Origin of the sequence: Phocaeicola massiliensis B84634 = Timone 84634 = DSM 17679 = JCM 13223, assembly GCF_000382445.1 — a bacterium.
Classification (GTDB): domain Bacteria; phylum Bacteroidota; class Bacteroidia; order Bacteroidales; family Bacteroidaceae; genus Phocaeicola; species Phocaeicola massiliensis.
On sequence record NZ_KB905472.1, the window covers coordinates 931951 to 1047293 of the forward strand.

The following is a 115343-nucleotide window of genomic DNA, read 5'->3' on the forward strand; positions in this document are numbered from 1 at the left end:
TTGAAACGGACGCGAGGACTTAATGGCTGTCTTACGAATCAAAAGTCCATTTCTCTTGTAGGTAGCACTTCGGGAATGGAGTTGCGGATTTAAGGGTCTTTTAACGGTTTTGGTGATATTATGTATATTCTATTTTATTAATCGAATATTGAGTAATATCTCATCTGTAAAATGGATTGTAGTATTAGGCTTTTTGTTAGTCCTCTTTCAGCAAGATTTCGGAATATTAGCTTTTCATCATAATTATTTGAGTGCACTATTTGCTTCTATGATTGCTTGTTTTTTATATGAATCATTAAATACTAATTCATATAAAAAGCTATTCATAGCTTCAGTTTTGATAGGGATAAATATTTTTGTGCGTATACCTAATATTACCCTTATTGGGCTTTTGCCTATTCTGTTTATTGTTGATTTCTATTATAAAAGATCGTATTTGAGTTTGTTTAAACAAATACGAGTTAGTTTTATAGGTCTTTTAAGTGGAGTTATAATTGTTTTGGCTGTAATGCTAGTTTTCCGTCATTTTGATATTTTTGTATCTTCATTGAAGAATAATTTATTTAGTGCAGCATCCTCTTCTACATCTACGCATAATTTATCATCTATGTTTTATACTTATATAGATAACTATTATCAAATAGGTAAAATACTGATTATTTATGGAACGATGTTGTTTGTGATAACTAAAATAGTACGGAAATATCATTCTGCTTGTCTGTATCTTGGGGCAATAATAATAGCTGTTATTTCTTTTTTCCTTGTGTATCGTTTAGGAGGAATCTATGTTTTGTATGGAATATCATTTATTGTTATTGCTTATTCATTCTATTTATATAGGAATCAACCTCAGATTGTTTATTTGTTAAGCATTGCTTTATGCTTGTCGGTGTTTATGCCACTGGGGAGTGATTTTGGAATTGGTAATATGGGGAGTTTTGCAATTTGGTGGTTAATACCTCTATGTCTTATATTGTACTTAAAAATAATAGGAACATTAAAAAGTAAAAAGCTCTATTGTTTTTATAAATTAGCAGGAGTATTATCTGTTAGTGGTTATATAATGTTACAATTATTTACAATATTAGGACAGTGCTATTTTGATAAGGGTTCAAGGGCTGACAAAAAATATTGTATACATAGTTCAAGTTTGGCAACAACATTAACAACAAAGCAAAAGGCAGAAGCTGTTGATGTTTTATTAATTCATAGTGCAAACTATATAAAAGAAGGTGACTATGTATTATTCTTCCAAAATATGGCAACTCTTCATTATCTAACTCGAACTAAGCCATATTTGTATAATCCGTGGCCTTGGACGTATGATGCTGATAATATGGAACGGCAATTTTTGCGTGCAGAAAAAGAGAGGGATACACTTCCTGTCGTAATCCGTGAAAAGGGGGTATTGCCTGGTTCACTTTGGCTTGAAGAAGCAGCTGGGTGGAATCGGGAAGACTTACCTGATACATATAGTTATAAGAGTAAGAAAATAGCTCTTATCAATCAATTCTTAAAGAAACATGATTATAAATTGGTTTGGGAAAATCATGTCTTTCAAATATGGTTACCTGATTCTATGTAAAGAGGTGTATTATGAATGTTAGTAATATTGACTTTATAAGTTGAACAATTGCTATATTGGGGTTGTGTTTTTATTTACTTGTCTTATGTTTTAAGTGGATTTGGCTGTGAAGAGTGTTTGAAATGATGGTAATTATCTCTATTCTTAAACAAATATCTTCTCTCCATTGTTAAGACTACCAATTTAATTTATAAATAGTGGTCCAACAATGAGTAAATATTTTAAGTTGAGCATATTTTTATGCTTTTTCTTGCCGACAATATTATTTGCACAGGTAAAGGATACCAATAATAACACCTTTGCTTCCTTCATTTGCAAGTTCATTAATGAGAGAGGTTTGATAAAGTGTCGCACGGTAAGTGAGGGTAATTTTCTTACTCTTGTGAATAGAGCAGATAAGCCGGTGAATGTGATGTGCACTTGGTATCCTTTTACAGAAAGTGGTGCTTATAAATTCTCACGGAAAGAACTGATTGACCGGAGAAGGAAGAAAGTTGATTTTGTATTAATAGGGTACGGACAGAAACCGAATAATCCGATGCTCTATTATCTGGTACCCGTTTCTAAGGTGAAACGGAAGATGAGTGAGAATGCTTTGAGAAAGTATCAGGTCGGAATACCGGTATGTGACTTGAGCTTTGCTGACTAAGAATAAAGTCCCAAATAGTACGGAAAGAAAAGTTTAGAAAAACTCCTTTCACACAAAATGCGCTGTAAAATATTGATTTATAGCGCATTTGTGTGAAAGGAGTTATCTCATTTCTATCACCCGATAGAGATTGCCGGTGCGCGTATGTATCCTTTCTACTCCAAGTGACATCAATACTTTACTGAAACTAGCCGGAGATGCCTGCTTTAATGCATGGGGATAGCGCTTCTTGATACATAGGAATATTTCTGCTGCCGACAGTTCCATATACGTTTCATCAGGTTGTGCCGCCCGGAAACAACAATTAAATATGCTCTCTTCTGTTGATTGTCTGTAAAATTCCCGGTTATGGAGATTGATTTCCGCTTCTTCGTCACTGTCAAACCAATAACGCTTCCCACGCAACAGTTCTGTTTTTAACTGGGCATAGATTTGTGAATGTATGATATCTTCTGTATTGATTTTCTCTTCCACTTCGATACAGATAAAACGGCGGCTTCCCGAAGGATCGGTCAGAATATCCTTGCGGTTGGATGTACCGGCAAACGAAGCGATTCGAGGCAGTTTGGAGAAGCTCTTTTGATATGATTTGATGAAACTCAGGCTTGCCATCTGCATCAGATTCTTTAATAAAGGCATCTTCTTGGTGGTTTCCTTGTCAAATTCATCCATACATATCAGCCCATATTCCGATAATTTACGAGTGGCCTGTCCCTTGGAATTCAGGTTGAAGTCATCGGTATAATAGTTTTGCAATTCGGGCGGTACCAGCATTTTTATATACGTGGATTTTTGTTTTCCTTGTTTCCGACTGACCAGAATGGGGGCTACGCTATTGGCATGGGTGTTGTCCAGCCCCATCCATTGGGCTACCATTGCCAACATCCATCGGTGGAAACTCCGTATCCAGTAATCATCGGTAGAAACACGCTGTGCCAAGTCGGTCAGCCGGTCTGTACCGTCCCACAACGGAAGTTCCTGCATATAGAGCAGGAAAGGGTGATAACTGCCGGTTTGTGTGGAGTAAATAAAACGGTTGACGTCCTTATCCCAACAATTTATTCCTGCTTTGCGGACTGCAATGCAGATGGAGTTCAAGTCTCGTTGGCTCAGCGGAGCGAAAGGCAAAGTACCGTGCGTGCGGTATTCGGTTATTTCGTTCATTCGGTTAAAGCGGAAATCATAGTGGCGTTTCAGGTAAGATTCCATCTGCAAAATGGCATCCAGTATAGGGTCAGTGGACGGAGCCATTTTTCGGGCACACATTTCTTTTAAAGATTCATTCTCTTTTCTCAGCTTTTTCAAGTTCCTTTTGCTCATTTTTCTTTGTTTTTGGGTTTCTATGTGGCTAAGTTACGACCTTGGGAGAGGGGTTTGCAAATATTTCGCAGCTTTAGCAGATATTTTTCCGTTTATCGGAAATAAATGCCTGACGTGGTGTCTGTCTGTCTTTTTTTTGTTACCTTTATGCTGTAAATGATATCGTTCCACTTGGTTGGCACGACCATTCTACCTGGGTGAAGCGAGCATGTCAGCCGGGTGGGATGGTCATTTCATCCGGCTGAAACGATGAGGAAAAAACGTATGAAATAGTCAGTAAAAGGAGAAGATTATGAAGGTGGAATATGATTTGTATAAGAGCCCTCCCCGTGAAGTGGATGGGAAGGAGGTGGTGCATCTGCACGCCCGTGTAGCCAGGTCAAAAACGATTAGTATTTGGAGTTTGGGGGATGACATACAGAAAGCGACCAGTTTGACAAAGAGTGATTTGAGGGCAGTGTTGTGCGAAATGAGTGACCGTTTTGTGGAGGAACTGCAAAAAGGTAATTGTGTGCATATCGACGGTATAGGTTATTTCCAGATGACATTATCGTGTCCGGGCGATGTGGAGAAGGAAGGAGAGGTGCGGGCGGAATCCATCCGTTTTAAGTCGGTGGTGTATAAGCCGGAGAAGGCTATATGCGGTAAATTGGAGGGGCTGAAGTTTATCCGTTCCGAAAGAGGGGGACATACGAAGAATTATTCGGATATCGAACTGATGGGGATACTGAGTGACTATTTTAAATACAACAGTTACATCACTCGTCTTGAATTGGAGCGTGTATGCGGCATGACGCGTAGTACGGCTTATCGTCGTATAAAGTCTTGGATGGCGAGGAATATGTTAGAGAAGGTTGTCGGTATTGATGCTTATCGTCCGGTGCCGGGAGTATTTAGAGTTTCACGTTAATCCGCTTATTATAAGCAGATTAACGTGCTGTTAGGTGTGAAAGCACCTTTATGAATTACTTTACTCCACAGCTTTCAGGGCTGCTTCGTAGTTGGGTTCTTGAGTGATTTCGGGTACTAATTCCGTATATACCACTTTGCCTTCCGGGTTGATGACCACTACCGAGCGGGCCAGAAGTCCTGCCAAAGGTCCGTCTGTCATCAGTACGCCGTATTTTTGTGCGAAATCGGAAGTATATCGGTAGTCGGACAAGGGAACGACGTTGGCGATGCCTTCTGTGGTACAGAAGCGTCCCTGTGCGAAAGGCAAATCTTTTGAGATGGCCAGTACCGTCACATTCGGGCGGTTGGCTGCCAATTGATTGAATTTACGCACAGAGGTGGCGCATACGCCTGTGTCCATACTCGGAAAGATATTGAGTACCAAATACTTTCCTTTTCCGTCTTTCAATGTATAATTACTTAAATCACCTTTTACCAATGTAAATTCGGGTGCGGGAGTTCCTACTTTTACAAATTCGCCGGCTAATGTTACCGGTGTGCCTTTGAATGCTGTTTTTGCCATAATTTTATTGTTTTAGTTCTGATATTGTAATTATAACAAACGTAAGTAGAAAAAGGTTCACTTATTTTCGTCCTTTGTAAATAAGGAAGCCCACTACCAATACACCAATGGCAATGAAGCAGTAACCCAATTCGTGGCTGTATTCGGTTACTGTGCTCAAAAGTTGTTCTTCGGGTACCACTGATTGCAGATAATAGCCGATTGCCGCCAGGATACAGTTCCAGATGCCTGCACCTAATGTAGTGTAGAGCAGAAAAGTGGACAGCTTCATTTTGGCTAGGCCGGCAGGAATTGAAATCAACTGGCGTACTGCCGGAATGAGGCGGCCGATAAAGGTGGAAAGAGCACCGTGCTTGTCGAAGTAATGCTCGGCGTTCTGTACTTTTGCCTCGTCTATCAGACACATGTGACCGAAACGGCTGTTGGCAAATTTGTATACCAAGGGTCGGCCGACAAAGTAAGCAATGTAATAATTGATGATGGCACCGATATTGGCTCCTATGGTGGCGAAAATAACTACCAGAAATACATTCAGGTCACTATTTCCTCCTGCAGCTTTATAAGCGGCCGGGGGAACCACCACTTCCGACGGGAAGGGGATAAAAGAGCTTTCAATGGCCATTAATAACGTAATAGTCCAATAATTCAGGTGATCTAAGCACCATTGGATAAATGCAACTGATTCCATGATTAATTAATTATAAGAAATTATCTAAGTCTACTTTTCCATTATTGACACTGTCTTTCAGGTTACGCATTAATTCGTTAAAGCGTGTATCGCTCAGTATAGAGTCGCTTGTGCCCAGGTTGCTGTACGCATCGGGCAGTTCGTGCTTCATCTTTGCGATGTAATGCATGCAGGAGATGGCTTCTTCCAGATAGAAATAGCAATAGGCCAGAAAGAAATAAGTGGCGGGTGCATTGTCGGGAAACTCACGGTTTATTTGTTCGTAGTATTGTGCGGCAAGCTTGAAGTTCTGTGTGTCGAAACAAGCAGCGCCGATAGTGAACAGATAGTCCAGCCGTTCGTCTTCCATGATTAAGTTCAATGCCTGTCGGAAGTATAGTTCTCCTTTGGCCTGGTTTTCTGCTTTGGCAGTCTCGTCATTGCATGCTTTGGCTTCCATCAGGAAGAATCGTCCTGCAACGATAAGCGTATCGGGGTCGTTCTCGTTCAGTTCCAAAGAACGCCGGATGGATGCTTGTCCCACGCCGATGTGCTTCAGGGCGGCATGGCATAAAGCTATGTCGCCATATAGTTCGGACAGTTCGTATTTGCTTAATGCGTCTTTATTGTCCAGCAGTGCTTCTATATAATAGATGGAGGAGGTATAATCCTGCATCTCAAAATAGGTCTTTGCCAATGCCAGATAAGCACGTGTTTTATTTTCCTGTTGCTCTGCCAGGCGGAGATAGTAATCACAGGATTTTTGAAGTTCACCGCTTTGTTGGTAGCAAAAGGCTTTAAGCGTCAGTGCCTCCGCATTGCTGTCATCGATGGCCAGTGCGAAGTCTATGGCTTCGTGTGCCTCTTCATAGTCATTGGTGCTCAAGTAGCATTTGCCCAAACTGTTCCAATGATTGATGGAGTAGGGATAGCAGTCGAGTGTGGCTTGCAGAAGAGGAATGGCCGCTTCGGGATTATTGAAAGTGATATAAAAGTCACACAATAGGTCTCTGAACTTCTGGTTTTTTTGGGAAAGGGAGGCAAGATCGTATGTTTCGCCCACGTGCTTGATCCATTTCTTTGCCAAAGCTTCCTGATTGGCATCTATATAAGCGAGGATAATATCGATAAGGGTTTCCAGTTTTCCTTCTTCGTAGGCAGCTAGTTCTTCGAATACATGGTCGGCTTCTTCCATGCGTTTTTCTTCCATCAACAAATCGGCTTTCAAGAACCTCACCTCGCGATCCGACCGGTCTTCAATCAAGTCCATAACCATATATGCTTCGTCCAGCCTGCCTTTCATGGCCAGGGAACGGGCACGAAAAATCAAGGCATCCGTATCGTTGGGATGCAGTTGTAAAGCAAAGTCTATTGCGGCTTCTGCTTCTATTTGTCTTCCTTTTGAAGCATAATATTCGGCGATGTCTGTCAGTTCGTCAGCATCAAAATAAGCGGGGGTATGGTTTTTCACCATACCCTCGTATTTTTCTAACGCTTCTTTAAATTCCGGGTCTTCAAAATAGGAAGACAGGTCATTATTCATAAGCAGTTTTTTATTTATTAATTTTACTCCAGGTATCTTTTAAAGATACGGTACGATTGAACACCAAGTGTTCGGGCGTGGAGTCTTTATCTACATTGAAGTAGCCGATGCGCTGGAACTGTAAGTAATCCAGTGGTTTGGCTTCTGCAAGGTATTTTTCTACATAACATTCGGTCAGAACATGCAATGAATCCGGGTTGATCATTTCTTTCATGGCTTCCAGTGCATCGCATTTCTTGGCTTCGCGGATGGCAGCCATTTCGTCACGTGGGTTTTCTACCTTCCATAGGCGGTCATACAGGCGTACTTCTGCTTTCAGGCAATGAGCGCAGCTCACCCAGTGCAGTGTTCCTTTCACTTTGCGACTGCTGCCGGGCATGCCGGTTTTGGTATCGGGGTCGTATTCGGCATATACTTCTATTATGTTGCCCTCTTCGTCTTTCTTGCAACCGGTGCATTTCACAATGTATGCATTTTTTAGGCGGACTTCTTGTCCCGGAGTCATACGGAAGTATTTCTTCGGAGCGTCTTCCATAAAGTCTTCGCGTTCCATCCAAAGCTCACGGCTGAACTCGATGGTATGTGTGCCGGCTGTCGGGTCTTCGGGATTGTTGATGGCTTCCATCTCTTCCACTTGTCCTTCCGGATAGTTGGTGATGATAAGTTTCACCGGATTGATTACGGCGGATACGCGAGTGGCACGGGTGTTCAAGTCTTCGCGCACCGCACTCTCCAACAGCGCGAAGTCGTTCAGGGCATCATATGTGGTGTAACCGATTTTGTCAACGAAGTTGCGGATGGACTCAGGAGAATAACCACGGCGGCGGAAACCGCAGAGGGTCGGCATACGGGGGTCATCCCAACCGTTTACTAAGTGTTCCTTTACCAAAATCAGCAGGTTACGCTTGCTCATCAGCGTGTAGTTCAGGTTCAGTTTGTTGAACTCGTACTGGTGAGGGCGGTTGTTGTCCAAGTCTTTTCCTTCTTTTACCCAGTCCACAAACAGGTCGTAGAGCGGACGGTGAGGAACGAATTCCAATGTACATAAAGAGTGGGTTACACCTTCGAAAAAGTCGCTCTGTCCGTGGGCAAAGTCATACATGGGGTATGCTTTCCATGTTTCGCCTGTACGGTGATGGGGCGTTTTTACTACGCGGTAGATAATAGGGTCGCGGAAGTGCATATTGGGGCTTGCCATATCTATTTTGGCACGCAACACCATCTTTCCTTCTTCTATTTCTCCGGTGTTCATCTTTTGGAACAGTTCGAGTGTCTCCTCTATAGGGCGGTTGCGGTAAGGGCTTTCTACACCCGGCTGGGTGGGCGTGCCTTTCTGTGCGGCAATCACTTCGGAGCTCTGTTCGTCTATATAAGCTTTTCCTTCCTTGATGAGACGGATGGCGAAGTCCCACAATTGCTGGAAGTAGTCGGATGCATAATATTCATTTCCCCATTGGAATCCGAGCCATTGGATATCTTCCTTGATGGCTTCCACATATTCCATGTCTTCTTTGGTCGGGTTGGTGTCGTCGAAACGCAGGTTACATACTCCACCATAGCGTGCGGCTATCCCAAAATCCAGGCAAATGGCCTTGGCATGACCGATGTGGAGATAACCGTTGGGCTCAGGCGGGAAACGGGTTTGGACTTTTCCTCCGTTTTTACCTTCCTTCAGGTCGTTCTCTACTGCCTGTTCGATGAAGTTCAGACTTCTCTTTTCTGTAGCTTCTGTAGCGTTCATTTCAGTCATAGTGATATTAATTTTACACTTTAAGGTGCAAAAATACGTATTCTTTTTGGGATATGCGTTATTTCACGGGAATATATCCTCCCTTTTTTATAATATTTTGCCCCGCAGGGGAAAGTACATACTCGATGAAAGGGCTGACTTTCGCTTTGTCGGACACATTATAATAATAGTAGAGCGGACGCACTACAGGATATTGTCTTTTTGTTCCGTTTTCCATGGTGGGGAGTACATAGTGTTTTCCTTCGTCATACGAGACGGCTATCGGCTTGACACGGTCGGACAGATAGGCAAGACCTACATATCCGATGGCTCCCTTGGTTTGGCTGACGGACTGGATGACGGCGCCGGTTGCCGGCATGGAGAGGCTGCCGCTCATATAGTTCTTGTTTTTTAGGACGCTTTCTTTAAAGAATTCGTATGTTCCCGAAGAGGTTTCGCGAGAATAGACAATGATTTTCATATCGGGGCCTCCCACTTGCTTCCAGTTTACAATTTTTCCGCGGAAGATACCTTCCAATTGTTGCCGGGTGAGGCGGCTGACAGGGTTGTCCGGGTGGACGATGATGGCAAGGGCATCGTAAGCGATAATTACTTCTTTTACTTCTTGTCCGGCAGCTTTCAACTTCATTTTTTCACTGAACTTGATGGGGCGTGAAGCCATGGCGATATCGGTGGTATGGTCCATGAGGGCGGATATGCCGACTCCGGTCCCGCCACCGGTGACGGTTACCCGCTGCTCGGGGTGAGTGTTCATAAATATTTCTGCAGTCTCTTGTGAGACAGGTAATACGGTGTCGCTGCCTTTGATGCGTTGTGCGGCAGTGTGCAGGCTGCAAATTGATAAGACAAAGAAAAACAGGGCTTTTAACTGATTCATAAGTTATTATATTAATTCATGTGCAAAAGAAACGTTTTCCTGTGTCATTTGTTTTACTTGTGTATTACGATTCCGTTACAAGGTGAGGTGTTGCTTTTCAGGTGGAGGAGTAGACTTTTCTGTCCGGGTGTAACAACTTTGTAATATAATTGTAGCAAATACTTCAAGCTCCTTTCATATCATTTTAATATCGAGAAGCTTTTTTTGCATCGATTACTAATAGAAGACTAAAACAGTATGAAACAAGTTTGGGAAAAGATTGTCGAAGGAATATTGACTTGCAGTGGCTTTATCACAAGTATTACGATAGTACTGATTGTCATTTTTCTGTTTACGGAGGCATTCGGACTCTTTGGCAACAAGGTAACAGAAGAAGGGTATGTGCTGGCTGTCAACGGGAAGAATCCGGTCAGGGAACTGAGTGCGGTGCAAATTAAAGATGTGTTTGACGAAGAGATAACCAATTGGAGTGAAGTGGGAGGTCCCGATATCGGAATTAAGGTATTCCGGCTGGAAGATATTACTTCTTATTTTTCGGAAGAAGAGTTGGGGGCGGAATACGACAAGGCGGGAGAATGTATCGGTAAGGTAGTGGCAGACCATCCGGGTATCATTGCTTTTGTCCCGGCAAAGTTTATAGAGAAGGACTTTCCGGGTCGTTTGCTGAAAGATGAGCATATCTCTTTCTCGGAAGTGTTTGCCGGTAAAGAATGGTTCCCGACAGCAACTCCGGCCCCGCAATTCGGTTTTGTTCCTTTGGTCATGGGAACACTTTGGGTGAGCTTCTTTGCGATTCTTTTTGCATTGCCGTTCGGATTGTCTGTGGCTGTATATATGTCGGAAGTAGCAAGCAGCCGCACACGCGGATTTCTGAAACCGGTTATTGAATTGCTGAATGGTATACCGTCGGTGGTATACGGATTCTTCGGGCTGATAGTTATTGTACCTCTCATTCAAAAGGTGTTCGATTTGCCGGTGGGAGAGACCGGTTTGGCTGGAAGTATTGTGTTGGCTATTATGGCTTTGCCTACTATTATCACGGTCAGCGAGGATGCTATGCGTAATTGTCCGCGTGCCATGCGCGAGGCGAGTCTGGCTTTGGGAGCCACGCATTGGCAGACCATCTATAAAGTGGTGATTCCGTTTTCCATTTCAGGCATTACATCGGGAGTGGTGCTGGGCATCGGACGTGCCATTGGTGAGACGATGGCTGTGCTGATGGTGACCGGCAATGCGGCTGTGATACCGACAACGATTCTGGAACCGCTACGCACAATTCCTGCGACGATTGCTGCCGAATTGGGAGAAGCTCCTGCCGGTGGTGCACATTATGAGGCCTTGTTTCTGCTGGGGGTGGTGCTGTTTCTGATTACCATGATTATCAATTTTAGTGTAGAGTATATATCATCCAAAACCGGAGCGGGTTTCGGAAGAAAGTCATAATACGATAGAATATGGAAGATAATATATTTAATGCCCGACAAGGGGTACGCAAGAGACGTTCACAGTGGATTGCGTTCGGAGTGTTCAAACTGCTTAGTTACAGTATTGTACTGATTTTGTTTTGCATCTTGGGCTTTATTATATATAAAGGTATAGGAGTTATCAACTGGAAGTTTCTCACTTCGCCTCCCAGCGACGGAATGACGGGAGGAGGCATTTGGCCGGCTATCGTGGGTACTTTTTATTTGATGATAGGCAGTGCATTGTTTGCTTTTCCTGTGGGCGTGATGAGCGGTATTTATATGAACGAATATGCTCCGAAAGGTAAATTGGTCCGCTTCATACGGGTGATGACGAATAATTTGAGCGGCATCCCATCTATCGTTTTCGGTTTGTTTGGTATGGCGCTGTTTGTGAAGTACCTGGGTTTTGGCGATAGTATTCTGGCGGGTTCACTCACATTGGGTTTGCTTTGTGTGCCGTTGGTTATCCGTACTACCGAGGAGGCTTTGAAAGCTATTCCGGATAGTTACCGCGAAGGCAGCCTGGCGTTGGGAGCGACCAAATTGCAAACTATCCGCTACGTGATTCTTCCGATGGGGATGCCTAATATTATCACGGGGCTTATTCTTGCAATGGGAAGGGTATCGGGAGAAACCGCACCCATTCTGTTTACTTGTGCCGCTTACTTCCTGCCGCAGTTGCCGCATAGCATATTGGACCAATGCATGGCCCTCCCTTATCATCTTTATGTCATATCGACCAGTGGAACCGATATGGAGTCACAATTGCCCATTGCTTACGGAACTGCTTTAGTGCTTATCCTTATTATTCTGGTGGTCAATTTGCTGGCGAACGGACTTCGCAGGTATTTCTCGAATAAATTAAAAACGAATTAATCTATAATATATGAATAAGATAGATGCGCAACATGTGAATTTCTTCTATGGAGATTTCCAGGCATTGAAAGATATCAGTATGGCGATTGAAGAAAAAGCGGTAGTGGCTTTTATCGGTCCGTCGGGCTGCGGAAAGTCTACCTTTCTCCGTCTCTTTAATCGTATGAACGATTTGATCCCCGGTGCACGCCTTGAGGGGAAGATACAGATAGATGGCGTGAATATCTATGATAAATCTGTGCAGGTGGACGAACTTCGCAAGAATGTGGGAATGGTGTTTCAGCGTCCCAATCCTTTTCCGAAAAGTATTTTTGAGAACGTTGCCTATGGGTTGCGGGTAAATGGAGTGAAGGATAATGAATTTATCCGTCATCGGGTGGAGGAAACATTAAAAGGAGCTGCCTTGTGGGATGAAGTGAAGAACAAGTTGAAAGAGTCCGCTTTTGCTCTTTCGGGCGGACAGCAACAGCGTTTGTGCATAGCGCGTGCCATGGCTGTGTCGCCTTCCGTCTTGCTCATGGATGAACCTGCATCGGCGCTCGATCCCATTTCTACCGCTAAGGTGGAAGAACTGATTCACGAACTGAAGAAGGAATATACCATTGTTATTGTAACCCATAATATGCAGCAGGCAGCACGGGTCAGTGACAAAACCGCTTTCTTCTACATGGGTTCGATGGTGGAATATGACGATACGAAGAAGATTTTTACAAACCCTAGCAAAGAAGCCACTCAAAATTACATTACGGGACGTTTCGGATGATGGGGGTACCGTCAGAAAAAAAGAATACAAAAAGAAAGATGATATTATGGTGAAATTTATAGAATCAGAGCTTACCTCACTGAAAAAAGAGGTGAACGAAATGTGGACACTGGTGTATAACCAGTTGGACAGGGCCGGGGAATCGGTATTGACATTCAACCGTGACCTGGCGCAACAGGTGATTGTTCGAGAGAAACGGGTTAATGCTTTCGAACTGAAGATAGACAGCGATGTGGAAGATACCATTGCTCTTTATAATCCGGTGGCGATAGACCTGCGATTTGTGTTGGCCATGTTCAAGATAAACAGCGATTTAGAGCGGTTGGGAGATTTTGCCGAAGGCATTGCCCGTTTTGTGGTGAGAAGCGATGAAACAGCACTTGATGGAGAATTACTCCGTGAACTGCGGATAGAGGAGATGCAAAGACAAGTACTCGGTATGCTTGAAATGACCAAGACTGCATTGAATGAAGAAGATTTGGATTTGGCATTGGCTGTCTTAGGCAAGGACAATTTGTTGGATCAGATTAATGCGGATGCTCCGGGGGTGCTGACTAAATATTTGGGAAAGCATCCCGATTGTTTTTTGACTTGTCTGGAACTGGGGACTGTGATTCGCAAGCTCGAAAGGGCAGGAGACCATATAACGAATATTGCCGAAGAGATAGTTTTTTTCATTGATGCCAAAGTATTAAAGCATAGCAGAAAAGTGGATGAGCACTTTATAGGGAAGGAATAAAAACGATAAAATGTTTTCATTCTCCCAAAAAAATCTTATCTTTGTCTATGTAATGAGGCAGATAAAGAGCTTTTCGGTTTGTAAATAGCCAAAAAAGACAGAAAAGTCTAAAAACATGTTGTATGGCATAGTTTTTTATTTGGCTGGTTTAAAAAAAGGCTCGATATTTGCATCGTTATCCTGAAAACAATCTTTTTACCTTAAAAAAAACTAATACCTATTGAAAACTTAAAAAGGGGGCTTTGTGAAAAGACCCCTTTTTTATTGTCTTTTGCTCAAGTGAATAATCTGTTATATTTCACTTAAATATTGGTCAAAACGTAAGATTTCTTTTTTTATTAGATTATATTAGCAACTTCTTTTTAAGTTAATGATTAAATTTGCATTCTCGTATATATATATAAGATACCGGTAGAAAGATATGGAGAATAAATATATAAAGTCGTTTTTATTGTTTTGGGTATTGATGATTAGTACAATTGCTGCGTCTGCCCAAAAAATACAAGGCGTTGTAACTGACTCGTTAACGAATGAACCAATCCCCTATGCTTCTGTGTATTATGAGGGAAAAGGAGTAGGCGGAATAACGGATGCTGACGGACATTATAGTGTGGAAACGCGTCAGGGATGGAATAAACTGACATTTTCATCGGTGGGTTATGTCAACAAGGTGGTGAATATTATTCCCGGAGTAACCAAAACGATGAATGTAAAATTGCGTTCGGATGATATCGAGTTGCAGGAAGTAATCGTGAAGCCTAAACGGGAAAAATATTCCCGTAAGAATAATCCGGCGGTGGAGATGATGAAGAAAGTCATTGCCCATAAGCGAAATAACAAGCTGGATGAAAATGATTACTATCAATACAATAAGTATCAGAAGATTACGATGGCTTTAAATGATGTTACTCCCGAAATGCTGGACAAAGGGATGTACAAAAAGATGCCTTTCCTGAAAGATCAGATTGAGCTTTGCGAGGAAACGGGTAAGTTTATTCTTCCTGTTTCTGTGGACGAAACGGCTTCACAGAAAATTTATCGTAAGCATCCGAAGAGTGAGAAGAATATCATTAAAGGTATGAATTCATCGGGGGTGAACGAATTGTTTGCTACAGGGGATATGCTGAGTACGGTATTGAAAGACGTATTCACGGATGTGAATATATATGATGATGATATCCGCTTGCTGCAATACCCGTTTATCAGTCCTATATCTTCCAGCGATGCCATTTCTTTCTACAAATATTATATTATGGATACGACGTATGTGGATAAGGATCGTTGCTTCCACTTGACGTTTGTTCCCAATAATTCACAGGATTTCGGTTTTACAGGACACTTGTATGTATTGGCCGACTCCAGTTACACTGTAAAGAAGTGTACCATGAATCTGCCTAAAAAATCGGGTGTGAACTTTGTCGATAACATGGATATCATTCAGGAGTTTGAGCAACTGCCGAACGGTGAATGGGTGCTGAAAACAGACGACATGATTGTGGAGCTGACCCTGATGAAAATTATGCAGGGGTTTCAAATCCGGAGAATGACACGTTATTCGGATTATGCATTTGATGAATTGCCGCAACAGTTGTTTAAGAGAAAGGGAGCGGAAATAAAAGAGGCGGATGCCATGATGAGGGGAGAGGATTTCTGGAATCAGTATCGGCAGGTGCCGCTGACAGAGACGGAAAGCTCGATGGATGTACTGGTCAAGAGGTTGGAGCAGATGCCCGGCTTTAAATATGTGATATTTGTGCTGAAAGCATTTGTTGAGAATTTTGTGGAAACCGGAACGAAAGATCATCCGAGCAAGGTGGATATAGGTCCGGTGAATACCATGATTTCAAATAACTATATAGACGGGCTTCGCCTGCGTATGAGTGCGCAGACTACGGCAAACCTGAATCCGCATTTATTCTTTAAGGGGTATTATGCTTACGGTTTCAAAGATCATCGTTCCAAGTATATGGCGGAAATGGAATATTCTTTCAATAAAAAGGAATACCTGCCGCGCGAGTTCCCGAAAAATTCCATCACTCTGACTTACCGATATGATGTGATGTCGCCGACGGATAAGTTTCTGAAGACAGATAAGGATAATGTGTTTGTGTCATTCAAGACTACTACAGTGGACCAAATGTCATACGTGCGCAATGTTGCATTGAAGTATGAGAATGAAACTCAATACGGACTGAAAACCACTGTTGAGGTGAAGCATAGTAAAGATGAACCTACCGGCGGCTTGGCATACATTACCAATGATGACAAAAAAACATTGATACCGGACATTCAAACAATGGAGGCTTCGCTGGCTTTCAGATATGCACCGGGAGAAACTTATATCAATACCAAGCAGCGTCGCTTGCCGGTGTCTTTTGATGCCCCGGTGTTCACGCTGTCGCATACGACCGGTTTTAAAGGTGTGTTTGGAGGTGAATATAATTACAACCTGACTGAAGTAGGTATATATAAGCGTTTTTGGTTTTCTTCATGGGGCAAGATTGATATGTTCCTGAAGGGAGGGGCGCAGTGGAATAAAGTGCCGTTCCCATTGCTGATTATGCCGGCAGCCAACTTGTCATATATTCTCCAGCGTGAGACTTTCAATTTGGTCAATAACATGGAATTTTTGAACGACCGTTATGCTTCGTTTGATATTTCCTGGGATTTGAATGGAAAGATATTCAATCGAATTCCATTGCTGAAGAAGTTAAAATGGCGTGAGGCTATCGGTTTCAAAATGCTGTACGGTCATTTGACGGACAAGAATAATCCGTTGAAGAATCCGGGTGACAGTGAACTGTTCCTGTTTCCCACGCGCGACGGGCATCCTACCAGTTTTGTGATGGATTCTAAAACGCCTTATATGGAATGTTCGGTAGGTATTCATAATATCTTCAAGATACTACATATCGACTACGTACGCCGTCTTAATTATCTGGATAATCCGGGTGCTAATAAATGGGGTATCCGATTGATGGTGATGATGACTTTCTAATCAAACTGTTGTTTCGGCTATTTGGAAAAACCATTTCTGTTATATTCTTGAGGTGCTCCTGTTATTTGAACAAAATGCAGGGGCACTTTTTTATGTCAGTGAGCCGATTAAAGGTATTATTTTATTAACTTTGCAACATCAGTATAACTAGATACAACTATGGCACAACCGTTAGCAGAACGTCTGCGTCCGAAGACGTTGGATGATTATATAGGACAGAAGCACCTGGTAGGACAGGGGGCAATTCTGAGGAAGATGATTGATGCAGGACGCATTTCCTCTTTCATACTTTGGGGGCCTCCGGGGGTAGGAAAGACCACATTGGCACAAATTATCGCCAATAAGCTGGAAACTCCTTTCTATACGCTGAGTGCCGTCACTTCGGGGGTGAAGGATGTGCGTGATGTGATAGAGAAAGCAAAAAGCAACCGTTTCTTTTCGCAGGCCGGTCCCATTTTATTTATAGATGAAATTCACCGTTTCAGCAAATCACAGCAGGATTCGTTGCTGGGGGCTGTAGAGACCGGAGTGGTGACTTTGATTGGAGCTACTACAGAGAATCCTTCTTTCGAAGTGATTCGCCCGTTACTGTCCCGTTGTCAATTATATGTATTAAAGTCATTGGAAAAAGATGATTTGCTGGAACTCTTGCATATCGCCATCACCAAGGATGTTATTTTGAAGGAGAAGCATATCGAGTTACAGGAAACGGACGCGATGCTTCGCTTTTCGGGTGGAGATGCCCGTAAACTCCTGAATATATTGGAACTGGTGGTTGAGGCCGATACCGATGATGGAGCGATAGTGATAACTGATGAAAAAGTGACGGAACGCTTGCAGCAGAATCCGCTGGCATACGATAAGGATGGTGAAATGCATTATGATATTATATCCGCTTTCATTAAGTCTATCCGGGGCAGTGACCCCGACGGTGCGCTTTATTGGTTGGCGAGGATGGTGGAAGGCGGGGAAGATCCGGCTTTCATAGCCCGGAGGTTGGTGATATCGGCGGCAGAAGATATCGGACTCGCCAATCCGAATGCATTGTTGTTGGCAAATACGGCTTTTGATGCGGTGATGAAGATAGGTTGGCCCGAAGGACGTATTCCCTTGGCAGAGGCAACTGTGTATCTGGCTACCAGTCCGAAGAGTAATTCTGCATACGAAGGAATCAACAGTGCATTGGAGTTGGTACGCTCTACGGGAAACCTGCCTGTGCCATTGCATCTGCGCAATGCTCCTACCAAGCTGATGAAGCAGTTGGGATATGGTAAGGATTATAAATATGCACACGCTTATCAGGGAAACTTTGTGAACCAGCAGTTTTTGCCTGATGAGATAAAAAACAGCCGGATCTGGCATCCGCAGAATAATGCTCAGGAAGTAAAACTGAAAGAACGGATGCAAGGGCTTTGGGGAGACAAGTTTAAAGAATAATCATAATAAAAGGGTATGAAAATAGTTGTTTTGGATGGTTACGGGTTAAATCCCGGTGATTTGTCATGGAATGGGCTGGAAGCATTGGGTGAGCTGACGGTTTATGACCGTACAGCTCCTGATGAGTTGATGGAACGCTCTTCCGGAGCGGAAGTACTTATAACCAATAAGACGGTGATTACTGCGGAGAATATGGCGGCATTGCCTGCATTGAAATATATCGGTGTCTTGGCTACCGGATATAATATAGTGGATGTAGCGGCTGCCAAGGAACGCGGTATTATTGTGACGAATATCCCTGCCTACAGTACCGCTTCTGTGGCACAGATGGTGTTTGCACATCTTCTTAACATTACTCAGCGTGTGGGACATTATGCCCATGCCAATCGGCAGGGACGTTGGGCGGACAATTCCGATTTCTGCTATTGGGATACCGAATTGACGGAATTGGATGGAAAGAAAATCGGCATTGTAGGGTTGGGAAATACAGGAAAAGCAACTGCACGCATTGCTTCTGCTTTCGGGATGAAGGTGTGTGCGTATACTTCGAAAGTACAGGCTCAATTGCCTGAAGGAATACAAAAAATGGAATTGGATGAGTTGTTCCGTGAATGTGATGTGGTGAGTCTGCATTGCCCGTTGACTGTAGAAACAAAAGAATTGGTCAATGCGGCTCGTCTTGCCATGATGAAACCTACAGCTATATTGATTAACACCGGGCGCGGTCCGTTGGTGAATGAAAGAGACTTGGCTGATGCACTGAATAAGGGGATGATTGCTGCCGCCGGTCTGGATGTTTTATGTTCCGAACCACCTGAGTACGACAACCCGCTACTGACGGCCAAGAACTGCTTTGTCACTCCTCATATCGCCTGGGCAACCAAAGAAGCCCGTATACGTTTGATGGACATTGCGGTGGAGAATCTGAAAGGATATATGAACCATGAAATAGTAAATAATGTAGCGAAATGAAAGAAGATAGAGTAGCAAAAGCAATAGCTTTATTTAAAGAAGGATATAACTGTTCCCAATCTGTTGTTGCCGCCTTTGCCGATGAGTATGGCTTTACGCGTGAGCAGGCGTTGAGGATGGCTGCTTCATTCGGAGGCGGTATAGGACGTATGCGTGAAACGTGTGGGGCGGCTTGTGGCATGTTCCTGCTTGCCGGACTCGAAACCGGGGCTACGGAAGGCAGTGATCGTGAGGGAAAGGCTGCCAATTATGCGCTGGTGCAGGAATTGGCGGAAGAATTCAAGCGCAGAAACGGTGCATTGAGATGTGCCGACTTGTTGGGATTAAGCAAAAAAGAACCGGTTATTTCTACCCCGGAAGCCCGCACGGAACAGTATTATGCCAAGCGTCCGTGTGTAAAGATGGTGGAAGAAGCTGCTAAAATTTGGAGTGAATATCTCGAAATGCATAAAAAATAACTGAGAAAATCGCTTTTTCTTATAGAAAATAAAACTTTTCTGATTCAAACGTGTTGAATAACATAATTTTGTGTATCTTTGCAACCGATAAGAAACACAAACATTCGTCAATGCTGAAAGCGGATGCGGATTAACGTTTAACTAAAAGTAAATCGAAAATGTTGAAAGAAAAAGCTGGTGCTCTTGCCGGACAAATCTGGGAAGCACTGAACGGAACCGAAGGTTTGACACAAAAACAAATCAAAAAGGCTGCGAAATTGAAGGCTGATAAGGATTTTTATCTTGGTTTGGGTTGGTTGTTAAGAGAAGACAAAGTAGAAACTTCTGAAGTAGAAGGGGAAGTCTTTGTAAAATTGGTGTAAACAAGAAAAAGAAACTCATAAAAAATGCGTTGGCACATCGTTTTTTGTATGTAGCCAACGCATTTTTTTGTATATTTGCGCGAAATTTAAACGACGAAGATGAAGAATATCCGTAACTTTTGTATTATTGCACATATCGACCATGGAAAATCAACCTTGGCCGATCGTCTGTTGGAGTTCACCAATACCATTCAGGTGACTGAAGGACAGATGTTGGACGATATGGATTTGGAGAAAGAACGAGGCATTACTATTAAGAGCCATGCCATTCAGATGGAATATACCTATAAGGGAGAAAAATATATCCTTAACCTGATTGATACTCCGGGACACGTAGACTTTTCATACGAAGTATCTCGTTCGATTGCTGCCTGTGAAGGTGCTTTGCTGGTAGTGGACGCTTCACAGGGAGTGCAGGCGCAGACTATTTCCAACCTTTATATGGCATTGGAGCACGACCTCGAAATTATTCCCGTGATGAACAAGTGTGATATGGCAAGTGCAATGCCCGAGGAGGTGGAAGATGAAATAATCGACCTGCTGGGTTGCAAACGTGAAGATATCATTCGTGCATCGGGTAAGACCGGCATGGGAGTGGAAGATATTCTGGCGGCTGTGATCGAACGTGTGCCGCATCCGGTGGGCGATGACCAGGCTCCGCTTCAAGCTTTGATTTTTGATTCTGTATTCAATTCGTTCCGTGGTATCATTGCTTATTTTAAGATAGAGAATGGAGTGATACGCAAGGGAGATAAAGTGAAGTTCTTCAATACGGGTAAGGAATATGATGCCGATGAAATCGGAGTCTTGAAAATGGATATGATGCCTCGTAATGAGTTGCGTACCGGTGATGTGGGATATATTATTTCAGGTATCAAGACATCACGGGAAGTGAAGGTGGGAGATACTATCACTCATATTGCCCGTCCTTGCGAGAAGGCAATTGCCGGATTTGAAGAGGTGAAGCCGATGGTGTTTGCGGGAGTTTATCCCATTGAAGCGGAAGATTATGAAAATCTTCGTGCTTCGCTTGAGAAGCTCCAGTTGAATGATGCTTCATTGACGTTCCAGCCCGAGTCTTCATTGGCTTTGGGCTTTGGGTTCCGTTGCGGTTTCTTGGGACTGCTGCACATGGAAATTGTACAGGAGCGTTTGGATCGTGAGTTCGATATGAATGTGATTACTACTGTTCCGAATGTATCGTATATGGTATATGACAAGCAGGGGCATGCCAATGAGGTGCATAACCCCGGAGGTATGCCGGACCCGACTCTGATTGACCATATCGAGGAACCTTATATTGATGCTACCGTGATTACTGCAACCGATTATATCGGTCCTATTATGACTTTGTGTCTGGGCAAGCGCGGAGAATTGGTGCGTCAGAATTATGTATCGGGAAACCGTGTGGAAATACATTACAGAATGCCGTTGGGAGAGATTGTGATTGACTTTTATGATAAGTTGAAGAGTATTTCCAAGGGGTATGCTTCATTTGATTATCATCAGTCAGGCTTCCGTCCTTCCAAACTGGTAAAACTGGATATTCTGTTGAATGGTGAGTCGGTGGATGCTCTTTCTACATTGACACATGTCGACAATGCATACGATTTGGGCAAGCGGATGTGTGAGAAGCTGAAGGAGTTGATTCCACGTCAACAGTTTGATATTGCTATTCAGGCGGCTATCGGCGCAAAAATTATCTCACGTGAAACGATAAAGGCTGTCCGTAAAGATGTAACGGCAAAATGTTACGGTGGTGACGTGAGTCGTAAACGTAAATTGCTTGAAAAGCAAAAGAGGGGTAAAAAGCGTATGAAGCAGATTGGTAATGTGGAAGTACCGCAGAAAGCGTTCCTTGCAGTATTGAAGTTGGATTAAAAATCTAAAATACCCGGAATGATTGTCGCTGTCAGCAGAACTTTCAAGGCAATCATTCCATTATTATATAATCTTTAAATAAATATAAATGAGAAAAGTTCTGTCTTTTTCGGCCTTTCTGATGATGGGTCTTTTGGTGTCCCAAATCTTACCGGGGGCGGTAGGTGAAGGGTATACTACCATAAAGAGTGTGTCTGATGTATTGCTTTACATCTGCCTGAGTTTTATTATGATTAATGTCGGACGTGAGTTTGTCATGGATAAAACAAGGTGGAAGAGTTATGCTGAGGATTATTTTATTGCAATGGCTACGGCAGCGATGCCATGGATTTTGATAGCCGTTTATTATGTATTTGTCTTGCTACCGCCCGAATATTGGCATAGCTGGGAAGCATGGAAAGAAAATCTTCTGTTAAGCCGTTTTGCGGCGCCCACCTCTGCAGGTATCTTGTTTACCATGTTGGCGGCTCTCGGATTAAAATCAAGTTGGATTTATAAAAAGATTCAGGTGTTGGCTATCTTTGACGACCTGGATACCATCTTACTGATGATTCCGTTGCAAATAATGATGGTGGGTCTGCGCTGGCAATTGATTATCATTGTTTTAGTAGTGTTTGTTCTGCTCTCTATCGGCTGGAAACAGTTAGGGAAATACAATTGGCGGCAAGACTGGAAAGCGATTTTCTTTTACTCGGTGGCAGTTTTTGCAGTTACACAGTTGGTGTATATGGTGAGCAAATATTTTTATGGAGACGAAGGAAGTATCCATATTGAAGTGTTATTGCCGGCTTTCGTTTTGGGTATGGTTATGAAACATAAGGAGATAGATACTCCTTTGGAGCATAAGGTATCTACCGGTGTTTCTTTCTTGTTTATGTTCCTGGTGGGTATGAGTATGCCTCTCTTTGTCGGAGTGGATTTTTCGGAGACGCATAGCGGTACTCATTCCATTACCGGATCGCAAGAAATGATGTCTTGGGGAATGATTATTTATCATGTGGTAATCGTGTCTTTGTTATCGAATGTCGGGAAGCTGTTTCCTGTGTTATTCTATAGAGACCGTAAGTTGAGCGAGCGTCTTGCTTTATCTATCGGTATGTTTACTCGTGGAGAAGTAGGAGCGGGAATCATCTTTATTGCATTGGGATATAATTTAGGAGGCCCTGCACTGGTAATTTCTGTGTTAACTCTTGTGCTAAATTTAATTTTAACCAGTATATTTGTACTGTGGGTGAAAAACTTGGCGTTACGAAGCTATAACGGCTGACATATACTTCGTAAGAAGAGTATTTTATACAAACAATAAAGCGTTCCTTTCTGTTATTGACTTCAAAGATAACAGGAAGGTTCGTGTTTTATAAGAATTTATCACGAATCTAATATTATAACAGGAAAGACATGGAAAAACTCAAAATCGGAAACATGAATGTTTCGTTTCTAAGTGCTACGCGGTATCACATTAATGGGGGAATTCTATTGATGGTTATCGTTCTTCTGGCGATGATTATAGCTAATTCTCCCTGGGGAGACGCTTATGCAGCTTTTTGGAATAAAGAAGTACATCTTCAGATAGGGGAATTTAATTTGTTCAGTCATAATGGGAATCACATGACCTTGATGAATTTTATCAATGATGCTTTGATGACTATTTTCTTCTTTAGTGTGGGACTGGAAATTAAGCGTGAAACATTGGTGGGTGAGTTGTCCAGTTTTCGACAGGCTTTGTTGCCGATAGTGGCGGCTTGCGGGGGGATGATTGTTCCGGTTATTATCTATTATTGTATGACGTCGGGTACGGATGCCGAGAGTGGTCTGGCTATTCCGATGGCAACGGATATTGCTTTTTCCCTGGGGGTACTAAGCTTATTCGGCAACCGTGTACCTATCAGTCTGAAAATATTTCTGACGGCTTTTGCTGTGGTGGATGATATTGGTGGTATTCTGGTAATCGCTTTATTTTATTCCTCCCATCTGGATGTGAATTTCTTGTTGTATTCTTTTGGAGTGCTTTTTTTGCTTTGTGCCGGTAATCATTTGCATATACACAATCGTTGGTTTTATCTTTTACTGGGACTGGTGATGTGGTATCTGTTTTTACAAAGTGGTATTCATGCCACTATTGCAGGGGTGATAGTAGCGTTTACGATTCCGGCTACACCACATTATAAGATAGGTAAGTATATTAACCGTATTAAGGAGAACATAGAAATATTTCCGAGTACAGACAAAGAAGGTATAATTTTGAGCAAATTGCAGATTAATGTGTTGAAAAGTATCGAATCGGCTTCCGATAGAGTGATTTCTCCTTTACAGTCATTGGAAGATAGTCTGCATGGATTAGTGAATTATGTGATTATTCCTTTGTTTGCTTTTGCTAATGCTGGTGTGGTGCTGACAGCCGGTCACGGAGGCATTGAAGTGGGAACACCTACATGGGCGGTCATGGTGGGATTGGTAGTCGGAAAATTTGTAGGTATTTACTTTTTTACATGGCTTATTGTCAAAAGTGGGTTGGCTGGCATGGCCGGGGGTATGAACTGGGTGAACCTGGCAGGTATCTGCTTGTTGGGAGGTATCGGTTTTACCGTTTCCCTGTTTATAGCTAATTTATCATTCGAAGCTTCTCCGGTTCTTTTAAGTCAGGCAAAATTGGGTGTTTTGAGCGGTACGGTGATAGCCGGGATGTTGGGCTATATTGTTTTACATTTTACACTACCGAAAAGAATATTGTCTTAAAATGGAAGAATACTAAAACAACTCAATTACAGGCAGGGCAGTACGACAGTAAAACGGCTGCCCTTGTTTATTTCGGAAGTAACCTCGATACGTCCCTGCATTTTTTCAACAATCACTTTACAGATAGACAGGCCAAGTCCTACTCCTTGTGCAAACTCATTATGTTTATAGAATCGGTCGAATATGATTTGCAGTTCTTCTTTTGGAATACCGGCTCCGGTATCTTCTACAAAAATATGCACTTCATGACTGGCTGGTTGATGATGGTATCCTAATTTGATATGTCCGCTCTTTGTAAACTTTTTGGCATTGTTCAGGAAATTAGTGATGACCTGTGTCATACGCATATTGTCTATGTGTACAAATACATCTCCTTCGGGAAACTCCTTGATAAATTTTAAGGGTGATGAAATAGTCAGTTGATGGGTGTTGTAAATACTGTTGAGCAAAGAACGGACGCTCTCTTCCCGGTAATTGAATGACATATTGCCGGATTCAATGCGTGATAGTTCCAGCACATCATTAACCAGTTTGAGCAATAAATCGGTATTATCATTGATGATGGAGATAAATTCCTGTTTCTCTTCTTCCGAAAGGTCTTTTTCCGTAGTCAGCAGGTTGGAAAACCCGGTGATGGCATTGAGAGGAGTGCGTATCTCATGACTCATATTATCCAGAAAAGATTGTTTTAATTCTGCCCGCTCTGCAACCTTGCGGGCTTGAATCAGCTCTTCTTCCTTGTCTTTTACCTCTTGGATATTTTGCAGCAGACCGGTGATGATATGAATATTGTCATTGTGACAAATCTGTTTGTAACGAAACTCCCACCATTGATATTCACCTGTAAACTTACAGCGGTATTGTGCTGTCCGTTTGGGATGGTCTGAAAGGTTGGCCACCTGATGCAGAAATCTCTCTCGTTCGTCTGGGTGAATGAATTTTACCATATCATCGATGTTCATTTGCGGAGAGTCATAATGAATCAGTTCGTAAAACTGTGGATCGAAAATGGCTTTTTCTCCATCAAACCGCCATGCATACGTATTTCCGCTTTCCATGGCAAGGATCAGTAGCTCATGCTCATATTTTAAGTTGCGCAAAGCATCCTGTTTCCGTTTTTTCTCCCGTCCATATATATAAATGAGGTAGCTTACAAATAACAATAGAAGGATGCCGACAACGATTTTGATGGTCAGGATAAGAGTGGAATATTTTTTGCTGAAAGGTTTGTACATGATTATATACTCTTCGGGAATACTTTCTTCGGGTATTTTATATTTCTCCAAAGTAACCCAATTGACGACATACTGTTTGGCGCATTGCTGTAATTGCTGACCGGGCATTTTCTTGTCCAGTCTTTCTTTTATTCCTGCCGCCATATCTTTTATTTGAATTTCGATAGGTGTAAAATAGCCTCCGAGCATATAGTCATTTGTTCCGAATCCTTCATTTATGGTCTCAAACCCGGGATTGTCAAACAAACTGCCGATGCGTAAAGTGGTGAAATCACGTTTGGTATATAGAAACAAGGAATAATCGAAAACTCCGCTGGCCATCCACAATAACCGGCGTGCGGGAACAGAGTCGCTGACCAGTTTGGCAATCATGGTTGTATCGAGATAAGAGAGTTCGGTTGGTTTTTCCGAATCAAAAGGAGAGATTTTTTTATTCTCTAGTGAATCCGGGGATATATTTAATATCCGTTCATTCACCCTGTCGCGTATGTTGATATTGTGTCCTGTGCATTGTTTTTCCAGGTCTTTCCATATAATTTTATCCAGAAAAGTACCTCCTTTAATAACGTGGATACATACTTTTCCCATAATCCGTTCAATCATCTGGCAAGTCTTGAGGTAATCGGGTCTGTCGATGTATCCGGTTACATTGGGATATTGTTGCAGTAGTTCTGTATTGGGGTAGTTCACTCCGCTGAAAACGACAGGTATTTCTCTGACTTTCGGATGATTGCATGACATCAGGGAATAAGTGGCCTGGTCGTCAAGGACTGCTATTAAATCGGCTCCCCATATATTCGAATCGTCGATGAACCCGGAAATGCGACGTTCTTCATCTGTGCTGCCGTATTTTTCGCAGTTGAGATAATAACTTTTAATTTCACATTGTAGCCCGTTTTTCTTCAGTTCATCGGCAAAGAGTCTGTTAATTCGCTCGGCGTTGTTATAACCTCTCTGGTAAGAATGGATAAGTGCTATTTTATGTTGGGATGAACAAGGGGAATGAGTACACCCGGCAAGGCATACCAATAGCAGCATCACAATAAATCCATAACCCAACACTTTCATATCATTAAAGAGTAATTTTAAAGATAATTACTCTGCAAATATAGGAATGTTTTCTTGAATAGGAAGAATGAAAGGAAAGAAATATAGGCGGGAAAAGAAAAAGAGAGTGTTCAAAGTCAATTTTTATTTTGATGCACTCTCTTTTCCAAGATAAAAGTATGGGAGACAGCTTATTTTGTTTCTCCGGTTGTTGGGGCATCTGTCGGGGCAGCTTGTTCTTCCCAGTGGAAAGGTTCGAACTGTGTGTTCTTATCTACCCATGATGGCTTACGAGATGCATAGATAATGAACGGAGCAGAGACAACAACGATACATCCTATAACTAATACGGCAAACCATACGGTGTTACTGCCGATTGATATTTGACTGGGCGGGATGAAGCTGAGCACAAATGCCAGTAATGAACCGCAGAAACCGAGTCCGGCAATGAACCACATCAAACCGTTGCCTTTACTGCCGATACGGAAAGGACGTGGAGCCTTTTTCATGTTATAGCGCAAATAAATGGCACCGCTAAACATTAACAGGTACATGATGAGATACAATAACACGGTGAGCTGTGACAGGATTTGATAGAAGCTCTGTACGGATGGCATCACTACGAACAACAAGCTGAGCAATGTCACGGCCAAACCTTGGATTAACAAGATATTCTTCTGCACACCGTTGTTGTTGGTTTTTTGGAAGAACGGGGGCAGATAACCGGCTTTACCTACGGCAAAGATACCTTTGGACGGACCGGCTACCCAAGTCAATACGCCTGCCAACACACCGAATGCCAATGCAACGGCAATGATAGGAGATAACCAGGAAGCATGTACATACTTAAAGTAGTTGTCGAAGCCGACCAGCAGGCTCTGAGTCAGGTTGATATCCTTTTCCGGGATAATGATACCCAATGCGAAAGTACCCAGTACGAAGATGGCAACTGTGATGGCTGCACCGATAAATACAGCCTTCGGATAATTCTTGGCAGGATTCTCCATATCCTTCACATGGATACCGCCCATTTCCATACCGGCATAGAAAAGGAAAATACTGGATGCAAGTACCAGATTGTCGAAATTACTGAAATCGGGGAAGAAGTTACCGTCAAAGTTCATTTGACTTTGTCCGCCCGATGCCAGATAGATAACTGCCAGCACCATCAATAGGCCTGCCGGGATGATGGTGCCTACCATACCGCCGACTTTGGCAACTTTTCCTACCCAGCCCATCCCTTTCAGTGAAATGAAAGTGGCAAGCCAGTAAATGATAAGCACCACAGCCAATGAGTAATAGCGGTTGGAGGCCAGTGACATATCGTGAGCGTCGTTTGTGCCGATAAATGCCAATGCCACCGCTCCGAAAGTTAATACCGTAGGATACCAGATTGTACTTTCCACCCATTGAAGGAATATAGCCAGAAAACCCCACTTCTTTCCGTATGCCTCACCAACCCAGCGGAATACACCGCCTTGCTTGTCCTGAAACATTGCTGCCAATTCTGCTGCTACCAATGAAGTCGGTATCAGGAAGACGATGGCTGCAAAAAGATAATAAAATGCCGAACTCAGTCCATATTCGGCTTCTGCAGGTAGCCCACGCAGGGAAACAACCGCAGTTACATTCATAATTGCGAGGGTAAATACCCCGAGCTTGACTGATTTGCTAATGTTTGCCATAAAGTTTAGGTTTAAAAAATATATTTGTTTTTGTTACGTGTCTATAACAACCTCCCCGAATTGATGTTTATCCGTTTAGGTTTATTAACCCCGGTTGTGCCGAGTAAACAAAGTACAGTTTTAAGGTGTTTTAGGGGAAACAATAATAAATAGGTATAGTTTATGAAAACAGCATTTTCTTCTTTTATCTATTCCCGAAAAGGAATTTATGGGATTCTGCATGTCTTAATCCTCTGTCTGTCTCTTTTCTTAATCATAAGTATTTCGATGGATACTTTCCATAATATTCCTTTTATTAATCAGGGGAGTTATCTCAGAATACAATTTTGGATATGTATGTTTTTCCTTTTTGATTTTCTGCTTGAATTCTTTCTGGCACCCGATAAATGGAGATACTTGAGCAGTCACTTTGTTTTTTTGCTGGTTTCTATTCCATATCTGAATATCATTGATTATTATCACATCACTTTTTCTCCGGAGGTAAGTTATTTTCTTCGTTTTATACCTCTTCTAAGAGGAGGGTATGCGCTGGCCATTGTGGTGGGGTGGCTCTCGGGAAGCAAAGCTTCGGGTTTGTTCACTTCCTATATCACTATGTTGATGGCGACAGTTTATTTTGCCAGTCTGATATTTTTTGTGCTGGAGCATAAGGTGAACCCGATGGTGACAGATTATTGGAGTGCATTATGGTGGGCATTTATGGATGTGACCACCGTGGGTAGCAATATTTATGCCGTGACTCCGACCGGCAAGATACTTTCGGTGGTACTGGCTGCGCTTGGAATGATGATGTTTCCTATCTTTACCGTATATGTAACCAGTCTGGTGCAGCAGGCAAATAAGCGGAAACAAGAGTATTATGAAAAGCAAAATGCGAATGCCGATACTTCCCGGCACAATGTTTCTGCAGATAAATAGCTTTTAGGACACTTAAAAATATTTATTTTCGCATTCCTGCTAAAAAGTTTTATCTTTGTAGCCAATAATAATTGCTAACTTAATTAATTAACAACATGAAGTTATTGGCTCTATGTGCCACGGGGCTTAGTTTAATGCTGAGTTTTACCTCGTGCACCAACAACAAACATTTGATAAGTGATGCTGCCGAACGGAATGCCGTTCAGCAAGACTTTGAAACCCGACGTTCAAAGTTGTCGCACGGAGACCTGTTTCAGGTGTTCGAACAACCGATGAGTGACGAACAGCGGGAAGCTCTGACCTTCCTATATGCTTATATGCCATTGGGGGATATTACGGACTATTCCGGTGAGTATTATCTGGAAAATATTGATTATTCATTGAAAGCCCGTGAGGAAATGCCGTGGGGCAAGACAATTCCGGAGCGTGAGTTCCGTCATTTCGTTCTGCCTGTGCGGGTGAATAACGAGAATTTGGATGACAGCCGTAAGGTGTTCTATGAAGAGCTGAAGGATCGGGTAAAGGGACTTTCATTACACGATGCTGTGTTGGAAGTAAATCACTGGTGTCATGAAAAGGTAATCTATACACCATCCGATGCGCGAACCAGTTCTCCACTCGCTTCTGTAAAGACGGCCTACGGGCGTTGTGGTGAGGAATCGACTTTCACGGTAGCTGCACTCCGTTCGGTAGGTATTCCTGCCCGTCAGGTTTATACGCCCCGTTGGGCACATACAGATGATAATCATGCTTGGGTGGAAGCGTGGGTAGATGGAAAATGGCATTTCTTTGGTGCGTGTGAACCTGAACCGGTTCTGGATTTAGGTTGGTTTAATGCTCCGGCTTCACGTGGAATGTTGATGCATACGAAAGTCTTCGGACGATACAACGGTCCGGAAGAAGTAATGTATGAAACTCCCAATTATACAGAGATCAATGTAATTGATAATTATGCCCCGACAGCTAAAGCTGAGGTAACCGTGGTGGATGCCGAAGGCAATCCGGTGACTGATGCAAAGGTGGAATTTAAAGTATACAATTATGCTGAATTTTATACTGTGGCCCGTAAACAGACAGATACCCGGGGAAAAACATTCCTTACTGCCGGTAAAGGCGATATGTTGGTATGGGCTTCTAAGGATGGTAAGTTCGGATATTCCAAACTTTCATTTGGGAAGGATAATAATCTGACAGTGAAGCTGGATAAAACAGCAGGAGATAATTACATGGTGGAAGTGGATATTGTTCCTCCTGCCGAAGGTGTCAATATGCCTGAAGTTACTCCCGAACAGCGTGCCGGAAATAATCGCCGGATGGCACAGGAAGATTCCATTCGCAATGCGTATGTAGCTACGTTTATGAGTGATGAATCGGCTCGTAACTTTGCGAAGGAGTATAAATTGGATGAAGAAGCCGTGGCTAAGATTTTGGTTGCGTCACGCGGTAATCATCTGGTGATCCGTGATTTCCTTGCCCGCTTGCGTTCCGATAAATCAAAAAAGGGGGGAATAGACCTTCTGCAGAGAATTTCCTCTAAAGACTTGCGCGATGTCAGTCTTGAAGTATTGGTAGACCACATGCAGTCTCGCCTTTGCGAAAATGCAGAGTATTTCCGCCGTTTTGTCCGTAATCCGCGTGTAAGCAATGAAATGCTGACACCGTATAAGTCTTTCTTCGGTAAGGTTGTTTCAAAACAAGATATGGAAGCGTTCCGTGCCGATCCGATGAAGCTGGCTTCCTGGGTGGCCGATAGCATTCAGGTGGACAACAACTGCAATTTGGGCGGTGCACCGATCTCACCTGCCGGAGTATGGCGTGCTCGTGTGGCAGATGCGCATAGCCGTGATATATTCTTTGTATCCATGGCGCGAAGCATGGGGATTCCGGCACGTATTGACGAGGTGACGGGTAAGGTGCAATTGATTATAGGTGATGAGAGACCGGTTGATGTAGACTTTGAGGCTGTTTCTCCGTCAGCTGCACAGACAGGTAAATTGATTGCAAAATATACTCCAATCAAATCATTGGAAGATCCCAAATATTATTCTCACTTTACTATTTCAAAGGTGACTCCCGAAGGGACTTTGCAGTTACTGAATTATGACGAAGGTGATATCGATATGGGAGGTGGTGCCACCTGGAGCAATTTGCTGAAGAATGGAACGGCACTTGATGAAGGGAATTATATGTTGGTGACAGGGACTCGTCTGGCAAATGGCGGTGTGCTTTCTGATATTACTTTTTTTACCATCAAGCCGGGAGAAACGACTACTGTTGATTTGGTGATGCGCGAAAGCAAGGATGATGTTCAGGTTATCGGCAATTTCAATTCCGAGTCTCTTTATAAGCCGATTGATAGTGATGAGTTGAAATCCATCCTTTCTACCACCGGGCGTGGTTATTATATTGTGGCTGTATTGGGAGCCGGTCAGGAACCTACAAATCATGCATTGCGTGATATTGCAGCATTGAGCAAAGATTTTGAGCAGTGGGGAAGAAGTATTGTATTATTATTCCCCAATGAAGAACAGTTCAAGAAGTTCCGGCCTGAAGAATTTCCGGGATTGCCCTCTACTATTACATATGGTATAGATGCGGACGGGGCTATCCAAAAACAGATAGCTGAAGGCATGAAGCTGCCTAACAAGACTATTTTGCCTATGTTTATTATTGGGGATACCTTTAATCGTGTAGTATTTGTCTCACAAGGTTATACCATCGGCTTAGGCGAGCAACTGATGAAAGTAATCCATAAGCTTTAAACTTTTGTAGGCAGATATAAAAGAAATGAGGCTGTTCCGTTTTTTTTCGGGATAGCCTCATTCTTTTTATTATTGATTGTCTTTCGGATTATTTATCATCTTCCAAATCATCATCTTCATCATCCCACTCATCATCTCTTTTAACCCTCTTCAACTTTTTGGATTCTTTGGTTTTCTTTTCCAAAGCCTTATCATTTTCGTCTTTCAAGGCTAGTTCGGCTAAGGCGGCTTTAACGATATCCGGGTCGGTTACATCCTTTTTATATTCTTCGATTTTCACAGTGCCACCCATTGATACTTTGGGGTTGCGGTATAGCATATCGCTTTCACAGGTGGTGCGTCCAGAGAAATGAAACTCGCAGGCACCGGTTTCCTCGGCAATTTTACGAATATTTTTAGGATTTACTCCACATCCCGGCATGATGATAATGCGTTCGTCGGCCAGTTCTACCAATTCTTTAAGGAGGGGAATACCTTTTTCGGCAGTGGCTTCCTGACCTGAAGTAAGGATACGGTGGCAACCGAGTTCAATAATTTGTTCTAATGCTTCTTGCGGATTACGGCACATATCAAAAGCGCGATGGAAAGTGACACTCATGTCGCCTACGGCATTCATCAATTTTTCCATGGCTTCCACGTCTACTTTGCCATCAGCTGTCAGGCAACCGAATACTACTCCATCTGCTCCTAATTGGCGTGCTACTTTAATATCATGCAACATGATTTCTTGTTCCAATGGAGAATATAGAAAATCTCCGCCACGGGGACGGATAATAATGTGCAATTTGGTCTGTTGTAAGAGTTGGCGTGCCATGCGTATTTCGCCAAACGACGGAGTGGTACCTCCTTCGGGAATACCTGCGCATAACTCCACACGATAGGCTCCGCCCTGTTGTGCTTTTACTGCACTTTCAACAGAATTGGCGCAGATTTCAATTTTTGATTTGTTGCTCATAAAGGTTATTTAATAATTAATTCTATCACGTAATCTATATCGTCGGGTACTTTGGGTAACTTCAACAATATACCGTCTTTGTCCTGTTTGAAGGAAAGAGAAGCCTTATCGGTGAATTGCATTGCTTTTTTTACTTTTGCCTTCAGAGGTATGTAAAGCGTATTATCCTTTAAATCTAATACATGGATAAACAAACGGTCGCCTTTACGGGTTGATACACCCCATGGATGGGGAGCTACATCTCCACCACGTGTTCCATAAATAGTTTCTCCGTATTGGTCCATCCATTCGCCCACTTTTTTCAGGCGGTCTACAGCTGTGGCGGGAAGTTCTCCATTGGGTTGCGGACCGATATTCATTAACAGGTTTGCGTTCTTTCCGGCTGCTTTAACCAAATAGTGTATTAACGCTTTGGGCGACTTATAATTTTGGTCTTCAATTTTATATCCCCACATTCCATTCATGGTTTCACAGGTTTCCAAAGGAAGTGAGCTGACGCTCTGTCCTGAAAGTCCTGCTTTATTCTCACCGGGCAGATCGCGTTCAAACATCTGGAAGTCTTCACCGGCATACGGAGTGCGGTGATGGTTGTTACCTACCAGGCAGGCGGGCTGTAGTTTGTGGATTAATGCGTATTGTTCTTCCAGTTGCCAATCGAAATCTTTGGGCTGATCCCAAACTCCATCGAACCAGATGGCACCTACCGGTCCGTAATTGGTTAGTAGTTCGGTCAACTGGTTGTTCATGAATTTATAATAACTTTTCCAGTCTCCGTGTCCTTTGGGACGTCCTGTCCCGCGTCCGGTGCTTCCTCCTTCAGGATAATCATCGCGACGCCAGTCTAAGTGTGAATAATAGAAATGGAGTTTAATGCCTTGTTTGTGGCATTCGTCTGCCAATTCTTTCAGCACATCCCGTTTGAACGGAGTGGCGTCTACAATGTCAAAATCTGATTCTTTGGTATCGAACATCGAGAAACTGTCGTGGTGGCGGCTGGTAATACAGATATATTTGGCACCTGAGGCTTTGATGGCCGATACCCATTCAGCGGCATTGAAACGTGAAGGATAAAAACCCGATGCTAATTTGGCATATTCATCGCGGTGGATATTGTGGGTGGTCATATACCATTCACCTTGTGCGGTCATGCTGTAGATACCCCAATGAAGGAAGATTCCAAATTTGTTATCTTGAAATTCCTGACGTGCTTTCATGTTCTCGGGGGTTGGTGTGTAACTTTGCTCGGGAGCTTGTGCAAAGGTGGTATTGCTTGTAAGTAGCAATAGTGCGGCGCCTAGACTGATTTTCTGTATAAACTTGTTTTTCATAATATAAATAATTATCTTTCTTTGCAAAGATAGATATAATGTCAGAATGCTAAAAATGTTTTGAGGAAAATATTTTAAAAGGAAAAGCCGGTCATCTCCTGAACGGGTAGGAAAAAGACCGGCTTTTTGATTGAGAAAAGGCAGATTTAACTGATACTGATACGATGTCCGTTAAAGATATTCATACCTAGTTTGTTCATGATATATTTAATGGCAAGTTGTGCCTTTACAGAGTTTCCCGCCTCATCCAAAGGAGGTGCGAAAGCTGCGATACCCATAATTCCGGGCATCACTCCCAGTACTCCGCCACCTACACCTGTTTTAGCGGGAACACCGGAGGTGTAAAGCCAATCGCCTGTGTGCTGGTAGAAACCTACAGTAGCTATCAGAGAAGTTATTTTCGGAGCAAGTTCTTTATCGAATACCTGTTTCTTGGTGTCAGGATTGAGGCCGTCATTGGCGATTGTAGCTGCGCAGACTGACAATTGGTCGGCTGTGATGCCCATGGAACACTGACGGGTATAGAGGTCGAGGGACATATCAGGATCATCGTAGATGCGGTTATAGTTTTTCAGTAACCAGGCAATAGAACGATTGTTGAAGTTAGTGGCCGATTCCGATTTATAAAGTTCGTCAATCAATTGGGGAGCACTGCCACAGAGTTCAGTCATATTGTCGACAATAGCTTTCCATTTGGCGTCACTGTTGCCAATGGGTTGCACCATGCTATCTGCACTGATGGCTCCTGCATTTACCAATGGAGTAGAGGGATGGTCATTCTCCAGCAAGATAGCCATGATGGAGTTAAACGGCAGTCCTGTTGCATCTGCACCAATCATTTCGAGTACTTTCTGTGCGCCATATTGACGAAGAATCAGTATAGCTGTCAATACTTTAGACACAGATTCAATGCCGAATTGGTATTGATAGTCACCCAATTGAATTTTTTCGCCATTCATCAGGCAAATACTGATACCGAATAGTTTCGGATTGATATTAGCCAAATAAGGAATGTAATCGGCATTTTTACCTTCTGTATTGTCTTTATACAGATTGTAAGCCTCCTGTGCAACATCTTTTATCTGTTGGATAGTTATAGTTCTTTCCATAAATTAATTCGATTGAAGGGAGTGTGTCAAAACTAAACCGGGCTATCCAATTGTCAGCTGTAGGGGCAGGGTTTGCCTGCCCGAAGACACAAAGCAAACAGTTTTCGGGAGAGCGAATCTCGTCCCTACGAGCTAAAACGACAGCATTATCCACGTTTTGACACAACTCCATTATTGTTATCTACGCTTATTTTTTAGCAGCGTTGCTATGTGCATTATGGGTAAACACAGTACCTTTTACAGTGATATTCTTGTCTTGGGCAATGCGGGTCTGAGTAGGATACTCCAGTTTTTCGAACTCGCTGATGGCATTCTTGATATCGTTCAACAACATATCCGCCATGTCACGGCTGAATCCCTGACGTACTACCACACGCATAACTACGTAATTCTGGATGTTCTCCGGCAAAGTATAGGCAGGAACCATCCAGCCGCTTTGCTGTAATTTAGCCTGCAAATCGTACAGAGTCCATTTGGCGTTCTTTGCATATTCGGGTTTCATGTACCAGATGAACAAAGGATTCACCACATTGTCGCTGTAATTTACGAACGGAGTCATCTTGGCTATTTCGCTGTGGATGTACTTGGTGATTTCCATGGAATTGTATTGGATGGCTTTGTATCCTTCGAATCCCAGGCGGATAAATTGGTAGTACTGTCCCAGAATCTGTGCGGCGGGGCGGCTGAAGTTCAAACCAACCTGAGTGATATTTGCCCCCAGATAGTTTACGCTGAATGACATGGCATCCGGAAGGTATTTCTTGTCTTTCCATACTACCCATCCCAGTCCCGGATAAACCAGTCCGAACTTGTGACCGGAAGTGCTGATAGAGAGAACCCATTTCAAGCGGAAGTCCCACTTTGTTTCGGGGCTGAGGAACGGCAGGATGAAACCACCGGTTGCAGCATCTACATGGATAGGAATATCATAACCGGTCTTGGCGTTGTAGGCATCCAGTGCTTTGTCCAGTGCTTCTACATCATCGTTCAAACCTGTCCATGTCACACCTTGGATGGGGACGATGCAGATGGTGTTCTCGTCACACATTTTCAGTGCTTCTTCGGGGTCCAGAGTGGTTTTGTCCAAGGTGAGAGGTACTTGGCGCATTTCAATCTGCCACAGTTGGGCGAATTTTTCCCAAACAACCTGAAAACCGCTTGAAATGACAAAGTTAGGCTTGTCAGTCGGTTTCCCCTGAGCTTTACGTCTGTCTTTCCAGCGTAACCAGGCGGCTACTCCTCCCAGCATACAAGCCTCACTGGAGCCGATAGCCAGTGCTCCGGTTTTCCATTTTGCCTGTTCGGGTGAATTCCACAAATTAGCCATGATATTGATACATTTGGCATTCATCACTGCGATACGAGGATATTCTGTTTCATCAATGTAGTTGATGCTGATGGCTTCGTTCATCAGTTTGGTGGCATAGTCGTCCATATAGGTAGTAACGAAAGTAGCCAGATTAAGACGTGGCTGGGTCTGAGCAAATGTTTCGTCTTTTACCATTTGATAGGCAATCTGCGGAGTGGTAGGGTTCATCGGAATAGTGTCTACCGGGGCAGGCTGTAGCATTTCATTTGAGCCAAACACAGATGTCTTTGCGTCACCTTCTCTCAAATCACAATTACAATCTTTCATTTTACTTAAAGTTTAGGTTAGTAATACAATGAAGAACGTGGGAGTTTCCCGCGTTTTTCTCCCTCAACATAAGGGGTAATGAAAAGTTCCTTGATTTTATGTTTTTTAATTTATGGTAACTTGCAGGGAGTTTATTATTGAACCAATTCTTTTACATTTTGTTTTTATCATAATATAAACCAATTTCATTATGAAAATACAAACAGGGCAGGGGACAATTCCCCTTATTACATTAATAGGTATATTTTCTATTTCGGCATTAAATGCATTGCCGGGATTGGCAGTTTCTCCCATCTTGGGGGATTTGAACAAAATTTTTCCGTCTGCCACGGATTTGGAAATCCAGATGCTTTCTTCGTTACCTTCACTTCTTATTATCCCTTTTATTTTGTTATCGGGTAAGTTGACCGAAAAGGTGAACAATCTGCTGTTGTTGCAAGTAGGATTGACTATTTTCGGAGTAAGCGGCATACTCTATCTGTTGTCCGGTAAAATGTGGCAACTGATAGCTATCAGTGCCATGCTGGGCATTGGTTCGGGATTGATTGTTCCTTTGTCCACCGGGTTGATATCCAGATACTTTGTCGGTAGTTATCGTACCAGGCAGTTTGGCTATAGTTCCGCTATTACCAATATTACATTAGTACTTGCCACTACACTGACCGGCTATCTGGCAGAAGTGAACTGGCACTTGCCCTTTCTGGTTTATCTTTTTCCGTTTATATCCATCTTTCTTACATGTTATTTAAAGAAAGATTTGTCCGGCTATCATCCCAAAGATGACGTACCTGCCTCTACTGTAAAAGAGATGGGCAAGCGAGGTATCGATGTGAAGGCGCTGGTTAAACTTATGGCATTTTACGGACTGGCTACTTATCTGGTGATAATCGTCAGTTTTAATCTTCCTTTTTTGATGGAAGAATATGGATTGTCCAGTGGGCGGGCGGGCATCCTGATTTCGTTATTCTTTCTTGCTATCATGGCGCCGGGCTTTGTATTGAACAAGATTGTGCAGATGCTGGGACGGCGTATCTATATGATTTGCTTGTTGCTGATAGCTTGCGGTATGGGAATTATTTTGGTAAGTCGTTCTGAGATACTTATTGCTTTGGGGTGTATTTTGAACGGATTGGCTTATGGTATTATTCAGCCATTGATTTATGATAAAACTTCTGATGTGGCTGTACCCCATAAGGTGACATTGGCACTTGCCTTTGTGATGGCGATGAATTATGTGGCTATTCTTCTTTGTCCGTTTATTGTGAATATAGCCCAGAATCTGTTTCATTCCCATTCGTATACCTTTGCTTTCTGGTTGAACCTGATGATTGCGTTAATGGCAATGTTTATTGTGATGAAACAGGAAAAATTGGAATTCTGAGTACTTATGAGTCGTTTTAATATAAATCGGGGGAGCAGTTGTCTCCCCTTTCCTTGTTATTTCGTTTTGCTGTAATGGAACATAGTTAGTTATAAGGAATGAAAAGTTTATTCTTAAAGAGAGGAGTGCTTAATGTCAGGCAAGAGAAGATATAACAGAAAAGATGGCAGTGTGAAGTATTGTAGTTTCTACGTGTGAATTTATTAGAGGTGCTTTGAACCAAAGGGTTGCTTATATGGTTATACCCATGTAAAAAACTTATTATGAACAAACAAGTTGAAGCAAACCTTAGCATGATAGTCTCCAAAGCATTGGGAGGCTTTAATATGAATGCGTTGAAATATCTTTTGCCTTTATGGATTGCTCCGGTCACAGGAGTAACATTCCGCCTGGTATTTGGGGCGGCAGCATTTTGGCTTATCGATATTTTCTGTAAACCGGAAGATTCTACCACCCGTCAGAGATGGCAGCTTTTTTTGTTAGGAGCATTAGGAATGTACGGATATATGTTTTTTTACCTTTTAGGTATCAGTATGACTACACCGGTATCCAGTTCTATATTTGTCAGTCTGGAACCCATTTGGGTATTTGTTATCACTGTCTTATTCTACAAAGAGAAAGTAACATGGATGAAACTTCTTGGTATCGGTTTGGGATTGGGAGGAGCTATTCTTTGTATTGCTACACAGCCCGGTGACGATTTGGCATCCAATGCCATGGCGGGAAACCTGATATGCTTGGTCAGTTCGATAGTTTATGCTATATATTTAGTTGTCAGCAATCGCTTGCTTAAAGGAGTGGGAGATATGACCTTGTTGAAATATACATTTTTGGGAGCAGCGGTAATGTCGCTTATTGTCAATTCAATCTATGGATTTGAAGCACCTATAATGAGCATGTCGCTTTTTTCCACCCCGATGTTGGTATTGCTGTTTGTACTCATATTTCCGACAACTATCAGCTATTTGCTTCTTCCCATCGGATTGAAATACCTGAAAACGACATTAGTGGCTATTTATGGATATCTGATATTAATAGTAGCAACCGTTACTTCATTTTTGTTGGGGCAAGACCGTTTTTCATGGACGCAACTGGGAGCGATTGTTATGATTTGCATCAGTGTTTATCTGGTGGAGGTGGCAGAAAGTAAGAGTAAGGTCTAGAGAGAAAAAGGCATATCAAGAGTGCTTGGGGACTTTTGATATACCTTTTTGCTTATTATTTCGATATCTTCCGATAAAAAAAACGATTTTTATAACGAAAATATCATTTTATCCTTCATAGATTGCAATTAAAGTATTACTTTTGCCACAGTTTTGTAATGTAGAGTTTGCAAAAATGACCGATATAATCAAACATCGTGGTATTGTGGAAAACATAAACGGTTTTCATATTCGAGTGAGAATCGTTCAAACTTCTGCCTGTTCAGCTTGCAGCGTAAAAGGACACTGCAATGCATCCGAGAGCAAAGAAAAGCTGGTTGATGTTTTCGACACGAAAGCTTCTTCTTACCGAGTGGGTGAGGAGGTAATGCTTTATGGAACGACTTCTATGGGGATGCAGGCCGTATTTTTGGCTTTTGGCGTCCCTTTCTTGATATTGTTGGCTGCTTTATTCATTACGATGCATCTTACCGGTGGTGATGAACTGAAGTCGGCCATTATTTCTTTATTGGCTTTAGCTCCATATTATTTTATTATATATATATGTAGAGGAAAGTTGAGTAAGAAGTTCTCTTTTACGCTTGAACCTATAAAAAACAATTAATAAATAACTAACTAAAACTTATGGATTTAATTCTGGTTGCAGTAATTTCGTTGGGAGCGATTGGCTTGATTGCCGCGGTAATCTTGTATGCCGCTTCCAAGAAGTTTGCTGTGTATGAAGATCCGCGGATTGCCCAAGTTAGCGAAGTGCTTCCTCAGGCAAATTGCGGTGGATGTGGTTATCCCGGTTGTTCCGGTTTTGCCGGTGCCTGTGTGAAGGCTGCCGATGCCGGTTCGCTGGAGGGTAAGTTATGTCCGGTTGGCGGTGCTCCCGTTATGGAGAAAGTTGCTGCCATTTTAGGATTGGAAGCCGTTGCTGCCGAACCGAAAGTTGCGGTGGTGAGATGTAACGGTAGTTGTGAAAACCGCCCTCGTACTGCTCTGTACGATGGAGCTAAGTCATGTGCCATCGCTCATGCCACTTCGGGGGGTGAGACCGGTTGTACATTTGGTTGCTTGGGATGTGGCGATTGTGTGGAAGCGTGTCAGTTTGATGCTATTCACATGAATCCTGAAACCGGGCTGCCTGAAGTAGATGAAGAGAAATGTACGGCTTGTGGCGCTTGCAGCAAAGCTTGTCCGCGCAAGATTATTGAAATCCGTCCGAAAGGCAAGAACAACCGTCGTGTAGTGGTGATGTGTGTGAACAAAGACAAAGGAGCCGTGGCTAACAAAGCTTGTAAGGCAAGCTGTATCGGTTGTGGCAAGTGTGTGAAAGTCTGTCCGTTTGAGGCGATTACACTGGAGAACAATCTGGCATACATTGATCCGGCCAAGTGCAAGTCTTGCCGCAAGTGTGAACAGGAATGTCCGAAGGGTGCTATCCAGGCCATCAATTTCCCGCCGCGTAAACCGAAGGTGGAAGCTCCGGCAGGTGAAGCTGCTACTAAACCGGCTGCTACTAAACCGGCTGCTGCAAAAGTGGAAACTCCAAAGGTGGAAGTTCCGAAAGCTGAGGCTCCGAAAGCACCTGAAGCTCCTAAGGCTGAAGCATAATCAAAATTCAAAGTAAGTAAAATTAAAAAGATATAACAGTGAAGACATTTAGAATTGGTGGAGTACATCCGGCAGAAAATAAATTGTCAGCAGGCAAAGCTATCGAGACCCTTGCGCTTCCTAAGCAGGCGGTATTTCCTTTGTCGCAGCATATCGGCGCTCCTGCTACTGCCATCGTGAAGAAAGGCGATGTGGTAAAGGTGGGTACGAAGATTGCTGAGGCGGGTGGCTTTGTTTCAGCAGCCATCTTCTCGTCTGTATCCGGTAAAGTGAATAAGGTGGATGCCGTGATTGATGCAAGCGGTTACCGTAAGCCGGCTATCTTTATCGATGTAGACGGTGATGAATGGGAAGAATCAATAGATCGCAGTTCTACATTGGTGAAAGAGTGTACGTTAACGCCCGAGCAAATTGTTGCTAAAGTAAAAGATGCCGGTGTGGTAGGTATGGGTGGTGCTTGTTTTCCCACTCATGTGAAGCTCTCTCCTCCTCCGGGATGCAAGGCGGAATGTGTTATTATCAATGCTGTAGAGTGTGAGCCTTATCTTACTGCCGACCATCGTCTGATGCTGGAAAAGGCAGACGAGGTGCTGGTGGGTGTCAGTATTCTGATGAAAGCTGCGAAAGTGACTAAAGGATATATCGGCATTGAAAATAATAAACCGGATGCTATTAAGCTGATGACTGAAAAGGCTGCTCAATATCCCGGTATAGAGGTAGTTCCTTTGCAGGTGAAATATCCGCAAGGTGGTGAGAAACAGTTGATAGATGCTGTGTTCGGTCGTCAGGTTCCTGCTCCTCCTGCTATTCCTATCAACGTAGGTGCGGTGGTTCAGAATGTAGGTACTGCATTTGCCGTTTATGAAGCTGTTCAGAAGAACAAACCTTTGTTTGAACGTGTCGTGACCGTTACGGGTAAGTCTGTCAAGAATCCTTCCAACTTCCTCACCCGTATGGGGACCCCGATGAGCCAGCTGATTGATGCGGCAGGTGGTTTGCCCGAAGATACCGGAAAGGTGATTGGCGGTGGTCCGATGATGGGTAAAGCGTTGGTTAATACAGAAGTTCCTATCTGTAAAGGTAGTTCGGGTGTGCTGATTATGAATGATAAGGAAGCTGCCCGTGCGGAAGCTCAGCCCTGTATCCGCTGTGCCAAGTGTGTCAGTGTGTGTCCTATGGGACTGGAGCCTTTCTTATTGGCAACACTTTCGGCTCACAAGGACTGGGAGAGAGTAGAAAAAGAAGATGTAATGTCGTGCATCGAGTGCGGTTCGTGTCAGTTCACTTGTCCGTCTCATCGTTATTTGCTGGACTATATCCGTTTGGGTAAGGGCACAGTAGGTGGTATTATCCGTGCACGTAATGCTAAAAAATAATTCGACAAAATAGTATGGCTAATAAATTAATAGTATCATTATCGCCCCACGTCCATAGCGGTGACAGTGTACAAAAGAATATGTACGGTGTGCTCATCGCGTTGATACCTGCGTTGCTGGTTTCATTCTATATGTTCGGGCTGGGCGCCGTGGTGGTGACCTTGACTTCGGTTGCTGCCTGTGTATTCTTCGAATGGGCGATTACCAAGTTTATTTTGAAGAGAGAACGCTCTACCATCTGTGATGGTTCAGCCGTCATAACCGGTGTGCTGCTGGCATTCAACCTGCCTTCCAACCTGCCGCTTTGGATTATTATTATCGGTGCATTGGTAGCTATCGGCATTGGTAAGATGACTTTTGGCGGACTGGGCTGCAACCCTTTCAACCCCGCGCTGGTAGGTCGTATCTTCCTGCTGATTTCTTTTCCTGTGCAGATGACTTCATGGCCGTTGGTTCAACAATGGGGAAGTTATACCGATGCTCAGACAGGAGCTACTCCGCTGGCTCTAATGAAAATGGCAGTCAAAGGTGATGTAAATGCATTGGGACAGTTGCCCGATACCATGAGCCTGTTTTTGGGTAACAATCCGGGTTCTTTGGGTGAGGTCAGCGCTTTAGCGCTGTTGCTCGGTTTGGGCTATATGTTGTGGAAAAAGATAATCTCCTGGCATATTCCTGTATCAATATTGGTGACAGTGTTTGTATTTGCCGGTTTGATGCATTGGGTTGATCCGGTTGCTTACGCATCTCCGTTGGCCCATTTGTTTACAGGTGGTTTGATGTTGGGTGCTATCTTTATGGCAACCGACTATGTTACTTCGCCTATGACTCATAAAGGTATGATTATTTACGGTGTGGCTATCGGTTTCCTGACTGTGGTTATCCGTTTGTTCGGTGCATATCCCGAAGGTATGTCTTTCGCTATATTCATTATGAACGCATTCACTCCGTTAATCAATACTTATTGCAAACCTAAAAGATTCGGGGAGGTAGTGAAGAAATGAAAAAACTAGAATCATCTTTGAAAAACATGGTTATCGTGCTGACAGGCGTAACCGTGGTAGCCGGAGCATTGCTGGGTTATGTGAATGAGTTGACAAAGGAACCCATTGCGCAGGCTAATGCCAAGGCTTTGAGTGATGCCATTGCTATCGTAGTTCCGGGATTCGATAACAATCCTGCCGAAGCCCCTGAGACAATAGAACTGGAAGGTGCTACCTATAAAATATATAAAGCAACCAAAGGCGGAGAATTTATCGGTGCAGCCGTAGAATCTTCTGCTAATGGTTTCGGTGGTGCACTGAATGTGTTGGTTGGTTTCGATAAAGACGGCAATATTATTGATTATTCTTTGTTGAGCCATGCGGAAACTCCGGGATTGGGCTCAAAAGCAGCCGATTGGTTTAAGAAAGGCGGTAAAGGCGATATTACCGGCATGAATCCGGGACAGAAAGCCTTGACAGTGAGCAAGGATGGCGGACAGGTGGATGCCATTACTGCTTCTACCATTACTTCGCGTGCATTCTTGCAGGCAGTGAATAATGCATACGTTGCTTACAGCGGTCAGCAGGTAGACGGAGCCAGTGGAGCTACTCAGCAAGTATCGGCAACAGTGGAAAAGGATACAACAGCTTGTAGCGGAACTCTCTGTAAGGAAGGACAGACTTGTGATGCAAAATGTGATTCATGCAAGGTTGCTTGTGGTGAAAAATGCGATTCTGTCAACTGCAAGAAAGCCAACTGTGCCAACGTTGATTGCAAGAAAGCTGAATGTCCTAACAAAGATTGTAAAAACAAAAAATAAGGAAGGAGCAGACTATGAATAATTTTAAAGTATTGATGAACGGGATTGTCAAAGAGAATCCTACGTTTGTACTCCTTTTGGGTATGTGTCCTACATTGGGAACCACTTCTTCGGCCATCAATGGTATGGGTATGGGATTGGCAACCATGTTTGTGTTGATTTGTTCGAATGTAGTAATTTCGTCTATCAAGAATCTGATTCCTGATATGGTGCGTATTCCTGCATTTATTGTGGTTATTGCGTCATTTGTAACCTTGTTGCAGATGATTATGCAGGCATACGTGCCGGCACTTTATGCTACATTGGGATTGTTCATCCCGCTGATTGTAGTGAACTGTATCCTGCTGGGACGTGCCGAAGCATTTGCCGCAAAGAACGGTCCTGTTCCTTCATTCTTCGACGGACTGGGTATGGGACTCGGATTTACTCTTGCATTGACTATCCTTGGTGGTGTACGTGAGTTTCTCGGTACAGGCAAGCTGTTTGATATTGCCATCATGCCGGAGCAATACGGAATGTTGATTTTCGTTCTCGCACCGGGAGCCTTCATTGCATTGGGTTACCTCATTGCGATTGTGAATAAACTGAAGAAAGCATAACCCGTAAAAAGTAAGAATATGGAATATATATTGATATTTATCACCGCTATATTTGTGAACAACATTGTGTTGTCACAATTCCTGGGTATCTGCCCGTTTCTCGGTGTATCCAAGAAAGTTGAGACAGCTACGGGTATGGGAGCGGCTGTTGCATTCGTGCTTACCATCGCTACCATTGTTACCTACCTTATCCAGAAGTTTGTGCTTGATGCTTTCGGACTGGAGTATTTGCAGACCATTGCTTTTATCCTTGTCATTGCAGCATTGGTGCAGATGGTAGAAATCATTCTGAAGAAAGTTTCTCCTGCCCTTTATCAGGCATTGGGAGTATTCCTTCCGCTGATTACCACCAACTGTTGTATTCTGGGTGTGGCTATATTGGTAATCCAAAAAGACTTTGATTTGTTGACCGGGGTAGTTTACGCCTTTTCGACAGCTCTTGGTTTTGCCTTGGCTATGGTGTTGTTTGCCGGTATCCGTGAACAACTGAGCCTGGTAAATATTCCGAAAGGAATGCAGGGAATGGCTATTGCACTGGTTACTGCCGGTCTGCTGGCTATGGCATTTATGGGATTCTCCGGTGTTGACAAAGGTTTGGCTGTATTGTTTGGAGTAGAGTAATTCATCCTTTAAATAAGGTAATTCAGAAGTCCGGAGCAGTGCTTCGGACTTTTTTGTACAAAGAATTTCGTTTTTCGTACTGTTTAATTCAATTATTATGCTTATTTTTGCAATAGAATTAATAGAGAGACCAAATGGCTATGACATTGATTGTACTTGCGGCCACTATGGGGAATAAGTATGGCGGATTAAAACAGCTGGAAGGGATTGGTCCCAATGGCGAAACGATATTAGACTTTTCCGTATATGATGCCGTAAGAGTGGGATTTGATAAAATAGTATTTGTCATAAGTAGACATTTTGAACAAGAATTCAAAAAACTGGTTTCAGGCAAATACGAGCACGTGGTGGATGTGGAATATGTTTATCAGGATGTAGAAACCATTCCCGAAGAAAAACGTAATCCGAAGCGAACAGCACTTTATGGTTCGGTAAGAGCTGTATTGATGGGAGAAGAATTAATAGATGCCCCATTTGGAGTGATAAATGCAGTTAATTTCTATCAGCGTGAGAGTTTTGAATTATTGTATAATAATTTAGTGGCATTGAAAGATGCCGGTTATCATAGTTTCAATGTCTGCTATAGATTGAAAAACGTTTTAGCGGAGAGCGGTGGAGTAACCCGGGGAATTTGTGAAGTGGATGAAAACGGATATTTAATTTCTGTAACAGACCGTACAGGAGTGGAGCGGATCAGTGGTAATCCCATGTATCCTAATGAGGTGCATAAATGGGTGGCACTGGATGATAATAGTTTGGTTTCAATGAATATGTGGGGCTTCAGGCCGGATATATTTAATGAAATGCAAGCTGCATTTGATAAGTTTATTGATGAAAACGGAATGGATTTGAAAGCTCATTATTCTATACCTGCTTTTATGAATAAACGGATAAGAGAAGGAGTCAGAGTGAAGGTGATTGAAACACCTGCCCGATGGATGGGATTGGTTTCGCACGATGATAAGATTCAGGTAGTTCTTCGTATCAACGACATGATTCGTAAGGGTATCTATCCTTCTAAGTTGTTTTGAACCTATTAAAAACGACAGAATAATAAGTCTTATGAAAAAGAGAATTTTAGTGACAGGAGGAACCGGATATATCGGTTCTCATACCGTAGTTGAACTGCAACAAAGCGGTTACGACGTAGTGATTGTAGATAATCTCTCAAACTCTAACGCCGATGTGGTTGACAATATTGAAAAAGTAACAGGTATCCGTCCGGCATTTGAGAAGTTGGACTGTCTGGATTATGAAGGTATGGACAAACTGTTTACTAAATATGCCGGTATTGAAGGTATTATTCACTTTGCAGCCAGCAAAGCAGTAGGTGAATCTTGCCAAAAACCGTTGTTGTATTATCGTAACAATCTGGTTTCGTTAATCAACTTGTTGGAGTTGATGCCTAAGCATAATGTAAAAGGCATTATCTTCTCTTCATCATGTACGGTATACGGTCAGCCGGATACATTGCCTGTAACTGAAGCTGCTCCTATCAAGAAGGCAGAATCACCATACGGCAATACAAAGCAAATTAATGAAGAAATTATCCGCGATACTGTAGCATCAGGTTCTCCTGTTCACGCTATCATGTTGCGTTACTTTAACCCTATTGGTGCACATCCGTCTGCATTGATTGGTGAGTTGCCTAATGGCGTACCTCAAAACTTGTTGCCGTATGTCACTCAAACTGCAATGGGTATTCGTGAGCAATTGAGCGTATTTGGTGATGACTATGACACTCCTGACGGCTCTTGTATCCGTGACTACATCTATGTAGTAGATTTGGCTAAGGCTCACGTGATTGCTATGGATCGTATCTTGAACGATAAGCAGAAAGAAAGTGTGGAAGTATTCAATATCGGTACAGGTCGCGGCTTGTCTGTATTGGAACTGCTGAATAAGTTTGAAGCTGCTACAGGCGTGAAGGTGAACTATAAGATTGTAGGCCGTCGTCAGGGAGATATTGTTAAGGTATGGGCTGACCCGACTTTCGCTAACGAAGAGTTAGGATGGCAGGCAAAGGCTACTATCGAAGAGACACTGAAATCTGCATGGAATTGGCAGGTTAAGTTAAGAGAAAGAGGAATTCAATAAAGAATTAAGATATTTTTAGAAAGACCGATGAACAAAGGACGCTAGTGTGGCGTTTTTATAGTGCAAATAACCTGAAACCCCTCTTGGATATGTGAATACCTGACCGGTGGTAAGTTATGTTACTCAAAACATAGAGCAGGCTAAAAAATTGCATAGTAGTTTTGTCGTGTTTTATTTTGTGTTTGTGTTGTGGCTGTTCCTCGACGTGAGTCGGGGGACAGTTTTTTTTATGCTTGTGTGTTGCATTCTAAGTTTGATGACATAAAAAACTCTTCAAACAGCATGCACCGGCTGTTTGAAGAGTTTTCTGAACAAGTTAGAAGAATGGTTAATCCTTACTCCAACTCACGCTGTCTGCAGAAACACTGGCAGAACTTATCTTCTACGTTCTCTATAGGTTCTTTGAATATACCATATACGCACGAACCGGAACCACTCATGGAGGCGTATACGGCTCCCAAATCATATAATTCATCTTTGATGGCAGCTATTTCGGGGAATTTCAAGAATACACTGTCTTCAAAATCATTTTGCATGTTGTCTTTCCATGTATCTACCGGCTGCTTGATTACTTCTTTTAAGGAAACGGCAGGACGTTGTGGCTTTATGGCAGCGAAAGCATCACGGGTAGAAACAAAAATATCCGGTTTGACCAATACAATGTGATATCCTTTCAAAGACAAATCGACCGGTTCGAAGATATTCCCTATGCCGGTTGCAAATGCCGGTTTGTTTTGAATGAAAAATGCACAGTCGGCACCGAGGCGTGCCGCGTATTCTTCCATTTTCGCATGGTTGATGTTCAGAGCAAACTTTTCATTTAATAATTTAATCATGTATGCTGCATCTGACGATCCGCCTCCCAATCCTGCTCCTGCAGGAATATGTTTGTACATATGAATTTCGATGGCCGCCATTTGTGGAAAATCTTCTTTCAGTAACTTATAAGCCTTAACTACTAAATTATCTTCCGGTTCGCCGTCCAAAGCACTTCCGCTTACATGGAGATTGTACTCTTTGTCACTGTTTGTGGAGCGTGTGACTTCCAACGCATCTTGAAGATTGATAGGATAAAAAATTGTTTCTAGGTTGTGATAACCATCCGGGCGTTTTTCTATAATATTCAGGCCCAGATTGATTTTAGCATTCGGAAATGTTATCATATTCTTTTATTTAGATTAATTTCTAGTGTGTCTTTATTACGGCTCCTGAGCACGTGACACGGCTCAAATATAAGGTAAACTTTTCATTTAACCATATAAAAAACCATTTTGTGTATGGATTGTTCATGTTTTATAGAAAAAGTCTTCGTATTTCTTTTATTATTTTTGCTCCCGGCTGGATGTTCAACTCGTCAAAAAGTTCTATCTTTGCCCTACTTTAAACGAAAGGAAATGGCAGAAGTAAGAAAAACGACACGTACTCCTAAAACTGTAAAGGCAAAGCCTGTTGATGAATATGGGCATTTGCAGCCACAGGCACCTGAATTGGAAGAGGCAGTATTAGGAGCATTAATGATAGAAAAAGACGCATATTCACTGGTGAGTGAAATTCTTCGCCCCGAGTCTTTTTACGAGCATCGTCATCAGTTGATATATCAGGCTATTACGGCGTTGGCACTACGCCAGCAGCCGGTGGATATTCTGACCGTTGCCGAGCAGTTGCGCAGCACCGGTGATTTGGATGAAGTGGGAGGTCCTTTTTATATCACTCAGTTGAGTGGGAAGGTAGCATCGTCTGCCCATATTGAATATCATGCGCGAATTATAGCCCAAAAGTTTTTGGCACGCGAACTGATTTCTTTTACCAGTAATATTCAGACGAAAGCCTTCGATGAGACACAGGATGTGGATGATTTGATGCAAGAAGCTGAAGGGAAGCTGTTCGAGATTTCGCAGCAGAATATGAAGAAAGATTATACGCAGATTAATCCGGTTATTCAGGAGGCGTATGAGATGCTTCAGAAGGCGGCGGCTCGGACGGATGGTTTAAGTGGTTTGGAGAGTGGTTTCCATGCACTGGACAAGATGACTTCGGGCTGGCAGAACTCCGACCTTGTGATTATTGCTGCTCGTCCCGCCATGGGTAAAACAGCATTCGTGCTTTCAATGGCTAAGAATATGGCAGTCAATGCAAAAATTCCGGTAGCATTGTTCTCGCTTGAAATGGCGAACGTGCAGTTGGTCAATCGTTTGATTGTCAATGTGTGCGAAATACCGGGCGAGAAAATTAAGAGTGGGCAGTTGGCTCCATACGAATGGGGGCAGTTGGACTATAAGATTAAGGAATTGTATGACGCTCCGTTGTATGTCGATGATACCCCTTCTCTTTCGGTTTTCGAATTGAGAACGAAGGCAAGGCGCTTGGTACGTGAACATGGAGTAAAAATAATTATCATTGACTACTTGCAGTTGATGAATGCGAGCGGTATGTCGTTTGGCAGCCGTCAGGAAGAGGTTAGTACTATTTCACGTTCGTTGAAAGGCTTGGCAAAGGAGCTGAACATTCCGATTATTGCCCTGAGTCAGTTGAATCGTGGTGTGGAGAGCCGTGAAGGTATTGACGGAAAGCGTCCGCAGTTGAGTGACTTGCGTGAATCCGGGGCCATCGAGCAGGATGCCGATATGGTGTGCTTTATCCATCGCCCCGAATATTATAAGATATTTCAGGATGAAAAAGGAAACGACCTGCATGGTATGGCTGAAATCATTATTGCCAAGCATCGTAACGGTGCTGTGGGCGATGTGTTGTTGCGTTTCCGCGGTGAGTTCGCCCGTTTCCAGAATCCGGATGATGAAATGATTATACCGTTGCCGGGAGAAGAACCGGGAATTATCCGTTCCAAAATGAATGGCGGTGGAAGCAGTGTACCGCCTCCGCCTTCTGATGCTGCACCTGCCGATAATAATCCGTTCGGAGCACCCATTCCCGAAGGACCTTTACCGTTTTAATCCTTATCCTGTCATTCTTCACTTTGTTCAGAATGACGAGGTTGATGAAAATTAAACGGGTTCTCATAACAGGAGAAAAGAAAATAATTACTAAATTTGCAAGTCATTTTGAAATACATAAAATATATCATATATGAATATCTCTTATAATTGGCTGAAAGAATACGTCAACTTCGATTTGACCCCTGATGAAGTGGCAGCAGCGCTGACTTCTATCGGTCTGGAAACAGGAGGCGTAGAAGAAGTCCAAACAATTAAAGGCGGTCTGGAAGGTATCGTTATCGGTGAAGTGCTGACTTGCGAACCTCATCCCAACTCTGACCACATGCATGTAACTACGGTTAACTTGGGACAGGGAGAACCTGTGCAGATTGTTTGCGGTGCTCCTAATGTAGCTGCCGGACAAAAAGTTGTGGTTGCCACTTTGGGCACAAAGCTATATGACGGTGAAGAATGCTTTACCATAAAAAAATCAAAACTTCGCGGTATTGAGTCAATCGGCATGATTTGTGCCGAAGATGAGATTGGTATCGGAACCGGTCATGACGGTATCATTGTTCTGCCGGACGATGCTGTGCCCGGAACTCCTGCCAAAGATTATTATAACATCAAGAGCGACTATGTACTTGAAGTGGATATTACTCCGAACCGGGCGGATGCTTGCTCTCACTATGGCGTGGCACGTGACTTGTATGCCTATTTGATTCAAAACGGCAGACAGGCTACGTTAACCCGTCCTTCGGTAGAAGGCTTCAAGGTAGACAATCACGATATGGATATCACTGTAGAAGTAGAAAATACCGAAGCATGTCCCCGTTATGCCGGAGTTTCCATCAAAGGTGTTACCGTGAAAGAGAGTCCCGACTGGCTGCAAAACAAGCTGCGTTTGATAGGTCTTCGTCCAATCAACAATATTGTGGATATCACTAACTACATTCTTCATGCTTACGGCCAACCGCTGCATTGCTTTGATGCCGATAAGATTAAGGGTGGAAAGATTGTTGTAAAGACTGTTGCCGAAGGTACTAAGTTTACCACTTTGGATGAAGTGGAACGTACTTTGTCCGATAGAGACTTGATGATATGTAATACTGAAGAGCCGATGTGTATTGCCGGTGTATTTGGTGGCTTGGATTCAGGTACTACGGAACAAACAGTGGATGTATTCCTCGAAAGTGCGTATTTCAATCCGACTTGGGTGCGTAAAACGGCGCGTCGTCATGGTTTGAGTACCGACTCTTCTTTCCGTTTCGAGCGTGGTATTGATCCCAACGGAACTATTTATGCCTTGAAAGAAGCTGCCTTGCTGGTAAAAGAACTGGCAGGCGGAACTATCGCTTCTGAAATTAAAGACAATTATCCTCATCCGGTTGCTGATTTCATGGTAGAATTAAACTATGAAAAAGCTCATTCTCTGATTGGGAAAGTAATTCCGGCAGAGACGATAAAGAGTATCGTTACCAGTCTTGAGATGAAGATTGTAAACGAGACTCCCGAAGGAGTGACTTTACAAGTTCCTGCTTACCGTGTAGACGTTCAGCGTGACTGTGACGTGGTAGAAGATATTCTCCGTATTTATGGATATAATAATGTGGAAATTCCCACAACATTAAAGTCAAGCCTGACCACGAAGGGGGAAGTAGATAAATCCCAACAGCTTCAGAACTTGATTTCCGAACAGTTGATAGGTTGCGGATTCAATGAAATTCTGAATAACTCACTGACTGCTGCCGGATATTATGAAGGTTTGGAAACCTACAAGCCCGAAAACCTTGTCAACTTAATGAATCCGTTAAGCAATGACCTGAATGTAATGCGTCAGACGCTGTTGTTCGGCGGCTTGGAAAGCATCCAGCACAATGCCAACCGTAAGAATGCCGATTTGAAGTTCTTTGAGTTCGGTAACTGCTATTTCTTTAATGCGGAAAAGAAGAACCCTGAAAAGGTATTGGCTGCATACAAAGAAGAATATCATCTGGGATTGTGGGTGACAGGTAAGCGTGTGAGCAACTCATGGGCACATCCTGATGAAAACACCAGCGTTTATGAACTGAAAGCTTATGTGATGAATATCTTCACTCGTTTGGGCTTGAACTTCGGTAATGTGGTATTCGGTAATTTGAGTAATGATATCTATTCTGTAGCTGTCAGCGTACACACCCGTGGCGGCAAGTTATTGGCTACGTTTGGTGTCATCAGCAAGAAGATTCAGAAAGCATTCGATATCGACAACGAAGTGTATTATGCCGAAATCAATTGGAATGAGCTGATGAAAGCCATCAAGACTTCGAAGGTCAACTTTAAGGAACTTTCCAAGTTCCCGGCTGTAAGACGTGACTTGGCATTGCTACTCGACAAGAATATCCAATTTGCCGAAATCGAAAAGATAGCTTACGAAACAGAAAAGAAGTTGCTGAAAGAAGTAGAACTGTTTGATGTATACGAAGGCAAGAATTTGGAACCGGGTAAGAAGAGCTATGCTGTCAGCTTCTTGTTGCAGGATGAAAATGCAACACTGAACGACAAGCAAATCGACAAAATCATGTCTAAGCTGATTGCCAATCTGGAAAGCAAATTGAATGCGAAACTAAGATAATTGATAAAATAACCATTTATAAAAATATAATCCAATGGGAAGAGCATTTGAATATAGAAAAGCTACAAAGCTGAAAAGATGGGGCCACATGGCCAAGACTTTTACAAGACTGGGTAAACAAATTGCTATTGCTGTAAAAGCAGGCGGACCGGAACCGGAAAACAACCCGACCTTGCGTGGTGTTATCGCTACTTGTAAGCGCGAAAACATGCCGAAGGATAACATCGAGCGTGCTATTAAAAATGCAATGGGTAAGGATACCAGCGATTACAAAGGTATGACTTACGAAGGATACGGCCCTCACGGGGTAGCAGTATTCGTTGATACTTTGACCGATAATACCACTCGTACTGTAGCAGATGTCCGTTCTGTATTCAACAAATTTGGCGGCAACATGGGAACTACCGGTTCATTGGCTTTCTTGTTCGATCATAAATGTGTCTTTACTTTTAAGCGTAAAGAAGGTCTTGATATGGAAGAACTGATTCTTGATTTGATAGATTACAATGTAGAAGATGAATTCGATATCGATGAAGAAGAAGGAACAATCACTATTTACGGTGACCCGAAGAGCTATGCCGCTATTCAGAAACACTTGGAAGAATGCGGTTTTGAGGAAGTCGGTGGTGACTTTACTTATATTCCTAACGACCTGAAGGATGTAACTCCCGAACAGCGCGAAACAATTGATAAGATGGTAGAGCGTTTGGAAGAATTTGATGATGTCCAGACGGTTTATACAAACATGAAACCTGCTGAGGAAGAGTAAAAATGAAGATTACTTATAAAACGCAAGGTACTTGCAGCAGCCACATTGAGGTAGAAGTGGAAGACGATGTGGTTCAACAGGTATTCTTTTGGGGCGGATGCAATGGAAATCTTCAGGGCATCAGCCGTTTGGTAAAGGGAATGAAAGTTGAAGATATAATATCGAAGCTGGAAGGAGTGAAGTGCGGAAATCGTTCCACTTCCTGTCCCGACCAATTATGCAAGGCATTGCGTGAGATGAAATAAAAGAAAGATGAAATAAAAGAAGAAAGAGGTTACTCGTAAGGGAGTGACCTCTTTTTTCTTTTTCGGATAAACGCCTTTATCCTTAAGTGTACTGACTTTCACAAGCAAATACTAACTATTAATCTTAAATCTATTACTATGAAAAACACAAATATATAACACGGCATTCATTCATTTAGTTCACTCTCCCACAGAAATAAATTCGTTAAAATTAAATAAAGACATATCTTCGGGCAGACTAAGCATTTTCTTCCTTCAGACTAAGCAGTTTCATATAGTGGATTATTACGTCCCATTACAGTAGGACGTATGTCCCATTATGGCAGGACGTACGTTCCATTGCAGTGGGACGTACATCCCATTGCTGCAGGACGTAATAATCTGTCGTTCAAAAAACCTTAGTCTGCTATATGAAATGGCTTAATCTTCCCTTTGTATACGGTAGGTCTGTTTATAGATAAAAAACGTGCTCCCTGACCGTTCGCTTACGGAGGGAGCACTTACAACACAAAAACTAAACTAGACTTAACTAAACTATTCTATTAAGAAGTTTCACAACTTCCCTTGTCTATGCTGCAAATATAGGTAATTTATTTGTTTTTAGCAAAAAGATATCGACGAATTTGATTTATTATTCTATTGATAATAAGATTTTTTATACAGAATGACTATTCAAATAAGTTTGTATCTCTTGCTTGTAACTATCGGAAATAGGAATGTATTCTTTGCCGAAAACAATGCGTCCCCGGTCAATCACCTTTATTTTGCTTTTTTGCACTATGAATGAGCGATGTACACGTACAAAATGCTTTGACGGAAGCTTTTCTTCCATAGCCTTCATGCTGATAAGTGACAAGATGGCTTTGGGTTCGTTTTCTATATGTATTTTTATGTAATCTTTCAGTCCTTCGATGTATAGAATCTTGTCAAGGGCTATCTGTACTAGTTTGTAATCGCTTTTAACATAAATATATTCGTTATTAACTTCTTCTTCCGGTCTGTTTCCGGCTTTTTGTTTCAGTTCGAACCATTGCATCGCTTTGTTCACCGATTGTAGGAAATCGGCATAACTGATTGGTTTCAGCAGGTAGTCCAGCGCATTGACCTTGTAGCTGTCTAATGCGTATTGGCCGAAAGCGGTAGTGAAGATGATGCGTGTTTCGGGGTTCACCATGTGTGAAAACTCTAATCCGTTCAGTTCCGGCATTTGTATGTCGAGAAAAAGTATATGAATTTCTTCGTGTGCGGGTATCTCATTCATTGCCTGCACTGCACTGGAGTATTTGCCTGCCAACCGTAGGAAAGCGGTTTTTTCCACATAGCTTTGCAACAATTCCAGAGCCAAAGGTTCGTCATCTACTATGGCGCAATTCAGTATCATAAGTTTTTGGTTTGAATGGTTAATATAGAAGAATAAACCTGACCGTTTGCACTGATGCCTTTTTCCCATTCATAATGTTTGGGATAAATCAGTTCCAATCGTTTGCTTACCTGTTCCAGTCCGATGCCGCTGCCGCTTTTGTCCTGTCCGGTTTTGGGGTAGTTGCTGTTCTGTATTTCGCAGCGTACCGTGCCATCTGTATTCCCGGTGATGGCGATGCTGATAAAGCTGTGAGCTGTAGGACTGATGCCGTGTTTAAAGGCATTTTCTATCAAAGAAATAAAGAGTAAGGGGGCAATGAGTAACGAACTGCCCGGATCGGTTTCCAGATGCAGGCTTATTTCTACTTGCTGAGGCAGCCGGATGCGCATCAGTGCCACGTAATTACGGATAAAGTCAAGCTCTTTCTCCAATGGAACAAAGGTTTGCTGATTGTCGTAAAGTACGTGTCGGAGCAATTTGCTCAGTTCTTGAACCGCTTCTTGCGCCTTGTCACAGTTGAATGCTATCAGTGCATAGATATTATTCAGTGTGTTGAGCAGGAAATGGGGGTTCAATTGGTTCTTGAGATTCTTCAATTCCGCTTCCGTCTTTTGCCGTTCGGCTTCCAGAAGCATTTCTTGCGCTTGTCTCCATCGCAGGCTGGTGCGGATGGCAGCTCCCAGTCCGGCAACGAATATCATCAGCACGATGTCGCGTATGTAGAATATCCAGCGTGGAGGCATCCGCCGGGTAAATTCCTCGGGTGGAGGAGTGCTGAAGGCTTCCAGCAGCAAGTGAAGCATCAATGAGGAGAAAAATATGAGGATGGCATTGGCGATGATGTATTTTCGCATCTCGTCATTGAAGAGATAGCGTGGTACCAACCATAAGTAGTTGATGTAGAATATCAGAAAATAGCAGAGGGGGACGCAACTGTGGCGTAGGAACTGATGCCAGTCCATGCTGTTTCCTCTGTCTGCAAAAACAAGTGGAAAGCCGAATATCAGCAACCAGCTGACGATATGTATGGCCGGCTCCAGCGGGCGACGTTGAGAGAATATTTGTTTCATAATAGGCAAAGATAAAAAGTTCAGGGTTAAAATAGGATGCAGAAGGTATTAAATTTATCTTATCGTAGCGATAAATTTCTCGTTTCAAGTCTGTGGGCTACTTTCCCACAGTCATGAAACGAGAAGAATGGTGTGGCGCTAAATTGTTTTATTCATAACGTATGGCATCAATCGGGTCAAGATCTGCCGCTTTCTTGGCCGGATACCATCCGAAGAAAACTCCCGTAATGGTACAGACTGCGAAAGACAGCAGTACGCTCCAAGGTTGGATGAATACGGGCCAGTGGGCTATTGATTTAATCATGAAGCTGGCACCGCAACCGATAATCACGCCTATCACACCGCCGGTGATACTAATCAGAATGGCTTCGATGAGGAACTGTGAAAGGATATCGACACCGCGTGCTCCGACTGACATTCGCAGGCCGATTTCGCGTGTACGCTCGGTAACGGAAACATACATGATGTTCATGATTCCGATACCTCCTACCACGAGCGAGATGCCGGCAATGCAGGCGAGCAGTGTGGTCATCAGGTCGGTGGTGGTATTCAGCATGCTGCTCAGCTCCTGCTGGGTGCGAATGGTGAAATCGTCATCATCGGTGGCTTTCAGCTTATGCTCTCGCCGCAGGATAGAAGTGATTTCTTCCACCGCTTCTTCGGTCATGTCTTCGGTCAGGGCAGAGGCAAAGATACCGCCCAGATAGGTTTGTGCAAGCAATCGTTTCATTACGGTAGTGTATGGGGCGAGTACCACATCGTCTTGATCCTGTCCCATGGAGTTGTAACCTTTGGACTTCAATACGCCCACAACACGCATGGGTATTTGGTTGCAACGGATGACTTTTCCTATAGGGTCGGAGCCGTCGGGAAAAAGATTGTCGACAATGGTCTTGCCGATGACGCAGACTTTGGCGGCGGTGCGGATATCGTTTTCGGAAAACATTTCGCCTTGTTCCACACTGAGCTGGCGGATGTTAAGGTAATCAATGCTTACTCCGCTTACCGAGGAGGGATAGTTGTTTGACCCTGCCACCAATTGCCCGGAGGAAGATACATTGGGACTGATGCCGGAGAGGTAAGTGCACTCTTCGCTGAGTTTCTCATAATTCTCCAGTTTCAATGTCTGCATTGCCGAAGGGTCTTGGCGAACCCCGCCGCGCATCTCGGCTCCCGGATGAATCATAATCATGTTCGAACCCATTTCCGAGATTTGTTGCTGGATACTTCTCTTCGAGCCTTGGCCGATGGCAAGCATGGCGATAACGGATGCTACGCCGATGATGATACCCAGCATGGTGAGGAAGGCGCGCAATTTGTTGTTGGCTAGAGCCCGGAGAGCTATTTTGAATAGGTTTGTTCCGTTCATAATTGGCTATTGTTTTAATTTGTTTCTTATTGCTGATGAAGGTCAGTCTTCATCGTTCTTAGGCAGAGCGGCCAGTGCTTCGGCGGCGGACAGGATGTGTGTGTTGACCGTGTCTTCTATCACATGACCGTCGCGCAGGCGGATATTACGGCTACTGTATTGTGCCAGTTCGGGATTATGGGTAACGAAGATAATCGTGCGTCCTTCGGCATGTAACTTCTGGAAGAGTACAAGAATCTCGAAAGAGGTGCGGGTATCAAGGTTACCGGTCGCTTCATCGGCAAGGATAACAGCCGGGTTGTTGACCAAAGCACGGGCGATGGCCACGCGTTGCATCTGTCCTCCCGACATTTGGTTGGACTTGTGTTCCAGGCGGTCACCCAATCCGACGGATATCAGGGCGTCAATGGCTCTTTTCCGTCTTTCGGTTGCCGAAACGGAAGAGTTATACATCAGTGGGAGTTCCACATTTTCCACTGCCGTAGTTTTAGGCAGCAGGTTATAATTTTGGAACACGAAACCGATTTTGCGGTTGCGCAGTATGGCACGCTGGGGTTTGCTCATGGTGCGGACGGATACGCCGTCCAGCAGGTATTCTCCGCTGGTGGGGGTATCAAGGCACCCCAGTGTATTCAGCAGGGTGGATTTGCCCGAACCGGAAGTACCCATGATGGTGACAAACTCTCCTTCGCAGATGGTGAAGGAAATGCCGCGCAAGGCGTGCACGGTTTCTTCACCCACCCGGAAGTTTCGTTTGATATTTTGAAGTTCGATAATCTTTTTCATCTGTCTTTTTTGCATATAGGTTTTGATGTGCAAGTTTATTTATTGTTTTTTTTCTTGCTTCCCGGAGGGCCGGGCATGAAGGGACTTCTTTCTCCATTTTCACCGACTCCTTCCATTTGAGGGGCATTGCTATTGACCACGGCTTCCGTGACGACAGGCATATTCTCGGTGATGCCGCTTAGAATCTCGGTCAATGTACCGTTTGATATACCGATTTTAACCGGATGTGCGGTAAAAGTATTGCCTTCCAGTGTCCACACTTTGTGTTCTCCTTGGCAGTCATTGATTTTATATCCTTTGGCAATGTCTTTATTCGGTGTGAACCGCAGTGCTTTGCCGGGCACAGTCAATACATTGTTTTTGTTTAATGTATAGATAGTGGCATTGGCTGTGAGACGGGGTTTCAGCTTCAAGTCGGGATTATCGGCAGTAATGACTACTTCATAAGTGACAACTGTAGTAGTGCCGGTAGTGGAACTGCTGCTACTGCTGTTGGTGCTTCCCAAACGTACTTGTCTTACATAACCTTCAAATACATCATCGGGATAGGCATCCACGGTGAATGTGACGCGGGCACTGTCTTCCACTCCGGCAATATCGGCTTCATCCACATCTGCCACTACCTGCATTTTGGTCAGGTCGGCGGCAATGGTGAAGAGAGTCGGAGTTTCGAAACCGGAGGCAACTGTCTGTCCTTCTTCTACATCGCGGCTGGTTACCACTCCGTCAATGGGAGAGGTGATGGTGGCATACGAAAGGTTGCGCTCGGCTTTGGCAAGGGCGGCTTTACTGGCATCGAAAGAGCTTTTTGCACGTTCGTAGTTATATACATACTGTTCGTAATCGGTATCACTGATGAGCTGCTTGTCGTGTAACTTCTTGTTGCGTTCGTACAATTTCTTTTGATAGTCGTATTCAGCCTTGTTGCCATCGTAAGTAGCCCGGGCAGACTGAAGTTCGCTCTGGAGTGTGATTTTATCCATTTCTGCTATCAGTTCACCTTTGGTTACCACAGAATTATAATCAACGTAAATCTTGTCGATAATGCCTGATACCTGAGTACCGACTTCGACTTCCGTCACAGGTTCGATGGTTCCTGTAGCAGTGATTGAATTGCTGATATTGCTTTTTTTTACGTTTTCTGTTGCAAAGCTCACTGTGCTTTTTGCTTCAGAGCTTCCAAGCATCCAAAAACCGCCGACTGCAACCATGACGACTGCGGCACTGAGAAGGATCGTTTTCTTCTTTTCCATACTGTATTACTATGTATAACGTTTATATTTTCGGTATTATAACTTTATTTCTTGTCCTGCATAGAAGTTCAGCAAGGTGCGGTCCAGGATAGCCATATACTTGGCTTGGATGCGTTGTTGCTGTGCACTGAGCAGGTTGTTCTTCTCGGTCAGGAGTTCTACGGTATTCTTCATGCCCAGATTGAACTGTTCGTTTACCATATCAAAGCTGATTCGGCTGCTTTTCAGTTTGCTCTCGGCTGCATCATATTGCTGTTGGGCGTTTGTGGCATCCAGCCAGAGGCTTTCTATATTTTTGTAAAGCTCCTTTTGCTTATTGATTAAGTCGAGCTGACTGCTGCTGTATTGCAGACGTGCTTTCTGAACAGCACTTTTGTTTTGGCGGTTATCAAAGATAGGAATACTGAGATTAATTCCTATCATGTTGTTCCAACCATACTTCATTTGTTTTCCCCAACCGTTTTCGCTGGCACTATTGGTGGTACTGCCTGCAGAGGCACTTAAACTGATGGTGGGATAGTAGCCTGCTTTGGCAACGGAAATATCCAACTTTGAGCTTTCGATATTGAGTTTGCTGCTTTGTATTTCGGGACGCGAAGCCAGTGCCTGCTGATATATATCCGTTTGGCCGGGTAAAGGTTGCAACACGTGTTCGTCTGTCAAAGTGGGGAGAACAAGATCCATTTCCTCGGTTCCGTCCAGTTCGAGCAGTTGTTTGAGTTGTAACTTATAATCCCGGAGCGAACTTTCGGCTGTAACCAGTTGATATTGGTCATTACCAACCTGAGCTTCCAATTGTGCAAGGTCGGCCTTGGAGATGCTTCCTTCGTTGAAGAGTTCTACACCGCGTTCATAAGTGGCGCGGCTCACTTGCAAGGTATTCTCATTAATCTTCACCGATTCATCGGCATACAGGATTTGGATAAACACTTGTGCGATTTGTTCTTGCAATGAATTTTCCGTTTGTGCTACGGTAAGTCCCGCTATTTCGCGGCTCATCTTTTTTTGCTTGATTGTGTTTATGCGTTTGTTCCCATTCCAAACCGTCCATTGAGCATTCAGTCCGTAGTTGCCGCTATAAGTCGTTTTGCTGTTGCTGCTGATAATTTCAGTGCCGTTTACAGTACTGCTGTTTTCCTGATACGGACGGTTTGTTACGTTGTGTCCGGTATTGAACGATAGACTGGGGAAGAGGGTTGCTTTCGCAGTCTTTACATCCACATCACTTTCTTCCAATGAAATTTTATCCTGTTGCAACTGGATATTCTTTTCCAAAGCGTATTCAATGCAGTCGTTCAGAGTCCATTTTTTTGCTTCCTGAGCGGTCAATGAAGAGGTCGCTAATAAGCTAATTGCTAAATATACTACTCGTTGTTTCATCCTTTTTGCGGTTTAATTTGTTACTGCAAATGTAGGGGACATTGCTTTTATCGGCAATAAATATAGATTCCCCGCACATTTCTATGGACAAAAACTTGTTTTTTACCGATAAAGTATTTTTCTTTGTAATAATTACAAGTTTAAGATAAGTTTCTATGAGTAATACTTTGTTAGTTCGTATATGGACGTTCTATCGGGACGGTTTCCGTGAGATGACCCTTGGCCGGACGCTTTGGGCCATTATTCTTATTAAACTGTTTATTATGTTTTTTATTTTGAAACTCTTTTTCTTTCCTTCTTTTTTAAAGGAGAAGACCCCTCAGGAGAAGCAGCAATATGTAGGGGAAGAATTGATTAAACGCGCAAATCCATAAATATTTTAATATCAAAACGGTATGTTTGAAAACATTGACACTTCGCTAATCGACTGGTCGCGGGCGCAATTTGCACTGACGGCCATGTATCACTGGCTTTTTGTTCCTCTTACATTAGGACTGGCTATGATTATGGGGCTCATGGAGACTTTCTATGTAGTCACAGGTAAGGAATTCTGGAAACGCACGGCAAAGTTCTGGATGAAGCTTTTCGGTATTAACTTCGCCGTAGGTGTTGCTACGGGATTGATTCTGGAGTTTGAGTTCGGTACGAACTGGAGTAATTACTCTTGGTTTGTAGGTGATATTTTCGGTGCTCCGCTGGCCATCGAGGGTATTCTGGCTTTCTTTATGGAGGCAACGTTCATTGCCGTTATGTTCTTTGGCTGGAACAAAGTAAGTAAACGTTTCCACCTGGCATCTACATGGCTGACAGGTATCGGTGCAACACTTTCTGCATGGTGGATTCTGGTTGCCAACGCTTGGATGCAATATCCGGTGGGCATGGCATTCAATCCTGAGACAGTGCGTAATGAGATGGTGGATTTTGCAGCGGTGGCACTCTCGCCGATGGCTGTGGCTAAGTTTTTCCATACCGTGCTGAGCGGTTGGGTACTTGGTGCAGTGTTTGTAGTGGGTGTCAGTTGCTGGTATCTGCTTCGCAAGCGCGAGATTGAATTTGCGAAAGCAAGCATCAAAGTGGCTGCCGTCTTTGGGTTGGCAGCTTCGCTGATAGTGGCATGGACAGGAGATATCTCCGGCGTTCAGGTGGCCAAAGTGCAGCCGATGAAAATGGCTGCGGCCGAAGGACTTCAAGAGGGTGGCAATGGGATGCCGTTTACGGTGGTAGGCGACATAAAGATTCCAAAAATGCTTTCTATTCTGGCCACTCATGACATAGACGGATATGTGCCGGGCATCAATAATTTACTGGAAGGCGGTTACCAAACTCCGGAGGGAACCATCGCTCTTTCTGCACAAGAGAAAATAGAGCGCGGTCAAAAGGCGATTGCTGCTTTGGATGCTTTCCGCAAAGCGCAGAAGGAGGGTAATAAAGAGGCTGCAAGTGTAGCACGCCGGACATTGGATGAGAATGTGGCTTATTTCGGATACGGATATATCAAAGATCCTGCTCATTTGGTTCCTCCTGTCGGATTGACATTCTGGTCGTTCCGCATCATGGTAGGGTTGGGAGGATATTTCATCTTATTCTTTATTGTGGTACTTGTCCTGTCTCGGAAAGACAAACTGAAAGATGCAGGGTGGTTACAGAAACTTGCACTTTGGACTATCCCGTTGGGGTATATTGCCGGACAAGCCGGTTGGGTGGTAGCCGAAGTAGGTCGTCAGCCGTGGGCTATTCAGGATATGTTGCCGGTGGGAGCCGCTATTTCCAAGTTGCAGACGAGCTCCGTGCAGATAACTTTCTTTATTTTCCTGATATTGTTTACTATTATGCTGATTGCTGAAATCAATATTATGGTTAAGGCCATAAAGAAAGGACCGGAGGCAATAAAAGGTGAATAACTTTTGTATGCGGTAATTCCATTATTTATCATTTAAATAAAATTCTATGGACTATATATTTCTACAAAATTATTGGTGGTTCCTGGTTTCATTGCTGGGTGCCCTGTTGGTGTTTCTGCTTTTTGTGCAGGGTGGCAATTCTTTACTGTTCACTTTGGGCCGCACTCACGAAGAGCGTACCATGCTGGTGAATTCCACAGGACGTAAGTGGGAGTTTACTTTTACTACGTTGGTTACTTTCGGAGGAGCTTTTTTCGCTTCATTTCCTTTGTTTTATAGCACCAGCTTCGGTGGTGCATATTGGCTGTGGATGATTATCTTGTTCACTTTCGTGTTGCAGGCTGTTTCTTATGAATTTCAGTCTAAATTGGGTAATATTTTGGGCAAGCGTACCTATCAATGGTTCCTGGTAATCAACGGAGTTGTAGGGCCGTTATTGCTGGGAGGAGCAGTGGCTACATTCTTTACGGGCTCTAATTTCTTGGTGAATAAAGGAAATATGGGTAATGAACTGATGCCTGTCATCAGCAGTTGGGCCAATGGATGGCATGGGTTGGATGCACTGACTAATCCATGGAATCTTGTTTTGGGCTTTGCTGTTTTGTTCTTGGCACGTATATTGGGCAACTTGTATTTTATCAATAATATCCGTGATAAAGAATTGATTCCTCATTGCCGTCGCCAATTGATTACAGATACGATTCCTTTCCTGATTCTTTTCCTGGCATTTGTGATACATACATTATTGAGTGATGGTTTTGCTGTCAGTCCCGATACGCAGGAAGTATATATGGAACCTTACAAGTATTTTATGAATTTCATTGATATGCCTGTCTTGTTGGTTTTATTCCTGATAGGAGTGGTCGGTGTATTGTTCGGCATCGGCAAATCTGTTTTCAGCAAGACATCTACCAACGGTATCTGGTTTGCAGGCATCGGTACTGTGCTGACGGTTTTGGCGCTGCTCCTTTGTGTGGGTTATAATAACACGGCATATTATCCCTCTACTGCTGACCTGCAAAGTTCATTAACACTGGCCAACAGTTGTTCCAGTGAGTTTACTTTGCGCGTCATGGCTTATGTATCTGTTTTGGTACCTTTTGTTTTGGCATACATTGTTTATGCTTGGCGTGCAATAGACCGAAAGCCTATTACAGCACAAGAATTGGAAAAAGACGGCCATACTTATTAATCAAGTTTTTAATGAAATTAAAATTGGTATCCCGGTTTTGCAAACAGCTGTAAACGGGATACCGATTTATGTTAAATAACATTGTTTTGCTGCGTAAAATACAGATAAACTATTGCAGAATTCCCGAAAGTCCGTATATTTGCACTGTGTTTTTCATAGTATTAGATTTAAGGTTAACAAAGGTTGGAGCAAGGCGTTGCTCCTTTTTTTATGCCCATATACCTCGTTCTTCCCTTATTTGGACAAATTTATGAGATAAAACCGACAAAAGTTATAGTTGGCGGTAGTGATACTATTCTATCTTTGTATAACAAAGCCTTTGTAGAGGTAATGGTATTGTTGAATTTAGATTACATGGATATTAAAAGGTAAGAACATGAAACACCTTCGACTGACTTTCTCTGCATTATTTGCCATGGCAGTAAGTATGCAGACTCTTGCGCAAAGAGAAAATATACTCATCAATCAGGATTGGAACTTCCGATTCTCCCATCAAGTGGATAAGAATTCAAGTCGCCGGGTAGATTTGCCTCATACTTGGAATGCACAAGATGCTTTGAGTGGCAAACCCGACTATAAACGAGGAATCGGTAATTATGACAAGAAACTATTTATCCGTTCCGAGTGGAAAGGCAAACGACTGTTTCTCCGTTTTGAAGGAGCAAACTGTGTAAGCAATGTTTTCATCAACGGCAAACAGATAGGAGAGCATCGGGGTGGCTATGGGGCATTTATTTTTGAAATCACCGATAAGGTGAATTATGGGAAAGATAATACCGTGCTGGTTCGTGTGAATAATGGTGAACAGCTTGATGTCATGCCTTTGGTAGGTGACTTTAATTTCTATGGGGGGATTTATAGGGATGTGCATTTACTTGTTACGGAAGATATTTGTATCTCTCCTTTGGATTATGCTTCTCCGGGAGTATATCTTTTTCAGCAGCATGTGGGTGAGAAACAAGCCGCTGTTTTGGCTCGTATTAACCTGTCGAACGGAACGGAACATCCCCGGCAGGCAACTCTTAGGCTCCAAGTAAAAGAAGGAGATAAAGTGGTTTATCAGGCGGATAAAAAGGTGACTGTTGCACCTCATACCAGCGTACAACCCGAAGAAATGAGTTTTACCTTGCTGAATCCTCGTTTATGGAATGGCAGGGAAGATCCTTTTATGTATCAGACAGTGATAACCCTGGTGAAGGATGGAAAAGAGATAGACAAAGTGGAACAGCCGTTGGGACTTCGTTATTATGCGACAGATGCCGATCGGGGTTTCTTTCTTAATGGAAAACATTTGCCTTTGCATGGGGTGTGTCGTCATCAGGAGTGGGCAGAGGTGGGAAATGCACTTCGTCCGATGCATCATGAAGAAGATACTCGGTTGATGCTTGAAATGGGGGTAAATGCCATTCGTCTGGCTCATTATCCACAAGCTACTTATATGTATGATTTAATGGATAGGAATGGAATTGTGACTTGGGCAGAGATACCGTTTGTCGGTCCCGGAGGTTATGCTGATAAAGGTTTTGTCGACCAGCCTTCTTTTCGTGAAAATGGTAAGGAGCAGTTGAAGGAGATGATCCGTCAACATTTTAATCATCCGAGTATATGTTTTTGGGGGTTATTTAATGAACTGAAAGAAAATGGAGATAATCCGTTGGAGTACATTAAAGAACTGAATGTGCTGGCACATCAGGAAGATCCTACACGTCCCACCACATCAGCCAGTAACCAAGGCGGTGCTATTAATTTCATAACAGATAATATTGCGTGGAACAGATATGACGGTTGGTATGGAGCAACTCCGGCGACATTGGCTTCATGGCTGGACAAGACACATCAGGCACACCCTGAAATAAAGATTGCTATCAGTGAGTATGGGGCAGGAGCAAGTATTTATCATCAGCAGGATTCATTGGTACAAACCAGCCCGGGAAGTTGGTGGCATCCGGAAAACTGGCAGACGGAATATCATATTCAGAATTGGAAGATTATTAGTGAACGTCCATACGTTTGGGGCAGTTTTGTTTGGAATATGTTTGATTTCGGAGCAGCTCATCGTACAGAAGGGGATCGTCCGGGTATCAATGATAAAGGATTGGTGACGCACGACCGTAAAGTTAAAAAGGATGCATTTTATTTTTATAAAGCAAACTGGAATCCTGAACCGATGGTTTATATTGCCGGTCGCCGTAGCGTGAACCGCGTAAAACCAGTGACAGAGGTACAGATATTTTCTAATTGTGCAGAAGTAACTCTGAAGGTAAACGGACAAATAATAAAAAAAATGCAGCCGGATGGTGTAAAAGTGTGTATCTTTAAAGATATTCGGCTGAAAAAAGGGGAGAACAACATAGAAGTATCGGCGAAAAATGGTAAAAGGGTGATAACTGATGCTTGTTGCTGGATATTGTAACAAGAAAAACATGGAAGTGTATCAAAATTAAACCGGTCTATCCCATCGTCAGCTGTAGGGACAGGGTTTGCCTGCCCGAAGACGCAAAGTAAACTGTTTTCGGGCGAGCGAATCTCGCCCCTACGGATTAAACGACAGCATTATCCCTGTTTTGACCCCATGAATATATATTAAATAATTTCTATTCCATGCTTTTGGCATAACTCCAGTCCTATATCTTTTAACTTGAATTTCTGAATCTTTCCGCTGCCGGTCATTGGAAATTCATCAACAAAGAAGATATATTTGGGTATTTTGTATCGTGCAATTTTGCCTGTGCAGAATTCACGAACGTCAAATTCATTCATTTCTATTCCTTTGTGCAGGATAATGAAGGCGCCTACTGCCTCACCGTATTTTTTAGAAGGAATACCGGCTACTTGTACATCTTTGATTCCTTCCATCTGATAGAGAAATTCCTCAATTTCACGTGGATATATATTCTCTCCACCACGGATAATCATATCTTTGATACGCCCTGTGATTCGGTAATTTCCATCTTTATCTTTGACTCCCAAATCTCCCGAATGCAGGAAGCCGTTCCGGTCTATCACTTCGGCAGTGGCTTCCGGGTTCTTATAATAGCCTTTCATGGTATTGTATCCTCGGTTGCACATTTCTCCTTGTACGCCTATCGGACATTCTTCGCCGGTTTCGGGGTCGATTACCCGGACTTCTGTAAACTCAAAATCGCGTCCTACTGTGTTGCAACGCACATCGAATGGGTCGTCCAAACGAGTGGCTGTCATGCCGGGAGCTGCTTCTGTCAGTCCGTATACGCTGGTCACTTTCATAAACATCTTTTCTTCCACTTTCTTCATCAGTTCCACCGGGCAGAGAGATCCGGCCATGATACCTGTGCGAAGGCTTGACAAATCAAACATATCGAACATCGGATGGTTCAGCTCGGCAATGAACATTGTCGGAACTCCGTAAAGGGCTGTACATCGTTCTTTATGAATAGACGCAAGTACCAATAACGGGTCAAAGCGTTCGACCATTACTTGTGTACATCCATGTGTCAGACAGTTCATGGTGGCAAGTACTACGCCGAAACAATGGAAAAGAGGGACACAAACACACAACTTGTCATCAGAAGTGAATTTCATGTGTTCTCCGGTGAGGAAGCCATTGTTGCTTATATTATAATGTGTAAGCATGACTCCCTTTGGGAATCCTGTCGTGCCGGAAGTGTACTGCATATTCACCGTGTCGTGGCAGTCCACCTGTTTCTTGGCTTCAGTGAGTTCGTCATCCTCTACATTACTTCCCAATAGGAGGATTTCAGAAGTGTTATACATTCCTCTGTATTTTTCCTGACCGATGTAGATGACATTCTTCATGCAAGGAAAACGCTTGCTTTTCAGATACCCACGTTGTGAACTTTTCAGTTCGGGCAGCATGGCATAAACCATGTTGACGTAGTCATCCGAGCCACGATCACCGTTGACGATACATAACGTATGCATATCTGAATTCTGACAAAGATATTCCAGTTCGGCTTGCTTGTAGTTGGTGTTTACGGTTACAGCTACAGCACCGATTTTGGCGCAAGCATACAGGAAAGTGAGCCAGTCGGGTACATTGCCTGCCCAAATTCCTACATGAGTATTTCGTTTGACGCCGATGGCAAGCAATCCTTTTGCCATATTATCAACACGCTCATTGAATTGCCTCCAGGTAAAACGCAGGTTACGATCTGAATAGACGATATATTCTTTATCGGGAGTGGCTTCAGCCCAATGTTCGAGCCAGTCTCCGAGGGTTCGGGTATATAATTCCATGTCAAAATCCGATTTAGATGGGTGTATAGATTACCGCCAATATCTTGGCTGCCTGTCCGCAAAGTCCGTGCACATGATGGGGGACAATAGAGTCATAATAAATACTGTCTCCGGCTTCTATCACATAGCATTTTTTGCCGTGACACACTTCAATGACACCTTCCATTACATAAATGAACTCTTCTCCTTCGTGCGACGAAAGGGTAAACTCAACATTGTCATTCGAAGCTACATCAACAATGAAAGGTTCCATATGGCGGTCGGCTTTCGATTTTGACAGAGAATGGTAGCGCATGTGAGTGCGTAAGTCCATTGCATTATTTGAAAAGCTGATTGTATCTTCGGCACTCTCTTTGCGACAAACGACTGCTCCCTGCTCTTCTTGGTCATCCAGAAAAGTGCCCAGGCGTACTCCCAATGCACGTGCTATTTTGATAAGAGGAGCCAGTGAAGGAAGGTCTACATTATTTTCTATGCGGTTGATTTGCTCTTCGGCAAGCCCTGAACGTTCTGCTAATTCTGCTACACTGATTTCTTTTGTTTCACGCAGCGATTTAATCTTTTCGCCAACGATTCTTGTGCTATCCATATTTGTTAGTATTAGTAATGTTTGCAAAGTAATTTGTGCAAAAATACATAAATCTTTTATTTAAGACGGCTTTTTCTCTTTATCTTTGCACTTTAACTATTAAATTAATGAATTATGTTCTCAGGAATTGTAGAAGAATATGCAGAAGTAGTGCGTTTGGAAAAAGAACAAACTAACCTGCACCTTACATTGAAATGTTCGTTTGTAGACGAACTGAAGATAGATCAGAGTATTGCTCACAATGGTGTTTGTCTGACAGTGGTAAGCATTCAGGATGGTACATATACAGTAACTGCCATTGAAGAAACATTGGAGCGTTCCAACCTTGGATTGTTGAAGGTAGGGGATAAAGTGAACGTGGAGCGTAGTATGATGATGAACGGACGTTTGGACGGACACATCGTGCAGGGGCATGTAGATCAGACTGCGGAATGTATCAGCATCCAGGACGTGGATGGTAGCCGTTATTATACCTTTAAGTATAAGTTTGACAAGGAGATGGCAAAGCGTGGTTATATGACGGTTGATAAAGGTTCGGTTACCGTAAATGGTGTTAGTCTGACTGTGTGCAATCCGACAGATGATACTTTTCAGGTTGCTATTATTCCTTATACTTACGAACATACCAATTTCCACACTTTCCAGTCGGGAAGCATTGTGAATATAGAATTCGATATCATCGGCAAATATTTGAGCCGTATGATGCAATTCAATAACTAAAGGTCTTTCAACAGTATCTTGCTGGTGCTTTGATAATATTCTTCGCGAGCTCGCATCAGTGCTTCCCACGGAGCACTGTATCGCTCACGGTCAATCTTGAATGCTTCTGAACCGGCTACATCCAGTCTGTTCAGGAGCATTGCCACATTCATCCGGTTTATATCCACAGATGGGAGATATGCAAAGGATTCATCGTCATCATCTACAGGAGTTTCATAAATCATGTGCATATCTTGCAGTTCATATAATATGTTTTTGGTTAGCCGGATGGGAATCTTATGTTCATCACTCAATGTGACGGCGGTATAAGGAGGTTCTTCCGTTTCGAAGCGTTTACAGATGAGCGACATGATAAGGATGCAAAGAAAGTCATGATACCGACGACTGATATGAGCTGTCTCTTTACTGAAACTGTAATTTTTCAAATTTTGGGCTACATAGCACAGTTCCGCACCATACAAACAGATGCTCCACGATATTTGTGTCCACAGCAAGAACATTGGGATGGCGGCAAAACTACCATAAATGGCATTGTAACGTGAAACCCATATCTGACTTCCGATATATAGATATTGGAATGCTTGGAACGCAGTACCGGCTATGATACCGGGTATGATAGCGTATTTGATTTTTACCTTTGTGTTCGGCATAAACACATACAGTCCTGTAAACATACCCCATGTGAGTATGAAAGGGATAAGTCTGACCATAAATTTCATTAGCGGTGCCAGCAATACGAAATCTTCCATGTTCTTCAGCATCGTTGTCATGAAGATGGATATACCGCTTGACAATACGATTAATAGCGGAAGAAGTAAAAGGATGGAAAAGTAATCTGTCATTTTACGGTAAAGAGTGCGTGGTTTCTTCACCTGCCAAATGTAATTGAAAGTACGTTCTATGTTATATGTCAGGCTGAGAATAGTCCAAAACAGCATGATTAAACCGATACCGATAAATATACCACTTTTGGCATGAATCAGATAAGAGTCAATCAATCCGAGAACTGTTTCTGCGGCCGCACTCTGTCCTTCCAGTCCGCTGCGAAACTGAGTCTCCAATAAATTGGAGAAGCCAAAACCACGCGCAATGGCAAATAAGATGGCTAATATAGGAATACTGGAAAGCAGCGTGCTGTATGTCAGTGCCGAAGCTTTATTAATAATACGTCCTTGGGTAAACTCACGGATGGAGAGGGTTGCTATCTTTATTGCATTATAAAATATTCCACGGGATTTACTAACCTCGTCTTCCGTCACTCGCCATATATCATCTTTGAGAAACGATTGCAGGCCTTTCAGCTTTTCCTTGTTCATGGTACTCATTTAGGCTCTTTATATAAAAAAAAGCAGTCGGTCTGTAAGCCGGGTTCTGTTCCTTATCTAGCGGTAAGGCGTCTGTCATTTATCTACGCCTGTTGTCACCAACAGGCTCTAGCGGTCTACCCTCCGACGTGGGGCGAGCAACCCTCATAATGCCGGTTTACATGACCTTACAACTCCTAAGATACACAGCCCGACATGTCACCATGCGGCTGGTGGGCTCTTACCCCGCCTTCTCACCCTTACCTTATTCTCGAAAGAACAAGGCGGTTTTTTTCTTCTGCATTACTCTACCTTCGCAGATAGCTTTCTGTTAGGAAGTAGGATGCTCTGTGTTGCCCGGACTTTCCTCTTCTGCCTTGCGGCATCAGCGACAGACCGACCGACTGCTTTGAGAAGACAAAGATAATGCTTTTAGCTCGAAAAGCTGCAAAAGGATGAGAAAAAGTATCGAAATGAATGTGAAATGTTGAATTAATACCTCTGACAGGTCTGTTGTCAGCTATTGATAACGAATGCAAATTTGGCAGATATTGCGGTTAACCCCTGTTAAGTGCCTGTATGCCTCTGTTAAAAGAGGGAAAATTTATCTGACAATGCATACAACCGTACATATTTTGTCATTACTTTAGCGGTATAAAAGTTAAACTGAAAAATGAAATTAACAAACTAATAGATATTAAGTTATGAAACAAGCAACTAAAATGGTACTAGGGGCAACGGCGATTGTAGCTGTTAGCGCAGGTGTAGCGGGAGTAACGACTTATACTATGTTGAAGCCTGAACAGAATAAAAGTCTGGCTTTTAATGATGTGTTCCAACAAAGTCAAAATACAAGATTGGCTGCTTTGGATGCGGTTAATATGCAACCGGTCGATCTGACTCAGGCGGCCGAGAATTCTGTACATGCAGTTGTTCATATAAAGTCTACTCAGGAGTCTAAAACTCAGACGGTAACGGTTCGTGATCCGTTCTCTGAATTCTTCGGTGATATTTTTGGAAACGGCAGAGGAGGCGGTCAACAACGTCAGGTGCATACCCCGGAAAGAGTTGGATTCGGTTCGGGAGTGATAATCTCCAGAGATGGCTATATTGTTACTAATAACCATGTGATTGATAATGCAGATGTAATTAGTGTCAAACTGAATGACGGACGTGAATTTAAGGGACGTGTGATAGGTGCAGACCCTAGCACGGATTTAGCTTTAGTTAAAATTGAAGCAGATGATCTTCCTACAGTTCCCGTAGGTGATTCGGATGCATTGAAGGTAGGAGAGTGGGTACTGGCGGTAGGTAATCCGTTTAATATGACATCTACCGTTACTGCCGGTATTGTTAGTGCAAAGGCTCGTACATTGGGTGTATACAATCAAGGTGTAGAATCATTCATTCAAACAGATGCCGCCATCAATCAAGGTAATAGTGGTGGTGCATTGGTTAATGCAAGAGGTGAATTGGTTGGTATTAACTCAGTATTGTATTCACCGACAGGAGCTTATTCGGGATATGGATTTGCTATTCCTGCTAGCATTATGAAGAAGGTTGTGGCAGATTTAAAAGAATATGGAACCGTACAGCGTGCTATTTTAGGTATCAAAGGTACACCGATTAATGATGAACAGCAGTTGATGGATGAGGCGATGAAGAAACAAATAAAAGACTTGGGCGCAGTAGATGGTGTATGGGTTCGTGAAATTATTGAAGGCGGTTCTGCTGCAGGTAAATTGCAGGAAAATGACGTCATCATCGGAATAGATGGCAAGAGAGTGAAGAACTTTGCAGAGCTGCAGGAGGGATTGGCTAAGCATCGTCCGGGTGACAAGGTTACGGTAAAAGTTTTACGTGACAAGAAGGAAAAGGATATTGAACTGACCTTAAAGAACGAACAAGGTACTACAAAAGTTGTTAAGAATGCAGGCATGGAAATATTGGGTGCTGCATTCCGCGAAGTTCCTCAAGAACTGAAGAAGCAACTCAATCTTGGTTCGGGTGTTGAAGTAACAGGAGTAACGGAAGGTAAGATGAAAGCTGCCGGTGTTCGCAAAGGGTTCATTATTCTGAAAGCCAACGGACAGGTGATTAGAACGGTTAATGATTTGGAAGATGTGTTGAAGGCCGCAACTTTGTCACCTGATCAGGTATTGTTCTTAAGCGGTATGTTCCCATCGGGTAAACGTGCCAATTATGCCGTGGACTTGACTCAGGAATGATTCATAAAAGATAAAAATACATAAGGTAATAAGATTTTTTCAATAGGTGTGTGTTTGGTGGATGCACGGCTGTATTATACTAGTCGTGCATCCTGTTATATTTAAAAGAAGCGTCCTTAATAAAAATAATTAAGACTATATGTTTTGGAATAATCCAATAATTTTAGGAACTAGCTCGATATAAGTCCTTTTTTGATTTATTGGCAAAAATATTTCAAACAAAATGGATGTTATTCCATTTTAATATTGTAAATTTGCATCCCAAATTTGTTTTATAGAGAATGAGACAATTAAAGATTACTAAAAGTATCACTAACCGAGAGAGCGCATCTCTTGATAAGTATCTACAGGAAATTGGCCGCGAAGACTTGATTACTGTAGAAGAAGAGGTAGAGCTCGCTCAACGTATCCGTAAAGGCGACCGGGTGGCATTGGAAAAACTGACACGTGCAAACTTGCGCTTTGTTGTATCTGTTGCCAAGCAGTATCAAAATCAGGGATTAAGTCTTCCTGACTTGATTAATGAGGGAAACCTGGGACTGATTAAGGCAGCCGAGAAGTTTGATGAAACTCGAGGCTTTAAATTTATCAGTTACGCTGTATGGTGGATTCGTCAGTCTATCCTTCAAGCATTGGCAGAACAGTCACGTATCGTCCGTTTGCCGTTGAACCAGGTAGGTTCGCTGAATAAAATCAGCAAAGCTTTCTCTAAGTTCGAACAGGAAAACGAGCGTCGTCCTTCTCCGGAAGAATTAGCCGATGAATTGGAAATTCCGGTAGACAAGATTTCGGATACGTTGAAAGTTTCAGGCCGCCACATTTCTGTAGACGCTCCTTTTGTGGAAGGGGAAGATAACAGCTTGTTGGATGTGTTGGTAAACGACGACTCTCCTATGGCAGACCGTTCTTTGGTTAATGAGTCACTTTCGAAGGAAATCGATAGAGCGCTCTCTACGTTAACTGAAAGAGAAAAGGATATTATCCAGATGTTTTTCGGTATTAACACGCAGGAAATGACGTTGGAAGAAATCGGCGATAAATTCGGACTCACTCGTGAGCGCGTACGTCAGATTAAAGAGAAAGCCATTAGAAGATTAAGAGCAAATTCACGTAGCAAGCTGCTCAAGGCCTATTTGGGATAAGACCAAATTCGGTTTCCAAAACAAAAAGAAAACAAAGCATGAGTTGAAAGTTTGCTCTTTCATCTTGTGCTTTTGTTCGTTTATAGAGGAATAATGTTAATTTATCTATTACCTTTTCATATTTAGCGGTAAATAACTACTTTTGTCCCTAATAAAATAATAAAAAACAAATTATGAGATTCATCAAGATTTTCTGCTCTTTATTTGTCGTGCTGATTTTATGTTCGGCATTTTCTTTAAAAGGAAATAAAACCAAAGCTGTATATATAGTAGGCGTGTCTGCTTCGTTTACAGATTCATTGATTTATTTTACAGATATCCAGTTGTTGGATAGTGTAAAACTGGATAATAATAAATTGTTGCCGCAACGTTCTCATTATAGTTATCAACTAAAGAATTATTTGGAAGGTCAGGAAGGGCTGGTGAACCGCACTTGTTTTGTATATTTTGATACTAATAAATCGAAATTGGAAAAAACGGTTGCCAAACTGAAAGCGAAGTTTCAAAAAGGACAGAATGTATTGATTCGTCCGGTAGATCCGACCCTGTTTCGCTTTACAAAACCAGAAGAAGAATAACGCGTTAGTACGCATGGATTTGCACGTACTAACGTGTAGGCTTATACATACGTTCGTGTGAGCTCACACATATATATGTGTGAGCTCATGCGTTAGTACGTGTGGGGTGGTAGTGCCGGAACCATTTAGAAAACGAATTCCGCCAGTTTTTTCTTATTGCTTCCCGAGTAATAAATATATTTGATTTTACTTCCAAATTTTCGATACTCTTCCATCTCTACCGAGTTGTCAATAGCTTCTTGTAAGGCTTTCTTGTAAGTGGCATAATTGTTATCCATGAATTGAGGGTCATCCAGTTCCCCTGTCACGGTATAATAGTAACTCACAGTGTTGTCTTTTTCATTATAATGAGTACTATCAATGGTGATGGTTTCATTCAAGCGGATGGGGTAGGTTTGATTCAGCCTTTCAGCCGTCTCTTTAAATTTGCGGGCAGGTCCTTTGCCTGTACAGGCAGCCAATGTAGCTATGAGCAATGCGGATAGTAAGATTTCCTTTTTCATTATTATTGGGTATTTTAGAGCGAAAATAGAATATATATGTAAACAAAGCAAGTGTTTATTTGTTTTTTATTCGTATGTTTGTGCAAGCAAAAAAAGTAAAGCATGTCTAATTTTATAGATGAACTAAAACGGAAAGATCATAAACGCTATTTGGGTGGTCTTGATTTCTTTAAATATATTGGTCCGGGATTATTGGTTACAGTCGGATTTATCGATCCGGGGAACTGGGCGTCCAATTTTGCAGCCGGTTCGGAGTTTGGTTACGCTCTGTTATGGGTTGTCACACTTTCTACGATAATGTTGATTGTCTTACAGCATAATGTCGCGCATTTGGGTATTGTTACCGGTTTGTGTCTGAGTGAAGCTGCTACACAATATTGTCCTAAATGGATAGCACGTCCGGTTTTGGGCAGTGCTGTTTTGGCGTCTATATCTACTTCACTGGCAGAGATTTTGGGAGGGGCTATTGCGTTACAGATGCTATTGGATATTCCTATTGTATGGGGTTCTATACTGACAACTCTTTTTGTCATTATCATGCTGTTCTCCAATTCGTATAAGAAGATAGAACGAGCTATTATTGCATTTGTATCCGTCATCGGCTTATCTTTTTTATACGAACTCTTTTTGGTAGACATAGATTGGCCGATGGCAGTACGTGCATGGGTTGTGCCGAGTATTCCGCAGGGAAGTATGCTAATTATAATGAGTGTTCTCGGTGCAGTAGTAATGCCCCATAATTTATTCTTGCATTCGGAGGTGATACAGAGCCATGAATATAACAAGCAGGATGAGGGCTCGATTCGTAAAGTTTTGAAATATGAGTTTTATGATACATTGTTTTCCATGATTGTGGGATGGGCGATAAATAGTGCGATGATATTGTTGGCTGCTGCCACTTTCTTTAAAACAAATACGCAGGTGGAGGAGCTACAACAAGCAAAGTCGTTGCTTGATCCGTTATTGGGGAATAATGCCGGATTGATTTTTGCACTGGCTTTACTGATGGCAGGTATTTCTTCTACCATAACCAGTGGCATGGCGGCAGGTTCTATCTTTGCCGGTATCTTTGGAGAATCATATCATATTAAGGATATTCACTCACGTATAGGGGTGCTCCTGTCGTTGGGAGTGGCTTTGGTGATTATTTTTTTCATTGATAATCCGTTTTATGGATTAATTATTTCTCAAATGATTTTAAGTATTCAGCTTCCATTCACAGTGTTTTTGCAGGTAGGGCTTACTTCTTCAAAAAGAGTGATGGGCAAGTATGCCAACTCCCGTTGGAGTAGTTTTGTGCTCTACACCATTGCTATTATCGTTTCAGTACTTAATATCATGTTATTGTTCGGTTTCTGACCTGCTCCCCTCTTTAACTGAGAGGGGGAGGTGTACCTTCTTTGTTCTCTGAAATAATCAGTAATTTGTCTCCTGCATGTAATTGCAGTGAACCATTGGGAATCATAAACTCGTTTCCTCGTTTTATCAACATTACCAATGTTCCTTTAGGCAGGTTCATGTCCATCAAACGGTTGCCTTTTGCCAGCATTTCTTCAGTCAGGATAATATCTCTTAAATCGGTATTGATTTCTTCAGGGATTTCTACCCCGAAATCATTGCCGGTCTTTTCGAGAGGAGTAGCCAAATGGAGTAATTTAGCCATCCATGAAATGGTTGTTCCCTGAATCACTAAAGATAAGATAGTGATAAAGAATACGATATTAAATATTTGATTGGAATCCGGTATATTGGCTACCACGGGATAAGTAGCAAATATGATAGGTACTGCTCCTCTCAAGCCTACCCATGAGACGAATATCCGTGAACTGAAATTCATTTTCTTAAATGGCAGCAGACAGATCAGAACACTCAGCGGGCGTGCAAAAACAATCATGAATATACCAATGAGGAGGGCGGGAACAGCAATATTCAGCATTTCATGAGGATTAACTAAAAGTCCCAATGTCAGGAACATAATAATCTGGAATAACCATGTCATACCATTCATAAAGGTTGAAATCTCTTTCCGGTTCGTTATGCGGTTGTTGCCCACCATGATACCGGCAATGTAAACAGCCAGATAACCATTTCCTTTACATAAATCAGTGACTGTGAAAATAAAGAAAATAAAACTTAATAATAGAATAGGGTAGAGGGACTGGTTATTTAGGTTTATTTTGTTTAAGATGAGAATAGCTAACTTGCCCAATAAAAATCCCGAAGCTCCACCTACTATAAACTGAATGCAGAATGAGCCCAGAATATCCATAAATCCCATACCCGAAGAATTTATAAACTGGATTAAAACAATTGTCAGCATATATGCCATAGGGTCATTGCTACCACTTTCCAGTTCAAGCATAGGACGCAGATTATGCTTTAAATTCATGCTTTGCGAACGCAGAATATTGAAAACGGAGGCTGAATCTGTGGAAGACATAGTGGCTGCCAACAGCATGGCCGTAATAAGTGACATGGTGATGCTCACGTGTTTAAATCCCGAAATCCAATATATAAAAAGACCGGTAAAGAGTGTAGTCAGTAATACCCCCACAGTGGAGAGCAGTATTCCCTGTGGCAGTACCGGGCGAATTTCTGCAAATTTGGTGTCCATGCCGCCTGAGAATAGAATAATGCTTAATGCCACCATGCCAATGAATTGCGCTTCACCGGCATTGTGGAACTGCAGTCCCAGTCCGTCACTGCCGAAAAACATTCCGACTAATAAAAACACCAGTAATGTAGGAACGCCGAAGCGATAGCCTGTTTTACTAACTACGATACTTACAAAAAGTAATACGGACCCAATTAATAGGATATTTTCTGCATTGAACAACATGTCTTGTTTTTTATATTATTAAATTATAACAATGAAATCATTTCTAAGGTTCATATTCAATTTTATGATTTTTAAGCAATGCAAAGTTAAGAATGTGGCGAATTATTCAGACCTTTACCACGTTAAATCAATCTAAATTAATATATGGATACAACAAAAAACATTGCAGCTTTATTTGATTTTGATGGTGTAGTGATGGATACAGAAACTCAATATAGCGTTTTCTGGGATGAGCTGGGACGTCGATACCATCCTGAAATAAAAGATTTTGGGCGTGTGATTAAAGGTCAGACCCTTACGCAGATTTATGATAAATATTTTGCAGGAATGGACAATATTCAGAAAAAAATCACGGCTGACTTGAACAATTTTGAGAAAGGTATGTTATATGAATATATACCCGGCGTAGAGAATTTTATGAAAGAATTACGTGTCAATGGAATAAAGATAGCTATAGTAACAAGTTCGAATGAACAAAAAATGAGTAACGCTTATCGTGTACATCCTGAGTTGAAAGCAAATGTAGATTTTATTCTTACAGCTGAAATGTTTACCCATTCAAAACCCGACCCTGAATGTTTTTTATTAGGAGCCAAGGTCTGTGACACAGTTCCTGAAAACTGTATTGTGTTTGAAGATTCATTTCATGGACTGGAAGCAGGGAATCGTGCGAAGATGACGGTAGTAGGACTGGCAACCACCAACTCTGCAGAGGTAATACGTGATAAGGCGGATGTTGTTATTCAGGACTTTAAAGAGTTTGGTTTTGAAAAAATGAAAGAGATAATGAGGTAATGTCATATAAAACCTCTACCTTTGCAGCCGTTTTATAAAATTTAAAGTAAATATGGCAGGATATATTTCTGGTGATACGCGTAAAGTGACCACCCATCGTTTGGTGGAAATGAAACAGAGAGGTGAAAGAATTTCTATGTTGACTTCTTATGACTATACTACTGCACAGATTGTGGATGAAGCTGGTATTGATGTTATCTTAGTGGGTGACTCCGCTTCTAATGTAATGGCGGGAAATGTAACTACGCTTCCAATAACACTCGATCAAATGATTTATCATGGAAAATCAGTGGTACGTGGAGTAAAACGTGCTTTAGTGGTGGTCGATATGCCTTTCGGTACTTATCAAACATCTGAGTATGAAGCTGTGACCAATGCTATTAAGATAATGAAAATAACTCATGCCGATGCATTAAAGCTGGAAGGCGGGGAAGAGATTATCGATGCAGTGAAGAAGATTATTTCGGCAGGTATTCCAATCATGGGACATTTGGGTCTCATGCCTCAATCCATTAATAAATACGGAACTTACACTGTGCGTGCAAAGGATGATGCAGAGGCGGAAAAGTTGGTTCGTGATGCTCATCTGTTGGAAGATGCCGGATGCTTTGGACTAGTGCTCGAAAAAATTCCGGCAGCATTGGCCGAAAGGGTGGCAAAAGAGCTGACTATACCTGTGATTGGCATTGGTGCCGGTGGTAATGTTGATGGTCAGGTACTTGTCGTTGCTGATATGCTTGGAATGACTGATGGTTTCCGTCCGCGTTTCCTTCGTCGTTATGCAGACTTGCATACTGTGATGAAAGGTGCAATCGGACAATATGTAGAAGATGTGAAAAGCGGGGATTTTCCTAACGAGAACGAACAATATTAATAAAAGGTTCCGATATGTTTGATGACTTCTTCTTTCCGTATGAAAGGGCGAAATTATGGACAAGAGACATGGTAATCTTGTCTCTTTCAAACTTTTTTCTTTATATTTCGCTTTATATCATGTTGCCCGTACTTCCTTTGTGGATGGTGCAACATTGGTATTGCAGCTATGCGGAAGCAGGGGGAGCCGTTGCCGTCTTCGGATTGACAATGTTTCTGCCCGGTCCTTGTAACAGCTATATAATAGACACCTTTAAACGAAAAAGTGTATGTGTGATTACTTTGGCTTTATTAGCCGGAGTAAGTTTATTATATCCCTATGTTGCCACCGTCGGATTAGTGGCTTTGTTGCGTATGGTGCAAGGAGCATTGTTTAGTGTGGTGACAATGACTACCGGAAGTACCTTGGTGATTGATGTTACAGCTTCACGCCGACGTACAGACGCTAACGTTGCTTTTACTTGGTTTGGAAGATTCGGCATGGCATTGGGGCTGGCGTTGGGGGTTTATATATATCCTTATTGGAGTTTTACTTGTGTGGTCTATGTGTGTGCGGCATTTGGAATAGGTGCATTGCTACTGATTCCGCTGCTTCATATCCCTTTCCGTGCTCCTTTATGTCCTCCTCTTTTTTCTTTAGACCGTTTTTTATTGCCTCGTACACTTCTTCCCGGAATAAATATGTTGTTGGTCTCTTTTATATTCGGAGTCATTATTGCACATATTTATAATGAAATATTCTATATTTGTATTTTGATAGGCTTTGCCGTTTCACTACTTATTTCCAAATATGCGCTTTCACATACTTCGTGTCGTGCAGAGATGGAGTTCGGTCAAGCGGCTTTGGTTGCAGGAATATTGTTGATGGCATTTTCAAACAGTTTAATGAGTAGTTACATTGCGGCTCTTTTGTTGGGTATCGGCATTGGAATTACTGCATCTCGCTTTTTTGTGATAATGATAAGCCTGCCGTTACATTGTGAGAGAGGTACGGGGAATAATACTTATCAGTTGTTATGGGAAGTAGGCTTGTTGGGGGGCTTGTTTTTCGAGAATATATGGACAGGAAATTATCCCGACACGATATATTGGATATGTTTGGGCATCTGTGTGGTTTCATTAGTTCTTTATGAAACGGTGACACATAATTGGTATTATAAGAGAATGGAAGAAAAACAATTATAAAAATTAAGATATAAGATATGGCAGACGACAAGAAAATCATCTTTTCGATGGTAGGCGTGAGTAAAGCTTTCCAGGCGAATAAACAGGTATTAAAAGACATCTACCTATCCTTTTTTTATGGTGCCAAGATTGGTATTATCGGTTTGAACGGTTCAGGTAAGTCTACATTACTTAAGATTATAGCCGGTTTAGAGAAGAGCTATCAAGGTGAAGTAGTCTTTTCTCCGGGCTATTCAGTAGGTTATCTGGCGCAGGAACCGCATTTGGATAATGATAAGACAGTAAAAGAAGTTGTAATGGAAGGCGTACAGAATGTAGTTGATACGCTTGCCGAATATGAAGAAATAAACAATAAGTTCGGTCTTCCCGAGTACTACGAAGACCCGGAGAAAATGGATGCACTTTTTGCTCGTCAAGCAGAATTGCAAGATATTATCGATTCGACGGATGCATGGAACTTAGACAGTAAACTGGAACGTGCGATGGACGCTTTGCGTTGTCCACCTGAAGACCAGCTTGTGAAGAATCTTTCGGGAGGTGAACGTCGTCGTGTGGCATTGTGCCGTTTATTGTTGCAAAAGCCGGATATTTTATTGTTGGATGAGCCGACTAACCATTTGGATGCCGAGAGTATCGATTGGTTGGAACAGCATTTGCAACAATACGAAGGAACTGTTATCTGTATTACTCACGACCGTTATTTCCTTGACCATGTGGCCGGGTGGATTCTTGAACTCGACCGTGGTGAAGGTATTCCTTGGAAGGGTAATTATTCCAGTTGGTTGGAGCAGAAGACCAAGCGTATGGAGATGGAAGAGAAGACGGCCAGCAAACGTCGTAAAACCTTGGAACGCGAGTTGGAATGGGTACGTATGGCACCGAAGGCTCGTCAAGCGAAAGGTAAAGCTCGTTTAAATTCGTATGATAAATTATTGAATGAAGATCAGAAAGAAAAAGAAGAAAAACTGGAGATCTTTATTCCGAATGGTCCTCGTTTGGGAAATAAAGTAATTGAAGCCAAAGGAGTTGCAAAGGCGTATGGTGATAAACTATTGTTTGACAATCTAAACTTTATGTTACCTCCTAATGGTATTGTGGGAGTGATTGGACCGAATGGTGCCGGTAAAACTACTTTGTTCCGTTTGATAATGGGACTGGAGACGGTAGATAAAGGTACTTTTGAAGTGGGTGAAACAGTGAAGCTGGCTTATGTGGATCAGCAACATAAAGATATTGACGCTAATAAAACAGTGTATCAGGTAATCAGTGGAGGTAATGAACTTATCCGAATGGGAGGGCGTGATATTAATGCACGTGCGTATCTGAGCCGTTTCAATTTTTCGGGAGCCGACCAGGAGAAACTTTGTGGAATGCTTTCGGGTGGTGAACGAAATCGTTTACATTTGGCTATGGCATTGAAAGAAGAAGGCAATGTGTTGTTGCTTGACGAGCCTACCAATGATATCGACGTAAATACTCTTCGTGCATTGGAAGAGGGTTTGGACGATTTTGCCGGATGTGCTGTAGTTATCAGCCATGACCGTTGGTTCCTGGATCGTATCTGCACTCATATCCTTGCCTTTGAAGGAAACAGTGAGGTATTCTTCTTTGAGGGCTCTTATTCTGAATATGAAGAAAATAAGATGAAGCGTTTAGGTAATGAAGAGCCTAAGCGGGTTCGTTATCGCAAATTGATGGAAGATTGATTGATAATTTGATGTTTTATGTTATATCCCCCTTAAGAGATTCTATCCCTTAAGGGGGATTTTTATTAATAAAGGTTCGGTGGAAGATAGTAAACTGTGCGAATGGAAGTTTTGTTTTTGGACTTGGATTACTATGCATTAAAAGGGAAAATATTGTAGAATTTAGAAAATGTAATATAATCTTAATAATCTTCGGAAAAATACCTGTCGCTTCTTTAATTATTGCAATATTAATGCAATTAATATGAATATAATTCCTATCTTTGTTGTCTATTTAGTGTTTCTAACTAACTATTAACTATTAATCAAAAACAAAATTATGAGAAATCATCTAAAGCATTTCCTTATGTTGGCAGTCTTTACACTATGTTTTGCTGCTACAGCTGGTGCGCAGGCAACAGTAAAAGGGACAGTGGTAGATGCCGATAGCAATGAGCCATTGATTGGCGCAACTGTTACGGTAGGCGGTACTAGTTTAGGTACTGTTACAGACTATGAAGGTAATTTCACATTGAAAGTTACTTCAGCTAAAGCAACAATTGAAATTAAGTATTTAGGTTACTTGGATAAGTCTATTAAACTGACTCAGCAAGGTGAGGTAAATTGGGGAGTAGTCAAAATGAATTTGGATACCCATACATTGGGGGATGTGGTAGTAACCTCATCTATTGCTGTAGCTCGTAAAACTCCGGTAGCAGTATCTACTGTGGCTCCGGAATTTATTGAGGAAAAACTTGGAACTATGGAATTTCCTGAAATTCTAAAATCAACTCCGGGAGTTTATGCTACTAAACAAGGTGGAGGTTATGGAGATTCGGATATTAATTTGCGTGGTTTTAAAACCGAAAATATTGCGGTAATGGTAAATGGCGTTCCTGTAAACGATATGGAATGGGGTGGTGTTTATTTTAGCAATTGGGCAGGTTTGAGCGATGTTACTCGTAGCACACAGGTACAGCGTGGATTGGGTGCTTCTAAAGTATCAGTTCCTTCTGTCGGTGGCTCCTTAAATATTGTAACTCGTTCTACAGATGCTCAGAAAGGCGGTTCTATTTCTTACGGTATGGGTAATGATGGCATGAATAGTATTTTGTTCTCTGTTTCTACCGGTTTGATGAAAGGAGGATGGGCTGTCAGTTTATTAGGCGGCAAGAAATGGGGTGACGGTTATATTCAGGGTACAGATTTTGAAGGTTATAATTATTTTCTTAATGTCTCTAAAAAGTTAAATGATGCTCATCAATTGTCTTTTACTGCCTTTGGTGCTCCTCAAAGTCATTATCAACGTAGTAGTAGTTATGATGGCTTAACCATTCAAGGTTGGCAGGAAGTAAAGAAATATATGAAAGGTAAAAGTGCATACCGTTATAATCCGTCTTATGGTTTTGGAAAAAACGGTGAGCGTAAATCTTCCAACTATAATGAGTATCACAAACCTCAGATTTCATTGAATCACCAATGGCAAATAGATGATAAATCTACTTTGAGTACTGTTGCTTATGTTTCTATTGGCCGTGGTAATGGTTATAACGGACAAGGTAATTCGGAATTTGGTTACTCTTATACAGACTGGCGTGGCGCTTCTTATGGTAAGTTGACAACAAAATTCCGTAATGCAGATGGTACTTTTGCCTATGATAAGATCCAAGAAATCAATGAGCAAAGTGAAAATGGTTCTATGTTGGCCATGTCGAAATCTAAAAACTATCACAACTGGTATGGTTTGTTGTCGACTTTCACTACTAAATTGGGAGAAAATATTGATTTTTATGGAGGACTAGATTTCCGTTATTATAAAGGTACTCATACAAATGAATTGAGCGATCTTTATGGCGGTGAATATTATGTGGATTATGATTCGCGTAAGAATGTGAAGGCTGTCAATAATGCAGCGGCTGCAGATCCTAATTGGAAATATGAAAAATTGACTGTCGGTGATGTGGTTTATCGTGATTATGACGGATATGTTATGCAGGAAGGAGTTTTTGCACAAGCAGAATATAATAAAGATAAGTTAAGTGCTTTCTTGGCAGGTTCTGTCTCCAATACCGGTTATTGGCGTTATGACCGTCTCTATTACGACAAACAGCATGCTGAATCAGAAACAGTAAACTTTATTGGATGGACAGCTAAAGGTGGTGCAAACTTTAATATTAGTGATCATCATAACGTCTTTGCTAACATTGGTTATATCAGTCGTGCTCCATTTTTCTCTTATGGTGCTTTCTTGTCGGCAGCTGTAAGTAATGCAACCAATCCTAATGCTGTGAATGAAAAAGTATTCTCTGCAGAATTAGGTTATGGATATCGTTCTTCTTGGTTGAATGTTAATCTGAATGCTTATTATACCCGTTGGATGGATAAGACTATGACAAAGGGTGGTGATATTTTGGATGAAAATAGTAATCCGGTAGACCGTTATAGCATTAATATGCAAGGTGTTGACGCGCGTCATATGGGTGTAGAACTAGACTTTGTTGCAGAACCGACTCGTTGGTTGACTATTAACGGTATGCTTTCTGTTGGTGATTGGCAGTGGGATAGTAATGCTACCGGATATTATTACAATGGACAAGGACAACCTTTGGCAGATTTGAAAGGTACCATAGCTTCTGATATTTATGCTCCGGATCATGCTAAATCTGAAGTTCAGTTGAAGGGTGTAAAAGTAGGTGACTCTGCACAGTTGACAGGTGCATTGGGTGCTACTGTGAAATTCCTTGATGGTTTTCGGGCTGGATTGGACTATAATTTCTATGCAAATAACTATGCAGACTTCGCCTTGAACGGAAGCAGTTTGGTTGTTGGTGGTGTGAAGACATTTAAAGATCCTTGGAAGATTCCTTCTGGAGGTCAGTTTGATTTTAATGCAAGCTATCGTTTCAAAATTGGTAGTTGCAAAGCCACCTTGTATGGTAACATTAATAACGTGTTCAACCAAGAATATATTGTAAATGCAACAGATGCCGATGGTACATGGCAGAACGCTTATGGTGTATTCTATGCTTTTGGACGTACATATTCATTGCGATTGAAGATTAATTTCTAATTCTAAAAGCGATAAAATGATGAAAAAATATACATTATTATATAGTGCAGTTGTAGCCTTGGCTCTTGTGAGTTGTGACTATAATGAGGATAATTTTGATGGCTTTGAAGATTTTGGTAAGCCGACTGATATAAAGAAGGGGAATATAACATTCACAGATTGGGCTTCTTTGAAAGGTAATCCAAAAACTAATCAGTATTTTTCTGCAGCGGATGAAGCGCAGGATTATTTGCCGAATTGGTTGGCCGGACAGTATCCTTCTGCCGATGAAGGCTCCAGTTTTAAAATCACATTTGATTATAAAGAGGAAAAATCGGAGAAACATGATAAATACTATAATATCGATTATTATAAATTGAAGGATGATGATTATAAGATTATTCATGGAAAGGGATATTATGGTGCATATCTTAATAAGTCTACAACTTCAAAGTTATATAAGGTTTTAAATGAGGTCTTTCCAGATGCCAAAGAGGGAAGTCATGTGTTTGCAGAATATAATTATAACGCTGACGCTATACCCCAAAAGATGGATGACCCTGTATTTTCATATGACTTCGAATCATTGGAAACAGGTGATGTGACTTCTATTAAAGATTGGTATATTAGTGCGACCGGAGGAGCTAAATGGTCGTTGAAAAGTTATAATGATAATCAGTATATCAGCTATTCTGCCAATGGAAAGGGAGCATGTGAAGCATGGCTGGTCACTCCTTCTGTTGAAATTGAAGATGAAAATAATAAATTTGCTTTTGAAGTTTGTGTGGGTTATTGGAATGCAGATTGTTTGTCAGTTCTTATTTCGACTGATTTTGACGGGAAAGATGTGTCAAAGGCTAAATGGACCGATATAACATCATCATTTGATATTCCTCAAGAACCATCGAAAGGATATGGTACATTGGCTTTGGCGGGGACTTTTAACTTGACAGATTATGTCGGAAAAAATGTTAATATAGCATTTAAATATGTAGGTAATGGGGATGATGAGAAATCAACTACTTACCAACTTGATAATATTACCATAGGAAATGATATTCCGGTTTTGGTTAAGTCCGAACCTCAATATGCTTTCTATGAAAAGTCAGCAAAGGGTTGGAATGTGGTAAATGATGAAGATGTATTTGTATTGACTCCCGATGATTATACAGCAATGGGTGAACCGGGTAAGAACTTTAATTTTAGCTCTAGCGTTTTGGCTGAGGACTATTTGCCTGCGTATTTGGCTAAGAAGGTGGCTTATCCTTTGAATGATGCTGAAAAGATTATTGTGTATAAGTACTATAGTGGTTCTGTTAAGGCTTATAGTGATTCGTATATTTATTCTACTGCAAATGCCCGTTGGGGAAAGAATACTTATATGACAACTAAAACTGAACAATATGTAAAAACGAGTGGTAAATGGAACTATGATCCTAGCGTTGTGGTCAATCTGCCGAATGGTAAAGATCAAGCTGATATATCTGTATATTATCAGGCTATAGTAGATTGGGTGTGGGAAAATATCGATCAGAAAGAACTTGGCATTTCTAAGAAAGGTGATGGATATACCACAACTTATGCTTCTCCTACAGGAAGTGAGTATTATTTTGGAGCTACTGCATATCAAAATAATATTGATTTACGTCCGGCTAAATTCCGTGAACAGTATGCTAAAGGTTATGAAGGAATGGATGATGCCAAGATTACAGAAACTGTAATGGCACGTTTGCCTAAAGCATTTATTCCGGCATTGGAAAAAAATCATGCTGATGCTGTTCCTGTAGAAGGTATTGATGTTACCTATACTGTAAACTTTGTAATTTATGATGGCAGCTCTAATGTTAATTGGACAGCTGTTTATAAAGTGGTTGGTAATGGTAAGTTTGAATATGTAGAAGATTCAATGAAAAAGGTTGAATGATAGAAAATTGAATTGATTAAATAGAGGGTGTATACTGAATGGTATACATCCTCTGTTTTTATTTAAAGAAAGTTTATATGAATAGCTTGAATATTAGAAATATCATGTGGATTGCAGGATTACTCTTTGTAGGGGCTTGCAGTGGTGGAAAAGATCCTTTGGAATCAGATTCCGATTCCGTAGTAAAAACTTATATCTTTCCCGATGATTTTACGAATGATTTGGTAGGAAAGGAAGTAACGCTAAAAAATGCAATGTTTGTCTCCTCTACCTATAAAGGGTCGGCAACAGGCAATATCACTCTTTCTTCTCAAGTCTTACGTACTCCAACTGATAAAGTAATGCCGGGTACTTCGGATTATAAAAAAGCTTTGGAAGAGAATATGAGAAATAAGTTGGTGCTGATTCCGGGTGAGATTGTATTGACAGATGAGGATCATACATTGCGCGTGGGAACTAGGATGGAGAATTTAAAAGGAAAGGTATCTGTTTCGGGAGATAACTATGCTTTGACTATCACTGATCGACCGGTAATTAAAGAGAATAGACGTCCCCAAGTTCCTGAGGTGGGAAAATATAATATGAAAGTAGCCAGTATGAATCTTGAATATTATATGGCAAGCCCTTCTATGTGGGGACATAGTAATGGAGCCAAGGATGAGGCCGCTTTTCAGAGGCAACGGAAGAAAGTTTTGGCAGCGATGAAAGAAATAGATGCTGACGTGTATGCTATTTGTGAAATCGAAGAAGGAGATTATTCGGTCAATGAATTGGTACAGGCACTGAATGAGGAATATGGTGTGACCGGTAAATATAAAGGCATAGACAGTGGAGATAAGAAAATAACAAGTTATACAAAGAATGCTTTTATTTATGATACAGAAAGAGTTTCTCCTTATATGGATTTTAAAACTTATGAAGGCACATATCTGGTTCTTCGTCATGTGGCACAATGCTTTGAGTTGAAAGAAAACGGCAGCAGAGTAATTTTGACTATGAACCATTTTAAATCAAAATCGGGCAATAATGCTACCGGAGGTGATAAAGATCAGCAGGATGGCCAGTCTCAGTTCAATTCGCGAAGGGTGCAAGAGGCTAAGGATTGCCTGCTTACGTACGAAAATCTGAAAAAATATTATGGTGATACTGACGTGTTGGTATTAGGAGACCTGAACAGTTATTCTAATGAGGATCCGGTACGTATATTTACGGAGGCTGGCTATACTAATGAATTGCAAAAGTATACTCCTGACAGTTGGAGTTATGTTTATCAGGGTGAGGTAGGTTACTTGGATCATTCTCTTAGCTCTTCCACATTGACCGGGCAGGTGACCGGGGCGGCACCTTGGGACATAAATGCTAGTGAACCGGCCTATTTTGAGTATCAATATACTTCCTTTTTCCAGCCCAATCCTTATCGTTATTCAGACCATAATCCTATTATTACGGGACTAAAATTAACAGATTAAATAGATTGTTTTAGAGTCTTAGAAAATTAGCATAAAGAAATTCTAAAAAGCTTTTGTATAGTATTACATGAATGACTATGTGTTTTTTGGGGAGAAGATGAAATTATGTCGGTGAGAGGAATCCCGTCCGTCAGGAAAGTTGGTACGATTTCCTTTCACACATAACGGCTATCGAAACCTCCTATTCATGGGAGTTCTGTGTGAAAGCTATCTTTCTTGTAGTTTGAACTGAGCCATAAATGGACTTGTATATAAAAAAACTCCCCCGATTTTTCGGAGGAGTTAACTCTTTTGAAGTAAAGGTGTGAATTATGCTTCAGCAGGAGCCTCGGTTGCTTCAGCAGCAGGAGCCTCTTCAGTAGCAGCAGCTTCTGTTTCAGCCTTAGCAGCAGCTTCAGCAGCTTTCTTTTCAGCTACTTTCTTTGCAATTTCTTCGTTTACCTTCTTTTCGGCTTCCAAACGAGCTTTAGCTTCAGCTTTCTTAGCTTCTTCTTGCTTAGCTTTCAAAGCAGCCAAACCTGACTGTTTGTTGTTTTTCCAAGCTTCGAATTTAGCTTCAGCTTCTGCTTCGGTGAATGCGCCTTTAGCAACACCGCCCAATAAGTGTTTCTTCATGTAAACACCTTCTTTAGAAAGGATGTTGCGTACTGTGTCAGTAGGTTGTGCACCACACATTACCCAATGAAGTGCGCGCTCAAAATTCAAATCTACTGTGGCAGGGTCGGTATTAGGATTGTAAGTACCGATTTTTTCAGTAAATTTACCATCACGTGGAGCTCTTACGTCAGCGATAACGATTGAGTAAAACGCATAGCTTTTGCGTCCGTTTCTTTGCAATCTGATTTTAGTTGCCATTTTCTAAATAACGTTTTTATAATTAATGATTTGAATTTATGCTAATATCTCGTATTAGCGGGTGCAAAGATAAATCTTTTCTTTTGAATGACAAAGCTTTAAGTGGCGTTATTCAAAAAAAATAAGAAAAAAACTCTTGTATCGGTATAAAGTATTAAATTTAATTTTATATTTGCCACTATAATTTATGATAAATGACTAACTAAAAAACTAAGATTATGATTTCGCAGAAATTACAAGATGCTATTAATGCGCAGATTGTGGCTGAGATGTGGTCAGCTAACCTTTATCTTTCTATGTCTTATTTTTTTGCAGCAAAAGGATATGAGGGTTTTGCTGCATGGATGAAAGCTCAATCTCGTGAAGAAAATGATCATGCCGATATGTTGGCTCAGTACGTCTTTAAACGTGGTGGTGTGGCAAAAGTGGGTGCTATTGATACTGTTCCCCAAGAGTGGGAATCACCATTGGCTGTTTTTGAACATGTTTATAAGCATGAATGTCATGTTTCTGAGTTGATTGACAAGTTGGTAGATGTTGCTGCTGATGAAAAAGACAAAGCTTCTCAGGACTTCTTGTGGGGATTTGTTCGTGAGCAAGTAGAAGAAGAAGCCACAGTACAAGGGATTGTTGATAAAATCAAATTGGGTGGTGAAGCCGGTTTGTTCTATTTAGATGCACAGTTGGGAGCAAGAAAATAAGAGATAAACATTTGTTTTTAAAGGACTGAAAATAGGGTGTGTCAAAGCGTAGAATGACAGATCAAGTTGATGATACTGTCAATTTTCGACACACCCTGTTTTTTTATTGTATTTCTTTTTTGAGCCATTGTTCCAGTTCTTCGGTCCACTGGCGTTTGTATGGGAAACTGTCATGAAACCCCCAGCCGTGTCCACCGATGGGATAGGTGTGAAGTGAGGCGGGAATCTTGTTCTTAATTAGTTCCATATAATAGTTTATACTGTTAGCTACCGGCACGGCTTCATCATTGCTACTGTGTATAATGAAAGCGGGGGGAGTATCTGCTTTTACTTGCAGTTCGTTGGAGTAGAGTGCTTCTGATTCTTTGGAAGGATTTTTGCCCAATAGATTGTCATGCGAACCTTTATGGGTAAGGGTCGGATTCATACTGACTACGGGGTAGAGAAGAATTTGAAAATCAGGGCGTGTTTCGGCTGTATAGTGTGTGGCTGCAGTGCTTGCCAGATGTCCGCCGGCAGATGCTCCCATGATTCCCAGTTTGGTAAAGTTCCATTCTTTGGCATGCTCGCGCATCAGGCGAATTGCTTGGTGAGCGTCACTTAAAGGAATATCGCTGTGTCCATTGGGCATGCGATATTTTAATACTGCATAAGTAATACCTTGTGTATTGAACCATTGTGCCATGTCATGTCCTTCATGATCCATTGCCAGGCGAGTGTATCCGCCACCGGGACACATGATGATTGCCAGACCGTTTGGTTGGGTAGCCGGATAAATAGTGAGGGTAGGGACTGTGACATTTGAGATACGGTTCTTTTCTGGTTCTTGCTCGTCGGTAGTGATACCGTTTGTATTAGGAGCACCGTTGGGCCATAATTTTAATTCTGTCGATTGTTGTGCGGATAAAACAGTAGAGACTGCAAGCAAGCTCATCATGAACAGTCGCTTCATTGTATTTAAGTTTTTCATATTTGTTAGTTTTGAAGGCAATTAGTTAATGAGGGTATGCCAAAGTGACATGGCATACCCTCATACATGGGCCTAAGTATATATATACCTGCTGTTTTATTTCTTGATATGCATACTTGCCTTTACCAGCCAGATAATCAGTAGTATGTAAGCACCTAATGAAGCCACTTCGCTCCACGGATTGTTTAACCATTCCTCGTTGACCAGATTGATGCCGCCAAAACGCATTGCTGCGCTGACTACTCCCATCAATGCACCGCCTGCAATGAAGCCCGATGCCAACAATGTACCTTTCTCGCCTCGTTCCGTGTTGACGGCTTCGTCTTTGCTGCGGGAAGTCACATACCAGTTGACGGCTCCACCCACCAGCAACGGCAAGTTAAGCTCTAAAGGAATAAACATGCCGAGCGCGAAAGCTAATGCGGGAACTTTGAAGTAAGTGAGCACAAGTGCCAATACAGCACCGACACCATAGAGCAACCAAGGTGCGCCTACTCCGTTCATCAGCGGGTCGATGACAGCTGCCATTGCATTAGCTTGAGGAGCCGCTAAAGCACCGCTTGAAAAACCGTAAGTCTTATTCAGAATCATAATTACCCCACCTACGGTAGCAGCAGAAACCAGAGTTCCGAGGAACTTCCATGTTTCTTGTTTGGCAGGCGTACTTCCCAGCCAATAGCCGATTTTCAGGTCGGTAATAAATCCGCCTGCCATAGAAAGTGCGGTACAAACAACCCCTCCCATTACTAAGGCGGCTACCATACCGGTCGCACCTTTCAGACCGACCGCTACCATTACAACAGATGCCAGAATCAAAGTCATCAGTGTCATTCCCGATACAGGGTTGGTTCCGACAATAGCGATGGCATTGGCAGCAACGGTAGTAAACAGGAAAGCAATACCTGCAACCAATAAAATGGCGACAATGCTATGCAATACGTTTCCGTGCATCACATCGAAAAAGAAAAAGACGGAAATCAGCAGGATGGTAAAGATAGAGCCGAAAGCGATAATCTTCATTGAAAGATCCTTTTGTGTGCGGATAACATTGGTCTCTACTTTCTTGCCTCCCATTTCTTTGGATGCTAATCCCACTGCACTTTTGATGATACCCCATGAGCGCACGATACCGATGACACCTGCCATGGCAATACCACCGATACCGATACTTTTGGCGTATTCTTTAAAGATAAGTTCGGGAGACATTTCGCTGACGGTTTGTGTCAAAGCCGGATTCCAAGCGTTCAGTACTTGGTCTCCGAACAATATCGACATTCCCGGGACGATAACCAGCCATACGACCAATGAACCGGCACAGATGATGGCTGCATATTTTAGACCGACAATATAGCCCAAACCGAGAACGGCTGCACCTGTATTGATTTTAAGCACTATTTTTGCCTTGTCTGCCATCATTTCACCCCAGCCGCAAACGCGGGTTGTGAAATTCTCGTTCCACCAGCCAAAGGTAGCTACAATGAAGTCATAAAGCCCACCAATCAGCCCGGCAAATAAAAGTGGTTTTGCCTGACTGCCGCCTTTTTCACCCGAGATAAGTACTTGAGTACTGGCTGTTGCTTCGGGAAAAGGGTATTCGCCGTGTTTGTCATTTACAAAATATTTGCGGAAAGGAATCAGAAATAAAATACCTAAAATACCTCCTAGTAATGAGCTGACAAACATTTGGAAGAAGTTGACAGTCATCTCTGGATATTTATCTTGTAAGATATAAAGGGCAGGAAGGGTAAAGATGGCACCGGCTACGATAACTCCTGAGCAGGCACCGATAGATTGGATAATTACATTTTCACCCAATGCATTTTTTCGTTTGGCTGCACCTGACACACCGACGGCAATAATGGCAATAGGTATGGCTGCTTCAAATACCTGACCTACTTTTAACCCCAGATAAGCAGCTGCTGCTGAGAATAATATAGCCATTAAAATACCCCAGGTGACAGACCATGCATTCACTTCCGGGTACTGTCTGTCGGGTGACATGATGGGGTGATACTTTTCTCCCGGTTTCAATGGACGGAAAGCATTTTCGGGCAATCCGACCGGCTTTTCTTGTTCTTGTTTCATGTTTCTCTATTTTATTATTTTTGAAATTTATCACAATAAATGCCCAAAAATAATGAAAAATTAGAGAAACATGCCTATAATCTCATTAGAATATCTGAAATTTCAGTCCAAATGATAACCGAAGGTAATCTAAGGGAGTAAGATAACTATTGGTAAATGCACTCACTAAATAAAAGTCGCATGAGCTGATTTCATAAAAAGCAGTAATGCTTTTCGAGAATTTGCGATACTTCTCGGGTACATCAAAACGGATGCGCTGTCCTAAGAATATATGGGTACGGATACGATTGGAAAAACCATAATATCCATGTGGATAGCGGTCAGGTTCTTCCGTCCAAAAGTCATCGCTGAATACGGTATTAAAATAAAGTCCGCAGGTCAACGGTTCTAATGAAAAGTCCTTTCCCAAGTAGACACTCCAAGGAATAAAATTCTGTTTTAATGTCATTGTCATTTTGAAATGACGAGAAGAATAGCGAGGGATAAAACCTAATAAAAGGTCGGTTTCCCATTGTCCGCGTTTTCCATAATCCCATCCGATACCCCATGAAAGTAATCCCATACCTCCGGCATATTGTATCTTTGTGTGTGTGGGAATCAAGGCTTCCCACGCACTGCGATAGCGGTGGACACGTTTATCGTATTTACGATAATGCTTGGGAACTTCCGTGAAGATACCCTCTTCCTCTTCTATTGTTGCTTGACTTTTTTGTGGAATAAGGATACTGTCTTGGATTAATGTTCTATATAATAATGTATCTTTTTGTGCAAGTGTCCTGTGGGGACAGACATATATTGTTAGGAATAATAGGACAATCTTAAAATTCAACTGCTTCATAATCATATTCATGAGTTCCCTCTTTAATAGTAAATACCAAATATGTTCGTTTTCCGATGTTAGGACATTGATAGTAGAGAATTCCGTCTCCGAATAAATCGTCCACTGTCAGTTGATGTTCGTGTCCATAAAGGCAAAACTGTACATTGGGGAACTGCTTTACATATTCCTGAAATACTCTGGCTACGTTGTTGTTGAAGATAAACTCGTACGGTTTTACATGCATCAGGAAAACAGTTTTCTCAATACCTTCGGGAAGGTTAGTCAATTCATCTTCCATGAATCCAAAATCGGGTACAGGTTGTGAATAGTCATATTCCATTGCATTGGTATTGAGGCAGATGAAACGAACATTTCCGGCTGTAAAGGCAAAGTTGGGATTGCCGTAGATTGCTTTATAGACATCTTCTCCCGTGCCGAGGCAATCGTGGTTTCCCAAAACACAGACAAAAGGCATTTGGAATCCTTTCATAATATCACGCATCCAAAGAAATTCTTTTGTAGCACCGAAGTCTGATTGGTCTCCACCATGAAGAACAAAGTCGATATCTCCGCGTTCATTGATTTTCTCTACCACTTTTTCTGTCTCGTCATACCATCGCTGCGTGTCGCTAATCATAGCAAAACGAAAAGTTTTCTTGCCTTTCATAGCTTCTTCTATACGCTCACAGTTTTTTGCGTTTATACCTCGTTCGCCTGTAATATGTGCATCATAAGGGTGAGATTCAAGCATTTCGCATGAAGTAAAGCACACTATTAAGAGAAGTAATAATAAGTTTCCTTTTCTCATTTTTTTGATTTTGTTGCAAAGTACGTCATTTTTAGGGAATAAAGAGTGTCTTATTATTTAGGAAAAATGTCCTTTTTTTCTTATATTATAAGGTGCACCGATAAAAAAGAACTCCCTAAATAACTTTTGAGAGCTGTTTAGGGAGTTCTTGAAAGGGAAGTCTCTTATTGTTTTGCATCTTTGGGAAGCATATCACCTTCTATATAAAGACGTGTCATTTCATTTTTCCCATTACTGCGGATAGTGATGGATTTCTTAAAGTGTCCCGGAAATTTGCCGGCACCATTGTAAATGACTGTGATTTGTCCACTCTCTCCCGGTTTAATAGGTTCCTTGGGATACTGAGGAACAGTACATCCACATGATGCAATTGCCTGATGGATAACCAATGGACCATCTCCTGTATTTTTAAATTTGAATGTACATGTTACTTTCGGACTTGATTCAGAGAATGTACCGAAATTATGTGATGTGTTTTCAAAAGTAATTTCTGCCTCTCCACTTTGTATTGCTGCATAAGAAACTAAACTGATAACCAACAATAGAGTTGAAACTAAAATCTTCTTCATAATTTTTATTATTAAAATAATCGCTGCTAATTTAGTGATTTCTATATAAAAGGTAGAAAAAAGTTAGTGAAATAAATGTTTAATTAACACCTTTAAAAATAGGGGATGAAGATTATTGCTCCCACAAGCGCCGCTGTAACGGCACATATCAAAACGGCTCCGGCAGCTATATCTTTTACATCTCCGGCTATGGGATGATAATCGGGAGATACCAGATTAACCAATCGTTCGATGGCTGTATTAAAAGCTTCGGCGGCTAATACCAGTCCGAAACACAGAAGTACCGCAACCCATTCCATTCGACTGATGCCAATGATAAATCCGGTTATGGTTACGATTATAATGGCTATGCAATGAATCCAAGCGTTATGTTCTTTACGCAGGAAACTGCCTATGCCTGTAAAGGCATAGGCAAAACTTTTTATTCTTTTCTGTAATTCGTCCATTGTTTTAGATTCGTTATACAAACACGTTTGTCAGCCTCGATTGACTTGTTTGACTCCTTTTACAGTCTTTATTTTCTTTACCAATAATTCCAATTTGGAGGTATCATCCACCATTACTGTCATCATGCCCGAAAATAATCCGTCGTGTGAGTTGATGCTGATAGAACGTAAAGTGATGCTGTTCTCTTTATTAATAATGGAGGTAATATTGGTTACAATACCTATGTCGTCGTGGCCGACGATGCGCAGGGTTATCGGATATTGTTTGCCCTGACTCTTGCCTGCCCATCGCGCTTTTACTATACGATAAGCAAAACGTGCTCTCATCTCTTTGGCATTGGGGCAGTCGGTACGGTGAATTTTAATGCCTCCGTTGATAGTAACGAAACCAAAAACATCATCTCCGTAAATCGGATTACAACATTTGGCTAGTTTAAAATCCAGTCCTTTTAGGTTTTGGTCTATCACCAATACGTCATCTTTGAACGTTTTGTCATCGGCAGGAGTTTGAATACTATATGTTTCGGCACTGCGATAGGTGATATCTTGCTGTGCTTCCGTTTCTTTCTTTTTCATCTCCACATACTTATCCAGTATATTATTGGCGTCCAGCTTTTCGTCGGCAATATCCTGATAGAATTCTGTAACTGTTTTATAACCCAGTTTCTTGATGAGGCGCATCATGGTTGCTTCATCATATTCCAGTTTGCGGTTTTTGAACTTGCGCTCAATGGTTTCTTTGGCAAACTGTACTTGCCGGGCCTCGATTTCCTTTAATGCCTGACGTATTTTGGTACGTGCCTTGGAGGTGGTCACAATATTCAACCAGTCTCGTTTGGGAGTCTGAGTATTGGATGTCATGATTTCCACTTGATCTCCACTATTCAGAATTTGTCGTAGCTGTGCATTTTTGCCGTTTACTTTGGCACCAATGCATTTGCATCCCAACTTGCTATGGATGGTAAAGGCAAAGTCGAGCACGGTAGCTCCCTTTGCGAGTTTATATAAGTCACCTTTCGGAGTAAAGACAAATACTTCATCTTCATAGAGTTCCAGCTTGAATTGGTCCATCACGTCCAAGTCACTGTCTGCGTTTTCCAATGTTTCACGGATCGTTGTCAGCCATTCGTCCAATCCGGTTTCGCCTTTCACTCCTTTGTAACGCCAATGGGCGGCAAGTCCTCTTTCGGCAATATCGTCCATGCGTTCTGTCCGTATCTGTACTTCTACCCATTTTCCTTCAGGTCCCATAACAGTGGTATGCAAGGATTCGTATCCGTTACTTTTGGGAACAGAAAGCCAGTCACGCAACCGTTTAGGGTTGGGCATATACATATCGGTTACGATAGAATACACTTGCCAGCATTCTTGTTTTTCTTTTTCGATAGGAGAGTCGATGATGATGCGGATGGCAAATAAATCATATACCCCTTCGAAAGGACATTTCTGCTTCTTCATCTTTTGATAGATGGAGTGGATGGATTTAGTGCGTCCTTTCATGTGAAACTTTAGTCCGGCTTGTTCCAGTTTCTTCTGAATCGGCTCGATAAAGGCGGCGATATATTTGTCTCGTGATGCTTTTGTGGCATTCAGCTTATCTTTTATATGATAATAAACATCATGTTCTGTGTATTTCAGCGACAAGTCTTCCAATTCGGACTTTAATTTGTATAATCCCAACTTGTGTGCAAGTGGCGCATAAAGGTAGGCCGCTTCATTGGAAACCTGCTGGCGGGCTTCCTCGTTCTCCGAGTCCTTGATTTGGCGCATCAGGTTGACGCGATCGGCAATCATAATCAGGATAACGCGCATGTCTTCGGCAAAAGAAAGAAGCAAATTGCGGAAATTCTCTGATTCGATAGTTGGACTCTTGGCATATAACTCATTGATTTTAACCAGTCCGCGAATAATTCCTGCCACATCTTCTCCATATTCTGCCTGTACGGATGCCAAACTGCACAAATGGTTTTTTACCGATTCATGTAACATGATTCCCAAGATAGAAGCTCGCTTCATTCCGATTTCTTCTGCAACAATGACAGCGGTTTGCATATCTTTGATGATGGGGTTCATTCCAAAGTTATTTCGTGGCATACTACCTTCGGCAACTGCCTTGATAAGATGCGTTTTGAGCTTGCGACAGTCGTTTTTTTGTAAGGTGTCTCCCGATAGATGGAGTAACCGTTTGTAAAGAGTGAACAGTTGTTCACGCTCTTTGGCTGTGAAAAACGTTTTTTCTTCCATAACACGTGAAATCTTTTCTTTCGGCGTAAAGGTAGTTTTTTTCTTTCTTTTTTGGATGGCTTTACGGCATTTTTTTGTATTTTTGGGCATTAATGAATAATTAAAATAGATAACGGGTAATTAAACCATTTAAATTCATATACTTATGTTAACACCGGAAGATAAAGATTTATTAGCGAAAAAAGGTATTTCAGAGCAACAGATAATTGAACAATTGGCTTGCTTTGAAAAAGGCTTCCCTTTCTTGAAACTGGACGCTGCCGCTTCTATCGATAAGGGAATTATGGCTCCTGCAGAGAGTGAAATGAAAGAATATCTGGAAGCATGGGATACATATAAACAGGGTGAAAAAACAATTGTGAAGTTTGTACCGGCTTCCGGGGCAGCCAGTCGCATGTTTAAGAATTTGTTTGAATTCCTGGGTGCGGATTATGAGGCTCCCAAAACAGATTTTGAAAAGAAGTTTTTCGACCATATTCATGGTTTCGCTTTTTATAATGACTTGAATGCCGCTTGTTTGGACAATACCGGCAAGAATATTGATGCATTGATTGCTGAAAAGAATTATAAGCCGGTGGTAGCAAACTTGTTGGAAGCTGTCGGACTGAACTATGGTGCTTTGCCGAAAGGTTTGTTGAAATTTCATCGTTATGCCGATGGTGTACGTACTCCATTGGAAGAACATTTGGTGGAAGGAGCCCTGTATGCAGTCGGAAAGACCGGAAAAGTAAACGTGCATTTCACGGTTTCTACCGAGCATCGTGAACTGTTTAAACGGTTGGTGGATGAAAAGGTAGCAACTTATGCTCAAAAATACGGGGTGGAATTTAACGTTTCGTTCTCGGAGCAGAAACCGAGTACCGATACAATAGCAGCTGATATGGAGAACAAGCCGTTCCGTGATAACGGTAAGTTGCTGTTCCGTCCCGGTGGTCACGGTGCTTTGATTGAAAACTTGAACGACTTGGATGCGGATATTGTATTTATTAAGAATATTGATAATGTGGTGCCCGACCGCTTGAAGGACGAAACCGTTGCTTACAAGAAATTGATTGCCGGGGTATTGGTGACTCTTCAAAAGCAAGCGTTTGAATATTTGGAATTGTTGGATGGCGGCAAATATAATCATGAACAATTGGAAGAAATCATTCGTTTCGTTCAGCAGAAGTTATGCTGTCGCAATAATGAGATTAAAGATTTGGAAGATGCGGAGCTGGTTATCTATTTGCGTAAGAAACTGAATAGACCAATGCGTGTTTGCGGTATGGTGAAGAATGTGGGAGAACCCGGTGGAGGTCCGTTCCTTGCATATAACCCCGACGGAACAGTATCTTTGCAGATTTTGGAAAGTTCTCAGATTGATATGAATGATGCTGAAAAGAAAGCCATGTTTGAAAAGGGTACTCACTTTAATCCGGTAGATTTGGTTTGTGCCGTACGTGACTATAAAGGCCGTAAATTTGATTTGGTGAATTATGTAGATAAGGCAACCGGATTCATTTCGTATAAGTCGAAAAATGGCAAGGACTTGAAAGCATTGGAGCTTCCGGGACTTTGGAATGGTGCAATGAGTGATTGGAGTACTGTCTTTGTAGAGGTTCCTTTGGGTACTTTTAATCCGGTGAAGACGGTGAATGACTTATTGCGCGAACAACATCAATAAACTGTTGATGAATCGGAGCAAGTTTCCGGTATAATGATGCCTGGTAGGTAAGGGAGCGTGTCAAAACTAAACCAACCTGCCAAATCGTTAACTGTAGGGGCAGGGTTTGCCTGTCCGAATACACAGAGCAGACTGTTTTCGGGCGAGCAAATCTCGCCCCTATTGGCAAATGATAGCATTATCAACATTCTGGCACACTCCCTATTTGGAATGGATAATATTAATCAACCTGATACAGCTATATGAGAAGAAATAATCTACTGACTTTTATTGCGTCTCTTGCATTGGTTACCTCTTTTATTATGCCGGCTAATGCGGCTAAGCATAAGGAGTTGCCTGCCTTGGGAGACACCCAAATTCAAATCTTTGATAAAACGAACATCTGTTTCCGTCCGGATTCATTTGCCAATTACACTCCGGCAAGTGCAGATGGCGTTATCCGTTTGGTGAATGGGCGTATTATTCTTAAAAAGATATCTTTGCCTGATTATAAGCGGAATGTACGTGTGAAACTTCGTCTTACTTTGGCTTCCAATGGCGATCGTTGGGATAAGTCCGGTTCTTGTTTTGCATTGCCCAAAGAGTCGTTTGTCAACTTGATGAGCATTGCGCAAGGAAAGGCAGCTTTTCCGCCGGTAGACAGTCTGAAATATGAAAATATGATTGGTATTGTTCCGGGTAAGGACTATGTGCCTACGTTAGAGCTGATGCGCTTTATGACTCCGTTTGGAGTAGGCTTTTATAGTAAAAAAGACAATGAGATAGGAGCCAAACGCAAGCCGGTTTATATTTCCGAATGGGCGGAGAATGTGGTTTGGGAACAAGACATTACCGACCTTTATCCTGCTTTGGAGAAGGAAGCCTATATCGGTATCTTTATTGATACATGGACAGCCGAAGGATATGTTGTCGGTCTGGATATCGAGGTAAAAGAGAGTAAGATAAGTTGCGATGCGTTACCCAAGCGCCATGTACAGCCTTTGATAAACACTGTTTATTATATCGGTCAGACTTATCCCGATATATTTGCCCGTAAAGATGTGGCAATGGATTTTGAACTGCCTCGTCATGCAAAGAATGTCCGTTTGAAATATATTGTAACCGGTCATGGCGGTCATAGCGGTGGAGATGAATTTGTGAAGAAACGCAATATTGTTTCGGTAGATGGCGAGAATGTGCTCGATTTTATTCCATGGCGGGATGATTGTGCCTCTTTCCGTCGTTTCAATCCGGGGACAGGAGTGTGGCTGATTAAGCGGCTTTCCTCTTATATAGGTAAGAATGGTTATGAAGAAAAAGAAATAGAAGAACCGTTGGGCTCATCGGATTTATCGCGCTCCAACTGGTGCCCGGGTTCGGATGTAGTACCGGAAGAAGTGATGCTTGGCGATTTGAAAGCCGGCAAACATACTTTTAAGATTAGTATTCCTGAAGCTCAGGAAGTAGATGGGGATAAACTGAACCATTGGCTGATTTCGGCTTATTTGGTTTGGGATGAATAATTTTGCATTTATATAAAGGTAAATCATTATGAATTATTATCAGTATCAAACCGTATTGGGACTTCTCACCATTTGTGAGGAGAACGATGCTGTTATTGCCATCAATGTGGGACATTATTCCGAGAATAAAGGTGAGAAACGTGAGTCGGAATTGATTCGGAGGACGTATAAGCAATTCGTTGAATACCTGGATGGCAAACGTAAAGTTTTTGATTTACCTTTGTCGCTTAAGGGGACTGATTTTCAAAAGCAGGTGTGGCAGGCTCTCCGTGATATTCCTTATGGAGAGACACGCAGCTATAAACAGATTGCTGTAGCCATTGGCAACCCTAAAGCTGTGCGCGCCGTAGGTATGGCCAATAACAGAAATCCATTATTGATAGTGGTTCCCTGTCATCGTGTGATAGGTACGGACGGAAAAATGGTAGGATATGCGGCCGGAATGGACAAAAAGGAATTTTTATTAAGGCTGGAAGGAAGTTTGTTATAATCTGAATAAATCGTTATGATGAATGAATATTGTATCAACGGGTTAACCATAAAAGAGAATTTGTTGCGATTGGCGGGAGAAGGTAATAAAAAGTTTACCGAGTCCCTCCATCCGGGCATTGAAAATGTATTGGGTGTCCGTGTCCCGGCCCTTCGGCAATTGGCGGCTCAAATAGCCAAGGATGATTGGCAGGCTTATCTGCAATCGGCCGATACTTTTTATATGGAAGAACGCATGCTTCAAGGCATGGTGATTGGATGCCTGAAAATAAAAGATGTGGAAGAATATCTTTCATTGGTTTCTGGATTCGTACCCCTTATCAATAGCTGGTCTGTATGTGATACCTTTGACTTTGCGGGTAAGCAACGGTTTGTTGACAGGAATAAGGAGCGTGTATGGCAGTTTCTGGAAGGATGGATGCAGTCGGATAAAGAATATGAAATTCGTTTCGGGGTCGTTATGGCGATGGCGCATTACATTGATGCGGACTATATACAGAACGTATTGCAATGGATGAATCGTATCGACCACGAAGGGTATTATGTGAAGATGGCAGTGGCTTGGGCACTTTCTGTCTGTTATGTGAAATTTCCAAAAGAAACGATGCTGTTGCTGAAAGAAAATCGTTTGGATGACTTCACTTACAACAAAGCGCTCCAAAAAATAACCGAATCTTTTCGGGTAAGTCCGGAAGATAAAGATATCATCCGTGATATGAAGCGTAAAGTAGTGAAATGAGGGACTCAGATAGTGAGTCCCATTATATAATCATTCATATAATATCCGTTGCCGATAGCAAAATCTCCTTCGTCTACTTTCTTCATCCCCATGTATTCGTAAAATCGGAGCGCTTTATTATTACGGTTTACATTCAGGTGCATTTCGCACGGTGTGGGATGAATCTCCTTAATTGCTTTTACAGCCTGCTCGAACAATAACTTTCCCAAATGTTTGCCTTGAAAAGAAGGGAGTACATAAATCTTCTGCAGATGGAATAAATCTTCTCCTTCGGGTTGAATGGAAACGTAGCCGGCAGGTATGTCTCCTTTAAAGGCAATATAGTAAATATGACCTTCTTCTTCCATCTGTTTATGTAGGTTTGTAATGGAATACATCCATTCCATCATGTAGTCAAGTTGGTCGGGGGAAAGAATGTCTGCGTAGGTAGCAGGAAATACTTCCTGTGCCATCTTGTGAATCAATGGAATATCTTCTGTAGTTGCTTTCCGTATCGTAAACATACTCTTTGTACTTTTATAGGTTTAACGAGGAGCAAATATAAGTCTTTCCTTCCTAATCTTGTTTCTTCCTTTTCCTTTTCTTTGATTTTTCAGTTAAAATACGCAAAATAAAAGTACTATGTAATACAAGGTACTTATATAATACATATATTTGTGTCAAACAAAGTACTATAGGATATGAATGTTGATAATGTAAAATCTCAGATGCGCAAAGGAATGCTTGAATATTGCATCTTATTGCTGTTGCACAAGGAGCCGCTCTATGCTTCGGATATTATTCTGAAATTGAAAGAAGCCCGGCTCATCGTGGTAGAGGGAACGCTTTATCCGTTGCTTACCCGGTTGAAAAACGATGAGCTGCTTTCTTACGAATGGGTGGAATCGACTCAGGGGCCTCCGCGTAAATATTATCGGCTTACGCCACAAGGGGAAACTTTTCTCAGCGGATTGGAAAATGCGTGGGATGAGCTTTCGGATACAGTAAACCATTTAAGAAACAATTAAAAACAGGATACAATGAAAAAGACTCTGACTGTAAATTTAGGTGGCACCGTTTATCATATAGATGAAGATGCATATAAATTGCTGGATACTTATTTAAGTAACTTGCGGATACATTTTTGCCGCGAAGAAGGAGCGGAAGAAATAGTGCATGATATGGAATTGCGTATCTCTGAACTGTTTACTGACCGTTTAAGAGATGGGAAACAGGTGATTACGATAGAAGATGTAGAGGAAATCATTGCTCAGATGGGTAAGCCCGAAGACTTGGGTGATGAGGCTGACGGTGGAGGGGAAACATCGAAGGATGGAAGCACTTATTCGCAGACAGCAAAAGGACCTCGCCGGTTGTTCCGTGATTCGGACAATAAAGTATTGGGAGGTGTGGCATCCGGTTTGGCTGCTTACTTTGGTTGGGATCCCACATGGGTACGAATAATCTTCTTGATATTGGGAATCTCTCTGAAAGGTTTTGTCATAGCATATATTATCGCCTGGATTGTCATTCCTTTGGCTCGAACCGTACCTGAAAAATTGGCAATGCGTGGAGCGAAAATCAATGTAGAGAATATAGGAAGGACGGTTACAGATAACTTTGAGAAAGTAAATGAATACGTTCATTCGGGCAAGCCTCACAGTGCGTTGCAGCGGATAGGTGAGGGAATTGTCGGTGTGGCAGGTGTATTAATCAAATTTATATTGATTGTTTTGGCTATCTGCTGCGCTCCTATAGTCTTTGTGATATTTGTGGTATGCTTCGCCATGTTAATGGTGGCAACCGGATTGATTGCTGCTACACCGGCTGTTCTTTACGAAGTGTTGCCGGCAGTGGATTGGAATGCTGCCGGAGCATCTCCTACAGTTACTATCGGCTTGGCTGTTTCCGGCATATTGGTTATTGGTATTCCTATCATCGGATTGATACATATCCTGATGCGTCATTTCGGTGGTTGGCAACCCATGTCTACTGTTACCCGGATTATCTTTATCGTGCTGTGGTTTATAGCTTTGTCTGCCGGCTTCGGTTTTTTCTTTCAAATACACCATTTATTGGCTGTTTGATATATCAGTAGTTTAAAAATACATTATCTTTGCAAGCGGAAGGGGGTGTGTCAAAACGTGGATAATGCTGTCGTTTGATTCGTAGGGACGATGTCCGTTCGCCCGAAAACAGTTTGCTTTGTGTCTTCGGGCAGGCAAATCCTGCCCCTGCAGCTGACGATTGGACAGGCGGTTGGGTTCTGACACACTCCTCTCTGCTTGCTGTTTACGGGAAATTCAAAATAAAGAGATAGATAGTTATGACAAAGAAGATTTTATTGCTGGGCTCCGGCGAACTGGGAAAAGAATTCGTCATTGCAGCGAAACGTAAAGGACAGTATGTAGTAGCTTGTGATTCGTATGCAGGGGCACCTGCGATGCAAGTAGCAGACGAGTTTGAAGTATTCAGTATGCTGGACAGTGATGCATTGGATGCAGTTGTGGCTAAGCATAAGCCTGATATTATTGTTCCTGAAATCGAGGCTATTCGTACTGAAAGGCTTTATCATTTGGAGAAGGAAGGCATTCAGGTAGTACCTAGTGCGAAAGCTGTGAATTATACCATGAATCGTAAGGCCATACGTGATTTGGCCGCTAAGGAACTCGGATTAAAGACTGCCAAGTATTTTTATGCCAAGTCTTTGGAAGAATTGAAAGAGGCTGCCGAAGAAATAGGTTTTCCTTGTGTGGTCAAACCGTTGATGTCTTCATCGGGTAAAGGACAGTCATTGGTGAAGAGTGCGGAAGAGCTGGAACAGGCATGGCACTATGGTTGTGAAGGTAGTCGTGGTGACATTAAGGAGCTGATTATCGAAGAATTTATTAAGTTTGACAGTGAAATCACTTTGTTGACTGTTACTCAGAAAAATGGTCCTACACTGTTCTGTCCTCCTATCGGTCATGTGCAAAAGGGCGGTGATTATCGCGAAAGCTTCCAACCCGCTCATATTGCTCCTGAGCATCTGGAAGAAGCACAGCACATGGCTGCTAAAGTTACTGAAGCATTGACCGGTGCCGGAATATGGGGAGTTGAATTCTTTTTGAGTCATGACAATGGTGTATATTTCTCTGAATTATCTCCACGTCCGCATGATACCGGTATGGTGACATTGGCAGGAACTCAAAATTTGAATGAATTTGAACTTCATTTACGCGCTGTATTGGGTTTGCCTATTCCTGAAATTACTCAGGAACGTATAGGTGCCAGTGCTGTTATTTTGTCACCGATTGCCAGCAAAGAGCAGCCGCGTTATCGTGGCGAAGAGGAAGTATGCAAGGAAACCAATACTTATTTGCGTATTTTCGGTAAACCTTATACAAAGGTTAACCGCCGCATGGGAGTTGTGGTATGCTATGCTCCGAATGGAAGTGACTTGGATGCACTTCGTGACAAGTGTAAAGCGATTGCTGCTAAAGTTGAAGTATATTAATTGATATCTTATTATATAGTGAAGAGTTGTTCCGGTTATGCCGGAGCAGCTCTTTTTTTGTTTTTGGAAGCACTGGCAAGGAATATGTTAAATTCCCAAAAATAACAAGTGACGGCACAACACCTTTCATCGGATGTTGTCTCCTCCGGTTTTCAAACTCTGCATACGTTTTGAACTCCCTAAGTCGTTTCATTAGCCGGACTAAGCGTTTTCATCCTTTCGGTTATGCCTGTCTGTAAGGCGGATTACTACAGTCTACGGCAATGGACTATACAGTCTACGGTAACGGACTGTACAGTCCACCGTGGCAGACTGTACGGTCCACTGTCGGAGACTGTAATAATCTTCCGTTTAAAAGGACTAGGCTGACAGTAAGAAACGGCTTAGTCTTTCCTCGTTTATGAGATGAGGCTGCTGTTCTCCGTATAAAATACCTAATAATGGGGATTGCAAGCTTTTGTTCTTTTCCGTAAATTTGCAGCCGTTAAGAGAAACAAATACAGATAACTATGTATAAGACAAATAATTATGTGCCAACAGATAAAATGAGTGACCTGATATGCGGTAATTATACTTTGTTGCAGGTGATGAGCCGTTTCGACCTCTCGTTAGGCTTTGGCGATCAGACTGTGCAGGAAGTATGCCGGGCAAACGGAGTGGATTGCAAGACATTTCTGGCTGTGGTGAATTTTATCACAGAAGAGAATAACCGTATGGCTGACGAAATGCAAGATCTTTCTATTCATGCTTTGATGAACTACTTAAAGCAGGCACATCACTATTTTCTTGATTTTCAATTACCCACCATACGCCGCAAACTGATAGAGGCCATTGATTGTTCGGTGCAAAATGAAGTTGCTTTCCTTATATTGAAATTCTTTGATGCGTATGTGGCAGAGGTACGTAAACACATGGATTATGAAGATATGAATGTGTTTACTTATGTGGAGAATCTGGTTGCAGGCAATAGAGAGAGCGGTTTCCGTATCTCACAATTTGCACGTCGGCATGATCAGATAGACGCTAAATTGAAAGAATTAAAAAATATCATTATCAAGTATTATCCCGCCGGTGGGAATGATTATTTGCTGAATGCAGTATTGTTTGACATTTTTAGCTGCGAGCAGGATTTGGCATCACATTGCCGTGTGGAGGATTATTTGTTTGTACCCGCCGTTCTTCGGTTAGAAAAGGAGGTAAAATGAAACGGACAGACCCTATACATGTGGCAGTGGCTGAGACTTCAGTCATTGTGCGTAGCGGACTGATATCAGTTTTGAAGCGATTGCCCGATATTCCGGTTCAGCCTGTGGAAATTACTTCGATGGAAGGGTTGCATAATTGTATGCAAGGACATCGGCCCGAGGTGTTGATTGTGAATCCGGGGTTCGGAGGATGGTTCAATGTCGACGAATTTAAAGCTACATATCCTCAAACGGTTATTAAATGTGTGTCGTTGCTTTGTTCAATGACAGATAGTAATTTGCTAAAAGGATATGATGAAACAGTCGGATTATATGATGACATTGAAACCTTAAATAAGAAATTAGTTGATTTGATGCACATTGGGGCAGAAGATGACAATGAGAATGAACAAGAAACATTAAGTCAAAGAGAAAAAGAAATAATTTGTTGTGTAGTGCGTGGCATGACCAATAAGGAGACAGCAGAGAAACTCTTTCTGTCTATTCATACGGTCATTACCCATCGTCGCAACATAGCGCGCAAGCTACAAATACATTCTCCTGCCGGCCTGACTATTTATGCTATTGTAAATAAATTGGTAGAACTAAGCGAAGTAAAGATGAACTTATGATGAATGATACCTATTAATAGGGAGTAAATGGTGGCAAAATACCTAAATGAAGCGATTGCGGGAGTTGGCCGGAACGTTTATCTTTGCATCATAAGTTAGTCATATAGAAATTACGTAAACCACAAGTTAGTTATTAGTTGAAAAGTACTCCTTGCGAAGTGATTCGCGGGGAGTACTTTTTTATGGGTTATTGATATTGGTGAACTGAATTTATAATAACTATCGAAAATGTTCTACTGGATGATTGTTTTTTTATACTTTTGTGAAACAATTATAACCTCATTTATCTATAATAGAATAATATAAATATATGAAAAAACACTCTATTCTGCTAGGCACATTATTATGCCTTTCTCAATTAATTTCGGCGCAAGTTTATCCCTTGCGCCCGAAATTGAGTCATGAACGTTCCTTTTCCATGGTATTGATTCCCGACCCTCAGAGCTATGTGAAGTTTGATGCTAATCAACCTCTCTTTGAGTTGCAGACTGCATGGATTGCCAATAGCCTGAAGTCGCTGAACATCAAAGGGGTGCTTTGTACCGGTGACTTGGTGGAGCAAAATGAAATCCGTATACCCGACGGGGTGAATGGGAATCAGACTAGTGAAGAGCAGTGGAAGGCAGCTTCACGTGCTTTTGAACGTTTGGACGGCAAGGTTCCTTATGTAATTTGTACAGGTAATCATGACTATGGTTATGAGAAAGCGGAAAACCGTTTGTGTCATTTCCCGGATTACTTTCCGGCGGAACGTAATGCTTGTTGGCGCGAGTCATTGGTGTCCGTAGGATGTAATTATCAGGGAATACCGACCTTGGAAAATGCTGCTTATGAATTTGAAACGGACACATGGGGAAAGTTGCTGGTCGTTTCACTGGAGTTCGCACCACGTGATGAAGCAATAGAGTGGGCCCGCCAACTGACCGGGAAGCCCAAATATAAAAATCATAAGGTGATTTTGCTTACCCATTCTTATATGTCACCGGAGGCGGTACGTCATGTCAAGGAAGATTATAAAGTTTCTCCGGCTAATTACGGACAAGCAATTTGGGACAAACTGGTCTATCCTTCTCAGAATATCTGTATGGTGATATGTGGCCACGAATGTGAGATTGTGGATTATGAGGGACAAGTATCTTTCCGCACGGATAAAAACAAATTCGGAAAACAGGTTTCTCAGATGATGTTTAATGCTCAGACCGCCGACGGGCAATGGCATGGCAACGGAGGCGATTGCTGGCTGAGGCTGATGGAGTTCTTGCCTGACGGGAAAACGATTTCGGTGCGTACTTTTTCGCCCTTGTTTGCGCTGTCTCCCACTACCTTCGATAAGGCTTGGCGCACGGCTCCATACGACCAATTCAAGATAACTATTGAGTAAATTTAAAAATAAGAACCATGAAAAAACTATTTCTGACTTTATGCCTGTTGCTGGGGCTTGTATGTGCCGGCAATGCCCAAACATTGAAGTTCAATGCCAATGGGAAGTTCAAAATCGTGCAGTTTACAGATGTGCATTACATTTATAATGATCCTCGGTCTGATGTTTCTATCGAACGAATCAATGAAGTGCTTGATGCCGAGAAACCCGATTTGGTGATTTTTACGGGTGATGTGATTTATGGAAAGCCTGCCGAAGAGGGAATGCGCACTGTATTGAATTTGGTTTCCAAACGTGAAATTCCCTTTGCCGTTACTTTTGGTAATCATGACAATGAGCAAGGTTTGACTCGTGAAGAACTGTTTAAGATTATTCAAAGCATCCCTCACAACCTGACCACTACTACCGAAGGCATTTCGGGTGTTACCAATTTTATTCTCCCCTTGAAATCGTCGGACGGAAGCAAGGATGCTGAGATTCTTTATGTATTCGATTCACATTCTTATTCACAGATAAAGGGGATAGGCGGATATGACTACATAGACTTCGACCAAATTCAGTGGTATCGTGAAAACAGCCGGAAATATACAGAAGCCAACGGTGGAAACCCTGTTCCGTCATTGGCTTTCTTCCATATTGCTTTGCCCGAATACAATCAGGCTGCATCGGATGAAACTGCTGTGCTGTTTGGTATTCGTAAAGAAAGAGCTTGCGCACCCCGCCTCAATTCAGGTCTTTTTACGGCAATGAAAGAGATGGGTGATGTGGAAGGTATTTTTGTGGGACACGACCATGATGATGACTATGCTGTGATGTGGCATGGTGTATTGTTGGCATACGGGCGTTATACGGGTGGTGATACCGTATATAACAATTTACCTAATGGTGCACGAGTCATTGAATTGACCGAAGGCGAAAAGGGCTTCCGTTCGTGGATTCGCTTGAAGGATAATCATATCGAACAGGAGGTAAAATTCCCGGAAAGCTTCTTGAAGCCTAGAAAATAATATGATCATGTGTGTAACTGTTTCATGATATTTACCCTTTCTTTGTAGAAAGATGGCAATCGGTAAAACAGGATGAATGAGCTCTTGGCTGGACTTGTTCATTCTGTTTTTTGGCTTTTATAAGTAGAACTTCTATAAGGTGTATAACACATTAGTATGCATCGCTTGATACGTATTAACGTGTTTATCGATGCGGATAAACGTTTTACATGGCAGAGGATAGGGATAAAAAATGGAATATAAAAAGAAAAACCGATTGCCTCCTTAACAATTTTCTTCTAAATTTGTTGTTCTTATAGGACACATATTAACTGATAACAATGAAAGTAGGTTTATTTATTCCCTGTTATATTAATGCGGTTTATCCTCAGGTGGGGGTAGCTTCGTATAAACTCCTGAAAAGTTTGGGGGTAGACGTGGATTATCCGCTGGATCAGACTTGCTGCGGCCAGCCAATGGCAAATGCCGGTTTTGAGAGTGAATCTGTGGAAATGGCTCGTCATTTTGACAGAAAGTTTAAAGATTATGATTACATAGTAGGTCCGTCGGCCAGTTGTGTGGTCTTTGTGCGCGATAATTACGGGCGCTTGTTGAAGGCGGAAGAACATCATTGCGCCAGTGAAGAAAGGATATATGATTTGTGCGAGTTTATCCACGATGTCATAAAACCTACTTCACTGCAAGCTAAGTTCCCACATAAAGTTTCTCTTCAAAACAGTTGTCACGGAGTGCGCTTAATGGGACTCTCTTCGCCTAGCGAACTCAATATTCCTTACTTTAATAAATTGCGTGACTTACTTTCTCTGGTAGAAGGCATAGAGATTATGGAGCCCGACCGTCCTGATGAGTGTTGTGGTTTCGGAGGAATGTTTTCCGTGGAGGAAACAGCTGTATCTGTTCAGATGGGGCATGATAAGGTGCATCGTCATATGGCAACAGGTGCCGAATATATCGTAGGGGCCGACAGTTCCTGCCTGATGCATCAGAATGGAATCATTGCCCGAGAGAAACTTCCGATAAAAACATTACATATTGTTGAAATATTAGCAGCTGGATTATGAGTACGAAACATGCAAAAGCAGCAGCCGGGTTTCTGGAAAATAAGAAGCAGGCTGCATGGTATGACGAAACCCTTTGGCTGGTAAGGGCTAAGCGTGACAAACAGAGTAAGGAGGTGCCTGAGTGGGAGGAATTGCGCGAAATGGCATGTGAAACCAAACTGTACAGCAACAGTCATTTGGATGAATTGCTGGTAGAGTTTGAAACTAATGCCCGTGCCAATGGAGCTCATGTATATTGGGCGAAGGATGCAGATGAGTATTGTAATATTGTATATAATATTTTGCATCAGCACGGTGTGAAGCATTTTATAAAAAGCAAATCGATGTTGGCAGAGGAATGTGAGTTAAATCCGTTTCTTGAGCATAAAGGTATTGAGGTGGTGGAAAGTGATTTGGGTGAGCGTATTTTGCAATTGATGCATCTCAAACCAAGTCATATCGTGCTGCCGGCTATTCACGTAAAGCGTGAGCAGGTGGGGGAATTGTTTGAGAAAGAATTAGGAACGGAGAAGGGAAATTCTGATCCTACTTATTTGACACATGCCGCTCGTAAAAATCTGCGTGAAAAGTTTCTTCATGCTGAAGCTGCCATGACCGGAGCTAACTTTGCTGTGGCTTCTACCGGTGAGATTGTTGTTTGTACTAATGAAGGAAATGCTGATATGGGGGTATCGCAACCCAAGTTGCAGATAGCTGCTTTTGGCATGGAGAAGATCGTGCCTGACCGTGAATCGCTTGCTGTGTTTACGCGTTTGTTGGCACGTTCAGCCACCGGACAGCCTGTCACTACTTATACTTCTCATTTTCGTAAACCGCGGGAGGGCGGGGAGTTTCATATTATTATAGTAGATAATGGTCGTAGTAAAATATTGGCTGATCGGAAGCACATAAAGACGTTGAATTGCATCCGTTGCGGTGCCTGCATGAATACTTGTCCGGTGTATCGCCGCAGTGGTGGTTATTCTTATACTTATTTTATTCCGGGACCTATTGGCATTAATCTGGGTATGCTGAAGGCTCCGTTGCATTATTATGATAACGTATCTGCTTGTTCGCTTTGTTATTCTTGTTCGGATGTGTGTCCGGTAAAGGTTGATTTGGCAGAACAGATATATTTGTGGCGTCAGGACTTGGATAAGTTGGGTAAAGCGGATGCCATGAAAAAGATAATGTCCGGTGGCATGGAGTTTGCAATGAACCGTCCTTGGGCTTTCAATGCAGCGATGGATTTGGCTCCGGTCGGCGGAGAGGTGCTGAGAATGATGGGTGTGACATGGGGAAAGGGACGTGATTTGCCTAAATTTGCCAAAGAGAATTTTAACGAGATGTGGAAGAAAGGTAAAGTAAAATAGAATATTATGAGTAGTAGAGAAGATATATTGCAGAGCATCCGCCGTGCTACACACGTGAAATATGAGAAACCTGATCTGAAGCCATTGGAAGAGCATGCATTGACTTATCCTAATGTGGTAGAGCAGTTTTATTTTATGATGAAGCAGGTGGGAGGGGAGGCTGTTTTTTTAGAGGAAGGACAGGATATAAACAAACTGATCAGGGAGTCTTATCCCGATGCCAAACGTATCGCTTCCAATCTGGAAGGTATTACATGTGCTACTTTTAATCCTGATAATGTTGAGGACCCTGCCGAACTGGACGGCACGGATTTGGCAATTATTGACGGGAAGATTGGGGTGGCGGAGAATGGTGCCGTTTGGATAGAACAGGATGTCAAGCAACGTGCTCTTTATTTTATTTCTGAAAAACTGGTGATTCTGCTTGATAAAGGGAGAATTGTGAATAATATGCATGAAGCATATAAGCGTATACATACCGGGGAATATGGCTTTGGTACTTATATATCCGGCCCGTCGAAGACTGCTGATATTGAGCAGGCGTTGGTTATGGGAGCTCACGGTGCGCGGGATGTGATGGTGATAATCAAATAGGATTGGAAGAATAAAGAAAGAGGTGTATTGAAAGTTTGCTTGAAAGGCTGATAACTTCAGGTACACCTCTTTTATGGATAAATAGATTCTTCAGCTTTTAGAAGATTCTTCCACTCAAACGGAATTTAAGTACCGGATATACAGTCAGTTTGTCGATAATATCCGAGAATTCATTGTCTGCCACTGTATTAATGGCGGTGAGTTCGGCATTGTCTGCATAAACTTCAGGAGTACCGTGGAACTGTACGCCCAATTCGAACATGAAGCCGATGCGCTTTTTGGGTACTGCACGACCAAATCCAAGACCCAAATAAGGGCGGAATGAATTTACTTTTAATCCTCCGTTTACATTTCCGTTCTTGTCTACAGGGATAAAATAATCACCGATTTCGATACCTGCTTCTTTACCTTCAGTGACCAGTTGTTGAAGTTCATCGCTGTGTCCTTCTATCTTTATGAATTTTGCACCGCCAAAGTAAGCACCGCCGCATACAAAGAAGCTGGAAGATTTAAACGGATAGACATTGAGCAGTAAGGCTCCTGTCGTACGTGCCAAGCTACCTTCCACATTGATGGGGGCGTAGACTTGTTCGGTGGCTGAGTTAAGTACACTGGCATCGACTTCGTCGCTGTAGCTGAATCCGGGCATGATGTTCACCTCTCCTCGCAGGGCAAAATGGTTTCCTATCGGGCTTGCTACATCGATGTTGATACCTGTAGTACCTACGCCTAAGCCTACAGCAACTGAATTGAATATTCCTTGTTCTTTTTTAGTTTCCTTACTTTCCTGAGCTGCTGTTTGTATACTTTCTGCGCTGATGAATAGTAGCAAACAGAATAATAATAGTTTTTTCATTTTGTGCTATTTAGTAGTTGTTAATATAAGATATTTTTAGTTGTGCAA

97 protein-coding genes and 1 other RNA gene are annotated in these 115343 nt (G+C 42.2%); 63 read left to right on the forward strand and 35 right to left on the reverse strand.

Going from position 1 to position 115343, the window contains the following annotated elements; all coding sequences use genetic code 11:
- The first annotated feature begins 148 nt into the window (after window positions 1–148).
- A complete protein-coding gene (locus tag HMPREF1534_RS15075; protein WP_005937327.1) occupies window positions 149–1585 on the forward strand; it encodes a hypothetical protein in 1437 nt (478 codons plus the stop codon).
- Window positions 1586–1793: 208 nt separating this feature from the next.
- On the forward strand, window positions 1794–2234 hold the full coding sequence (locus HMPREF1534_RS15070; protein WP_005937329.1) for a hypothetical protein: 441 nt from the start codon (window positions 1794–1796) through the stop codon (window positions 2232–2234).
- 102 nt (window positions 2235–2336) lie between these two features.
- Here the strand turns inward: HMPREF1534_RS15070 and HMPREF1534_RS15065 are convergent, their stop codons facing one another.
- Window positions 2337–3554, reverse strand: a complete 1218-nt coding sequence (locus HMPREF1534_RS15065) for a VapE domain-containing protein (RefSeq protein WP_005937332.1) — start codon at window positions 3552–3554, stop codon at window positions 2337–2339.
- Window positions 3555–3846: 292 nt separating this feature from the next.
- On the opposite strand from HMPREF1534_RS15065, the gene HMPREF1534_RS15060 reads away from it, so the two are divergent.
- The gene (locus tag HMPREF1534_RS15060; RefSeq protein WP_005937335.1) at window positions 3847–4464 is read left to right on the forward strand and encodes an HU family DNA-binding protein; all 618 of its coding nucleotides are present in this window, start codon (window positions 3847–3849) and stop codon (window positions 4462–4464) included.
- 60 nt (window positions 4465–4524) lie between these two features.
- Here the strand turns inward: HMPREF1534_RS15060 and tpx are convergent, their stop codons facing one another.
- The 5 genes from tpx to HMPREF1534_RS15035 form a co-directional block, all read right to left on the reverse strand.
- The gene (gene tpx / locus HMPREF1534_RS15055; protein WP_005937337.1) at window positions 4525–5028 is read right to left on the reverse strand and encodes a thiol peroxidase; all 504 of its coding nucleotides are present in this window, start codon (window positions 5026–5028) and stop codon (window positions 4525–4527) included.
- A gap of 61 nt (window positions 5029–5089) precedes the next feature.
- Window positions 5090–5716, reverse strand: a complete 627-nt coding sequence (locus HMPREF1534_RS15050) for a DedA family protein (protein ID WP_005937339.1) — start codon at window positions 5714–5716, stop codon at window positions 5090–5092.
- Window positions 5717–5726: 10 nt separating this feature from the next.
- Window positions 5727–7238, reverse strand: a complete 1512-nt coding sequence (locus HMPREF1534_RS15045) for a tetratricopeptide repeat protein (protein WP_005937342.1) — start codon at window positions 7236–7238, stop codon at window positions 5727–5729.
- 10 nt (window positions 7239–7248) lie between these two features.
- Entirely contained in the window at window positions 7249–8988 is a 1740-nt protein-coding gene (locus HMPREF1534_RS15040; protein WP_005937345.1) for a glutamine--tRNA ligase/YqeY domain fusion protein, read from the reverse strand.
- Between the two features lie 58 nt (window positions 8989–9046).
- Window positions 9047–9865, reverse strand: a complete 819-nt coding sequence (locus HMPREF1534_RS15035; RefSeq protein ID WP_005937347.1) for a PstS family phosphate ABC transporter substrate-binding protein — start codon at window positions 9863–9865, stop codon at window positions 9047–9049.
- Window positions 9866–10102: 237 nt separating this feature from the next.
- On the opposite strand from HMPREF1534_RS15035, the gene pstC reads away from it, so the two are divergent.
- From pstC to nhaA, 12 genes are all read left to right on the forward strand, one after another.
- Window positions 10103–11308, forward strand: coding sequence for a phosphate ABC transporter permease subunit PstC (pstC, locus tag HMPREF1534_RS15030; protein ID WP_005937349.1), 1206 nt, complete (start codon window positions 10103–10105; stop codon window positions 11306–11308).
- Window positions 11309–11319: 11 nt separating this feature from the next.
- Window positions 11320–12207, forward strand: a complete 888-nt coding sequence (gene pstA, locus HMPREF1534_RS15025; RefSeq protein WP_005937352.1) for a phosphate ABC transporter permease PstA — start codon at window positions 11320–11322, stop codon at window positions 12205–12207.
- Window positions 12208–12217: 10 nt separating this feature from the next.
- On the forward strand, window positions 12218–12970 hold the full coding sequence (gene pstB / locus HMPREF1534_RS15020) for a phosphate ABC transporter ATP-binding protein PstB (protein WP_005937353.1): 753 nt from the start codon (window positions 12218–12220) through the stop codon (window positions 12968–12970).
- A gap of 46 nt (window positions 12971–13016) precedes the next feature.
- Window positions 13017–13709: a phosphate signaling complex protein PhoU gene (phoU, locus tag HMPREF1534_RS15015; protein ID WP_005937354.1), complete on the forward strand. Its 693-nt coding sequence runs from the start codon at window positions 13017–13019 to the stop codon at window positions 13707–13709.
- Between the two features lie 421 nt (window positions 13710–14130).
- Window positions 14131–16707 (forward strand): DUF5686 and carboxypeptidase-like regulatory domain-containing protein, encoded by a 2577-nt coding sequence (locus HMPREF1534_RS15010; protein ID WP_005937355.1) that lies wholly within the window; start codon window positions 14131–14133, stop codon window positions 16705–16707.
- A 159-nt stretch (window positions 16708–16866) separates the two neighbouring features.
- Window positions 16867–18144: a replication-associated recombination protein A gene (locus HMPREF1534_RS15005; protein WP_005937357.1), complete on the forward strand. Its 1278-nt coding sequence runs from the start codon at window positions 16867–16869 to the stop codon at window positions 18142–18144.
- A gap of 15 nt (window positions 18145–18159) precedes the next feature.
- Window positions 18160–19116, forward strand: coding sequence for a D-2-hydroxyacid dehydrogenase (locus HMPREF1534_RS15000; protein ID WP_005937358.1), 957 nt, complete (start codon window positions 18160–18162; stop codon window positions 19114–19116).
- Window positions 19113–19574, forward strand: coding sequence for a C-GCAxxG-C-C family protein (locus HMPREF1534_RS14995; protein ID WP_005937359.1), 462 nt, complete (start codon window positions 19113–19115; stop codon window positions 19572–19574). Before HMPREF1534_RS15000 ends, HMPREF1534_RS14995 begins: the two co-directional genes overlap by 4 nt.
- 158 nt (window positions 19575–19732) lie before the next feature.
- On the forward strand, window positions 19733–19936 hold the full coding sequence (locus HMPREF1534_RS14990) for a winged helix-turn-helix domain-containing protein (protein ID WP_005937362.1): 204 nt from the start codon (window positions 19733–19735) through the stop codon (window positions 19934–19936).
- Window positions 19937–20035: 99 nt separating this feature from the next.
- Entirely contained in the window at window positions 20036–21817 is a 1782-nt protein-coding gene (lepA, locus tag HMPREF1534_RS14985; protein ID WP_005937364.1) for a translation elongation factor 4, read from the forward strand.
- A gap of 88 nt (window positions 21818–21905) precedes the next feature.
- Entirely contained in the window at window positions 21906–23084 is a 1179-nt protein-coding gene (locus tag HMPREF1534_RS14980; RefSeq protein ID WP_005937367.1) for a cation:proton antiporter, read from the forward strand.
- Window positions 23085–23215: 131 nt separating this feature from the next.
- Window positions 23216–24553, forward strand: coding sequence for a Na+/H+ antiporter NhaA (nhaA, locus tag HMPREF1534_RS14975; protein ID WP_005937370.1), 1338 nt, complete (start codon window positions 23216–23218; stop codon window positions 24551–24553).
- Window positions 24554–24579: 26 nt separating this feature from the next.
- On the opposite strand, the gene HMPREF1534_RS14970 is transcribed toward nhaA, so the two are convergent.
- A complete protein-coding gene (locus HMPREF1534_RS14970) occupies window positions 24580–26826 on the reverse strand; it encodes a sensor histidine kinase (protein ID WP_167321120.1) in 2247 nt (748 codons plus the stop codon).
- A gap of 200 nt (window positions 26827–27026) precedes the next feature.
- Entirely contained in the window at window positions 27027–28520 is a 1494-nt protein-coding gene (gene gadC / locus HMPREF1534_RS14965) for a putative glutamine/gamma-aminobutyrate antiporter GadC (RefSeq protein WP_005937374.1), read from the reverse strand.
- 162 nt (window positions 28521–28682) lie between these two features.
- On the opposite strand from gadC, the gene HMPREF1534_RS14960 reads away from it, so the two are divergent.
- On the forward strand, window positions 28683–29438 hold the full coding sequence (locus tag HMPREF1534_RS14960; RefSeq protein ID WP_005937376.1) for a potassium channel family protein: 756 nt from the start codon (window positions 28683–28685) through the stop codon (window positions 29436–29438).
- Between the two features lie 95 nt (window positions 29439–29533).
- Window positions 29534–32200: a transglutaminase domain-containing protein gene (locus tag HMPREF1534_RS14955; RefSeq protein WP_005937378.1), complete on the forward strand. Its 2667-nt coding sequence runs from the start codon at window positions 29534–29536 to the stop codon at window positions 32198–32200.
- An 88-nt stretch (window positions 32201–32288) separates the two neighbouring features.
- Here HMPREF1534_RS14955 and HMPREF1534_RS14950 read toward each other — a convergent pair whose 3' ends face one another.
- The 4 genes from HMPREF1534_RS14950 to HMPREF1534_RS14935 all read right to left on the reverse strand — a co-directional run bounded on the left by HMPREF1534_RS14950 (window position 32289) and on the right by HMPREF1534_RS14935 (window position 37228).
- The gene (locus HMPREF1534_RS14950; protein ID WP_005937381.1) at window positions 32289–33155 is read right to left on the reverse strand and encodes a copper homeostasis protein CutC; all 867 of its coding nucleotides are present in this window, start codon (window positions 33153–33155) and stop codon (window positions 32289–32291) included.
- Between the two features lie 5 nt (window positions 33156–33160).
- The gene (locus HMPREF1534_RS14945; RefSeq protein WP_005937384.1) at window positions 33161–34483 is read right to left on the reverse strand and encodes an alpha-L-fucosidase; all 1323 of its coding nucleotides are present in this window, start codon (window positions 34481–34483) and stop codon (window positions 33161–33163) included.
- Between the two features lie 146 nt (window positions 34484–34629).
- The gene (gene glsA, locus HMPREF1534_RS14940; RefSeq protein WP_005937387.1) at window positions 34630–35592 is read right to left on the reverse strand and encodes a glutaminase A; all 963 of its coding nucleotides are present in this window, start codon (window positions 35590–35592) and stop codon (window positions 34630–34632) included.
- Between the two features lie 187 nt (window positions 35593–35779).
- Complete coding sequence (locus HMPREF1534_RS14935) at window positions 35780–37228, reverse strand: glutamate decarboxylase (RefSeq protein WP_005937390.1); 1449 nt, start codon at window positions 37226–37228, stop codon at window positions 35780–35782.
- Window positions 37229–37418: 190 nt separating this feature from the next.
- Here HMPREF1534_RS14935 and HMPREF1534_RS14930 point away from each other — a divergent pair, with 190 nt between their 5' ends.
- From HMPREF1534_RS14930 to galE, 11 genes are all read left to right on the forward strand, one after another.
- Window positions 37419–38609, forward strand: a complete 1191-nt coding sequence (locus HMPREF1534_RS14930) for an MFS transporter (protein ID WP_005937393.1) — start codon at window positions 37419–37421, stop codon at window positions 38607–38609.
- A 263-nt stretch (window positions 38610–38872) separates the two neighbouring features.
- Complete coding sequence (locus tag HMPREF1534_RS14925; RefSeq protein WP_005937395.1) at window positions 38873–39772, forward strand: DMT family transporter; 900 nt, start codon at window positions 38873–38875, stop codon at window positions 39770–39772.
- A 175-nt stretch (window positions 39773–39947) separates the two neighbouring features.
- Window positions 39948–40376, forward strand: a complete 429-nt coding sequence (locus HMPREF1534_RS14920) for a SoxR reducing system RseC family protein (RefSeq protein ID WP_018451943.1) — start codon at window positions 39948–39950, stop codon at window positions 40374–40376.
- Between the two features lie 20 nt (window positions 40377–40396).
- A complete protein-coding gene (locus HMPREF1534_RS14915) occupies window positions 40397–41371 on the forward strand; it encodes a Fe-S cluster domain-containing protein (RefSeq protein ID WP_005937402.1) in 975 nt (324 codons plus the stop codon).
- Between the two features lie 38 nt (window positions 41372–41409).
- A complete protein-coding gene (gene rsxC / locus HMPREF1534_RS14910; RefSeq protein WP_005937404.1) occupies window positions 41410–42747 on the forward strand; it encodes an electron transport complex subunit RsxC in 1338 nt (445 codons plus the stop codon).
- 14 nt (window positions 42748–42761) lie between these two features.
- Window positions 42762–43751 (forward strand): RnfABCDGE type electron transport complex subunit D, encoded by a 990-nt coding sequence (locus HMPREF1534_RS14905; RefSeq protein ID WP_005937407.1) that lies wholly within the window; start codon window positions 42762–42764, stop codon window positions 43749–43751.
- Window positions 43748–44551, forward strand: coding sequence for an RnfABCDGE type electron transport complex subunit G (locus HMPREF1534_RS14900; RefSeq protein WP_005937410.1), 804 nt, complete (start codon window positions 43748–43750; stop codon window positions 44549–44551). Before HMPREF1534_RS14905 ends, HMPREF1534_RS14900 begins: the two co-directional genes overlap by 4 nt.
- 14 nt (window positions 44552–44565) lie before the next feature.
- Entirely contained in the window at window positions 44566–45150 is a 585-nt protein-coding gene (locus tag HMPREF1534_RS14895) for an RnfABCDGE type electron transport complex subunit E (protein WP_005841504.1), read from the forward strand.
- Window positions 45151–45168: 18 nt separating this feature from the next.
- Window positions 45169–45771, forward strand: a complete 603-nt coding sequence (rsxA, locus tag HMPREF1534_RS14890; protein WP_005937413.1) for an electron transport complex subunit RsxA — start codon at window positions 45169–45171, stop codon at window positions 45769–45771.
- A gap of 134 nt (window positions 45772–45905) precedes the next feature.
- On the forward strand, window positions 45906–46802 hold the full coding sequence (locus HMPREF1534_RS14885) for a hypothetical protein (RefSeq protein ID WP_005937415.1): 897 nt from the start codon (window positions 45906–45908) through the stop codon (window positions 46800–46802).
- Window positions 46803–46833: 31 nt separating this feature from the next.
- Entirely contained in the window at window positions 46834–47868 is a 1035-nt protein-coding gene (gene galE / locus HMPREF1534_RS14880) for a UDP-glucose 4-epimerase GalE (RefSeq protein WP_005937417.1), read from the forward strand.
- Window positions 47869–48203: 335 nt separating this feature from the next.
- Here the strand turns inward: galE and ispE are convergent, their stop codons facing one another.
- Complete coding sequence (gene ispE / locus HMPREF1534_RS14875; protein ID WP_005937419.1) at window positions 48204–49031, reverse strand: 4-(cytidine 5'-diphospho)-2-C-methyl-D-erythritol kinase; 828 nt, start codon at window positions 49029–49031, stop codon at window positions 48204–48206.
- 231 nt (window positions 49032–49262) lie between these two features.
- Between ispE and dnaB the strand changes: the two genes are divergently transcribed.
- The 4 genes from dnaB (at window position 49263) to HMPREF1534_RS14855 (ending at window position 54429) form a co-directional block, all read left to right on the forward strand.
- Window positions 49263–50819, forward strand: a complete 1557-nt coding sequence (gene dnaB, locus HMPREF1534_RS14870; RefSeq protein WP_018451941.1) for a replicative DNA helicase — start codon at window positions 49263–49265, stop codon at window positions 50817–50819.
- Between the two features lie 133 nt (window positions 50820–50952).
- On the forward strand, window positions 50953–53415 hold the full coding sequence (gene pheT, locus HMPREF1534_RS14865) for a phenylalanine--tRNA ligase subunit beta (RefSeq protein WP_005937423.1): 2463 nt from the start codon (window positions 50953–50955) through the stop codon (window positions 53413–53415).
- A gap of 34 nt (window positions 53416–53449) precedes the next feature.
- On the forward strand, window positions 53450–54184 hold the full coding sequence (locus tag HMPREF1534_RS14860; protein WP_005937426.1) for a YebC/PmpR family DNA-binding transcriptional regulator: 735 nt from the start codon (window positions 53450–53452) through the stop codon (window positions 54182–54184).
- Between the two features lie 2 nt (window positions 54185–54186).
- A complete protein-coding gene (locus tag HMPREF1534_RS14855) occupies window positions 54187–54429 on the forward strand; it encodes a TIGR03905 family TSCPD domain-containing protein (protein WP_005937428.1) in 243 nt (80 codons plus the stop codon).
- Window positions 54430–55084: 655 nt separating this feature from the next.
- Here the strand turns inward: HMPREF1534_RS14855 and HMPREF1534_RS14850 are convergent.
- The 6 genes from HMPREF1534_RS14850 to HMPREF1534_RS14825 form a co-directional block, all read right to left on the reverse strand.
- Complete coding sequence (locus HMPREF1534_RS14850; RefSeq protein ID WP_005937430.1) at window positions 55085–55810, reverse strand: LytR/AlgR family response regulator transcription factor; 726 nt, start codon at window positions 55808–55810, stop codon at window positions 55085–55087.
- Window positions 55807–56862: a sensor histidine kinase gene (locus tag HMPREF1534_RS14845; protein ID WP_005937432.1), complete on the reverse strand. Its 1056-nt coding sequence runs from the start codon at window positions 56860–56862 to the stop codon at window positions 55807–55809. The genes HMPREF1534_RS14850 and HMPREF1534_RS14845 overlap by 4 nt, the downstream gene beginning before the upstream one ends.
- Window positions 56863–57010: 148 nt before the next feature.
- Window positions 57011–58231 carry an ABC transporter permease gene (locus tag HMPREF1534_RS14840; RefSeq protein WP_005937435.1) on the reverse strand — a complete coding sequence of 407 codons (1221 nt, stop codon included), beginning with the start codon at window positions 58229–58231 and terminating at the stop codon, window positions 57011–57013.
- Between the two features lie 42 nt (window positions 58232–58273).
- Window positions 58274–59017 carry an ABC transporter ATP-binding protein gene (locus HMPREF1534_RS14835; protein WP_005937437.1) on the reverse strand — a complete coding sequence of 248 codons (744 nt, stop codon included), beginning with the start codon at window positions 59015–59017 and terminating at the stop codon, window positions 58274–58276.
- A 35-nt stretch (window positions 59018–59052) separates the two neighbouring features.
- On the reverse strand, window positions 59053–60270 hold the full coding sequence (locus HMPREF1534_RS14830) for an efflux RND transporter periplasmic adaptor subunit (RefSeq protein WP_005937439.1): 1218 nt from the start codon (window positions 60268–60270) through the stop codon (window positions 59053–59055).
- A gap of 36 nt (window positions 60271–60306) precedes the next feature.
- Window positions 60307–61650: a TolC family protein gene (locus HMPREF1534_RS14825; RefSeq protein WP_005937441.1), complete on the reverse strand. Its 1344-nt coding sequence runs from the start codon at window positions 61648–61650 to the stop codon at window positions 60307–60309.
- A 155-nt stretch (window positions 61651–61805) separates the two neighbouring features.
- Between HMPREF1534_RS14825 and HMPREF1534_RS14820 the strand changes: the two genes are divergently transcribed.
- From HMPREF1534_RS14820 to lacZ4, 4 genes are all read left to right on the forward strand, one after another.
- Window positions 61806–62024, forward strand: coding sequence for a DUF4492 domain-containing protein (locus HMPREF1534_RS14820; protein ID WP_005937443.1), 219 nt, complete (start codon window positions 61806–61808; stop codon window positions 62022–62024).
- A 21-nt stretch (window positions 62025–62045) separates the two neighbouring features.
- Window positions 62046–63551: a cytochrome ubiquinol oxidase subunit I gene (locus HMPREF1534_RS14815; RefSeq protein WP_005937445.1), complete on the forward strand. Its 1506-nt coding sequence runs from the start codon at window positions 62046–62048 to the stop codon at window positions 63549–63551.
- Between the two features lie 46 nt (window positions 63552–63597).
- Window positions 63598–64743: a cytochrome d ubiquinol oxidase subunit II gene (gene cydB, locus HMPREF1534_RS14810; RefSeq protein ID WP_005937448.1), complete on the forward strand. Its 1146-nt coding sequence runs from the start codon at window positions 63598–63600 to the stop codon at window positions 64741–64743.
- Between the two features lie 376 nt (window positions 64744–65119).
- On the forward strand, window positions 65120–67156 hold the full coding sequence (lacZ4, locus tag HMPREF1534_RS14805) for a beta-glucuronidase LacZ4 (protein WP_005937452.1): 2037 nt from the start codon (window positions 65120–65122) through the stop codon (window positions 67154–67156).
- Between the two features lie 170 nt (window positions 67157–67326).
- Here lacZ4 and HMPREF1534_RS14800 read toward each other — a convergent pair whose 3' ends face one another.
- Both HMPREF1534_RS14800 and HMPREF1534_RS14795 read right to left on the reverse strand, forming a co-directional pair.
- Window positions 67327–68979, reverse strand: a complete 1653-nt coding sequence (locus tag HMPREF1534_RS14800; RefSeq protein WP_005937455.1) for an AMP-binding protein — start codon at window positions 68977–68979, stop codon at window positions 67327–67329.
- Window positions 68980–68992: 13 nt separating this feature from the next.
- Window positions 68993–69568 (reverse strand): helix-turn-helix domain-containing protein, encoded by a 576-nt coding sequence (locus HMPREF1534_RS14795; RefSeq protein WP_005937457.1) that lies wholly within the window; start codon window positions 69566–69568, stop codon window positions 68993–68995.
- Window positions 69569–69682: 114 nt separating this feature from the next.
- On the opposite strand from HMPREF1534_RS14795, the gene HMPREF1534_RS14790 reads away from it, so the two are divergent.
- Window positions 69683–70288, forward strand: coding sequence for a riboflavin synthase (locus tag HMPREF1534_RS14790; protein WP_005937460.1), 606 nt, complete (start codon window positions 69683–69685; stop codon window positions 70286–70288).
- Here the strand turns inward: HMPREF1534_RS14790 and HMPREF1534_RS14785 are convergent.
- Window positions 70285–71613, reverse strand: coding sequence for a YihY/virulence factor BrkB family protein (locus tag HMPREF1534_RS14785; RefSeq protein WP_018451934.1), 1329 nt, complete (start codon window positions 71611–71613; stop codon window positions 70285–70287). The two genes, HMPREF1534_RS14790 and HMPREF1534_RS14785, sit on opposite strands and share 4 nt — an antisense overlap.
- Before the next feature lie 19 nt (window positions 71614–71632).
- Window positions 71633–72000: RNase P RNA component class A (gene rnpB, locus HMPREF1534_RS19520), an RNA gene on the reverse strand.
- Between the two features lie 296 nt (window positions 72001–72296).
- On the opposite strand from rnpB, the gene HMPREF1534_RS14780 reads away from it, so the two are divergent.
- From HMPREF1534_RS14780 to HMPREF1534_RS14770, 3 genes are all read left to right on the forward strand, one after another.
- Window positions 72297–73820 carry a trypsin-like peptidase domain-containing protein gene (locus tag HMPREF1534_RS14780; protein WP_005937467.1) on the forward strand — a complete coding sequence of 508 codons (1524 nt, stop codon included), beginning with the start codon at window positions 72297–72299 and terminating at the stop codon, window positions 73818–73820.
- A gap of 281 nt (window positions 73821–74101) precedes the next feature.
- Window positions 74102–74962 carry a sigma-70 family RNA polymerase sigma factor gene (locus HMPREF1534_RS14775; protein ID WP_005937471.1) on the forward strand — a complete coding sequence of 287 codons (861 nt, stop codon included), beginning with the start codon at window positions 74102–74104 and terminating at the stop codon, window positions 74960–74962.
- A 173-nt stretch (window positions 74963–75135) separates the two neighbouring features.
- Window positions 75136–75540 carry a hypothetical protein gene (locus HMPREF1534_RS14770; protein WP_005937474.1) on the forward strand — a complete coding sequence of 135 codons (405 nt, stop codon included), beginning with the start codon at window positions 75136–75138 and terminating at the stop codon, window positions 75538–75540.
- Between the two features lie 125 nt (window positions 75541–75665).
- Here HMPREF1534_RS14770 and HMPREF1534_RS14765 read toward each other — a convergent pair whose 3' ends face one another.
- Window positions 75666–76043, reverse strand: a complete 378-nt coding sequence (locus tag HMPREF1534_RS14765; RefSeq protein ID WP_005937476.1) for a hypothetical protein — start codon at window positions 76041–76043, stop codon at window positions 75666–75668.
- A gap of 102 nt (window positions 76044–76145) precedes the next feature.
- Here HMPREF1534_RS14765 and HMPREF1534_RS14760 point away from each other — a divergent pair, with 102 nt between their 5' ends.
- Window positions 76146–77402 carry an Nramp family divalent metal transporter gene (locus HMPREF1534_RS14760; RefSeq protein ID WP_005937478.1) on the forward strand — a complete coding sequence of 419 codons (1257 nt, stop codon included), beginning with the start codon at window positions 76146–76148 and terminating at the stop codon, window positions 77400–77402.
- 13 nt (window positions 77403–77415) lie between these two features.
- Here HMPREF1534_RS14760 and HMPREF1534_RS14755 read toward each other — a convergent pair whose 3' ends face one another.
- Window positions 77416–78882, reverse strand: a complete 1467-nt coding sequence (locus HMPREF1534_RS14755; protein WP_005937480.1) for a potassium/proton antiporter — start codon at window positions 78880–78882, stop codon at window positions 77416–77418.
- Window positions 78883–79026: 144 nt separating this feature from the next.
- On the opposite strand from HMPREF1534_RS14755, the gene HMPREF1534_RS14750 reads away from it, so the two are divergent.
- The 7 genes from HMPREF1534_RS14750 (at window position 79027) to HMPREF1534_RS14720 (ending at window position 89862) form a co-directional block, all read left to right on the forward strand.
- Window positions 79027–79677 (forward strand): HAD family hydrolase, encoded by a 651-nt coding sequence (locus HMPREF1534_RS14750; protein ID WP_005937482.1) that lies wholly within the window; start codon window positions 79027–79029, stop codon window positions 79675–79677.
- A gap of 52 nt (window positions 79678–79729) precedes the next feature.
- A complete protein-coding gene (panB, locus tag HMPREF1534_RS14745; protein ID WP_005937484.1) occupies window positions 79730–80551 on the forward strand; it encodes a 3-methyl-2-oxobutanoate hydroxymethyltransferase in 822 nt (273 codons plus the stop codon).
- 14 nt (window positions 80552–80565) lie between these two features.
- Window positions 80566–81735, forward strand: a complete 1170-nt coding sequence (locus HMPREF1534_RS14740; protein WP_005937486.1) for an MFS transporter — start codon at window positions 80566–80568, stop codon at window positions 81733–81735.
- 17 nt (window positions 81736–81752) lie between these two features.
- The gene (gene ettA, locus HMPREF1534_RS14735) at window positions 81753–83441 is read left to right on the forward strand and encodes an energy-dependent translational throttle protein EttA (protein WP_005937489.1); all 1689 of its coding nucleotides are present in this window, start codon (window positions 81753–81755) and stop codon (window positions 83439–83441) included.
- Window positions 83442–83760: 319 nt separating this feature from the next.
- Window positions 83761–86490 carry a TonB-dependent receptor gene (locus HMPREF1534_RS14730; RefSeq protein ID WP_025066796.1) on the forward strand — a complete coding sequence of 910 codons (2730 nt, stop codon included), beginning with the start codon at window positions 83761–83763 and terminating at the stop codon, window positions 86488–86490.
- Window positions 86491–86506: 16 nt separating this feature from the next.
- Window positions 86507–88393, forward strand: a complete 1887-nt coding sequence (locus HMPREF1534_RS14725) for a choice-of-anchor J domain-containing protein (protein WP_018451932.1) — start codon at window positions 86507–86509, stop codon at window positions 88391–88393.
- Between the two features lie 77 nt (window positions 88394–88470).
- Window positions 88471–89862 carry an ExeM/NucH family extracellular endonuclease gene (locus HMPREF1534_RS14720; RefSeq protein ID WP_005937497.1) on the forward strand — a complete coding sequence of 464 codons (1392 nt, stop codon included), beginning with the start codon at window positions 88471–88473 and terminating at the stop codon, window positions 89860–89862.
- Window positions 89863–90171: 309 nt separating this feature from the next.
- On the opposite strand, the gene HMPREF1534_RS14715 is transcribed toward HMPREF1534_RS14720, so the two are convergent.
- Entirely contained in the window at window positions 90172–90717 is a 546-nt protein-coding gene (locus HMPREF1534_RS14715; protein WP_005937500.1) for a 30S ribosomal protein S16, read from the reverse strand.
- Between the two features lie 218 nt (window positions 90718–90935).
- Between HMPREF1534_RS14715 and HMPREF1534_RS14710 the strand changes: the two genes are divergently transcribed.
- Window positions 90936–91418 (forward strand): ferritin, encoded by a 483-nt coding sequence (locus HMPREF1534_RS14710; protein ID WP_005937503.1) that lies wholly within the window; start codon window positions 90936–90938, stop codon window positions 91416–91418.
- 103 nt (window positions 91419–91521) lie between these two features.
- On the opposite strand, the gene HMPREF1534_RS14705 is transcribed toward HMPREF1534_RS14710, so the two are convergent.
- The 7 genes from HMPREF1534_RS14705 to HMPREF1534_RS14675 all read right to left on the reverse strand — a co-directional run bounded on the left by HMPREF1534_RS14705 (window position 91522) and on the right by HMPREF1534_RS14675 (window position 99360).
- Entirely contained in the window at window positions 91522–92370 is an 849-nt protein-coding gene (locus HMPREF1534_RS14705) for an alpha/beta hydrolase (RefSeq protein WP_005937506.1), read from the reverse strand.
- A 114-nt stretch (window positions 92371–92484) separates the two neighbouring features.
- Window positions 92485–94473: an OPT family oligopeptide transporter gene (locus tag HMPREF1534_RS14700; RefSeq protein WP_005937510.1), complete on the reverse strand. Its 1989-nt coding sequence runs from the start codon at window positions 94471–94473 to the stop codon at window positions 92485–92487.
- An 85-nt stretch (window positions 94474–94558) separates the two neighbouring features.
- A complete protein-coding gene (locus HMPREF1534_RS14695) occupies window positions 94559–95323 on the reverse strand; it encodes a hypothetical protein (RefSeq protein ID WP_005937513.1) in 765 nt (254 codons plus the stop codon).
- A complete protein-coding gene (locus tag HMPREF1534_RS14690; protein ID WP_005937515.1) occupies window positions 95292–96101 on the reverse strand; it encodes a metallophosphoesterase family protein in 810 nt (269 codons plus the stop codon). The genes HMPREF1534_RS14695 and HMPREF1534_RS14690 overlap by 32 nt, the downstream gene beginning before the upstream one ends.
- A gap of 164 nt (window positions 96102–96265) precedes the next feature.
- Complete coding sequence (locus HMPREF1534_RS14685) at window positions 96266–96670, reverse strand: DUF1573 domain-containing protein (RefSeq protein WP_005937517.1); 405 nt, start codon at window positions 96668–96670, stop codon at window positions 96266–96268.
- Window positions 96671–96762: 92 nt separating this feature from the next.
- The gene (locus HMPREF1534_RS14680) at window positions 96763–97116 is read right to left on the reverse strand and encodes a diacylglycerol kinase family protein (RefSeq protein WP_005937519.1); all 354 of its coding nucleotides are present in this window, start codon (window positions 97114–97116) and stop codon (window positions 96763–96765) included.
- A gap of 30 nt (window positions 97117–97146) precedes the next feature.
- A complete protein-coding gene (locus HMPREF1534_RS14675; protein ID WP_025066797.1) occupies window positions 97147–99360 on the reverse strand; it encodes a RelA/SpoT family protein in 2214 nt (737 codons plus the stop codon).
- A 145-nt stretch (window positions 99361–99505) separates the two neighbouring features.
- Between HMPREF1534_RS14675 and HMPREF1534_RS14670 the strand changes: the two genes are divergently transcribed.
- From HMPREF1534_RS14670 to HMPREF1534_RS14655, 4 genes are all read left to right on the forward strand, one after another.
- Window positions 99506–101023: a DUF4301 family protein gene (locus HMPREF1534_RS14670; protein ID WP_005937524.1), complete on the forward strand. Its 1518-nt coding sequence runs from the start codon at window positions 99506–99508 to the stop codon at window positions 101021–101023.
- Between the two features lie 242 nt (window positions 101024–101265).
- Entirely contained in the window at window positions 101266–102525 is a 1260-nt protein-coding gene (locus tag HMPREF1534_RS14665; RefSeq protein WP_005937527.1) for a PNGase F N-terminal domain-containing protein, read from the forward strand.
- A 28-nt stretch (window positions 102526–102553) separates the two neighbouring features.
- Window positions 102554–103015, forward strand: a complete 462-nt coding sequence (locus HMPREF1534_RS14660) for a methylated-DNA--[protein]-cysteine S-methyltransferase (protein ID WP_005937529.1) — start codon at window positions 102554–102556, stop codon at window positions 103013–103015.
- Window positions 103016–103033: 18 nt separating this feature from the next.
- Window positions 103034–103753: a DNA alkylation repair protein gene (locus HMPREF1534_RS14655; protein WP_026231437.1), complete on the forward strand. Its 720-nt coding sequence runs from the start codon at window positions 103034–103036 to the stop codon at window positions 103751–103753.
- Between the two features lie 5 nt (window positions 103754–103758).
- Here HMPREF1534_RS14655 and HMPREF1534_RS14650 read toward each other — a convergent pair whose 3' ends face one another.
- Window positions 103759–104256 (reverse strand): GNAT family N-acetyltransferase, encoded by a 498-nt coding sequence (locus tag HMPREF1534_RS14650; RefSeq protein ID WP_005937533.1) that lies wholly within the window; start codon window positions 104254–104256, stop codon window positions 103759–103761.
- A 177-nt stretch (window positions 104257–104433) separates the two neighbouring features.
- On the opposite strand from HMPREF1534_RS14650, the gene HMPREF1534_RS14645 reads away from it, so the two are divergent.
- The 10 genes from HMPREF1534_RS14645 (at window position 104434) to HMPREF1534_RS14600 (ending at window position 114439) form a co-directional block, all read left to right on the forward strand.
- Entirely contained in the window at window positions 104434–104760 is a 327-nt protein-coding gene (locus HMPREF1534_RS14645) for a PadR family transcriptional regulator (protein ID WP_005937535.1), read from the forward strand.
- Window positions 104761–104772: 12 nt separating this feature from the next.
- On the forward strand, window positions 104773–105819 hold the full coding sequence (locus tag HMPREF1534_RS14640; RefSeq protein WP_005937537.1) for a PspC domain-containing protein: 1047 nt from the start codon (window positions 104773–104775) through the stop codon (window positions 105817–105819).
- A gap of 239 nt (window positions 105820–106058) precedes the next feature.
- Window positions 106059–107228, forward strand: coding sequence for a formate-dependent phosphoribosylglycinamide formyltransferase (purT, locus tag HMPREF1534_RS14635; RefSeq protein WP_005937539.1), 1170 nt, complete (start codon window positions 106059–106061; stop codon window positions 107226–107228).
- A gap of 509 nt (window positions 107229–107737) precedes the next feature.
- Window positions 107738–108433: a hemerythrin domain-containing protein gene (locus HMPREF1534_RS14630; protein ID WP_005937541.1), complete on the forward strand. Its 696-nt coding sequence runs from the start codon at window positions 107738–107740 to the stop codon at window positions 108431–108433.
- On the forward strand, window positions 108430–109044 hold the full coding sequence (locus tag HMPREF1534_RS14625; RefSeq protein ID WP_005937543.1) for a response regulator transcription factor: 615 nt from the start codon (window positions 108430–108432) through the stop codon (window positions 109042–109044). The genes HMPREF1534_RS14630 and HMPREF1534_RS14625 overlap by 4 nt, the downstream gene beginning before the upstream one ends.
- Window positions 109045–109354: 310 nt before the next feature.
- Window positions 109355–110425 carry a metallophosphoesterase gene (locus HMPREF1534_RS14620; protein ID WP_005937545.1) on the forward strand — a complete coding sequence of 357 codons (1071 nt, stop codon included), beginning with the start codon at window positions 109355–109357 and terminating at the stop codon, window positions 110423–110425.
- A gap of 17 nt (window positions 110426–110442) precedes the next feature.
- Complete coding sequence (locus HMPREF1534_RS14615; protein WP_005937548.1) at window positions 110443–111432, forward strand: metallophosphoesterase family protein; 990 nt, start codon at window positions 110443–110445, stop codon at window positions 111430–111432.
- 320 nt (window positions 111433–111752) lie between these two features.
- A complete protein-coding gene (locus HMPREF1534_RS14610) occupies window positions 111753–112493 on the forward strand; it encodes a (Fe-S)-binding protein (RefSeq protein WP_005937550.1) in 741 nt (246 codons plus the stop codon).
- Window positions 112490–113845, forward strand: coding sequence for a lactate utilization protein B (locus HMPREF1534_RS14605; protein ID WP_005937552.1), 1356 nt, complete (start codon window positions 112490–112492; stop codon window positions 113843–113845). Before HMPREF1534_RS14610 ends, HMPREF1534_RS14605 begins: the two co-directional genes overlap by 4 nt.
- Window positions 113846–113851: 6 nt before the next feature.
- Entirely contained in the window at window positions 113852–114439 is a 588-nt protein-coding gene (locus tag HMPREF1534_RS14600) for a LutC/YkgG family protein (protein WP_005937554.1), read from the forward strand.
- A gap of 97 nt (window positions 114440–114536) precedes the next feature.
- Here the strand turns inward: HMPREF1534_RS14600 and HMPREF1534_RS14595 are convergent, their stop codons facing one another.
- Window positions 114537–115295 (reverse strand): hypothetical protein, encoded by a 759-nt coding sequence (locus HMPREF1534_RS14595; RefSeq protein ID WP_005937556.1) that lies wholly within the window; start codon window positions 115293–115295, stop codon window positions 114537–114539.
- Window positions 115296–115343 lie beyond the last annotated feature (48 nt).

Coding starts and splice junctions, on each gene's coding strand:
- HMPREF1534_RS15070 (WP_005937329.1), top strand. CDS start 1,794: ATGAGTAAATATTTTAAGTTGAGCATATTTTTATGCTTTTTCTTGCCG.
- HMPREF1534_RS15065 (WP_005937332.1), bottom strand. CDS start 3,554: ATGAGCAAAAGGAACTTGAAAAAGCTGAGAAAAGAGAATGAATCTTTA.
- HMPREF1534_RS15060 (WP_005937335.1), top strand. CDS start 3,847: ATGAAGGTGGAATATGATTTGTATAAGAGCCCTCCCCGTGAAGTGGAT.
- tpx (WP_005937337.1), bottom strand. CDS start 5,028: ATGGCAAAAACAGCATTCAAAGGCACACCGGTAACATTAGCCGGCGAA.
- HMPREF1534_RS15050 (WP_005937339.1), bottom strand. CDS start 5,716: ATGGAATCAGTTGCATTTATCCAATGGTGCTTAGATCACCTGAATTAT.
- HMPREF1534_RS15045 (WP_005937342.1), bottom strand. CDS start 7,238: ATGAATAATGACCTGTCTTCCTATTTTGAAGACCCGGAATTTAAAGAA.
- HMPREF1534_RS15040 (WP_005937345.1), bottom strand. CDS start 8,988: ATGACTGAAATGAACGCTACAGAAGCTACAGAAAAGAGAAGTCTGAAC.
- HMPREF1534_RS15035 (WP_005937347.1), bottom strand. CDS start 9,865: ATGAATCAGTTAAAAGCCCTGTTTTTCTTTGTCTTATCAATTTGCAGC.
- pstC (WP_005937349.1), top strand. CDS start 10,103: ATGAAACAAGTTTGGGAAAAGATTGTCGAAGGAATATTGACTTGCAGT.
- pstA (WP_005937352.1), top strand. CDS start 11,320: ATGGAAGATAATATATTTAATGCCCGACAAGGGGTACGCAAGAGACGT.
- pstB (WP_005937353.1), top strand. CDS start 12,218: ATGAATAAGATAGATGCGCAACATGTGAATTTCTTCTATGGAGATTTC.
- phoU (WP_005937354.1), top strand. CDS start 13,017: ATGGTGAAATTTATAGAATCAGAGCTTACCTCACTGAAAAAAGAGGTG.
- HMPREF1534_RS15010 (WP_005937355.1), top strand. CDS start 14,131: ATGGAGAATAAATATATAAAGTCGTTTTTATTGTTTTGGGTATTGATG.
- HMPREF1534_RS15005 (WP_005937357.1), top strand. CDS start 16,867: ATGGCACAACCGTTAGCAGAACGTCTGCGTCCGAAGACGTTGGATGAT.
- HMPREF1534_RS15000 (WP_005937358.1), top strand. CDS start 18,160: ATGAAAATAGTTGTTTTGGATGGTTACGGGTTAAATCCCGGTGATTTG.
- HMPREF1534_RS14995 (WP_005937359.1), top strand. CDS start 19,113: ATGAAAGAAGATAGAGTAGCAAAAGCAATAGCTTTATTTAAAGAAGGA.
- HMPREF1534_RS14990 (WP_005937362.1), top strand. CDS start 19,733: ATGTTGAAAGAAAAAGCTGGTGCTCTTGCCGGACAAATCTGGGAAGCA.
- lepA (WP_005937364.1), top strand. CDS start 20,036: ATGAAGAATATCCGTAACTTTTGTATTATTGCACATATCGACCATGGA.
- HMPREF1534_RS14980 (WP_005937367.1), top strand. CDS start 21,906: ATGAGAAAAGTTCTGTCTTTTTCGGCCTTTCTGATGATGGGTCTTTTG.
- nhaA (WP_005937370.1), top strand. CDS start 23,216: ATGGAAAAACTCAAAATCGGAAACATGAATGTTTCGTTTCTAAGTGCT.
- HMPREF1534_RS14970 (WP_167321120.1), bottom strand. CDS start 26,826: ATGCTGCTATTGGTATGCCTTGCCGGGTGTACTCATTCCCCTTGTTCA.
- gadC (WP_005937374.1), bottom strand. CDS start 28,520: ATGGCAAACATTAGCAAATCAGTCAAGCTCGGGGTATTTACCCTCGCA.
- HMPREF1534_RS14960 (WP_005937376.1), top strand. CDS start 28,683: ATGAAAACAGCATTTTCTTCTTTTATCTATTCCCGAAAAGGAATTTAT.
- HMPREF1534_RS14955 (WP_005937378.1), top strand. CDS start 29,534: ATGAAGTTATTGGCTCTATGTGCCACGGGGCTTAGTTTAATGCTGAGT.
- HMPREF1534_RS14950 (WP_005937381.1), bottom strand. CDS start 33,155: ATGAGCAACAAATCAAAAATTGAAATCTGCGCCAATTCTGTTGAAAGT.
- HMPREF1534_RS14945 (WP_005937384.1), bottom strand. CDS start 34,483: ATGAAAAACAAGTTTATACAGAAAATCAGTCTAGGCGCCGCACTATTG.
- glsA (WP_005937387.1), bottom strand. CDS start 35,592: ATGGAAAGAACTATAACTATCCAACAGATAAAAGATGTTGCACAGGAG.
- HMPREF1534_RS14935 (WP_005937390.1), bottom strand. CDS start 37,228: ATGAAAGATTGTAATTGTGATTTGAGAGAAGGTGACGCAAAGACATCT.
- HMPREF1534_RS14930 (WP_005937393.1), top strand. CDS start 37,419: ATGAAAATACAAACAGGGCAGGGGACAATTCCCCTTATTACATTAATA.
- HMPREF1534_RS14925 (WP_005937395.1), top strand. CDS start 38,873: ATGAACAAACAAGTTGAAGCAAACCTTAGCATGATAGTCTCCAAAGCA.
- HMPREF1534_RS14920 (WP_018451943.1), top strand. CDS start 39,948: ATGACCGATATAATCAAACATCGTGGTATTGTGGAAAACATAAACGGT.
- HMPREF1534_RS14915 (WP_005937402.1), top strand. CDS start 40,397: ATGGATTTAATTCTGGTTGCAGTAATTTCGTTGGGAGCGATTGGCTTG.
- HMPREF1534_RS14905 (WP_005937407.1), top strand. CDS start 42,762: ATGGCTAATAAATTAATAGTATCATTATCGCCCCACGTCCATAGCGGT.
- HMPREF1534_RS14900 (WP_005937410.1), top strand. CDS start 43,748: ATGAAAAAACTAGAATCATCTTTGAAAAACATGGTTATCGTGCTGACA.
- HMPREF1534_RS14895 (WP_005841504.1), top strand. CDS start 44,566: ATGAATAATTTTAAAGTATTGATGAACGGGATTGTCAAAGAGAATCCT.
- rsxA (WP_005937413.1), top strand. CDS start 45,169: ATGGAATATATATTGATATTTATCACCGCTATATTTGTGAACAACATT.
- HMPREF1534_RS14885 (WP_005937415.1), top strand. CDS start 45,906: ATGGCTATGACATTGATTGTACTTGCGGCCACTATGGGGAATAAGTAT.
- galE (WP_005937417.1), top strand. CDS start 46,834: ATGAAAAAGAGAATTTTAGTGACAGGAGGAACCGGATATATCGGTTCT.
- ispE (WP_005937419.1), bottom strand. CDS start 49,031: ATGATAACATTTCCGAATGCTAAAATCAATCTGGGCCTGAATATTATA.
- dnaB (WP_018451941.1), top strand. CDS start 49,263: ATGGCAGAAGTAAGAAAAACGACACGTACTCCTAAAACTGTAAAGGCA.
- pheT (WP_005937423.1), top strand. CDS start 50,953: ATGAATATCTCTTATAATTGGCTGAAAGAATACGTCAACTTCGATTTG.
- HMPREF1534_RS14860 (WP_005937426.1), top strand. CDS start 53,450: ATGGGAAGAGCATTTGAATATAGAAAAGCTACAAAGCTGAAAAGATGG.
- HMPREF1534_RS14855 (WP_005937428.1), top strand. CDS start 54,187: ATGAAGATTACTTATAAAACGCAAGGTACTTGCAGCAGCCACATTGAG.
- HMPREF1534_RS14850 (WP_005937430.1), bottom strand. CDS start 55,810: ATGATACTGAATTGCGCCATAGTAGATGACGAACCTTTGGCTCTGGAA.
- HMPREF1534_RS14845 (WP_005937432.1), bottom strand. CDS start 56,862: ATGAAACAAATATTCTCTCAACGTCGCCCGCTGGAGCCGGCCATACAT.
- HMPREF1534_RS14840 (WP_005937435.1), bottom strand. CDS start 58,231: ATGAACGGAACAAACCTATTCAAAATAGCTCTCCGGGCTCTAGCCAAC.
- HMPREF1534_RS14835 (WP_005937437.1), bottom strand. CDS start 59,017: ATGAAAAAGATTATCGAACTTCAAAATATCAAACGAAACTTCCGGGTG.
- HMPREF1534_RS14830 (WP_005937439.1), bottom strand. CDS start 60,270: ATGGAAAAGAAGAAAACGATCCTTCTCAGTGCCGCAGTCGTCATGGTT.
- HMPREF1534_RS14825 (WP_005937441.1), bottom strand. CDS start 61,650: ATGAAACAACGAGTAGTATATTTAGCAATTAGCTTATTAGCGACCTCT.
- HMPREF1534_RS14820 (WP_005937443.1), top strand. CDS start 61,806: ATGAGTAATACTTTGTTAGTTCGTATATGGACGTTCTATCGGGACGGT.
- HMPREF1534_RS14815 (WP_005937445.1), top strand. CDS start 62,046: ATGTTTGAAAACATTGACACTTCGCTAATCGACTGGTCGCGGGCGCAA.
- cydB (WP_005937448.1), top strand. CDS start 63,598: ATGGACTATATATTTCTACAAAATTATTGGTGGTTCCTGGTTTCATTG.
- lacZ4 (WP_005937452.1), top strand. CDS start 65,120: ATGAAACACCTTCGACTGACTTTCTCTGCATTATTTGCCATGGCAGTA.
- HMPREF1534_RS14800 (WP_005937455.1), bottom strand. CDS start 68,979: ATGGAATTATATACCCGAACCCTCGGAGACTGGCTCGAACATTGGGCT.
- HMPREF1534_RS14795 (WP_005937457.1), bottom strand. CDS start 69,568: ATGGATAGCACAAGAATCGTTGGCGAAAAGATTAAATCGCTGCGTGAA.
- HMPREF1534_RS14790 (WP_005937460.1), top strand. CDS start 69,683: ATGTTCTCAGGAATTGTAGAAGAATATGCAGAAGTAGTGCGTTTGGAA.
- HMPREF1534_RS14785 (WP_018451934.1), bottom strand. CDS start 71,613: ATGAGTACCATGAACAAGGAAAAGCTGAAAGGCCTGCAATCGTTTCTC.
- HMPREF1534_RS14780 (WP_005937467.1), top strand. CDS start 72,297: ATGAAACAAGCAACTAAAATGGTACTAGGGGCAACGGCGATTGTAGCT.
- HMPREF1534_RS14775 (WP_005937471.1), top strand. CDS start 74,102: ATGAGACAATTAAAGATTACTAAAAGTATCACTAACCGAGAGAGCGCA.
- HMPREF1534_RS14770 (WP_005937474.1), top strand. CDS start 75,136: ATGAGATTCATCAAGATTTTCTGCTCTTTATTTGTCGTGCTGATTTTA.
- HMPREF1534_RS14765 (WP_005937476.1), bottom strand. CDS start 76,043: ATGAAAAAGGAAATCTTACTATCCGCATTGCTCATAGCTACATTGGCT.
- HMPREF1534_RS14760 (WP_005937478.1), top strand. CDS start 76,146: ATGTCTAATTTTATAGATGAACTAAAACGGAAAGATCATAAACGCTAT.
- HMPREF1534_RS14755 (WP_005937480.1), bottom strand. CDS start 78,882: ATGTTGTTCAATGCAGAAAATATCCTATTAATTGGGTCCGTATTACTT.
- HMPREF1534_RS14750 (WP_005937482.1), top strand. CDS start 79,027: ATGGATACAACAAAAAACATTGCAGCTTTATTTGATTTTGATGGTGTA.
- panB (WP_005937484.1), top strand. CDS start 79,730: ATGGCAGGATATATTTCTGGTGATACGCGTAAAGTGACCACCCATCGT.
- HMPREF1534_RS14740 (WP_005937486.1), top strand. CDS start 80,566: ATGTTTGATGACTTCTTCTTTCCGTATGAAAGGGCGAAATTATGGACA.
- ettA (WP_005937489.1), top strand. CDS start 81,753: ATGGCAGACGACAAGAAAATCATCTTTTCGATGGTAGGCGTGAGTAAA.
- HMPREF1534_RS14730 (WP_025066796.1), top strand. CDS start 83,761: ATGAGAAATCATCTAAAGCATTTCCTTATGTTGGCAGTCTTTACACTA.
- HMPREF1534_RS14725 (WP_018451932.1), top strand. CDS start 86,507: ATGATGAAAAAATATACATTATTATATAGTGCAGTTGTAGCCTTGGCT.
- HMPREF1534_RS14720 (WP_005937497.1), top strand. CDS start 88,471: ATGAATAGCTTGAATATTAGAAATATCATGTGGATTGCAGGATTACTC.
- HMPREF1534_RS14715 (WP_005937500.1), bottom strand. CDS start 90,717: ATGGCAACTAAAATCAGATTGCAAAGAAACGGACGCAAAAGCTATGCG.
- HMPREF1534_RS14710 (WP_005937503.1), top strand. CDS start 90,936: ATGATTTCGCAGAAATTACAAGATGCTATTAATGCGCAGATTGTGGCT.
- HMPREF1534_RS14705 (WP_005937506.1), bottom strand. CDS start 92,370: ATGAAGCGACTGTTCATGATGAGCTTGCTTGCAGTCTCTACTGTTTTA.
- HMPREF1534_RS14700 (WP_005937510.1), bottom strand. CDS start 94,473: ATGAAACAAGAACAAGAAAAGCCGGTCGGATTGCCCGAAAATGCTTTC.
- HMPREF1534_RS14695 (WP_005937513.1), bottom strand. CDS start 95,323: ATGAATATGATTATGAAGCAGTTGAATTTTAAGATTGTCCTATTATTC.
- HMPREF1534_RS14690 (WP_005937515.1), bottom strand. CDS start 96,101: ATGAGAAAAGGAAACTTATTATTACTTCTCTTAATAGTGTGCTTTACT.
- HMPREF1534_RS14685 (WP_005937517.1), bottom strand. CDS start 96,670: ATGAAGAAGATTTTAGTTTCAACTCTATTGTTGGTTATCAGTTTAGTT.
- HMPREF1534_RS14680 (WP_005937519.1), bottom strand. CDS start 97,116: ATGGACGAATTACAGAAAAGAATAAAAAGTTTTGCCTATGCCTTTACA.
- HMPREF1534_RS14675 (WP_025066797.1), bottom strand. CDS start 99,360: ATGGAAGAAAAAACGTTTTTCACAGCCAAAGAGCGTGAACAACTGTTC.
- HMPREF1534_RS14670 (WP_005937524.1), top strand. CDS start 99,506: ATGTTAACACCGGAAGATAAAGATTTATTAGCGAAAAAAGGTATTTCA.
- HMPREF1534_RS14665 (WP_005937527.1), top strand. CDS start 101,266: ATGAGAAGAAATAATCTACTGACTTTTATTGCGTCTCTTGCATTGGTT.
- HMPREF1534_RS14660 (WP_005937529.1), top strand. CDS start 102,554: ATGAATTATTATCAGTATCAAACCGTATTGGGACTTCTCACCATTTGT.
- HMPREF1534_RS14655 (WP_026231437.1), top strand. CDS start 103,034: ATGAATGAATATTGTATCAACGGGTTAACCATAAAAGAGAATTTGTTG.
- HMPREF1534_RS14650 (WP_005937533.1), bottom strand. CDS start 104,256: ATGTTTACGATACGGAAAGCAACTACAGAAGATATTCCATTGATTCAC.
- HMPREF1534_RS14645 (WP_005937535.1), top strand. CDS start 104,434: ATGAATGTTGATAATGTAAAATCTCAGATGCGCAAAGGAATGCTTGAA.
- HMPREF1534_RS14640 (WP_005937537.1), top strand. CDS start 104,773: ATGAAAAAGACTCTGACTGTAAATTTAGGTGGCACCGTTTATCATATA.
- purT (WP_005937539.1), top strand. CDS start 106,059: ATGACAAAGAAGATTTTATTGCTGGGCTCCGGCGAACTGGGAAAAGAA.
- HMPREF1534_RS14630 (WP_005937541.1), top strand. CDS start 107,738: ATGTATAAGACAAATAATTATGTGCCAACAGATAAAATGAGTGACCTG.
- HMPREF1534_RS14625 (WP_005937543.1), top strand. CDS start 108,430: ATGAAACGGACAGACCCTATACATGTGGCAGTGGCTGAGACTTCAGTC.
- HMPREF1534_RS14620 (WP_005937545.1), top strand. CDS start 109,355: ATGAAAAAACACTCTATTCTGCTAGGCACATTATTATGCCTTTCTCAA.
- HMPREF1534_RS14615 (WP_005937548.1), top strand. CDS start 110,443: ATGAAAAAACTATTTCTGACTTTATGCCTGTTGCTGGGGCTTGTATGT.
- HMPREF1534_RS14610 (WP_005937550.1), top strand. CDS start 111,753: ATGAAAGTAGGTTTATTTATTCCCTGTTATATTAATGCGGTTTATCCT.
- HMPREF1534_RS14605 (WP_005937552.1), top strand. CDS start 112,490: ATGAGTACGAAACATGCAAAAGCAGCAGCCGGGTTTCTGGAAAATAAG.
- HMPREF1534_RS14600 (WP_005937554.1), top strand. CDS start 113,852: ATGAGTAGTAGAGAAGATATATTGCAGAGCATCCGCCGTGCTACACAC.
- HMPREF1534_RS14595 (WP_005937556.1), bottom strand. CDS start 115,295: ATGAAAAAACTATTATTATTCTGTTTGCTACTATTCATCAGCGCAGAA.